General features: G+C 60.2%; 114 protein-coding genes and 1 tRNA gene (2 of these 115 cut by a window edge). 61 read left to right on the top strand and 54 right to left on the bottom strand.

All coding sequences use genetic code 11. The features are described from left to right. From recJ to TRL7639_RS13255, 4 genes are all read right to left on the bottom strand, one after another. Positions 1–56, bottom strand: the 5' end (the start) of a protein-coding gene (recJ, locus tag TRL7639_RS13270; RefSeq protein WP_085796110.1) for a single-stranded-DNA-specific exonuclease RecJ. The gene continues 1,684 nt to the left of window position 1, outside the view; the window shows 56 of its 1,740 coding nt (coding positions 1–56); the start codon lies at positions 54–56; the stop codon falls past the left edge of the window. 93 nt (positions 57–149) lie between these two features. Then, complete coding sequence (gene glpX / locus TRL7639_RS13265; protein WP_085796109.1) at positions 150–1,136, bottom strand: class II fructose-bisphosphatase; 987 nt, start codon at positions 1,134–1,136, stop codon at positions 150–152. Positions 1,137–1,211: 75 nt separating this feature from the next. Beyond that, positions 1,212–2,498: a homoserine dehydrogenase gene (locus tag TRL7639_RS13260; RefSeq protein WP_085796108.1), complete on the bottom strand. Its 1,287-nt coding sequence runs from the start codon at positions 2,496–2,498 to the stop codon at positions 1,212–1,214. Between the two features lie 87 nt (positions 2,499–2,585). Beyond that, a complete protein-coding gene (locus tag TRL7639_RS13255) occupies positions 2,586–2,885 on the bottom strand; it encodes a hypothetical protein (protein WP_207559665.1) in 300 nt (99 codons plus the stop codon). A gap of 99 nt (positions 2,886–2,984) precedes the next feature. Here TRL7639_RS13255 and TRL7639_RS13250 point away from each other — a divergent pair, with 99 nt between their 5' ends. Beyond that, positions 2,985–3,572 carry a TetR/AcrR family transcriptional regulator gene (locus tag TRL7639_RS13250; protein ID WP_085796107.1) on the top strand — a complete coding sequence of 196 codons (588 nt, stop codon included), beginning with the start codon at positions 2,985–2,987 and terminating at the stop codon, positions 3,570–3,572. Between the two features lie 27 nt (positions 3,573–3,599). On the opposite strand, the gene TRL7639_RS13245 is transcribed toward TRL7639_RS13250, so the two are convergent. After that, the gene (locus TRL7639_RS13245; protein ID WP_085796106.1) at positions 3,600–4,511 is read right to left on the bottom strand and encodes a pirin family protein; all 912 of its coding nucleotides are present in this window, start codon (positions 4,509–4,511) and stop codon (positions 3,600–3,602) included. Between the two features lie 144 nt (positions 4,512–4,655). Here TRL7639_RS13245 and TRL7639_RS13240 point away from each other — a divergent pair, with 144 nt between their 5' ends. Beyond that, the gene (locus TRL7639_RS13240) at positions 4,656–5,840 is read left to right on the top strand and encodes an adenylate/guanylate cyclase domain-containing protein (RefSeq protein WP_085796426.1); all 1,185 of its coding nucleotides are present in this window, start codon (positions 4,656–4,658) and stop codon (positions 5,838–5,840) included. Positions 5,841–5,984: 144 nt separating this feature from the next. Here TRL7639_RS13240 and TRL7639_RS13235 read toward each other — a convergent pair whose 3' ends face one another. Further along, the gene (locus TRL7639_RS13235) at positions 5,985–7,166 is read right to left on the bottom strand and encodes a 4Fe-4S double cluster binding domain-containing protein (protein WP_085796105.1); all 1,182 of its coding nucleotides are present in this window, start codon (positions 7,164–7,166) and stop codon (positions 5,985–5,987) included. 98 nt (positions 7,167–7,264) lie between these two features. Between TRL7639_RS13235 and TRL7639_RS13230 the strand changes: the two genes are divergently transcribed. Then, positions 7,265–7,735: a hypothetical protein gene (locus tag TRL7639_RS13230; protein WP_085796425.1), complete on the top strand. Its 471-nt coding sequence runs from the start codon at positions 7,265–7,267 to the stop codon at positions 7,733–7,735. A 179-nt stretch (positions 7,736–7,914) separates the two neighbouring features. Here TRL7639_RS13230 and TRL7639_RS13225 read toward each other — a convergent pair whose 3' ends face one another. From TRL7639_RS13225 to TRL7639_RS13215, 3 genes are read right to left on the bottom strand one after another with little or no spacing between them, the layout of a single operon-like run. Next, a complete protein-coding gene (locus TRL7639_RS13225) occupies positions 7,915–8,454 on the bottom strand; it encodes a TadE/TadG family type IV pilus assembly protein (protein WP_085796104.1) in 540 nt (179 codons plus the stop codon). Between the two features lie 15 nt (positions 8,455–8,469). Next, on the bottom strand, positions 8,470–8,994 hold the full coding sequence (locus TRL7639_RS13220; RefSeq protein WP_235820320.1) for a TadE/TadG family type IV pilus assembly protein: 525 nt from the start codon (positions 8,992–8,994) through the stop codon (positions 8,470–8,472). 8 nt (positions 8,995–9,002) lie between these two features. Then, positions 9,003–10,700, bottom strand: a complete 1,698-nt coding sequence (locus tag TRL7639_RS13215; RefSeq protein WP_085796102.1) for a TadE/TadG family type IV pilus assembly protein — start codon at positions 10,698–10,700, stop codon at positions 9,003–9,005. Between the two features lie 339 nt (positions 10,701–11,039). On the opposite strand from TRL7639_RS13215, the gene TRL7639_RS13210 reads away from it, so the two are divergent. From TRL7639_RS13210 to ribD, 14 genes are all read left to right on the top strand, one after another. Next, positions 11,040–12,470: a Glu/Leu/Phe/Val family dehydrogenase gene (locus TRL7639_RS13210; protein ID WP_085796101.1), complete on the top strand. Its 1,431-nt coding sequence runs from the start codon at positions 11,040–11,042 to the stop codon at positions 12,468–12,470. Between the two features lie 162 nt (positions 12,471–12,632). Beyond that, positions 12,633–13,532, top strand: coding sequence for a hypothetical protein (locus TRL7639_RS13205; protein ID WP_235820319.1), 900 nt, complete (start codon positions 12,633–12,635; stop codon positions 13,530–13,532). 142 nt (positions 13,533–13,674) lie between these two features. After that, positions 13,675–14,928, top strand: coding sequence for a sarcosine oxidase subunit beta family protein (locus TRL7639_RS13200; RefSeq protein WP_085796423.1), 1,254 nt, complete (start codon positions 13,675–13,677; stop codon positions 14,926–14,928). A gap of 59 nt (positions 14,929–14,987) precedes the next feature. After that, complete coding sequence (locus tag TRL7639_RS13195) at positions 14,988–15,251, top strand: sarcosine oxidase subunit delta (RefSeq protein ID WP_085796100.1); 264 nt, start codon at positions 14,988–14,990, stop codon at positions 15,249–15,251. Then, positions 15,248–18,181, top strand: a complete 2,934-nt coding sequence (locus tag TRL7639_RS13190; protein WP_085796099.1) for a sarcosine oxidase subunit alpha family protein — start codon at positions 15,248–15,250, stop codon at positions 18,179–18,181. The genes TRL7639_RS13195 and TRL7639_RS13190 overlap by 4 nt, the downstream gene beginning before the upstream one ends. Next, a complete protein-coding gene (locus TRL7639_RS13185) occupies positions 18,174–18,719 on the top strand; it encodes a sarcosine oxidase subunit gamma (RefSeq protein WP_085796098.1) in 546 nt (181 codons plus the stop codon). The genes TRL7639_RS13190 and TRL7639_RS13185 overlap by 8 nt, the downstream gene beginning before the upstream one ends. Before the next feature lie 39 nt (positions 18,720–18,758). Further along, complete coding sequence (locus tag TRL7639_RS13180; RefSeq protein ID WP_085796097.1) at positions 18,759–19,067, top strand: hypothetical protein; 309 nt, start codon at positions 18,759–18,761, stop codon at positions 19,065–19,067. A 61-nt stretch (positions 19,068–19,128) separates the two neighbouring features. Continuing rightward, a complete protein-coding gene (gene dnaG / locus TRL7639_RS13175) occupies positions 19,129–21,084 on the top strand; it encodes a DNA primase (protein ID WP_085796096.1) in 1,956 nt (651 codons plus the stop codon). Positions 21,085–21,195: 111 nt separating this feature from the next. Further along, positions 21,196–23,178: an RNA polymerase sigma factor RpoD gene (gene rpoD / locus TRL7639_RS13170; RefSeq protein WP_085796095.1), complete on the top strand. Its 1,983-nt coding sequence runs from the start codon at positions 21,196–21,198 to the stop codon at positions 23,176–23,178. 60 nt (positions 23,179–23,238) lie between these two features. After that, positions 23,239–23,577, top strand: a complete 339-nt coding sequence (locus TRL7639_RS13165) for a hypothetical protein (protein ID WP_085796094.1) — start codon at positions 23,239–23,241, stop codon at positions 23,575–23,577. Between the two features lie 114 nt (positions 23,578–23,691). Next, positions 23,692–24,105 carry a hypothetical protein gene (locus tag TRL7639_RS13160; protein ID WP_085796093.1) on the top strand — a complete coding sequence of 138 codons (414 nt, stop codon included), beginning with the start codon at positions 23,692–23,694 and terminating at the stop codon, positions 24,103–24,105. A 51-nt stretch (positions 24,106–24,156) separates the two neighbouring features. Beyond that, on the top strand, positions 24,157–24,570 hold the full coding sequence (locus tag TRL7639_RS13155) for a secondary thiamine-phosphate synthase enzyme YjbQ (protein ID WP_085796092.1): 414 nt from the start codon (positions 24,157–24,159) through the stop codon (positions 24,568–24,570). Positions 24,571–24,694: 124 nt separating this feature from the next. Then, positions 24,695–25,165 carry a transcriptional regulator NrdR gene (nrdR, locus tag TRL7639_RS13150; protein WP_085796091.1) on the top strand — a complete coding sequence of 157 codons (471 nt, stop codon included), beginning with the start codon at positions 24,695–24,697 and terminating at the stop codon, positions 25,163–25,165. 20 nt (positions 25,166–25,185) lie between these two features. Beyond that, entirely contained in the window at positions 25,186–26,262 is a 1,077-nt protein-coding gene (ribD, locus tag TRL7639_RS13145) for a bifunctional diaminohydroxyphosphoribosylaminopyrimidine deaminase/5-amino-6-(5-phosphoribosylamino)uracil reductase RibD (RefSeq protein ID WP_085796090.1), read from the top strand. Between the two features lie 80 nt (positions 26,263–26,342). On the opposite strand, the gene TRL7639_RS13140 is transcribed toward ribD, so the two are convergent. The 3 genes from TRL7639_RS13140 to TRL7639_RS13130 form a co-directional block, all read right to left on the bottom strand. Next, positions 26,343–28,343, bottom strand: coding sequence for a capsule polysaccharide biogenesis protein (locus TRL7639_RS13140; protein ID WP_085796089.1), 2,001 nt, complete (start codon positions 28,341–28,343; stop codon positions 26,343–26,345). 4 nt (positions 28,344–28,347) lie between these two features. Further along, entirely contained in the window at positions 28,348–29,472 is a 1,125-nt protein-coding gene (locus tag TRL7639_RS13135) for a polysaccharide biosynthesis/export family protein (RefSeq protein ID WP_085796088.1), read from the bottom strand. 105 nt (positions 29,473–29,577) lie between these two features. Next, on the bottom strand, positions 29,578–30,870 hold the full coding sequence (locus TRL7639_RS13130) for a capsule polysaccharide biogenesis protein (RefSeq protein ID WP_085796087.1): 1,293 nt from the start codon (positions 30,868–30,870) through the stop codon (positions 29,578–29,580). 161 nt (positions 30,871–31,031) lie between these two features. Between TRL7639_RS13130 and TRL7639_RS13125 the strand changes: the two genes are divergently transcribed. Next, on the top strand, positions 31,032–31,619 hold the full coding sequence (locus tag TRL7639_RS13125; RefSeq protein ID WP_085796086.1) for a riboflavin synthase: 588 nt from the start codon (positions 31,032–31,034) through the stop codon (positions 31,617–31,619). Between the two features lie 275 nt (positions 31,620–31,894). On the opposite strand, the gene TRL7639_RS13120 is transcribed toward TRL7639_RS13125, so the two are convergent. Beyond that, positions 31,895–32,950: a proline racemase family protein gene (locus TRL7639_RS13120; protein ID WP_085796085.1), complete on the bottom strand. Its 1,056-nt coding sequence runs from the start codon at positions 32,948–32,950 to the stop codon at positions 31,895–31,897. Positions 32,951–33,093: 143 nt separating this feature from the next. Here TRL7639_RS13120 and ribB point away from each other — a divergent pair, with 143 nt between their 5' ends. Genes ribB through nusB form a run of 3 tightly spaced genes read left to right on the top strand, consistent with a single transcriptional unit; the run spans position 33,094 to position 35,264 of the window. Beyond that, complete coding sequence (ribB, locus tag TRL7639_RS13115) at positions 33,094–34,227, top strand: 3,4-dihydroxy-2-butanone-4-phosphate synthase (protein ID WP_085796084.1); 1,134 nt, start codon at positions 33,094–33,096, stop codon at positions 34,225–34,227. A 6-nt stretch (positions 34,228–34,233) separates the two neighbouring features. Beyond that, positions 34,234–34,785, top strand: coding sequence for a 6,7-dimethyl-8-ribityllumazine synthase (locus tag TRL7639_RS13110; RefSeq protein WP_085796083.1), 552 nt, complete (start codon positions 34,234–34,236; stop codon positions 34,783–34,785). Continuing rightward, complete coding sequence (gene nusB, locus TRL7639_RS13105) at positions 34,782–35,264, top strand: transcription antitermination factor NusB (RefSeq protein ID WP_085796082.1); 483 nt, start codon at positions 34,782–34,784, stop codon at positions 35,262–35,264. The genes TRL7639_RS13110 and nusB overlap by 4 nt, the downstream gene beginning before the upstream one ends. Positions 35,265–35,441: 177 nt before the next feature. Here the strand turns inward: nusB and TRL7639_RS13100 are convergent, their stop codons facing one another. After that, complete coding sequence (locus TRL7639_RS13100; protein WP_085796081.1) at positions 35,442–36,218, bottom strand: helix-turn-helix transcriptional regulator; 777 nt, start codon at positions 36,216–36,218, stop codon at positions 35,442–35,444. A 104-nt stretch (positions 36,219–36,322) separates the two neighbouring features. Here TRL7639_RS13100 and TRL7639_RS13095 point away from each other — a divergent pair, with 104 nt between their 5' ends. After that, positions 36,323–36,628, top strand: a complete 306-nt coding sequence (locus TRL7639_RS13095) for a hypothetical protein (RefSeq protein ID WP_085796080.1) — start codon at positions 36,323–36,325, stop codon at positions 36,626–36,628. A 221-nt stretch (positions 36,629–36,849) separates the two neighbouring features. Here TRL7639_RS13095 and TRL7639_RS13090 read toward each other — a convergent pair whose 3' ends face one another. Together TRL7639_RS13090 and TRL7639_RS13085 are read right to left on the bottom strand one after the other, a co-directional pair. Then, positions 36,850–37,275 (bottom strand): SRPBCC family protein, encoded by a 426-nt coding sequence (locus TRL7639_RS13090; RefSeq protein WP_085796422.1) that lies wholly within the window; start codon positions 37,273–37,275, stop codon positions 36,850–36,852. Further along, positions 37,268–37,591: an ArsR/SmtB family transcription factor gene (locus TRL7639_RS13085; RefSeq protein ID WP_085796079.1), complete on the bottom strand. Its 324-nt coding sequence runs from the start codon at positions 37,589–37,591 to the stop codon at positions 37,268–37,270. The genes TRL7639_RS13090 and TRL7639_RS13085 overlap by 8 nt, the downstream gene beginning before the upstream one ends. A 118-nt stretch (positions 37,592–37,709) precedes the next feature. Here TRL7639_RS13085 and TRL7639_RS13080 point away from each other — a divergent pair, with 118 nt between their 5' ends. After that, positions 37,710–38,159 carry an MmcB family DNA repair protein gene (locus tag TRL7639_RS13080; protein ID WP_085796421.1) on the top strand — a complete coding sequence of 150 codons (450 nt, stop codon included), beginning with the start codon at positions 37,710–37,712 and terminating at the stop codon, positions 38,157–38,159. 4 nt (positions 38,160–38,163) lie between these two features. Here TRL7639_RS13080 and TRL7639_RS13075 read toward each other — a convergent pair whose 3' ends face one another. Next, entirely contained in the window at positions 38,164–38,352 is a 189-nt protein-coding gene (locus TRL7639_RS13075; protein ID WP_085796078.1) for a DUF6324 family protein, read from the bottom strand. A gap of 81 nt (positions 38,353–38,433) precedes the next feature. Here TRL7639_RS13075 and TRL7639_RS13070 point away from each other — a divergent pair, with 81 nt between their 5' ends. Next, a complete protein-coding gene (locus TRL7639_RS13070; protein WP_085796077.1) occupies positions 38,434–38,916 on the top strand; it encodes a GNAT family N-acetyltransferase in 483 nt (160 codons plus the stop codon). Between the two features lie 42 nt (positions 38,917–38,958). Then, a tRNA-His gene (locus TRL7639_RS13065) sits at positions 38,959–39,035 on the top strand. A gap of 422 nt (positions 39,036–39,457) precedes the next feature. On the opposite strand, the gene TRL7639_RS13060 is transcribed toward TRL7639_RS13065, so the two are convergent. After that, positions 39,458–39,763 (bottom strand): DUF6476 family protein, encoded by a 306-nt coding sequence (locus TRL7639_RS13060; protein ID WP_085796076.1) that lies wholly within the window; start codon positions 39,761–39,763, stop codon positions 39,458–39,460. Here TRL7639_RS13060 and TRL7639_RS13055 point away from each other — a divergent pair. Together TRL7639_RS13055 and rpoH are read left to right on the top strand one after the other, a co-directional pair. After that, positions 39,762–40,796 carry an RluA family pseudouridine synthase gene (locus tag TRL7639_RS13055; RefSeq protein ID WP_085796075.1) on the top strand — a complete coding sequence of 345 codons (1,035 nt, stop codon included), beginning with the start codon at positions 39,762–39,764 and terminating at the stop codon, positions 40,794–40,796. The two genes, TRL7639_RS13060 and TRL7639_RS13055, sit on opposite strands and share 2 nt — an antisense overlap. 146 nt (positions 40,797–40,942) lie before the next feature. Then, a complete protein-coding gene (gene rpoH / locus TRL7639_RS13050) occupies positions 40,943–41,839 on the top strand; it encodes an RNA polymerase sigma factor RpoH (protein WP_085796074.1) in 897 nt (298 codons plus the stop codon). A gap of 169 nt (positions 41,840–42,008) precedes the next feature. Here the strand turns inward: rpoH and TRL7639_RS13045 are convergent, their stop codons facing one another. Further along, positions 42,009–43,124, bottom strand: coding sequence for a THUMP domain-containing class I SAM-dependent RNA methyltransferase (locus TRL7639_RS13045; protein WP_085796073.1), 1,116 nt, complete (start codon positions 43,122–43,124; stop codon positions 42,009–42,011). 39 nt (positions 43,125–43,163) lie between these two features. Further along, positions 43,164–44,342 carry a dipeptidase gene (locus TRL7639_RS13040; protein WP_085796072.1) on the bottom strand — a complete coding sequence of 393 codons (1,179 nt, stop codon included), beginning with the start codon at positions 44,340–44,342 and terminating at the stop codon, positions 43,164–43,166. A gap of 129 nt (positions 44,343–44,471) precedes the next feature. Here TRL7639_RS13040 and TRL7639_RS13035 point away from each other — a divergent pair, with 129 nt between their 5' ends. Continuing rightward, positions 44,472–44,741, top strand: coding sequence for a DksA/TraR family C4-type zinc finger protein (locus TRL7639_RS13035; RefSeq protein WP_085796071.1), 270 nt, complete (start codon positions 44,472–44,474; stop codon positions 44,739–44,741). Between the two features lie 17 nt (positions 44,742–44,758). Here the strand turns inward: TRL7639_RS13035 and TRL7639_RS13030 are convergent, their stop codons facing one another. The 6 genes from TRL7639_RS13030 to TRL7639_RS13005 form a co-directional block, all read right to left on the bottom strand. Further along, on the bottom strand, positions 44,759–45,379 hold the full coding sequence (locus TRL7639_RS13030) for a cation efflux transmembrane domain-containing protein (RefSeq protein WP_085796070.1): 621 nt from the start codon (positions 45,377–45,379) through the stop codon (positions 44,759–44,761). Between the two features lie 60 nt (positions 45,380–45,439). Further along, positions 45,440–45,937 carry a hypothetical protein gene (locus TRL7639_RS13025; RefSeq protein ID WP_085796069.1) on the bottom strand — a complete coding sequence of 166 codons (498 nt, stop codon included), beginning with the start codon at positions 45,935–45,937 and terminating at the stop codon, positions 45,440–45,442. 5 nt (positions 45,938–45,942) lie between these two features. Further along, positions 45,943–46,656 (bottom strand): GNAT family N-acetyltransferase, encoded by a 714-nt coding sequence (locus tag TRL7639_RS13020; RefSeq protein ID WP_085796068.1) that lies wholly within the window; start codon positions 46,654–46,656, stop codon positions 45,943–45,945. 237 nt (positions 46,657–46,893) lie between these two features. Beyond that, complete coding sequence (locus TRL7639_RS13015) at positions 46,894–48,714, bottom strand: M3 family oligoendopeptidase (RefSeq protein ID WP_085796067.1); 1,821 nt, start codon at positions 48,712–48,714, stop codon at positions 46,894–46,896. Between the two features lie 62 nt (positions 48,715–48,776). After that, a complete protein-coding gene (locus tag TRL7639_RS13010; protein ID WP_085796066.1) occupies positions 48,777–49,742 on the bottom strand; it encodes an alpha/beta hydrolase in 966 nt (321 codons plus the stop codon). Continuing rightward, positions 49,742–50,032 carry an SCP2 sterol-binding domain-containing protein gene (locus TRL7639_RS13005; protein WP_085796065.1) on the bottom strand — a complete coding sequence of 97 codons (291 nt, stop codon included), beginning with the start codon at positions 50,030–50,032 and terminating at the stop codon, positions 49,742–49,744. Before TRL7639_RS13005 ends, TRL7639_RS13010 begins: the two co-directional genes overlap by 1 nt. 81 nt (positions 50,033–50,113) lie before the next feature. On the opposite strand from TRL7639_RS13005, the gene TRL7639_RS13000 reads away from it, so the two are divergent. The 8 genes from TRL7639_RS13000 (at position 50,114) to TRL7639_RS12965 (ending at position 57,499) form a co-directional block, all read left to right on the top strand. Further along, on the top strand, positions 50,114–50,683 hold the full coding sequence (locus TRL7639_RS13000) for a tetratricopeptide repeat protein (protein ID WP_235820318.1): 570 nt from the start codon (positions 50,114–50,116) through the stop codon (positions 50,681–50,683). 43 nt (positions 50,684–50,726) lie between these two features. Then, the gene (locus tag TRL7639_RS12995; protein ID WP_207559664.1) at positions 50,727–53,579 is read left to right on the top strand and encodes a helicase-related protein; all 2,853 of its coding nucleotides are present in this window, start codon (positions 50,727–50,729) and stop codon (positions 53,577–53,579) included. Positions 53,580–53,582: 3 nt separating this feature from the next. Continuing rightward, positions 53,583–53,960, top strand: a complete 378-nt coding sequence (locus TRL7639_RS12990) for an RNA-binding S4 domain-containing protein (RefSeq protein WP_085796062.1) — start codon at positions 53,583–53,585, stop codon at positions 53,958–53,960. A gap of 65 nt (positions 53,961–54,025) precedes the next feature. After that, positions 54,026–54,364 (top strand): ferredoxin FdxA, encoded by a 339-nt coding sequence (gene fdxA / locus TRL7639_RS12985; RefSeq protein WP_085796061.1) that lies wholly within the window; start codon positions 54,026–54,028, stop codon positions 54,362–54,364. A 280-nt stretch (positions 54,365–54,644) separates the two neighbouring features. Then, positions 54,645–55,160: a CarD family transcriptional regulator gene (locus tag TRL7639_RS12980; RefSeq protein ID WP_085796060.1), complete on the top strand. Its 516-nt coding sequence runs from the start codon at positions 54,645–54,647 to the stop codon at positions 55,158–55,160. Positions 55,161–55,330: 170 nt separating this feature from the next. Then, positions 55,331–55,879: an RNA polymerase sigma factor SigZ gene (sigZ, locus tag TRL7639_RS12975; RefSeq protein ID WP_085796059.1), complete on the top strand. Its 549-nt coding sequence runs from the start codon at positions 55,331–55,333 to the stop codon at positions 55,877–55,879. Between the two features lie 74 nt (positions 55,880–55,953). Beyond that, positions 55,954–56,655 (top strand): glutathione S-transferase family protein, encoded by a 702-nt coding sequence (locus TRL7639_RS12970; protein ID WP_085796058.1) that lies wholly within the window; start codon positions 55,954–55,956, stop codon positions 56,653–56,655. A gap of 70 nt (positions 56,656–56,725) precedes the next feature. Next, entirely contained in the window at positions 56,726–57,499 is a 774-nt protein-coding gene (locus tag TRL7639_RS12965) for a potassium channel family protein (protein WP_085796057.1), read from the top strand. Positions 57,500–57,759: 260 nt separating this feature from the next. On the opposite strand, the gene cobS is transcribed toward TRL7639_RS12965, so the two are convergent. Next, complete coding sequence (cobS, locus tag TRL7639_RS12960) at positions 57,760–58,524, bottom strand: adenosylcobinamide-GDP ribazoletransferase (RefSeq protein ID WP_085796056.1); 765 nt, start codon at positions 58,522–58,524, stop codon at positions 57,760–57,762. 79 nt (positions 58,525–58,603) lie between these two features. Here cobS and cobT point away from each other — a divergent pair, with 79 nt between their 5' ends. Further along, entirely contained in the window at positions 58,604–59,614 is a 1,011-nt protein-coding gene (cobT, locus tag TRL7639_RS12955) for a nicotinate-nucleotide--dimethylbenzimidazole phosphoribosyltransferase (RefSeq protein WP_085796055.1), read from the top strand. Positions 59,615–59,619: 5 nt separating this feature from the next. Here cobT and TRL7639_RS12950 read toward each other — a convergent pair whose 3' ends face one another. Together TRL7639_RS12950 and TRL7639_RS12945 are read right to left on the bottom strand one after the other, a co-directional pair. After that, positions 59,620–61,500: a monovalent cation:proton antiporter-2 (CPA2) family protein gene (locus TRL7639_RS12950; RefSeq protein WP_085796054.1), complete on the bottom strand. Its 1,881-nt coding sequence runs from the start codon at positions 61,498–61,500 to the stop codon at positions 59,620–59,622. A 47-nt stretch (positions 61,501–61,547) separates the two neighbouring features. Beyond that, positions 61,548–62,003, bottom strand: a complete 456-nt coding sequence (locus TRL7639_RS12945) for an Lrp/AsnC family transcriptional regulator (protein ID WP_085796420.1) — start codon at positions 62,001–62,003, stop codon at positions 61,548–61,550. A gap of 141 nt (positions 62,004–62,144) precedes the next feature. On the opposite strand from TRL7639_RS12945, the gene hppD reads away from it, so the two are divergent. After that, positions 62,145–63,242, top strand: a complete 1,098-nt coding sequence (hppD, locus tag TRL7639_RS12940; RefSeq protein WP_085796053.1) for a 4-hydroxyphenylpyruvate dioxygenase — start codon at positions 62,145–62,147, stop codon at positions 63,240–63,242. Between the two features lie 383 nt (positions 63,243–63,625). Here hppD and TRL7639_RS12935 read toward each other — a convergent pair whose 3' ends face one another. Then, entirely contained in the window at positions 63,626–66,052 is a 2,427-nt protein-coding gene (locus TRL7639_RS12935; protein WP_085796052.1) for a hypothetical protein, read from the bottom strand. A gap of 208 nt (positions 66,053–66,260) precedes the next feature. Here TRL7639_RS12935 and TRL7639_RS12930 point away from each other — a divergent pair, with 208 nt between their 5' ends. After that, the gene (locus TRL7639_RS12930; RefSeq protein WP_235820317.1) at positions 66,261–66,968 is read left to right on the top strand and encodes an SIMPL domain-containing protein; all 708 of its coding nucleotides are present in this window, start codon (positions 66,261–66,263) and stop codon (positions 66,966–66,968) included. Positions 66,969–67,135: 167 nt separating this feature from the next. Here the strand turns inward: TRL7639_RS12930 and TRL7639_RS12925 are convergent, their stop codons facing one another. From TRL7639_RS12925 to TRL7639_RS12915, 3 genes are all read right to left on the bottom strand, one after another. Beyond that, on the bottom strand, positions 67,136–68,428 hold the full coding sequence (locus TRL7639_RS12925) for an O-acetylhomoserine aminocarboxypropyltransferase/cysteine synthase family protein (RefSeq protein ID WP_085796051.1): 1,293 nt from the start codon (positions 68,426–68,428) through the stop codon (positions 67,136–67,138). 68 nt (positions 68,429–68,496) lie between these two features. Further along, on the bottom strand, positions 68,497–69,348 hold the full coding sequence (locus TRL7639_RS12920) for an ABC transporter six-transmembrane domain-containing protein (protein ID WP_085796050.1): 852 nt from the start codon (positions 69,346–69,348) through the stop codon (positions 68,497–68,499). Between the two features lie 57 nt (positions 69,349–69,405). Continuing rightward, a complete protein-coding gene (locus TRL7639_RS12915; RefSeq protein WP_085796049.1) occupies positions 69,406–70,410 on the bottom strand; it encodes a GT-B fold glycosyltransferase domain-containing protein in 1,005 nt (334 codons plus the stop codon). Positions 70,411–70,547: 137 nt separating this feature from the next. On the opposite strand from TRL7639_RS12915, the gene TRL7639_RS12910 reads away from it, so the two are divergent. Together TRL7639_RS12910 and TRL7639_RS12905 are read left to right on the top strand one after the other, a co-directional pair. Beyond that, the gene (locus TRL7639_RS12910; RefSeq protein ID WP_085796048.1) at positions 70,548–71,045 is read left to right on the top strand and encodes a hypothetical protein; all 498 of its coding nucleotides are present in this window, start codon (positions 70,548–70,550) and stop codon (positions 71,043–71,045) included. Between the two features lie 87 nt (positions 71,046–71,132). Continuing rightward, positions 71,133–71,915, top strand: a complete 783-nt coding sequence (locus tag TRL7639_RS12905) for a porin family protein (protein WP_085796047.1) — start codon at positions 71,133–71,135, stop codon at positions 71,913–71,915. A gap of 13 nt (positions 71,916–71,928) precedes the next feature. Here the strand turns inward: TRL7639_RS12905 and TRL7639_RS12900 are convergent, their stop codons facing one another. The 4 genes from TRL7639_RS12900 to TRL7639_RS12885 all read right to left on the bottom strand — a co-directional run bounded on the left by TRL7639_RS12900 (position 71,929) and on the right by TRL7639_RS12885 (position 75,373). Continuing rightward, positions 71,929–73,188 carry a TRAP transporter large permease gene (locus TRL7639_RS12900; protein ID WP_085796046.1) on the bottom strand — a complete coding sequence of 420 codons (1,260 nt, stop codon included), beginning with the start codon at positions 73,186–73,188 and terminating at the stop codon, positions 71,929–71,931. Next, a complete protein-coding gene (locus TRL7639_RS12895) occupies positions 73,189–73,728 on the bottom strand; it encodes a TRAP transporter small permease (RefSeq protein WP_085796045.1) in 540 nt (179 codons plus the stop codon). Between the two features lie 67 nt (positions 73,729–73,795). Continuing rightward, entirely contained in the window at positions 73,796–74,779 is a 984-nt protein-coding gene (locus tag TRL7639_RS12890) for a TRAP transporter substrate-binding protein (protein ID WP_085796044.1), read from the bottom strand. A gap of 51 nt (positions 74,780–74,830) precedes the next feature. Next, a complete protein-coding gene (locus tag TRL7639_RS12885) occupies positions 74,831–75,373 on the bottom strand; it encodes a 3-hydroxyanthranilate 3,4-dioxygenase (protein ID WP_085796043.1) in 543 nt (180 codons plus the stop codon). Positions 75,374–75,812: 439 nt separating this feature from the next. On the opposite strand from TRL7639_RS12885, the gene TRL7639_RS12880 reads away from it, so the two are divergent. From TRL7639_RS12880 to preA, 4 genes are all read left to right on the top strand, one after another. Then, a complete protein-coding gene (locus TRL7639_RS12880; protein ID WP_085796042.1) occupies positions 75,813–76,445 on the top strand; it encodes a cupin domain-containing protein in 633 nt (210 codons plus the stop codon). A 157-nt stretch (positions 76,446–76,602) separates the two neighbouring features. Further along, on the top strand, positions 76,603–77,937 hold the full coding sequence (locus tag TRL7639_RS12875) for an NAD(P)-dependent oxidoreductase (RefSeq protein ID WP_085796041.1): 1,335 nt from the start codon (positions 76,603–76,605) through the stop codon (positions 77,935–77,937). Between the two features lie 33 nt (positions 77,938–77,970). Next, complete coding sequence (locus TRL7639_RS12870) at positions 77,971–78,807, top strand: class I SAM-dependent methyltransferase (RefSeq protein WP_085796040.1); 837 nt, start codon at positions 77,971–77,973, stop codon at positions 78,805–78,807. 17 nt (positions 78,808–78,824) lie between these two features. After that, positions 78,825–80,129 (top strand): NAD-dependent dihydropyrimidine dehydrogenase subunit PreA, encoded by a 1,305-nt coding sequence (gene preA, locus TRL7639_RS12865; protein WP_085796039.1) that lies wholly within the window; start codon positions 78,825–78,827, stop codon positions 80,127–80,129. A 144-nt stretch (positions 80,130–80,273) separates the two neighbouring features. Here preA and TRL7639_RS12860 read toward each other — a convergent pair whose 3' ends face one another. Continuing rightward, the gene (locus TRL7639_RS12860) at positions 80,274–81,467 is read right to left on the bottom strand and encodes an NADH:flavin oxidoreductase/NADH oxidase family protein (RefSeq protein ID WP_085796038.1); all 1,194 of its coding nucleotides are present in this window, start codon (positions 81,465–81,467) and stop codon (positions 80,274–80,276) included. A 114-nt stretch (positions 81,468–81,581) separates the two neighbouring features. Then, the gene (locus tag TRL7639_RS12855) at positions 81,582–82,190 is read right to left on the bottom strand and encodes a TetR family transcriptional regulator C-terminal domain-containing protein (protein WP_085796418.1); all 609 of its coding nucleotides are present in this window, start codon (positions 82,188–82,190) and stop codon (positions 81,582–81,584) included. Positions 82,191–82,373: 183 nt separating this feature from the next. Between TRL7639_RS12855 and TRL7639_RS12850 the strand changes: the two genes are divergently transcribed. The 11 genes from TRL7639_RS12850 (at position 82,374) to TRL7639_RS12795 (ending at position 92,385) form a co-directional block, all read left to right on the top strand. Then, positions 82,374–83,624 carry a Zn-dependent hydrolase gene (locus TRL7639_RS12850; protein WP_085796037.1) on the top strand — a complete coding sequence of 417 codons (1,251 nt, stop codon included), beginning with the start codon at positions 82,374–82,376 and terminating at the stop codon, positions 83,622–83,624. Then, complete coding sequence (locus tag TRL7639_RS12845) at positions 83,621–83,953, top strand: hypothetical protein (RefSeq protein ID WP_085796036.1); 333 nt, start codon at positions 83,621–83,623, stop codon at positions 83,951–83,953. Before TRL7639_RS12850 ends, TRL7639_RS12845 begins: the two co-directional genes overlap by 4 nt. 24 nt (positions 83,954–83,977) lie before the next feature. Then, entirely contained in the window at positions 83,978–85,432 is a 1,455-nt protein-coding gene (gene hydA, locus TRL7639_RS12840) for a dihydropyrimidinase (RefSeq protein ID WP_085796035.1), read from the top strand. A 1-nt stretch (position 85,433) separates the two neighbouring features. Beyond that, positions 85,434–85,799: a hypothetical protein gene (locus TRL7639_RS12835; protein ID WP_085796034.1), complete on the top strand. Its 366-nt coding sequence runs from the start codon at positions 85,434–85,436 to the stop codon at positions 85,797–85,799. Positions 85,800–85,809: 10 nt separating this feature from the next. Beyond that, entirely contained in the window at positions 85,810–86,598 is a 789-nt protein-coding gene (locus TRL7639_RS12830; RefSeq protein WP_085796033.1) for an ABC transporter ATP-binding protein, read from the top strand. 111 nt (positions 86,599–86,709) lie between these two features. Continuing rightward, positions 86,710–87,627 carry an ABC transporter permease gene (locus tag TRL7639_RS12825; RefSeq protein ID WP_085796032.1) on the top strand — a complete coding sequence of 306 codons (918 nt, stop codon included), beginning with the start codon at positions 86,710–86,712 and terminating at the stop codon, positions 87,625–87,627. Positions 87,628–87,709: 82 nt separating this feature from the next. Beyond that, on the top strand, positions 87,710–88,555 hold the full coding sequence (locus TRL7639_RS12820; RefSeq protein WP_085796031.1) for an ABC transporter permease: 846 nt from the start codon (positions 87,710–87,712) through the stop codon (positions 88,553–88,555). 77 nt (positions 88,556–88,632) lie between these two features. Then, positions 88,633–89,619 (top strand): ABC transporter substrate-binding protein, encoded by a 987-nt coding sequence (locus tag TRL7639_RS12815; protein ID WP_085796030.1) that lies wholly within the window; start codon positions 88,633–88,635, stop codon positions 89,617–89,619. A gap of 475 nt (positions 89,620–90,094) precedes the next feature. Continuing rightward, complete coding sequence (locus TRL7639_RS12805) at positions 90,095–90,808, top strand: ABC transporter permease (protein ID WP_085796028.1); 714 nt, start codon at positions 90,095–90,097, stop codon at positions 90,806–90,808. Continuing rightward, positions 90,801–91,538: an ATP-binding cassette domain-containing protein gene (locus TRL7639_RS12800; RefSeq protein WP_085796027.1), complete on the top strand. Its 738-nt coding sequence runs from the start codon at positions 90,801–90,803 to the stop codon at positions 91,536–91,538. Before TRL7639_RS12805 ends, TRL7639_RS12800 begins: the two co-directional genes overlap by 8 nt. 31 nt (positions 91,539–91,569) lie before the next feature. After that, positions 91,570–92,385 carry an ABC transporter substrate-binding protein gene (locus tag TRL7639_RS12795; RefSeq protein ID WP_085796026.1) on the top strand — a complete coding sequence of 272 codons (816 nt, stop codon included), beginning with the start codon at positions 91,570–91,572 and terminating at the stop codon, positions 92,383–92,385. Between the two features lie 206 nt (positions 92,386–92,591). On the opposite strand, the gene TRL7639_RS12790 is transcribed toward TRL7639_RS12795, so the two are convergent. From TRL7639_RS12790 to TRL7639_RS12750, 10 genes are all read right to left on the bottom strand, one after another. Continuing rightward, positions 92,592–93,464 carry a substrate-binding domain-containing protein gene (locus tag TRL7639_RS12790; protein WP_085796025.1) on the bottom strand — a complete coding sequence of 291 codons (873 nt, stop codon included), beginning with the start codon at positions 93,462–93,464 and terminating at the stop codon, positions 92,592–92,594. Positions 93,465–93,567: 103 nt separating this feature from the next. Then, positions 93,568–93,693 (bottom strand): hypothetical protein, encoded by a 126-nt coding sequence (locus TRL7639_RS23465; RefSeq protein ID WP_268875837.1) that lies wholly within the window; start codon positions 93,691–93,693, stop codon positions 93,568–93,570. Then, positions 93,690–94,964, bottom strand: a complete 1,275-nt coding sequence (locus tag TRL7639_RS12785; RefSeq protein WP_085796024.1) for a c-type cytochrome — start codon at positions 94,962–94,964, stop codon at positions 93,690–93,692. The genes TRL7639_RS23465 and TRL7639_RS12785 overlap by 4 nt, the downstream gene beginning before the upstream one ends. Beyond that, on the bottom strand, positions 94,965–96,161 hold the full coding sequence (locus TRL7639_RS12780) for a formate dehydrogenase subunit gamma (RefSeq protein WP_085796023.1): 1,197 nt from the start codon (positions 96,159–96,161) through the stop codon (positions 94,965–94,967). Between the two features lie 97 nt (positions 96,162–96,258). Beyond that, positions 96,259–96,852 carry a formate dehydrogenase FDH3 subunit beta gene (fdh3B, locus tag TRL7639_RS12775; protein ID WP_085796022.1) on the bottom strand — a complete coding sequence of 198 codons (594 nt, stop codon included), beginning with the start codon at positions 96,850–96,852 and terminating at the stop codon, positions 96,259–96,261. Between the two features lie 12 nt (positions 96,853–96,864). Beyond that, positions 96,865–99,759, bottom strand: a complete 2,895-nt coding sequence (locus tag TRL7639_RS12770; protein ID WP_085796021.1) for a formate dehydrogenase subunit alpha — start codon at positions 99,757–99,759, stop codon at positions 96,865–96,867. Between the two features lie 155 nt (positions 99,760–99,914). Beyond that, positions 99,915–100,103 (bottom strand): ubiquinol-cytochrome c reductase iron-sulfur subunit N-terminal domain-containing protein, encoded by a 189-nt coding sequence (locus tag TRL7639_RS12765; RefSeq protein ID WP_085796020.1) that lies wholly within the window; start codon positions 100,101–100,103, stop codon positions 99,915–99,917. A 58-nt stretch (positions 100,104–100,161) separates the two neighbouring features. Next, complete coding sequence (locus tag TRL7639_RS12760; RefSeq protein ID WP_085796019.1) at positions 100,162–100,773, bottom strand: TorD/DmsD family molecular chaperone; 612 nt, start codon at positions 100,771–100,773, stop codon at positions 100,162–100,164. Positions 100,774–100,776: 3 nt separating this feature from the next. Next, positions 100,777–101,400 (bottom strand): DUF3306 domain-containing protein, encoded by a 624-nt coding sequence (locus TRL7639_RS12755; RefSeq protein WP_085796018.1) that lies wholly within the window; start codon positions 101,398–101,400, stop codon positions 100,777–100,779. Next, the gene (locus TRL7639_RS12750; RefSeq protein WP_085796017.1) at positions 101,397–101,951 is read right to left on the bottom strand and encodes a DUF3305 domain-containing protein; all 555 of its coding nucleotides are present in this window, start codon (positions 101,949–101,951) and stop codon (positions 101,397–101,399) included. Before TRL7639_RS12750 ends, TRL7639_RS12755 begins: the two co-directional genes overlap by 4 nt. A gap of 293 nt (positions 101,952–102,244) precedes the next feature. On the opposite strand from TRL7639_RS12750, the gene TRL7639_RS12745 reads away from it, so the two are divergent. Further along, the gene (locus TRL7639_RS12745) at positions 102,245–104,191 is read left to right on the top strand and encodes a 4Fe-4S binding protein (RefSeq protein ID WP_085796016.1); all 1,947 of its coding nucleotides are present in this window, start codon (positions 102,245–102,247) and stop codon (positions 104,189–104,191) included. Here TRL7639_RS12745 and TRL7639_RS12740 read toward each other — a convergent pair. Next, a complete protein-coding gene (locus TRL7639_RS12740; protein WP_085796015.1) occupies positions 104,185–104,916 on the bottom strand; it encodes a cytochrome c family protein in 732 nt (243 codons plus the stop codon). The genes TRL7639_RS12745 and TRL7639_RS12740 overlap by 7 nt on opposite strands. A 68-nt stretch (positions 104,917–104,984) precedes the next feature. Here TRL7639_RS12740 and TRL7639_RS12735 point away from each other — a divergent pair, with 68 nt between their 5' ends. The 4 genes from TRL7639_RS12735 to TRL7639_RS12720 are packed head-to-tail and all read left to right on the top strand — an operon-like array spanning position 104,985 to position 107,417. Then, positions 104,985–105,182, top strand: coding sequence for a DUF6494 family protein (locus tag TRL7639_RS12735; protein ID WP_085796014.1), 198 nt, complete (start codon positions 104,985–104,987; stop codon positions 105,180–105,182). Beyond that, on the top strand, positions 105,179–106,240 hold the full coding sequence (locus TRL7639_RS12730) for an Mrp/NBP35 family ATP-binding protein (protein WP_085796013.1): 1,062 nt from the start codon (positions 105,179–105,181) through the stop codon (positions 106,238–106,240). Before TRL7639_RS12735 ends, TRL7639_RS12730 begins: the two co-directional genes overlap by 4 nt. Then, positions 106,240–106,944: a biotin/lipoate--protein ligase family protein gene (locus tag TRL7639_RS12725; protein WP_085796012.1), complete on the top strand. Its 705-nt coding sequence runs from the start codon at positions 106,240–106,242 to the stop codon at positions 106,942–106,944. Before TRL7639_RS12730 ends, TRL7639_RS12725 begins: the two co-directional genes overlap by 1 nt. Further along, a complete protein-coding gene (locus TRL7639_RS12720; RefSeq protein WP_085796011.1) occupies positions 106,941–107,417 on the top strand; it encodes a DUF6505 family protein in 477 nt (158 codons plus the stop codon). Before TRL7639_RS12725 ends, TRL7639_RS12720 begins: the two co-directional genes overlap by 4 nt. Here the strand turns inward: TRL7639_RS12720 and TRL7639_RS12715 are convergent, their stop codons facing one another. The 4 genes from TRL7639_RS12715 to TRL7639_RS12690 form a co-directional block, all read right to left on the bottom strand. After that, entirely contained in the window at positions 107,418–107,918 is a 501-nt protein-coding gene (locus tag TRL7639_RS12715; RefSeq protein ID WP_085796417.1) for a flavin reductase family protein, read from the bottom strand. A gap of 1,069 nt (positions 107,919–108,987) precedes the next feature. Then, positions 108,988–110,400: a 3'-5' exonuclease gene (locus tag TRL7639_RS12700; RefSeq protein ID WP_085796008.1), complete on the bottom strand. Its 1,413-nt coding sequence runs from the start codon at positions 110,398–110,400 to the stop codon at positions 108,988–108,990. Next, positions 110,400–110,918, bottom strand: coding sequence for a hypothetical protein (locus TRL7639_RS12695; protein ID WP_085796007.1), 519 nt, complete (start codon positions 110,916–110,918; stop codon positions 110,400–110,402). The genes TRL7639_RS12700 and TRL7639_RS12695 overlap by 1 nt, the downstream gene beginning before the upstream one ends. A gap of 66 nt (positions 110,919–110,984) precedes the next feature. Next, positions 110,985–112,273, bottom strand: partial view of a DUF294 nucleotidyltransferase-like domain-containing protein gene (locus tag TRL7639_RS12690; protein WP_085796006.1) — the 3' portion only. 535 nt of this gene lie beyond the right edge of the window; 1,289 of the gene's 1,824 nt are visible here — the last part of the coding sequence; its start codon lies beyond the right edge, outside the window — the gene reads right to left on this strand; it ends in the stop codon at positions 110,985–110,987.

Raw genomic sequence — 112,273 nt, 5'->3', positions numbered from 1 at the left:
GAGGGGCCGACCCATTGCCGACCCGTCAGTGACGTGGATACACCCAGATAGCTCATCCGACCCCCTCAAGTGACAAGGCCGGACCCAATACGGACCCGGCCCTTCATCTTTTTATAAATACTCGTGCCGCAGGCAGCGGCGCAAGCCGCTTATGCCTCGTGCGAGGACAGCGGCGTGCGATAGCTCATGCGACGCACGGAACCGGTTTTCGAGCGCATCAGCAACGTGGTGGTCTCAACCCAGCCCGGCTGGCGCTTGATCGCGGGCAGGAGCGAGCCGCCGGTCACGCCGGTTGCGGCAAAGATCACGTCGGCTGTCACCATCTCGTCGCGCGAATAGACGCGGTCGAAATCGGTGATACCGGCCTTTGCCGCACGGCCGCGTTCGTCATCGTTGCGGAACAGCAGGCGGCCAAAGATCTGACCGCCCATGCATTTCAGCGCAGCTGCCGCCAGCACACCCTCGGGCGCGCCGCCCGAACCCATGTACATGTCGATGCCAGTGATTTCGCTTTCGGCGCAGTGCATGACGCCTGCGACGTCCCCATCGGTGATCAGGCGGATGGCGGCACCGGTTTCGCGGACTTCGGCAATCATCGCCTCGTGACGGGGACGCTCCAGAATGCAGACGGTGATGTCGGAGGGCGCGCAGCCCTTGGCCTTGGCCAGTGCCTCAACGCGCTCACGTGGGCTCATATCCAGCGAGACTACGCCGGGTTCAAAACCCGGACCGATGGCCAGCTTGTCCATATACGTATCAGGCGCGTGCAGCATCGAGCCGCGCGGGCCCATGGCGATCACGGTCAGGGCGTTTGGCATGTCCTTGGCGGTCAGCGTGGTGCCCTCGAGCGGGTCCAGCGCAATGTCGACGCCGGGGCCATTGCCGGTGCCCACTTCTTCGCCGATGTAGAGCATGGGCGCCTCATCCCGCTCGCCTTCGCCGATCACGACGACGCCCGCGATATCCAGCTTGTTGAGCTGCTCGCGCATGGCGTTGACGGCGGCTTGGTCGGCGGCCTTTTCGTCACCGCGACCCACCAGCGAGGCCGAAGCCAGCGCGGCCTGTTCCGCGACGCGGGCCAGACCCAGCGACAGCATACGGTCGTCAAAATCGATTTGGGATGCCGAAGCGCTCATGTTCACTATCCTTTGGTCACTACAGACTGTTTTTTACCGGAATACCCCGGTGATGTTCATTTCCGCAAGGGGGCCTCAAAGCGCCTCGATCCGCAAGGCAACGGGCTCCATGGCCACCACGTCGGTCGCGTTGAGCGCGGAAAGTGCCTCGTCCAATGCGGCGCGGGTGGTTTTATGGGTCACGATCAGGATCGGAGCGGTGGTGTCGGTGTGCCCGTACTGGCGCATCCGGTCGATGGACACACCAGCGTCGCCCAGGATCGCCGCCACCTTGGCCAAAGCGCCCGGTTTGTCGAGCAGCGCCGTGCGCAGGTAATAGGGGGCGGGCAGTCCGGTTTGTGCGGGCTTTGCCTCTTCCAGCATCGCTGCCGGCTGACCAAAGGTCGGAATGCGAAGCCCGCGTGCCAGATCACAGATATCGCCAAGCACTGCGCTTGCGGTGGGGCCTTCACCCGCGCCAGGGCCGCGCAGAACGATCTGGTCCACCGCGTCGCCTTCGATCACCACCATGTTGGTGCCGCCTTCCAGCTGGCCGAGCGGAGAAGTCGCGGGCACCAAACAAGGCTGCATCCGCTGTTCCAGCCCGCGCGCAGTACGCTGTGCCACGCCAAGCAGCTTGATGCGATAGCCCATGTCGGCGGCCTGATGGATGTCTTCCAGGGTGATGCGCTGGATGCCTTCGATTTCGATCCCGTCAAAGTTCGGCTTGGTGCCAAAGGCAATCGAGCTGAGGATCGCCAGCTTGTGTGCCGCGTCGATGCCGCCCACGTCCAGGTTCGGGTCAGCCTCAAGATAGCCAAGCTCGGCGCATTCATCGAACAGCGCATTATAGCCCAGGCCCTTGGCCTCCATGTTGGTCAGGATGTAGTTGCAGGTGCCGTTCATCACGCCCATGACGCGGGTGATCTCGTTGCCAGCCAGCCCCTCGGTCAGGGATTTGATCACCGGGATACCGCCTGCGACGGCGGCCTCGTACCGGATCACGCGGTCTGCTGCTTCTGCTTGATCGGCGAGCGCCTGACCGTGGATCGCCAGCAGCGCCTTGTTTGCGGTGACCACATCCTTGCCTGCGGCCAGTGCCGCCTCGGTCGCGTCCTTGGCCGCGCCTTCGGAACCGCCCATCAGCTCAACAAAGACGTCCACATCGTCACGCGTGGCTAGTGCCACCGGGTCGGTCTCCCAGGCATAGCCCGACAGGTTCACGCCGCGATCCTTGTTGGCGTCGCGCGCAGAGACGGCTGAGATTTCGATCCGTGCGCCGGTGCGCGCTTCAAGCAATGCGGCCTGACGGCGGATGATCTTGACGACCCCCACGCCCACGGTTCCCAAACCTGCAATTCCAAGCCGCAGCGTTCGTGTCATCGTGAGGGTCCTTCCATGCTATGAAACCCGCCGCAAATTCGGCCCAAGGTCGGATCGTGCCTTAGCGGGTTCAGCGCATGGGTGCAATCAGTCAGATGCGGGGCGGGGAACAGTTTCGTCCAATCGGTCGCGGTCGGCGGCATCCACAACCGGTTTTTGTAGCGCTGCAGCCCTCTGTTTCAGGCTGTCGCGGCGCGCTTCAAGTTGTTGGGTAACCTTCTGAGCCTGTTCCTCTGGCGCAATTGACGGGCCCAGGGCTTGATCCAACGGGACCAATTGTGGGTAATTGGCGTTTTTCAACTGCGACGAAACCTTGTCGTTCAACTCGGGCACTTGCGTGCACGCAGCAAAGGCAGGCAAAAGGCAGATGACAAGGCGCAGTTTCATGAGTGAAGTTTCCCCAGAGCGTGCCCCTTTGATGCCCGTTTGGTGGAAAAGGCGCAAGCAGGGGTTTTTTCTGAACGTTTGTTCAGATAGCGTAATCCCATGGCACGCACCCAAGGTTCTCATTCCGACATCACCGGCCCGCGCATTCTGGACGCGGCGCAGCGGCTTTTTGCGCAGCACGGCTATGCGGCGGTGTCGATGCGCCAGATCGCGGGCGCCGTCGGCGTACAGGCCGGGGCGCTTTATAACTACACGCCGGACAAGCAGACGCTGCTTCTGGGACTGATGCGCACCCATCTGGAGGAGTTGCTGGAGGCTGTAGCGGCGGAACCCGCACCAGATGGGGTTATGGACCGGCTTGAGGCGTTCACCCGCTTCCACATCCGGTTCCATTCGGAACGCCCTGACGCGGTTTTCATCGCCTATATGGAGCTGCGCAACCTGAGCCCCGAGAATTTTGCCACCATCGAAGGGTTGCGGGGGCAATACGAAAACATGCTCGAAGAAATCCTGCGACAAGGGGTCGAAGAAGGCGTGTTCGACGTGCCCGACCCCAAAATTGCCACGCTGGCCGTGATCGCCATGCTGACCGGAGTCAACACCTGGTATCGCTCGGGCGGACGCCTGTCGCTGCCGCAAGTCGAAGAGATCTACTGGGACATGGTCCGCAAGTCCGTTGCCGCGTGAGCTTTGGCCCCGCAGCAACGATAAGTGTCAGTGAGCTGCCTTGATGAACGTGCCATTGCTTAGATCACGCATGGCCTGCTGCAACTCGGCCTGAGTGTTCATCACGATGGGGCCGTGCCACGCGACGGGCTCCTCAATGGGTGCGCCTGAGATCAGCAGAAAGCGCACGCCCTCGGGCCCGGCCTGGACGGTCACCTCGTCGCCTGTTCCGAACCGGATCAAGGTGCGGTCACCCGACATGTCGCGGATGTTAAGCTCTTGGCCCGCCACCTCTTTTTCAAGCAGCACGCCAGTGGGTTGCGAGGCATCGGCAAAGGCGGCGGCCCCTTCGAATACATAGGCAAAGGCCCGGCGATAGGTGTCGATCTTGAAGGTTTTCTTGACCCCGGCAGGGACAGAGATGTCCAGGTATTGCGGATCAGCGGCAATGCCATCCACCGGGCCGGTCTTGCCCCAGAATTCCCCCACGATCACCCGCACGCGGGTGCCGTCATCGTCGATGACCTCTGGGATCTCACGGCTCTCGACATCCTGATAGCGCGGCGCGGTCATCTTCTGGCTTGCGGGCAGGTTGCCCCACAGCTGGAACCCATGCATCTGGCCGGTCGTGTTCCCCTCGGGCATCTCTTGATGCAGGATGCCCGATCCGGCGGTCATCCATTGCACGTCACCGGCCCCAAGTGTGCCGGTGTTGCCAAGCGAATCCGCATGCTCGACCGTGCCCGACAGCACATAGGTGATGGTCTCGATCCCGCGATGGGGATGCCAGGGAAAACCGCGCATGTAGTCCTGCGGGTGCTCGTTGCGGAAATCGTCAAACAGCAGAAACGGATCCAGCTCGGACGGGTCCTGAAACCCGAAAGCCCTATGCAATTTGACGCCTGCACCCTCCATCGTGGGGGTGGCAGCGCGGGTTTCAAGGATCGGTCTGATAGACATCTGTGGCCCTCCGAAAGCAGTGTTTCCCAAGATGTAGGGCGGTGTGACCGCGCACTCAATCCGGGCACTGGGCACGGGAGCTGTGCATTTGTGAACGAAAGCGCAACCCTTGCCGCATATCAGGCCGAGCGCGTAGGATCGGGTATGACCCGCTCTTCAGACGAACTGGCGACTCTGCCCCAGGGGATGATGATCGCCGCGCTTGACCTTATGAGCTACATGCTGGGCGATGCGTTGAAAGCAACCGATGCTGATGACGTACTGACCAAGATGTGCGACCGCATCCGGCGCGCTGGCGTGCCGCTGGATCGCGCCAGCTCTATCGTGCCGCTGTTGCATGCCGAGGCCGTGGCCAGCGCGCGCTTCTGGGAACGCGGCGTGGGTGCGCGCAGCTATCTGTTTCCCTATTCGGCGGAAAGCGGCGAGGGGTATTCGAACTCTCCCGCAGCAGACGCGCACAACAGCGGCGAATGGGTGGTGATGTGGCTTCCGGACACGCCGGATGACCGGTACGACATTGTGCCGGAACTGAAAGAGGCCGGGCACACCCATTACATCATGGCGCCGGTGTTCATGCGCAGTGGCATGTCCAGCACCTTCAGCTTTGCGACATGTGATCCGGCCGGGTTCTCGGCACGGGATTTTGCCTTTCTGCGCGCTGTCTTCCCGGCGCTGGCGGCCTGCCAAGAGATCCTGACCACCAACCGCGCCATGCACGAGGTGATGCGGATGTACGTCGGCGACGAGCCGCACCGCCGCATTTTGTCGGGTGACGTGCACCGGGGAGAGGTCATGCACATCCGTTCGGCCATTTTGTTTGCGGACATGCGCCGGTTCACAGAACTGACTGCTGACATGTCTGCAGAGGCGGCGACAGGGCTCTTGAACACCTACTACGATTGCCTGGTGCCCCCAGTGGAAGACGCTGGTGGGGAGGTGCTCAAGTTCATGGGCGATGGTATCTTGGCGATTTTCCGCGCCCAAGAGGATGGATCGGCGGCCTGTGCTGCGGCGCTAATGGCGGCACGAGAAGGGTTGGCGCGGGTTGGACAGGCCGAAACGGTGCCCGCCTTCGAGGTGGGCATCGCACTGCATTTCGGAGAGGTCGCATACGGCAACGTCGGTTCGGGCATGCGGTTGGATTACACGGTGATCGGGCGCGACGTGAATGTTGCGGCCCGCGTGGCGGGGCTCTGTGGGTCGCTGGGCGAACCACTTCTGGTGTCCGAGGCTTTTGTCGAGCTCTCGGGGGCCAAGGGGCGTTCCTTGGGGCGACAGACGTTGAAAGGACTGGCAACAGCGCAGGACGTGCATGCGGTCAGCGCTTAGAGCCACTGGGGCTGGTTTCACCACGCCGCGTCTGCGGTTTGCGGAGCCGCGCCGAGCCAAAGGCGAGGCGCCCGGCCCAACTGAGCAAGGGCCCGTAAGGGCATGCAGCGAGGGCGGGAGCGCTCCCGGTCCCTGTCCGAATGTTCAACTCTCGGGCTTGCCCCACCAATCCGCCGGTTTCGACCGCTGACCATGGTCCTTGGCCAGGCGCAGTGCCAGCTTGCGCAGGGGCGACAGCGCCAGTTTCAACCACAGGCGATGCCGACGTTTGGAATAGTCGCGATTGAACGGGCAGACGCGCATGCAGATCGCGCAGTCAGAGGCGAGTTTGGCCCAGAACGAGAAACACTTCTCTGCATCCGATGTCCATTTGCGCACGCCCTTGATGGCCGACACATTGGCCGTGTCAGTCGATGGCGGGCCATAGGGCAAGGCCTTAACCGGGCAGGCGTCGGCGCATTTGGTGCAGATGTCACAGAACGCTTTCACGCCTTTGGGTTCAGGTGTGTCATGGCTCAGCGGCAGGTTGGTGAAAATCTTGGAAAACCGCAGGCGTGGCCCGAACTCGGGCGTAATGACCATCTGGTTGCGAGCGTATTCGCCAAGCCCAGCCTTGACCGCATAGGGGATGACCAATCCGGTGTCGTTCATCGACGGCACGGCCTCATAGCCCAGGTTACGGATGTAAGCTGCCAGCTGCATCACAACGGATGCCTCGTGGCTGTATTCCCGGCCCGTGGCGGCCCCCGCCAGCGCCGAAGGGTAGGTGGCCACCAACTCCTTGTCCATCTCATGGCCCAGCACGATGACCGAGTTCAGCCCCTCGGGCAGGTCGAGCGGGGCCTCGGTCAGATCGCGGGTGTCCACACGTGATGTGTAAAGCCAGCGCTCATCCAGATCGGTTACCCCGCACAGATCCGCACCAAAGAAGGTGGCGATGCGTTTGATCTCGGCGCTCATCTTGGCGGGGTCGTCAACCTCGACTTGCATCGGAGCGACGGGTGTATCGTTGCTGATCGGGGCCTGGAACCCCTCGCGTCGACCCTGATCGGCATGGCGGTTGGTCATCACGTCCGAGATCAGCCAGGCGGCATTGCGCAGGGCAAAGTCCTTTTGCGTGAACCCGTCGCCGCGCCGGGGTGTGGCCTCCATTCGGTAGGAGGCAAAGAACTTGGCCGTGTGCTTGGATTTGACCCGATCATCCCACATGGCACGGGTGAAGACGTCGTTGCGCTGCGTGAACCGCTCAAAGTCGTCGGTCACGTCTATGCCTGCGGCGGCATCATTGGCTTTCTGCGGGGTGTCGCGGTTTGATGGATAGCTCATGTTCCGGACGCTATCTGCGGTTAGTGGGTAGGGCAATGGGCCTGTTGCCCGAACGCAGGATGCGCTATGCCGGGAGCCGCAAGTCAACGGAGGGGCAGATGAACGAAGACGTATTGGCCGTGGTCGAGGCCTCGGCCCCGCGCAGGTGGATGGGCGTGATCATGCTCGCCGTTGTTTCGCTGATGTCGTTCTATGTCGCTTTGCTGGGTGGTCCTGAACCGCTGTGGCAAGCCTTTCTGATCGTGGTGGGCGGCGCTGCGATGTGGTTGGCCATGAGAATGTGGCGGGCCACTGCGGGACGGGTTGAGTTGACCGAAACAGAACTCCGATCATCGGATGGTCAGGTGATCGCGCGGGTCGAGGATATCGAAAGCCTGGATCGGGGCGTATTTGCGTTCAAGCCCTCGAATGGATTCTTGCTGCGCACCAGCCAACCCGCATCCCGGGTCTGGCAACCGGGGCTGTGGTGGCGCATGGGGCGTCGTATCGGGATCGGCGGCGTGACACCAGGATCGCAAAGCAAGTTCATGGCCGAGATGATCTCGGCGATGATTGCGCAACGGGGCTAGGTGCTCAATTCGTCAGTGCGACTTGATTTGATCGGTGCGGCACCAAAAGCCGGGGGGCTCCCGCCCGTCGTCGATGCATCAAAGATGCAACTCCTCCCGTTGGGCCGGGCCTCGCCTTTGGCGAGGCGGTTGGCGCTGTGTCGAAGCGCAGCACCCCAGCAGGAGGGGAAAAACCGAAATCAGGAGGCCCAAGCCACCTGATTGGTAAAGCGGGGGCGGGTGAAGACAAAGTTGTCCATCTCCATCTCGTTGATCCCGACCTTGAACGGTGGCACGTACGTGTTGCTTGTCTCAACGAGGATCACACGCTCTTCGTCCGGCATCGTGGGCAGACGTTCGGCCATGTCTCCGATTGTTGCGTTGGTCAATTCGTCCTGAAAGCCGCGGACACGCGACCAATCGACGTAGTAGCGATCGTCTTCTTCATCCCAGCGAATGACTGAAATGCGTACCTTGGTGGCCGACTGGCTGCGGGTCATCAGGTTCAGCAAGCGTTGCATTGAATCGATGTAGGTTTCGTTGATGCCGGCCGTTTCGCGCGAAATCAGGTCACTGATGGTAAAGGCCGCCTTGAGGTTTGCGGCGCTCTGACGATAGCCGTCAAAGTAGGTGTAACATGCCATGATGACCCAAAAAAGCACCGGGAACATCAGGACAAATTCTACCGAAACCGATCCCTTTTCGTCGCGGGCGAACCGGCCCAAGAATTTTTTGAACATTGAAAGGGACATGGCTTACTGCGGCTCCTGCACGAATACGGTTGTTGCGACCAGCGCGTATTGACCTTCGGCGTTGTCCGCCAACTGCTTTCCCAAACCCGAGGTTGGGAACAGGGGGTCGATTTTGGCACAGGCACGCAAGATCATCAGTTCGTTGCTGGCGCCGTTAACAAAGCTACGGACGGGTTTGACTTCTTCGGTGCGGTCGGTGCAGTCCGGATCAGCATCGATATTCAAAGCGTTGCGTGGATCCACCTGGATCATTTCCAGTCGCATGTTTGCATCGCAGCTTTTGATGAAAGTGGCGCGTTCGCAGATTGTGGTTTTCAGATCGTCGTGCTGAAAATTGACCCCGGTGCCCAGGCGAATGTCACGCACTGTCATGTCCACTGCGCGCTCCAGCATGGCGTGCTTGAGCGTAACAAAGGCCAGTTCAACCCCCGACAACAAGGCCACCATCAGCAAGGGAAACAAAAGGGCGAATTCAACCGTGGCGTTGCCCTGCTCGTCATCCGAAAACCGGCGGAACCGTTTAAACATGCGCGTGATCATTGGGTTAGCCTCAGCTTGCGGATCGATGATGCGATCGAGGCGAATGCGTCCGAGATCTCTAGCCCGTCCACATCATAGAAGTGGCTGTCCGAACTGGCACAGTTCTTGAGAACCGAAAGGCCGCCACTGGGGGCTTCGAAACCGATGGTGTAAACGATCACATTCTGGGCTTTGGCCGCGTCACAGATAGCCTGTGTTCGGGTGTTTTTGGTGCTGGAGCCGACGTAACTGCGGACGCCATAATACCATTCGTCACGCGCCTGGCTGTCGTTCATCCAGGGATAGTAGTGCTTGCTGAGGTTATACTGTAGCGACGTCTGTTCCCAAAGCTGTGGGTATGTCAGACGCTCGGCGCTGCCGGGTTCTGTGATGGTTTCGGTTACCCAGCTGCCATAGTAGCAATTGCCATAGTAAAGCGTGCCTGTGCAGCGGGTTTCCGTGTATGTGCCGTTACCATAGGGGTGATCTTCCCATTCGCGGTTATGCGGCCAGTAATAGCGGTTGGTTGCCGGTCGATAGACTGAATACTTCTCTTCTTCGGCATTCCACCAGATGTTCGAATCCCCCTGCCGATACTGGTCACGCAGGTAATATTGGCTGGTGTTTTGACCGTCCGTCATCAGAACGATGACTTTTAGCGTTTCGCCGTCCGAATACTGATGGGGGCGGGCAGAAAAATCGTTCGGGATATCACCGTTCGCGATCAGGTTGGTCACGACGTCATTCATGCTGTGGTCCAGAAATGCGGTGCCCCACTTCATCCCGACGTCGATCGAGGTATTGCCACGCGCGGTCAGTGCCGTGATGAAGTTCTTTAGCGTGTCGCGGTCTTTCTGCAGCAACATGATCTCGCGACGGCTGTCTGCCTCGCACACGGGGAACTTGACCAAGTCACCGTAAGGACGGCCGTCGCTGCGGCTGGACCCCGAACTGGTAAACGTATCGAAATGCATGGTGCGTGGGTGGGCAGCGTTTTCGTTCAAAGTTGTTGTCGAAAAATCACTCGACCGGAAATTGAGGCAGTTCGAATGGGCATTCTCACCTGTCGCATTAAACTCGGCCATCAGATTGTCAGGGATGGAAACCTGGGTCGCATAGGGAATGATCGAAATCGACAGTTTCCCGTCTTCGGTATTGTCGACCATCTGGTCGACGAAATCGCGCGCTGCCACTTTCAGATTCGGCAGTCGATTGTTCGAGTTCATCGATCCCGAGACGTCAAGCACCATTGAAATCTCGACGCCGCCGATGCTTTCTTCGGCGGTGCTGGCTGCCGGTGCGCTCAGCGTGTCGACACCTGTCATATGCATGAACTGTGTCGGGAATTCGGATTCCGCCGTCGCCTTCACGTTCCGGAAACCCAGACCTTCGGACACGGTCACACTGGTCAGAAATTGCAGAAGATCGGCTTTCTCCAGGTACTCGCGGACCACCGCTTCGGGTTCGAGAGATTGGTCAAGGTCAGCTGCGGCCAGAACGGCGCGATCCATCGTGTATTGCAGTTTTGCCCGGTCACGCTCGTAGCGCATGACATCGATCCCGATGCCACCCACGGCCAACATGATTACGAATAAAAACAGCACAAAGATCGCGATGACACCGCTTTCGTCGGCAGCAAAACGCTGTGCGCGATGCGACAAAGTGCGACTTGCGACACTCAGCGGCCCCGCCTTTTTTCCAGCGTCAGTAAACATGACTCACCTCTCTCTTCAGCACCTGACAAGCAGCCTGAAGACAAACTTCCACTGAACGTTTTTGCTTTGAGATGATGGCTAAATTGGGGCGCAATATGTTCCAAACAAAGGATATTAACACTTTGTTTGACACATTTTTCCCAAGTTTCGAGGTGTTGTTTCCTTGGTCGAAACAATCATCAGGCGAGGGGGTTAAATGAGTGATTCGGCCTTTATCGAACTACGATCGATTTGCAAGTGATTAAAAATGTCGCACTTGTTAATCGAACGGTCATACTGTCGCTGCGACAACTCATTCTTGAGCGAGTCGCGTAAGGTCATGGAGGAAGTATTGTGAGTATGACCCGTACAAATGAGCCCAGTTTTCGTGAAAGCGTTGATCTGATGTTCAACAGGGCGGTGGCCCTGATGGATCTGCCGCCAGGATTGGAAGAGAAAATCCGGGTCTGTAATGCGACCTATACGGTTCGGTTCGGTGTACGATTGCGCGGACAGATTCAGACCTTTGTAGGCTATCGTTCGGTGCACTCAGAGCACATGGAGCCGGTCAAGGGCGGTATTCGCTTTGCCCCGTCGGTGAACCAGGACGAGGTTGAAGCGCTCGCAGCTCTGATGACCTATAAGTGCGCGCTGGTCGAGGCGCCGTTTGGTGGTTCCAAGGGCGGTCTGTGTATTGATCCGCGTCAATACGACGAACATGAGCTGGAGCAGATCACCCGCCGCTTTGCCTATGAACTGGCCAAGCGCGACCTGATCCACCCGTCTCAGAACGTTCCCGCCCCTGACATGGGCACCGGCGAGCGCGAGATGGCCTGGATTGCGGACCAATATGCCCGCATGAACACCACGGACATCAACGCACGTGCTTGTGTCACGGGTAAACCGCTGAATGCGGGCGGCATTTCAGGTCGGGTTGAGGCGACGGGACGCGGGGTGCAATATGCGCTGCGCGAGTTCTTCCGTGATCCACGCGACGTGGCCAAGGCAGGTCTCAGCGGCTCGCTCGATGGCAAACGTGTGATCGTGCAGGGCCTGGGCAACGTGGGTTATCACGCGGCCAAGTTCCTGCAGGAAGAGGACGGCTCGAAAATCGTTGGCATCATCGAACGTGACGGGGCGCTGTACAATCCTGACGGCTTGGACGTCGAAGGCGTGCGCAACTGGATCGTCAAGCATGGCGGCGTGACCGGATATCCGGATGCGACCCACACCGCCGAGGGCGGTGCCGTGCTGGAAGAGGACTGCGATATCCTGATCCCGGCGGCGCTTGAGGGTGTGATCAACCTTGGCAACGCGGCCAACATCAAAGCGCCTCTGATCATCGAGGCTGCGAACGGCCCCGTGACGGCCGGCGCGGATGAGATCCTGCGCAAGAAAGGCACGGTAATCATCCCCGACATGTACGCAAACGCAGGCGGTGTGACCGTGTCCTATTTCGAATGGGTCAAGAACCTCAGCCACATCAGGTTCGGCCGGATGCAGCGCCGCCAGGAAGAGGCGCGCCACCAACTGGTCATCGACGAGCTGGAACGCTTGGATCGCTATCTCGGTGATGCCTGGTCAATGACGCCCGAATTCAAGCAAAAGTACCTGCGCGGCGCCGATGAGTTGGAGCTGGTGCGCTCGGGGTTGGATGACACGATGAGGATTGCGTATCAGTCGATGCGTGAGATCTGGCATGACCGCGTCGATGTCGAAGATCTGCGCACAGCGGCCTATCTGGTGTCGATCAACAAGGTTGCAGCCAGCTATCGCGCCAAGGGTCTGTAATCGCCAAATCAGAATGACCAAGGCGGCGCGCAGAAATGCGCGCCGCTTTTTTGTGCGCTTTGGCTTGGAATACATCATTTTTCAGAGAATTGGACGTCTCGAGGTGGGAGGCAGATCGCAACGCTCTATTGTTTCCAAGCGAGACATCCCAAGGAGCAGCCGATGACTTCAGTGACGCGTTTTCTTGCCGTTTATGGCGGCGCATTTTTCCTAAGTGCGACCGGGGCTGACGCTCAGCAACAATTTGGATGGGCGACGCAGTTTGATGGACTGGCGGTCTACCAAGGCAACGCAGGGCTCAGTGGTGGCGGCCAGTTCAGTGCGGAACGGGCGTTCGTGCGCGGCGGCGCGTTTTACCGTTTTGACAGCGGCGCTTCGGCTGGCCTGTTTCTGAGCTATGGCCAGTTTTCCTATGACTTCAGCTTTGCGGGCAACCAGCCTTGGGATCGCATCCGCGATGTACGCATTTCTGCGCCGGTGCGGTTTTCGGTTGGAAACAGCGCAACGGTTTTTGTCTCGCCCCAAATTCGGTGGGACTATGAAGATGGGGCGTCCTCATCGGATGGCTACACGTATGGTGTCTTTGCGGGCATTACCTGGCAGGTGAACCCGAAGCTGCGGATCGGGCCCGCTTTTGGCGCGTTCTCGGAGTTGGGGGCGGATGGCACGGAAGTCTTTCCAGCGCTTTTGGTGGACTGGGATATTGCGCCGCGTTGGAACTTGAGCACCGGAACGGGGTTGGGGGCCACTCAGGGACCGGGCGTGATCCTAAGTTATCAGCACACTGACGCCCTGAGTTTCTCTCTCGGTGCGCGGTCGGAACGGGTGCGCTTTCGGTTGGACAACACAGGGCTTGCACCAGGCGGTGTGGGCGAAGACCGCAGTGTCCCTGTAGTCTTGTCGGTGGATTACCAGCCCAACCCGGCAGTGCAGGTCAGTGCTTTCGTCGGGGCCGAGCTTGATGGGCGTTTGACGCTGGACGCGGCCAATGGTGCGCAGATCAGCCGTCAAGACTACGATACAGCTCCGATCGTGGGGTTTGCTGCCCGTATCCGGTTCTGAAGGCTGAAACGCCAAGACGTCTTTGCGACAGATCTGGTCGCAGTCTGACATGTTTTTGTCGAAAAGCGATATGGTGATCCGGGGGCGGATTGATACATCTGTTCCGACGGGCACATTCCAGCCCGACAGGAGGAAGCAGATCATGCGTTTTTCAGGCCTTCGCGTTCTCAAGGAAGGGTTGACCGGCAACAAGGGCTGGAAACCCCATTGGCGCGATCCCGAACCCAAGGCGGAATACGATATTCTGGTCATCGGTGGCGGTGGTCACGGTTTGGCGACGGCCTATTACCTGGCCAAGGAGCACGGGCTGACCAATGTCGCGGTGCTGGAAAAGGGCTATATCGGTGGCGGCAACGTGGGCCGGAACACCACCATCGTGCGGGCCAACTACTTTTTGCAAGGCAATTCCGAGTTCTACTCGCACTCTCTGAAGCTGTGGGAAGGGTTGGAAGAGGACCTGAACTACAACGTCATGCATTCGCAGCGGGGCATCATCAACCTGTTCCATTCCGACGGCCAGCGGGACGCGCGGGCGCGGCAGGGCAACATGATGCTCAGCCAGGGGGATGACGCGATCCTGCTGGGGCGGGACGAGCTGCGCGGCATGCTGCCTTATCTGGATTTCGACAACGCGCGCTTCCCGATCTACGGCGGGCTGTATCACCCGCGCGGCGGCACGGCGCGCCATGACGCCGTGGCCTGGGGCTTTGCCCGTGGGGCCGACCAGCGCGGCGTGGACCTGCTGCAGAACTGCGAAGTGACTGGCATCGATATCGAGAATGGCAAGGTCAAGGGCGTGCAGACCTCGCGCGGACCGATCCGGGCCAAGAAGGTGGCGATGGTGGTTGCGGGCCGCTCCAGCCAGGTGGCGGCGATGGCGGGCATGACGCTCCCAATCGAAAGCCACATCCTGCAGGCTTTTGTCACCGAGGGTCTCAAGCCAGTGATCGACAATGTCGTCACCTTTGGCATGGGCCATTTCTATATCAGCCAGTCGGACAAGGGCGGCTTGGTCTTTGGCGGCGATCTGGATTTCTATGCCTCTTACGCGGCGCGTGGCAACCTGCCGACAGCCGAACATGTGATGGAGGCTGGGATGGCGCTGATGCCGATGATCGGCAAGGCCAAGATGCTGCGCAGCTGGGGTGGGATCATGGACATGTCGCCTGACGGATCGCCCATCATCGACCGGACCCATATCGACGGGCTCTATCTGAACTGCGGCTGGAACTACGGCGGGTTCAAGGCGGTGCCGGGGTCAGGCAACGTCTTTGCCCATCTGATCGCGACGGATCGTTACCATGAGAACGCCACGCGCTATCAGCTGGACCGCTTCCGCACCGGGCGGGGCATCATCGACGAAGAGAGCAAGGGCTCTCAACACAACCTGCATTGAGGGATGAGGCAGATGTCGGATTTCCGTATTTGTAACGAGAAGAAGCAGGGGGTTGGGGTATGAGGATCACCTGTCCGATCTGCGGCGAACGGGATCGTCGCGAGTTCTACTACAAGGGCCACGCCGTGTCGCTGGACCGGCCTGCGCCGGACGCGGGCGAAGAGGCTTGGGACAACTATGTCTATCTGCGCGAAAACCCGGCCGGGGTGACGCGCGACCTTTGGTACCACGAGGGCGGCTGCGGCGCCTGGATCGAAGTGACGCGTAATACGGTGACGCACGAGGTCGTCTCGACGCGGCTGGTGTCGGAGGAAACGGCATGAGGATCGCAAGCAAGGGCCTGCTGGATCAGAGCAAACCGGTCACCTTCTCGTTTGACGGGGTGAACTACACAGGGTTGGAAGGCGACACGCTGGCGTCCGCCCTGCTGGCCAACGAAGTGCGCCTGGTGGGCCGCTCGTTCAAATATCACCGCCCGCGCGGCATTCTGACCGCAGGGAGCGAAGAGCCCAACGCGCTGGTGACCATTGGTGAGGGCGCGCGGCAGGACCCCAACGTGCGCGCCACGATGCAAGAATTGTACGAGGGGTTGTCGGCGCGCAGTCAGAACCGTGGGTTGTCGCTGCAGTTCGATCCGATGGCGATCACCGATCTGGCGGCGCCATTTCTGGGGGCGGGGTTCTATTACAAGACCTTCATGTGGCCGCGGGCGTTCTGGGAAAAGCTGTACGAGCCCATCATCCGTCGTGCCGCCGGCCTGGGCGCGCTGTCGGGCGAAAACAACGCCGATGTCTATGACAAGGCCTATGCCTTTTGCGACCTGCTGGTGATTGGGTCCGGTCCTGCGGGGTTGATGGCCGCGCTGGTTGCTGGTCGGGCAGGCGCGGATGTGATCCTGGCAGAAGAAGACAGCCGCATGGGCGGTCGCTTGTTGGCCGAGACGCATGAAATCGACGGCAAACCCGGCCATGTCTGGGCCGATGAGGTTCTGGCCGAGTTGCGGTTGATGGACAATGTGCGTCTGATGACGCGCACCACAATAACCGGTGCGTATGATGGTGGCACATTTGGCGCGCTTGAACGTGTGCGTCATCACTTGGGCAGCCGTCCTGCGGGTGCGCCGATCGAGACGTTCTGGCGGATCGCGTCGAAACGTGCGGTGCTGGCGGCGGGCGCTCTGGAGCGTCCCGTGGCTTTCCGCAACAACGACCGTCCGGGCATCATGACGGCGGGTGCGGTGCGGGCCTATCTGAACCGTTGGGGCGTGGCGCCGGGGCAGCGCGTGGCGGTCTTTGGCAACACAAACGACATCCACCGCACAGCCCGCGATCTGCTGGACGCAGGCGTGCATGTGGCCGGTGTCATCGACAGCCGTCATGATGGGCCGACGTCCGATGACTACCCCGTTTATCGCGGTGCGCAGGTTTCAAACAGCGCTGGGCGAAAGGCGCTGGAATCGATCACCATCCGCAGTGCCAGCGGCGAGCAGAACCTGCAGGCCGATTGTCTGGCGATGAGCGGCGGGTGGAACCCGACTGTGCATCTGACCTGTCACATGAACGGGCGCCCGACCTGGAAGCGCGAGATCGAGAGCTTTGTGCCGACGCCAGGCGCGATCCCGGGGCTGGAAGCGGCGGGCGCTTGTAACGGGGTCTTTTCCACCGCGGCGTGTTTGCGCGAAGGGGCCGAGGTTGCCACCCGTGCGTTGGCTGATCTGGGACACAAAGCGCCGGAGGTGGCACAGCCGCAGGCCGAGGATGACGCTTACGAAATTGCGCCCTTGTGGGCGGTTCCGGGCAAGGGCCGTGCTTGGCTCGACTTCCAGAACGACGTCACGGTCAAGGATGTGAAACAGGCGGCGGTCGAAAACTTCCGCTCGGTCGAGCATATGAAGCGCTACACCACGCAAGGCATGGCGACGGATCAGGGCAAGAACTCGAACGTGGCGGCGCTGGCCATTTTGGCCGATGCCACCGGGCGCGGGATCCCTGAAACCGGAACGACCACGTTCCGCCCGCCATATTCGCCGGTGGCCATTGCGGCCTTTGGGGCAGGGGGCACGGGCAAGAGCTTTGCCGCCGAACGCTTCACCACCTCGCACAAGGCGACTGTCGAACGGGGCGCACCGCTGATCGAGGCGGGGCTGTGGTATCGCCCGAGCTATTTCCCCAAGGCGGGCGAACCCACGTGGCTTGAAAGCTGTAACCGAGAGGTCGGCTATGTCCGCAACGCGGTTGGCGTGGCGGATGTCTCGACCCTGGGCAAGATCGACATTCAGGGCAAAGATGCCGGGCAATTCCTGGACCTTGTCTATACCAACATGTTCTCCACGCTGAAGGTGGGGCGCACGCGCTATGGTCTGATGCTGCGTGAGGATGGGTTCGTAATGGATGACGGCACCACCGCGCGATTGGGTGAAAACCACTATGTGATGACCACCACGACCGCCGGTGCGGGCGACGTGATGAAACATCTGGAATTCGTCAATCAGGCGCTGTGCCGTGATCTGGATGTGCAGTTCACCTCTGTCACCGAACAATGGGCGCAGTTTGCGGTCGCGGGACCAAAGTCGCGCGCGGTGCTGGATACGCTGCTCGACAAACCGCTGACCGATGAAGACTGGCCGTTCATGGCCTGTGGTCCGGTCAAGGTTCTGGGCATCGACGCGCGCCTCTTTCGCATCTCTTTCTCGGGCGAGCATGCTTATGAGGTTGCCGTGCCCGCGCGCTATGGCGACAGCCTGTTCCGTCTGCTGGCCAAAAAGGCCGAGGAAATGGGCGGCGGCGTCTATGGGATGGAGGCGCTGAATGTGCTCAGGATCGAGAAAGGGTTCATCACCCACTCGGAAATCCACGGGCGGACAACGGCGTATGACATCGGCATGGGGCGGATGGTGTCGGCCAAGAAGGACTGCATCGGCAAGACGATGACTCAACGACCGGGGCTCGAAGAGCCGGGGCGCGAGGTTCTGGTTGGTCTGAAACCGGTCGAGAAAGACGGCCAGGTCTTGGCGGGCGCGCATCTCTACAAGAAGGGAGATGAGCCCATCAGGACCAATGATCAAGGTTATCTGACGTCCGTGTGTCATTCGCCCACTCTGGGCTGCATGCTGGCGCTTGGGTTCATGGCCGATGGGCGCGAGCGTCATGGCGAAATCGTGAAAATGGTCGACGGGCTGCGCGGGGTGGAAACCCTGTGCGAAGTGGTCGATCCGGTGTTTTTTGACCAACAGGGGGAACGGGTCCGTGGATAAACTTACAGCTCTTTCACCCTGTGCGGGTCTGCTGCCGCTGACCATTGGCGCCACAAAGGTGGTCGAGGTTGAGCCGGGGCAGATGACCTCTGTTGCGCCCTACAATGGACAACAGGATAAGCTGTCCAAGGCGATGAAGGCCGCGCATGGGGTGGCGTATCCTCAGGCCAATGGGCTGACACAGGGCAGCGATACGCAGGCCATCTGGTTCGGACATGCGCAGGCGATGTTGGTGGGGCCTGTGACAGATGCGGGTTTGGCCAAACACGCGGCCTTGACCGATCAATCCGACGCCTGGGCGGTTGTCACCCTGTCCGGCGAGACGGCCGAGGATGTTCTGGCGCGTCTGGTGCCGGTGGATGTGCGGCTGGCGCATTTCCCGGTTGGCATGGCCGTGCGCACCCAATTGCAGCATCTGTCGGTCTCGCTGGCGCGTGTGGACGAGGGCACGTTCCAGATCATGGGGTTCCGCTCGATGGCGCACACTCTGGTTCACGATCTTAAAACGGCCATGGAAGCTGTGGCCGCGCGGGGGTAACCTGCGCGGAACCTGAACTGATTCCGGGAGAGACCGTTGATGATCCGCCTTGCAACTGCAGCTTCTTTGGCCGCTGCCCTGTTGGCGACCCCCGTTGCCGCCGCTGACACCAAACAACAGAGCTGTACCTATCAGGCGCAAGTGGTCGCGGCGGTTCAAAACGCCCGGTTGGATCGGGTCAAGGAACGCGACGTGGCCGAGGCCGTTGCCGCAACCAACCCGACCTGGCCTGACAATTACAACAACGCGATTCCGATTATTGCGCCGTGGGTCTACCAGCAAAAAATGTCGACCGTGCGCAAGGAAAACCTGGGCGAGGCGTGGCTGGAACTCTGTCTGAAGCAGTAACCCGATAAACGATGGTTGAGCCGCACTTGGCGGCGACGGCTATCTCTGACACAGTACGCACATGTCACTGACTCCCGGATTCATGGATGAGCTGCGCAGCCGCGTCAGCCTGACCCAAGTGGTTGGGCGCAAAGTGACGTGGGACATGCGCAAGTCCAACCAGGGCAAGGGTGATATGTGGTCCCCGTGCCCCTTCCATCACGAAAAAACCGCTTCTTTTCATGTGGATGACCGCAAGGGGTTCTATTACTGCTTTGGTTGCCACGCCAAAGGCGATGCGATCAAGTTCGTACAGGAAACCGAAAATGTCGCCTTTATGGAGGCGGTTGAAATCCTGGCGCGCGAGGTCGGCATGACGATGCCCGCGCGTGATCCCAAGGCGCAGGAAAAGCAGGATCGTCGAACCCAGTTGGCGGACGTGATGGAACAGGCGGTGCAGTTCTTTCGCCTGCAACTCAACACCGGCGGCGGCGCAGCGGCGCGCGACTATGTCACCCGGCGCGGGCTGAATGGCCAAGCGCTGGAGCGGTGGGAGATCGGCTTTGCTCCTGATGGCTGGCAAGGTCTATGGGATCACCTGCGCGGCAAGAACGTGCCCGAGGATCTGATTTTGGGTGCCGGGCTGGCCAAAGCCTCGACCAAGGGCAAGAAACCCTATGACACTTTCCGCAATCGGATCATGTTCCCGATCCGGGACGCGCGCGGGCGTTGCGTGGCCTTTGGTGGCCGCGCGATGGACCCAAATGACAACGCCAAATATCTGAATTCGCCCGAGACCGAGCTGTTTGACAAGGGCCGCAACCTGTACAACCACGGACCTGCGCGGCAGGCGGCAGGGCAGGGGCAGCCGCTGATCGTCGCCGAAGGGTATATGGATGTGATCGCCCTGGCCGAGGGCGGTTTTGGCGCCTCGGTCGCGCCTTTGGGTACGGCGATCACGGAAAACCAGCTACAACTGTTGTGGCGTATCTCGGACGAGCCGATCATCGCCCTGGACGGCGACAAGGCGGGTATCCGCGCTGCGATGCGGGTGATCGACCTGGCCTTGCCGCTGCTGGAGGCCGGGAAATCGGTGCGCTTTGCGCTGATGCCCGAGGGCAAAGACCCCGATGACCTGATCAAGGCCGAAGGCCCTGCCGCCGTGCAGAGCGTGCTGGATGCAGCGATCCCCATGGTGCGGCTGCTGTGGCAACGCGAGACCGAGGGCAAAGTCTTTGACAGCCCCGAGCGCAAGGCGGCGCTGGACAAGACCCTGCGCGAAAAGATCAAGCAGATCCGCGACCCCTCGATCCGCTCGCATTATGGCCAAGAGATCAAGGACCTGCGGTGGGAGCTGTTCCGCCCCAACCGCAAATCGGGCGGCAAAAGCAGCTGGCAACCACGTGGCAAATGGAAAGCAGAGCGTCTGTCGGCGCTGCCAGGCACGCGCCAATCGCTGTTGGCTTCGGGCGGGGACAATGCGCAGGTACAGATGCGCGAGGCGGTCATTCTGGCCACGGCCATCGCAACGCCCGAGGTGGTCGTGCAATTCGAGGTCCAGATCGAGGATATGGAATGCCGCGATCCCGACTATGCGATCCTGCGTGACGTGATCTTGCGCTATGCCATCGACGCGCCCGATCAACTGACGGACCGGATTTACGATGCTTTGGGGCCGGATGCCCTTGAAAACCTGCGGTCGCTTCGCCATGTGGCTATCAGCCCCTGTATCCGCAATCCCGGCGATGTCGAACTGGCTGAGCTTACGCTCAATGAAGAACTCGCAAAACTGACCGCGCACAGGGGGCTGAGCGCCGAGATTGCCGAGGCCGAGGAAGAGATGGCCGGGCAAACGGACGAGGCGATCACCTGGCGTTTGGGTCAGGCCGCCGAAGCCCGCAACAAGGCAACCCGAAGTGAAAATGAGGACAAGGCGATCTATGACGTTGGGGACAACGGAGCGCGAATCAATCGGGAAGAGCGTGACGCCTTTGCCGCAATCACGGCGGGAATCAACTTCGAGAAGAAGCGCAGGTAGTGCGTTTTGGTAAAGAATAGGTAGAAAAAACCGGGTAAACGGGTGGCCGAATCATTTCATCGCGCTAATGATTCGGGCTAACCGAATCACCCAGCCCTGCAGGAGCACTGAATGGCCGCCAAAGATACCAACGACGACCGCAAGCCCGAGGACCAGGAACAGGAAATCTCGCTCGACATGAGTCAGGCCGCGGTCAAGAAGATGATCGCCGAAGCCCGCGAGAAAGGCTACATCACCTACGATCAGCTCAATCAGGTTCTGCCGCCCGACCAGGTGAGCTCGGAGCAGATCGAGGACGTGATGTCGATGCTCTCGGAAATGGGCATCAACATCATCGAGGATGAAGAGGCCGAGGAAGAAGAGCAAAAGGGCGCGACCGAGCTGGTGACAACGGACAACAACCGCGAGGTTGCCCTGTCCAGCGGCACGACCGAAAAGTTGGATCGTACCGACGACCCGGTCCGCATGTACCTGCGCGAGATGGGCAGTGTCGAGCTGCTGAGCCGTGAGGGCGAGATCGCCATCGCCAAGCGAATCGAGGCGGGTCGCAACACGATGATCGCAGGGCTGTGCGAAAGCCCTCTGACCTTCCAGGCGATCACGATCTGGCACGACGAACTTCTGTCCGAAGACATTCTTCTGCGCGACGTCATTGACCTGGAAACCACATTCTCGGGTCAGATGGACGACGAGGAAGAAGAGCCCGTTGTTGACACCTCGGCCGTGCAGGCGGCGAAACCGGCCAAGGACGAAGGGCCTGAGTTGGACGCTGATGGCAACCCGATTGCCAAGGACGACGACGACGACGAGGACGAGCAGGCCAACATGTCGCTTGCCGCGATGGAGGCGGCGCTCAAGGATCAGGTGCTGACCACGCTCGAGCGCATTTCGTCGGATTACGCACAACTGTCTGAAATGCAAGACAGCCGGATTTCGGCAACGTTGAACGAGGATGGTTCGTTCAGCTCCAAGGACGAAGACGTCTATCAGGCGCTGCGATCCGAGATCGTGGAGCTGGTGAATGGTCTGCACCTGCACAACAACCGTATCGAAGCATTGATCGACCAGTTGTATGGCATCAACCGCCGGATCATGTCGCTGGACAGCTCGATGGTAAAGCTGGCCGACCAGGCCCGCATCAACCGCCGCGAGTTCATCGAGGCCTATCGCGGCCGCGAACTGGACCCGAACTGGTTGTCGGATATGGGCGAAAAGCCGGGCCGGGGCTGGCAGATGTTCATCGAACGCTCGACCGACAAGGTCGAAGAGCTGCGCAGCGACATGGCGCAGGTCGGTCAGTATGTCGGTCTGGACATCAGCGAATTCCGCCGCATCGTGCAGCAGGTTCAAAAGGGCGAGAAAGAAGCCCGTCAGGCCAAGAAGGAAATGGTCGAGGCCAACCTGCGTCTCGTGATCTCGATCGCCAAGAAATACACCAACCGTGGCCTGCAATTCCTGGATCTCATTCAGGAGGGCAACATCGGCCTGATGAAGGCGGTGGACAAGTTCGAATATCGCCGCGGGTATAAGTTCTCGACCTATGCGACCTGGTGGATCCGTCAGGCGATCACCCGCTCGATTGCGGATCAGGCCCGCACGATCCGTATCCCTGTCCACATGATCGAGACGATCAACAAACTGGTCCGGACAGGTCGCCAGATGCTGCACGAAATCGGACGCGAGCCGACGCCGGAAGAGCTGGCCGAGAAGCTGCAGATGCCGCTTGAGAAGGTTCGCAAGGTGATGAAGATCGCCAAGGAGCCGATCTCGCTTGAGACACCTATCGGGGACGAAGAAGACAGCCAACTGGGCGATTTCATCGAGGACAAGAATGCCGTGCTGCCTTTGGACAGCGCCATTCAGGAAAACCTCAAGGAAACCACGACCCGCGTTCTGGCCTCGCTCACCCCGCGCGAGGAACGTGTTCTGCGGATGCGGTTCGGCATCGGCATGAACACCGACCACACGCTGGAAGAGGTCGGCCAGCAGTTCAGCGTGACCCGTGAGCGTATTCGCCAGATCGAGGCGAAAGCGCTGCGTAAGCTGAAACACCCCAGCCGCTCGCGCAAGCTGCGGTCGTTCCTGGATCAGTAAAAACCAAGGCGCTCCCGAGTTGGGAGCGCCTTTTTCTTTTGAGTTATTTGAGAGTTGATTATGGCCGGAAATGAATTCTGGGCGAGGAAAATTATCGCAGCCTATGTTGAGCTACGTCGCACCACTGAACAAATCTTCATAACCTATGGCGAATTGGCCGATCTCATCGGCCGAAAGGGCGAGCATCGCCTGCTGGGAGGGGCTTTGGATTTGGTCCGCGATCGCTGCTGTGAAATGGGTGTACCTGACATCGCAACTGTTGTGATCGACAAGGAGAGCTTGAAGCGTGGCGAAATGAGGCCCTCTCCAAAAGCTATTGATAAATATGAGGGTTGGCAGAACCTGAGGGCCGAGCAGGCACGGGTGATAACCTTTGATTGGAGTGCCGTAAATCTCTAGGCGCAATGCCGCCAACGTATGCACATCCACTGACATCAACGTGAAACGCTCTGTCCGGTCTTGGGTGGACGTTCTACACTGTGCTCAAGATAGTAATCATTTGGGTATCGATTCATGAAACACATCGTCACTGCCTGCACCGTTGCTGCGGCGCTTGCCACGGCACTTCCCAATCCGGCGGATGCGTTTTCGGCGCGCAATGGCGCGCGGGTTAATCCGGTAAACGCGGCCATCTTCGAAGTGGTTCCGCGCGGCTCAGGTCGCACCAGCGACATCTGGTGCGCAGCCTCGGAGTACGCCCGACGCCAGCTGGGGGCAGGGTGGAAGACCCGCGTTTATGTGGCTCGGGGGCGTGATGTGAGCGTTACGACCGGGCGCCGTTCATCTGTGCAGTTCACCATTGATCCGCAAGCCGCAGGGATTTCGCCCATCGAAGGGGGCCTCTTCAAAACGGGCTTCACCGTGGGGGACAGCATGTCTGTTTCACAGGCCGATGGGCTGTGTGAGCCGGTGCCGATCCGGTTCTGATCCTGCACGTGACCTCTTGTAGGGGCGGATGGCCTTCGGCACTCTCGCCCCATGCAGACCCAATTTGAAATCCCGACGCGCGGCCAAGGCCTTTATGAATTCACCTCACAAGTCACGGCTTGGGTTCGCAACGGTCAGCGCGACGGGTTGTTGACGCTTTTTGTCCGCCACACCTCGTGCTCTCTCCTGATCCAGGAAAATGCAGATCCCGAGGTACAGACCGATCTAGCGGCTTTCTTTCACCGCCTTGTGCCGCCGACAACCGACCCCTCGATGTCCTATCTGACGCACACCTACGAAGGCCCCGACGACATGCCCGCCCATATCAAGGCGGCGATGATGCCGGTGTCTGTGTCAATCCCAGTATCGAAAGGGGTGCCGGTTTTGGGCACCTGGCAGGGGATCTACCTGTTCGAGCACCGCAACGCGTCGCACATCCGCAAGGTTGCCGCCCATCTGAACTGAATTCGCCCCATGATGTAGCGGTGAAATTTCCCCTCTACCCAAACTGTAGAGGCTGCCCTATAGTTGTGGATAAGTGGGCCGAAGTGTCCACATAAGAGGCGGAATTTTATGAGGGGGAAGGCGGATGCGCTGCCCGTTTTGCGGAAATATAGACACTCAGGTTAAAGATTCACGACCCGCAGAGGATCACGTTTCGATCCGCAGGCGCCGGTTTTGCCCGGCCTGTGGGGGACGGTTCACAACCTACGAGCGGGTACAATTGCGCGATCTGGTGGTGATCAAGACCAACGGCAAGCGCGAAGACTTTGACCGGGACAAGCTGGAGCGGTCCATCCGCATTTCGATGCAGAAACGGCCGATCGAGCCTGAACGCATCGACCAGATGATTTCCGGTATCGTGAGGCGGCTCGAGAGCATGGGGGAAACTGACATCCCATCGAAACAGATCGGTGAGATTGTCATGGAAGCTCTGGCCCGCATCGACACGGTCGCGTATGTGCGATTTGCAAGTGTATACAAAAACTTCCAGGCGGCGGATGATTTTGAGGAGTTTGTTCATGAACTGCGTCCTCCGGTTCCCCCTAGCGAAGAGTAACGACATTGGACAATAGGTACATGGCGCTCGCCCTTTCGTTGGGGCGGCGCGGTCAGGGTTCGTGCTGGCCAAATCCGGCTGTCGGTTGCGTCATCGTTCAAAACGGGCGCATCGTTGGTCGGGGCTGGACACAGCCCGGCGGACGGCCACATGCCGAACCCGTCGCTTTGGCGCAGGCGGGTGAGGCGGCGCGCGGTGCTACGGCCTATGTCACGCTTGAACCCTGTTCGCATCACGGCAAGACGCCGCCCTGTTCCCAAGCGTTGATTGACGCCGGCGTGGCCCGCGTGGTTTGCGCCTTGCAGGACAGCGATCCGCGTGTGTCGGGACAGGGGTTTGACATGCTGCGCGCGGCGGGGATCGAGGTGACAGTCGGTGTCATGGCTGACGAGGCCGCGCAGGATCTGGCGGGCTTTTTCCTGAAAGTCGAACAGGGGCGTCCGCTGGTGACGTTGAAACTTGCCAGCAGCTTTGATGGTCGCATCGCCACGGCAACTGGCGAGAGCAAATGGATCACTGGGCCGCATGCCCGGCGCGCAGTGCACGCCATGCGTGCCTGCCACGACGCGGTTCTGGTGGGGGCTGGCACGGCACGGGCCGATGATCCCTCGTTGACCGTGCGGGACATGGGCGTCGAGCGCCAGCCGGTGCGCGTCGTGGTTTCGCGCCATCTGGATCTGCCCCTGATGAGCCAGCTGGCCCGCACCGCCAAGGATGTACCTGTCTGGCTGTGTCACGGACCCGGAGCTGACATCGAACGCATCAAGGCGTGGGAGGGGTTGGGCGCCAAGCTGATCCCCTGCGCCCTCCACGGGGTGCAAATTGATGCCAACGATCTGCTACAGCAACTGGGGGCGTCGGGCCTGACGCGGGTGTTCTGCGAAGGTGGCTCAGCGCTCGCCGCGTCCCTTTTGGCGGATGATCTGGTGGACGATCTGATCGGCTTCACCGCTGGCCTTGCCATCGGAGCCGAGGGGCTGCCATCCTTGGGGGCCATGGGATTGGATCGCCTGGCGCAAGCGCCGCGGTTCCAATTGGCCGAGGCGCGTCCGGTAGGGCCCGACATCCTGCACCGCTGGACTCGTGCCTTGCGCTAAGGGGCAACAGCCGTCGGGCAACACGTTTGTAACGCTGTCACCTTATACAGAAATTTGTGCGAGTGATTTGAGCGGATAGCTCAGCGCCACAGATGGGCGTAGGTGGCAAAGGCCCCTTGCAGTTTCGACAACAGCCGGTTGGCCAGCCCAGGGTGCGGAACTGTACCCGTTGCCAGCCGATCCACCACCACCTCAACCGGGCAGGGCTGACCGGTGATGGGATCAAAGTAGCGCGGATAGTCGATCAGAGCGGCGTGAACCAAACCGTATAGGGTGGGCTCTGCCGCGCGTCGGGCCGGGACCGAGCCCAAATCGCGCGTCAAACCCCAGCCTGCATAAAACGGTGCGCCGAGCGTTGTTACCGGAACCTCACGCAACAGCGCCTCGAACCCCAGAAGCGAGGTCATGGTCCAGACCTCGTTCACCTGATCCAGCAGGGCGGTCGGATCGGCATCCGTCGCAACGACATCGGCCAGATCGCGGGCGTCAACGTCGCCTGTGCGCAAACCGGCTTCGACGTCCGGGTGCGGCTTGTAGATGATCACGGCGTCTGGGTTTTCGGCCCGCGCCTCTTGCAACAGGGCAAGGTTGGTGTTGATCTGTCCCGCACCTTTTCGGATCGAGGCGTCGTCTTCGACCTGACCGGGCACCAGAATGCGATGTCCGTCGGGCAAGATGGGTACGGCACCTCCCAGATTGTACTTGCTCAGCCGTTTTTGCGTAAGACTGGCGATCAGGCGTTCGGCGCGCAGATTCTGGTCGGGACGCAGGGTGGCGCGGTTGGTGATTAACGTCTCAAGTCGACTGGGCCGGGTCGGGTCATAATAGATCCCCAGATCGTCGGTCACCAGCGACAGGGGAGGCACCAGTTCGGCGCCCAACCCACGAGAGCGCAGGAACCCGTCTTCGACCCGCACGGCGTCGCTTTGATCGTCTGCACGCCCAGCCCAGACCATATGCGCGCGTCCCTGCAGATCGCTTGGTGCCTCATCAAATATCAGCTTTTTCTGCCGCCCAAAGAAAGCTTGTAGGGGCTTGCGTTTCCACAGGCGCATGCCGCTGGCGACCCATCCCTGATGATCCTGCCGCCAGGCGCGGGCCTGCGCCTCGAGCGTGGTTATCACGTCCTCAAGCGCGCACAGGCTGTCCCGATAAGGGTCGTACCAGGTGGGGGCCAGGATCATGGTGGCAGCAAACAGTTGGGCCTTGGTCAACTTGCGCTGACGGCGTGGCACCGGGAACTCGTCCTTTGTCAGCCCCCATCCCGCGTAGAACGGCTGACCAAAAACGCGGGGCTTGTGTCCAGCAAGGATCGCCTCGAATCCCAGTTGTGAGGACACCGTATAGACGCCGACGGCGCCTTCGAGCAGCGCCCAGGGGCTGACCGGATCGCTCAGCAGGTGAACGCGGTCGGACGTGTCCTGATCCGAGTAGTACCCGCCGCGATACCCAGCCGCCGTCTCGGGGTGGGTTTTGATCACCACCGGCGCGCCCGGGTGTTCTTCCTGCGCAAAAACCAACATCTCGCGGAAAAGCGCGTCATTGCCGTTGCTGGCGCGGACCGAGGCATCATCGCGGGTTTGGTCCACAACCAGAACATAGCCGGGATCGGGCACCGGCGCGGCAGGATCAAAGCCGGAATATTTGCTCAGATGGCTTTCCTTCATTCGCGCCATCGCATTGCGGGCACGGTTCAGCAGGGCGGTGTCATCCAGCGGGTGCGTGGTAAGGAGCTGTTCCAGATCAGATGGCACAGTCGGGTCGAAATGCACTCCGGATCGGTCCAGCATCAGCCCAAGTGGTGGCTCTCCGCCTCTGCCGGGGTGAAGCGAGCGCAGGAAGGCATCCTCGACCCGCAAAAGGGGCGCGTCGTGCTTTGCCGCCATGGCGCGGCCCCGGTGCGCCGTCGGGCTGTCGCCCCAAATGCCAACCAGATCATCATCGCCGGGAATGCCGAGCCGCAGGTCATAGCCAGCCAGCGACAGAATGCGCCGCAACCGCTTTTGCCACAGAAAGCCCCCGTTATACACAAACAGCCGAGAGCGGGGGCTCTCGGCTGTGTCTGTGTGATCTGGGATCATCCCGTTAGCCGCCGGCGATGGTCTGCAGGTTGGCCAGCGGTGTCAGGCCGCCAGAGATGAGCGAGATTGTCTTGGTCCACTGCGCATAAGGCGCCTCGGTGACATAGAGTGTATCTTCGTCGCGAATGACGAAATCACGCGCAATGAACAAGCCGTTGGGTTGGGTCAGGTTCAGCACGTAAACCATACGCTGTGCCCCTTGCAGGTCGTCACGGCCCAGGACCTGTCCTGCGACCTCGGCGGGTTCATTGCGGAAGACAAAAACACCAGTTGGATCAGATGCGATAGAGATCAGGCCGCCAACCTGGGCAATCGCCTCAAGTGCGGACAGATCCTGTGTTTCAAACGGAACACGTGCCTGCGCGTTGGTGGCACCAAGAGCCGTGAAAGACCTCGTGTCTTCCTCGACCAAGATACGGTCGCCGCCACGCAATGCGATGTCGAGTTGAGGGTTGTCGAACAGATCCTGGAACCAGATCTTGCCCTGCTGGTTGCCACGGATCACTGTGACCTGTGCAATGTCAGGCTGGATCGTGACGCCACCGGCTTGCGCCAGCATTGTGCCCAATGTGCGGGTCGGACGTTCGATCGGGTAGATGCCCTGAGCACCAACGGCACCCACGAGAGAAACGGTCGAGCCATCGCCGGCGAGGCGCCGCACCTGGACTTGCGGATCGGGGGTCTGATCTTCGAGTTTTGCGGTGATCATCTCGCGCAGTTGATCGGGTGTGTTGCCCGACGCACGAATTCGCCCGGCATAGGGCACGAAGATGAAACCGGCGCTGTCAACCTGAACCTCTTCCAGCACCGTCGAGTTTGCGGCCTCGCCGGCCAACAAACCATCATCTACGTTTTCCCAGACCGTCAGACCCAGCACATCGCCGGGGCGGATGGTGTCAGATGTCAGCTGTGACGCGTTTTGAAACCCGCTGGTGAAACCAAGCGCAGGGACAACAGCTGTGGCACGCGTAACCCGGTCATTGACTGAGACGATGAACGCGTCGCCTTCTTTCTGCACGGACCCGGCAAAGATTTCACGTTTGTTCGGGCCCACTTTGGGCAACGAACACGAGGCCACGATTCCAATCGCAGCCAGCACGGCAACGGGCTTCGCCCAACGGACGGACATGGATTTCACTGCTCGGTCTCCTCGACCTATTGTTATTCTGCCTGAATTTTTTTTAACAACCTATCGGAATCCGGACCAAAAATCCAGTCCCAGGTCTTGTGTCTTTCAGTTCACCAAACGCAACTGTTGCCTTGGTGCCGCTGTTCCGGATTTGAGCGCATCGTAAGGGTCATCCCCTGACAGCATCATGTCGACGACCTGGCGAAGCAGCTGTCGGCGCCCTTTTAGTGAATAGAACCCCCCCGGCACCTGGCTGGTTTCCAGCAGATAGCGGCGATAATCCTTGTAGGCGCGGCTGTCCGGTCGGCTGGCGCCGGCAAAGAAATCACGCAGGGGCTGGTCCGAGACAAACTCGGGCTTGGCATAAACCGCGCGGCCAAACACCTTGAGTGGAATACCGCGCCAGAGCACCTGCTGACCGGCGGTTGAATTCACCGTGACCGCAGTGCGCGCGTCGTTGAGCAGGCGGGCAAGTTTGCCCCCCCGCACATAGTGGACACGGCCGACCAGCCCGTGCTGTTTCGCCAAGCGTTTGACCTCACGCTTGATCGGAACACGGCCGTCCTCAAGCGGGTGTGCCTTGACGACCAGATGATGATGCTGCGGTGCACCCGCAGCAAAGCCTTCGAACATCTCGGCCAGAAACTCGGTCATGGTGGTGAACGGCGAATGCATCTGGAACGAGCTGTCGTGTTCCAGTTGCAAAAGAGCAAGGTGAAAGGGAAAGCCACCATTGCGCACGCGCCAAGTTGCCAGCCCTCGCTCCAGCCAATGGGCGGGCATCAAGAGCAGGCGTTTGAGATAGAGCCGAAACTCTTTCGTTACGGTCAGATCACGGTGCGGCTTGAAATTGCGATAGTCGCCGTTTCGAAACATCACGAACCAATGATAGAGCGCGCCGTAGAATACGTGGTGCCGGGTGTCACCCCAATGCGACGGGGGCAAGGGGGCCTCCATATCTGACAGCTCCAGCGCGGTCTGCATCTCGGTCAGGGACATGTCCATCAGGCGAGAGTTGCCGTTTGATCCGCCGCGCTCGTAAGTCACCCAATAGGGGCGCATGTAACCTTCTTCGAAAACGTGCACCGTCAACCCGCGTGCTTTGGCGATCTCGATCGCTTTGGCGTGGATGGGGCGTGTGTCACCATAAAGAACGATGTCGGTCACGCCGCGTGTGTCCAAAAGCCCGGCGAAGGTTTCAGGCCAGGCGTCGGGTGTGCCGCGAAAGGGGATATAGCTGGCGGGATGAAACCAGAAAGCGCGATCGCCCGCGTTGAAGCCCACTCGCCAGACTTCGGCCCCGGCGGCGCGCAGCATCCGGCCAAGCGCGTTGAAAAACGGCCCATGGGGACCCTGTAGAAACAGGAACACGCGCTGAGATTTTGCCGCTTCTGGCATCCTTGATCCTTTGGGCCGGGATGGCCACTGTTAACCTTCTACCCGACATTTCAGGCAAAACTATGGCTCTGGCGTTGCGTCAGGGCAAGCGGCGGGGGCTTGCCGGGGGCGAAACAGACCGTTACGTCAGGTGCTGATTTAGGCATGCAGAGGCAAATGAAATGTTTACCGGGATCATCACCGACGTCGGAACCGTGGCTGAACTGGAACAGCAGGGCGATCTGCGGGCGCGTATTCGCACGGGATACAACACTTCGGGCATCGACATTGGCGCTTCGATCGCAAGCGACGGCGTGTGTCTGACCGTGATCGCCCTAGGTGATGATTGGTACGATGTGCAGGTCAGTGCCGAAACGGTGGGTAAGACCAACCTGGATGCTTGGGCTGTCGGGCGCCGAGTGAACCTGGAACGCGCGCTGAAGGTCGGCGACGAGTTGGGCGGCCATATCGTGTCAGGCCACGTGGATGGTGTGGCCGAGGTGGTGGCGATGGTGGACGAGGGCGACAGCACCCGTGTGACGCTCCGAGCCCCCGAAGAGTTGGCACGGTTCATTGCGCCCAAGGGGTCGGTGGCTTTGAACGGAACGTCCCTTACTGTGAACGAGGTTGAAGGCTGCGATTTCGGTATTAACTTCATCCCGCACACCAAAGAGGTGACGACTTGGGGCGACGTTGCTGTGGGAGACCGCATCAACCTAGAGATTGACACTCTGGCGCGCTATGTGGCGCGGTTGAAGGACATGTCGTAATCGAGCGTTCGAGGGGCGAGAGGCTCCCGCCCGTCGGCCAAGCCCCTTGCGGGGCCTAGCCTCCCGTTGGGCCGGGCCGCCGCGCTGCGCGCGGCGGCGGGCGCCAGATCGATACCCATTGTGTTCAAAGCAACCTAACGTGGGCGTTTGAAGCGTGACGCCGGCCACAGGTGTAACCGCGCCGAGCCGATAGGCGAGGCGCCCGGCCCAAGGCCGTTCGCAGAGCTGACGCAGTCAGGTTTGCGCGGGCGCGGGAGCCCCCTGTCCATTGATCCTCAGCCCCAGATATCCCCGATGGTGTAGCCGTTGGGAAAGGGATCCGATGGATCGCGGGTCCAGTTGGCGGTGCCATAGATCCACCCCTGTCCCGAGAGGGTCGGAACGATTGCCGGGTATGGGCCAACTTGCGCGGTCTCGACAATCCGGCCTGTGAATGTCGTGCCCATCGGGCCGGCATTCACGTAATCCTGCCCCAACTCCAGCAGGCCCTTCGCGTGCAGCAACGCCATTTTTGCGCAAGTGCCAGTGCCACAGGGAGAGCGATCAAGAATGCCGGTCAAAGCCTCGGGCCGTTCGGGATCGTAATCTCCGGTCGAAACGGTGATGGCACCCAGTCCATCCGTACCCGGCGCAATTGGGTCGGCGTAGAGGTTGGTGATCGTGGGGCCGGTGATCGCAGGGTTCTCGGGATGCACCACGGGCAATTGTTCGGCGCAGGCGGCGCGCAAGGCCTCGGACAATTGCACGATGCGGGCGCCATTTTCGGGTGCCACTTCCAGTCCGAACTGGTCCGCCTGAGCTAGAACAAAGAACATCCCACCCCAGGCGACATCAACCACGGCCCGACCCAGACCCGGCACTTCGATCACGGCATCCAGGTGGACGGCAAATGCTGGGACATTGCGGAACTCGACCCGTGTGACCTTGCCGTCCTGACATGTGGCCGTGACTTGCAGCAGGCCCGCAGGCGATTCCAACGTCAGCTTGGTCACAGGCTCGACCATCGGCAGGATGCCGGTCTCAAGCAGTACGGTGACCACACAGATTGTATTCGAGCCGGACATGGGCGGGTATTCTGTCTGCTCCATGATGATGAACCCGGCGTCCGCACGCGGGTCACACGGTGGCACCAGCACGTTGCAGCAGAGCGCCGGATGCCCGCGCGGCTCGCGCAGCATCATCAGGCGGATGTCATCCGCATGGTCCTGCATCCACTGCATTTTCTCAAACACGGTGTTGCCCGGCATATGTGGCATACCACCGGTTATGACGCGGCCCGGTTCGCCCTCGGCGTGCGCCTCAACGGCCGTGATCATGCGAGTGACCTGCATTCCGCACCTCTTTGCTGTTTTGTTGGTACGCTAACACACCGACGGTGCGTTACGTTCACTCTAGAAGGGCGGCTAATGACTCGCAATTGCCGTGTGAGTGGGGTATTTCGCCAGTCAAACTCTTCTCCTCGAAAGGCCGTGCAATGAGCTTTGAAACACCCGGACCCGTCGAAACCACCTGGAGCGATGCGATCTCGCCAATCGACGAGATCATCAACGAAGCCCGCAACGGCCGGATGTTCATCCTGATCGACCACGAAGACCGCGAAAACGAAGGCGATCTGGTTATTCCCGCACAGATGGCAACGCCCGAGGCGATCAACTTCATGGCCAAACACGGGCGCGGACTGATTTGTTTGACCCTGACCGAAGAGCGCGTAGACGCGCTTGGACTGGAACTGATGTCGACCAACAACTCGTCGCGTCACGAAACCGCCTTTACCATCTCGATTGAGGCGCGCGAGGGTGTGAGCACCGGCATTTCGGCCCATGACCGGGCGCGCACAGTGGCTGTGGCCATCGACGCGGGTAAGACCGGTTCGGATATTGCCACGCCGGGCCACGTCTTTCCGCTGCGTGCGCGCGACGGTGGCGTATTGGTGCGCGCCGGGCATACCGAGGCGGCCGTGGATGTAAGCCGCCTGGCTGGTCTGAACCCGTCGGGGGTGATCTGCGAGATCATGAACGAAGACGGCACCATGTCGCGTTTGCCCGAGCTGGTTGCCTTTGCTCAAAAACACGGGCTCAAGATCGGCACCATCAGCGACCTGATCGCTTATCGCCGCCGCAACGACAACCTGGTTCGCATCATGGACGAAGAGGTCGTGAACAGCGAATTTGGCGGCGACTGGACCATGCGCATTTACCGGGACGAAACCCATGGCGACGAACATATTGCCATGATCAAGGGTGATATCTCTGGTGACAAACCGGTGTTGGTTCGGATGCATGTGCTCAACGCGATGCGCGATGTTCTGGCCATTGGTGGCGCCAAACGTGCTGGCAAGTTGGGCACTGCGATGAACCGTATCGCCGAAGAGGGGCGCGGCGTCGTGGTTTTGCTGCGAGATGTGGATCACGCTGTGAAAACCGAAGGCGGCGTCGGGCAAGAGGTGTCAACCAAAGTGCTGCGCCAGTATGGCTTGGGGGCACAAATCCTGTCTTCGCTGGGCCTGAGCAAGCTGGAGTTGATGACCAATTCACCCGCGCCGAACGTTGTGGGGCTGGATGCTTATGGTTTGGAAATCACCGGCACCAGCCGGTTGGACAAGGAGTAACCGCCAATGGCTGGTCACGAGCAGCACTATGTCATGCCCCGCGCCGAATTCGACAAACCGGTCAAGATCCTGATCGTCGTCTCGCCCTATTACAAGGACATCGCCGACAACATGGTTGCCGGTGCCGTGGCCGAGATCGAGGCCGCTGGCGGCACCCATGAGGTCGTTCAGGTGCCCGGGGCGCTGGAGATCCCCACTGCTATCGGGATTGCGGACCGTCAGACCAATTTTGATGGCTACGTCGCGCTTGGATGTGTCATCCGGGGAGAGACCACGCATTATGACACCGTCTGCAACGACTCGAGCCGGGCGATTCAGCTCTTGGGCTTGCAGGGGCTGTGCATCGGCAACGGCATCCTGACGGTTGAGAACCGCCCGCAGGCCGAGGTGCGAGCCGATCCGGCAGATCAGAACAAAGGCGGTGGAGCGGCCGCTGCGGCCTTGCATCTTATCGCGCTGCGCCGTAAGTGGGGCGCCTCAAAGGAGGGTGTCGGATTCAAGCCGCCCTCTGAGTCCATCCTTTTGGCTGGCGATAGCAACGGATCCACGACCGCATGACAAACGCAGGCGCGCCCCTTTCGGGCAACCAGAAACGCAAGATGAAGTCCGCCGCCCGGCTCTATGCCGTGCAGGCGCTCTATCAGATGGAGCAATCCGGCCAGACGACCGAGCAGATCGTGGTCGAGTTTCTGGATCACCGTTTCGGGGCCGTCTACGAAGACATCGAGATGCAAGAGGGCGACAGCACACTCTTTCGCAAGCTGGTGCATGATGCGGTGAACAACCAGGCATTGATTGACCAGATGACTGATCGGGCACTGGTGGCGAAATGGCCGATTGCGCGCATCGATCCAACGTTGCGGGGGCTGTTTCGGGCCGCCGGGGCCGAGCTGACACAAGGTGACACGCCGCCCAAAGTGGTGATTGTCGAGTTCGTCGACATTGCGCGCGCATTCTTCCCCGAGGGGCGAGAAGCGAACTTCGTCAATGCTGTGTTGGATCACATGGCGCGTGAAGCCAAGCCGGAATCATTTTGAGCCGCTATCACGTTGATCTGAGGCCAAAAAAATTGATGCAGGCGCTTGGGAAATAAAACGCCTGCATCAGAAAAAATAAAAAATAGTCCACTCAATACAGCTCCTAAGCTTCCACCACTCACTCATAGGATTCTCAGGTGCATACCAACAGTATCCTTATGAGACTGTGGGAAAAACCTATCGTTTCCGATAGTACTCGGGCGCGATGAGCCCCATTTGCACCGCGCGGACCAATGCGGCTTCGCGCGTTGCGGCCCCCAGCTTGTCGCGCGCGGATTTGATATGGGTGCGGACTGTGATTTCCTTGATCCCCAAAAGGTCGCTGATCTGATCGTTTCGCAAGCCTTCGCTGAGCAAGGCCAGCACCTGTTGCTCGCGTTTGCTAAGCGGTCGCGAGCTTGCCAGAATCGGCCCCAGATCCACAACGCTGCTTTCGTCTTCGCTTGTTTCAGGGCCCAGGTTGGTGGCGATGACGGTGGCCAGTATCCGCATCTCGCGCGCATGATCTGTCATGGTCTGCTCGGCATCCGGTCGATCCGAGCTGAGCACGACGATCTTTGCCTCATCGCCGGGGCAGGGAACCACCAGACTGAACAGGTGCATGTAACCAGACGCCTTCAGGCCGTTGTAAAGGCCCGAAGATTTCGGACTGTTGGCGGTGAGTGCTCGCTCTTCGCTTTTGACGTAGAGCGATTCTATTCCATTGGTTACCTGAGCAAAAAGGGGGTCTTCGTCGGAGTAGTTTCCAGAAGAATATTCCTCGAGCCATTCGGCCGACATTGAACTGCGCGACCATTTCAAAACGCCTGTCGTCGGCGAAAAACACCCCATGTTCAACGCATTGAAGCCCATATTTTTCAGACTTGAGACAACAAAATCCCATCGATCCTGATCAGAAAACAGCTGTGAAAGCTGATCCAACAACTCAAGAGCAAATTCGCTGATGGGCTTCATTCGGTCTCCGGTCAATTGGGCTGCGGTAGTGAGTGCACAACTGGCCGCAGTGTGTTTCGATCAAATCTGCGCTAAATTTAGGTCAGAGAAAAGGAAAATGCCTCATGCCCAAGCTGATCCGCCTCTATATCACGAATGTGTGTACTGGTTTTGGCCTGTCTGCCATCTTTGTTGGCGCTTTGTTGTGGTTCAACATTGCCAACCTTTGGGGGTTGATCAGCGGATCGGATGTCGCAGTGCTGGCGGTCTTCATGCTGTGGTTCATGAACGGGATCGTTTTTGCCGGGGTGCAATTCGCCCTTGCCGTCATGAACCTGGCCGAAAAGGACGACAATCACCGTGGAGGTACCCCGATCGCGGCTGAATTCACGCCTGCAAGGGTTGTCGCAAAGGCCAAATCGCGTCGCTAAATCATTGAGATTTTGGGGAATGTGGCGGGACCACCAGTCAACCGTGGTGCTTTGATTCCCGAGGACCTGTATATACAGGTGGGCGCCAGGTAACCGGACCACGGTCCGGACAGAGCCAGCTCCCTCGGAATTGCTTAAGGCCACCGGAATGCTGCATATCACGAGAAGGGCAGAACCCGCCACGCTCCTAACTAGGCTGCATGGCGGGCCGTTACAAGGGCTCAGGCAACAACAAGTTCGTGGATCGCGTCGCGCATCCGGGCAATGTGATCGTCCCAACCTTTGTCGAGCGCCAGAATAAGCCCGAACGCCTCGGCGCCCTGAGGCAACCCTTCATGCTCCAACGACAGTTGAGTGCCGCCCGCGACCTGTGTGAGCGTCCATTTGACCGTGCTCACTGCGTCGCCCATAGGTTTGACGGTAAAGGAATATTCCAGATATTCGGGCGCGCGCGCCACCGTGACTTCTCCCCAGATCAAGAGGTCGCCGCTTTCTGTCCCAAACATCTCAAGCTTTGATCCCTGTTCCAGCGGACGCTCGGGGCGATGAAACCATTCGGCCAGGCGATCGGGCTGTGTCAGGTATTCCCAGACAGTTTCTCGCTTTGCGTTCAGATAGATGGATTTTCTCAGATCGGCATCAGTCATCATTTCCTCCTTCAATGGCAGTTTTCAAATCGTTCAGTCGGGCATCCCAGAACCGGTCAAAAAAGCTGAGCCAGTCGAACACGGGCGCCAGCCCCGCAAGGTTCAGACGGTTGAGGCGCTCGCGTCCCCGCACTTCGGTGGTGATCAGGCCGCCGTCCGACAGCATGGTCAGGTGCTTTTTGACGGCCGCACGGGTCATGTCGAACTGGTCTGAAACCTGGGCAATCGTCATGTCCTGCTCGGTCAGCAGGCGCATGATTTCTCGGCGGGTCGGGTCGGCCAGGGCGCGAAAGGCGAGGTGTGGGTTTTGGGTCATGTCGTGTCACCGAGAAAGGGATACCAATTGGTTCTATTTATGAGATACCTTTTGGTGTCATGTCAAGCTTGGTAAATCGGCCTTGAAATTTGTTCACGAATTGTTCACCATTGCGATCATGAATTTGGACCTGCAACCCGGACAGAAACTTGCACGCGGTGTCGCCCGGCACCTGCGCAGTCATAACTTTGTTTCTGTTGAAGAATTTGTGCCAACCCGCGGCCTGCGGGTCGATGTTCTGGGCCTGGGTCCCAAGGGTGAACTTTGGGTGATCGAGTGCAAATCCAGTCGCGCGGATTTTCAGTCCGACAACAAGTGGCAAGGTTATCTGGAATGGTGTGATCGCTACTTTTGGGCGGTCGATATCGATTTCCCGACAGAGCTTTTGCCCGCAGAATCGGGTTTGATCATTGCTGATTCCTACGGGGCCGAAATTATCCGCATGCCCGACGAACAGAAACTTGCGCCCGCGCGGCGCAAGGTGATGGTGCAAAAGTTCGCGACTCACGCGGCCCGCAGATTGCAGGCGCTGCGTGATCCCGGCATTCCGCCCGAGATGTTACCCTGAGACGTTACTCAGAAACGGCGCGCGCGGCCTGTGCGGCGGCGCGGATCTCTTCTGCGATCTCTTCGGCCTCTTCCGGATCGAAATCCATTGGCACTTCGATACCCTGCGATTCGATGAAAATGCGCACCATCCCCGCGTCGGTGGGGCCGATTTGCATGTTGGCTTCGATGTCGCGTTCGGTGTTGATACCCATGGGTGCCTCTTTTTCCGGTAAGGCCTTGTGCTATCGCGCAGGGGCTTGAAAATCAAGCCGGGTCCGGGGTCTGTTGGGGGTATGTCTCAGGTGATTTTACGTAGATTCGAAGCGGACGATGTCGATTGGCTGGTTGAACAGCACGGCACGCTTTATGCCCAGGCCGAAGGGTTCGACGACAGCTTTGGTGAACTGGTTGCCCAAATCCTTGCGGATTTTGTCAACGAGCATGATCCAGACCGCGAACGGGGCTGGATCGCCGAAGAGGGGGCCCAAAGGCTTGGCAGCATCTTTTGTGTTTCTGTTGGGCCCAAGACGGCAAAACTGCGGCTGTTTCTGCTGACGCCGCAGGCGCGCGGCAAGGGGCTGGGCAAACGACTGCTGCAAACCTGCATGGATTTTGCGCGCGATTCCGGCTATACTGAAATGGTGCTGTGGACCCATGAAAGTCACCGCGCAGCTTGTGCTTTGTACGCCAAGTTCGGGTGGCAATTGGTGGACAGCAAACCGGTTCGATCTTTTGGGGTAGATTTGGTCGAACAAAGCTGGCGGATTGATCTTTAACCTCTTGCAATCTCCGGACGGGTTATATAAATCGCCCCCAGTGCCGCCTTAGCTCAGTAGGTTAGAGCGCCTGATTGTGGATCAGGAGGTCCCCCGTTCGAGCCGGGGAGGTGGTACCATCCCACACATCCCTGAATAATTGGCCGTTTAGCTCGATATTCATTTGTAATCCTGCTTCGATTACAAAGGCATGGCGCATGAACTTCGCGTAGGGTCATGCGGCGGCGTTACCATTGTCATCCCCGCAAAAGTCACCGTTCCGGAAATCAACATGGCACCCAGAACCCAAACCCAAACTGGGCGGCTGTTCATCCCGATCAGTGGCAGATCCAGGCGGCGATCCATGACTATTTTCCACACGGCAAGAGAGCGAAGGGACCGTGGGCCGTCAGAACAGGGGGGTGTACTGACGAACCCACGAGAGGCTTGTGAGTGATGACTGATGCCTCTTGCCCACACTCTAGCCGACGGGTCCGTGGTCGCAGCGCGTCCAGAGGTGTATTGGATCTATACCAAAGGATAGTCGGCTAACCGGCCGACTTCAGTCGACGGCCACGGTCTGCTTCAGTGCGCCGGTGGTTTTGTCGAAGATCAGGATGCGGTTGTCGTCGGTCACAACGGCATACCAGTTGGGCCCGATTGTCACGGCCTGGGCGGATGCCCCGTCAGGCAATTCCACGTCTTGAGGCAAAGTGGGGGTGCGGTCAGACAAGCGGATGACAATCAGGGCAAATGTCAATACAACGCCGCCAATCATCACCGCGGTCAGCGCCATGACCATCCGTCGCAACCATTTCAGTTGCGGGGTTTCCTGCGGTTCCACAGGCTCATCAGAAGGGATTGTCATGGGCACCCGCCAGATTGAATTCGTCATCGCGGACGCACCGCCGCCCCGCCTTGATAAGGCGCTTTCGCGGGATGTGCCAGCCGAAGCCACCCTGTCCCGCACCCGCCTGGCACGGCTGATCGAGGCCGGGCAGGTCACGGTCGATGGCGTGGTGGTCAAGGATGCCAAGGCCAAGGTGGGGGCTGAGGCAGTTGTTGTCATCACTGTGGAAGAGGCCGAAGACAGTCATATCGGCCCCGAAGATATCCCGTTGGACGTGGTGTTCGAAGATGACGATCTGATCGTGATCAACAAGCCAGCGGGTATGGTGGTGCATCCGGCACCGGGGTCTCCGTCCGGCACGCTGGTCAACGCACTGCTGCATCATTGCGGAGATAACCTGTCTGGTGTGGGGGGCGTGAAACGTCCCGGTATTGTGCATCGAATTGACAAAGAAACCAGTGGTTTGCTGGTCGTTGCTAAATCGGATGCTGCGCATCAGGGGCTTGCCGCGCAGTTCGAAAAGCACACGGTTGAACGCTACTATCGCGCGCTGTGTTATGGCGTGCCCGACGCCAATGATCCGCGGCTGCGCGGGGTCAAGGGCGTGAGCTTTGAGCCGGGCAACATCATGAAGCTCAGCACCAACCTGGCGCGTCACAAGACCGATCGTCAGCGTCAGGCCGTGCTGTTTCAGGGCGGGCGCCACGCGGTGACGCGGGTCCGCATTGTCGAACCATTTGGCAGGCCGCATGTGGCGGCCTTGGTGGAATGTTGGTTGGAAACCGGGCGGACACATCAGATCCGCGTTCATATGGCCCACGCGGGGCACGGGCTGATTGGGGATCCCACCTATGGTGGCAAGCGCAAACTGTCCGCCAAAGCTTTGAACCCGAATGCACAAGACGCAGTTCGCGCCTTTCCACGGCAAGCGCTGCACGCGGCCGTCTTGGGGTTCGTCCACCCCGTCACCGGCGAAGATTTGCGGTTCGAGGCGCCTTTGCCACAAGATATGGAAAGTTTGATCACGGCGCTCAGGTTGCCCCTGACATGAACAGCACAAAGGCGTGAGGCGTATACTCTCACCTTTTCTTAATCAAAGCTTAATCAGAATATTGTAGCCCCAGCACTTGTAAGGGCAACATAGGTGACCCATATCCTATGTTAAGTCCTTAAACATTTAAGGGAGGGACATAAAAGATGGCAAATTACGCAAATCTCCCCGCACCGACGCCTGAGGGCGGTCTGAACCGCTATATGCAGGAAATCCGCAAGTTTCCGCTGCTGGAACCGGAAGAAGAATACATGCTCGCCAAACGGTGGGTTGAGAAGCAGGACACGGATGCAGCCCACAAAATGGTCACGTCGCACCTGCGATTGGCGGCCAAGATCGCCATGGGCTATCGTGGCTACGGTCTGCCGCAGGCCGAGGTGATTTCCGAGGCCAACGTGGGTCTGATGCAGGCGGTCAAGAAGTTCGATCCCGAAAAGGGTTTTCGTCTTGCGACCTATGCGATGTGGTGGATTCGCGCCTCGATCCAGGAATATGTCCTGCGCTCGTGGTCGATGGTCAAGCTGGGCACGACCTCGGCGCAGAAGAAGCTGTTTTTCAACCTGCGCAAGGCCAAGGCCCGCATCGGCGCGTTGGAAGAGGGCGATCTGCGCCCCGAAAACGTCAAGCGGATTGCGACCGATCTGGGTGTGACCGAGGAAGAGGTCATCAGCATGAACCGCCGCATGTCGGGCGGGGACGCGTCGTTGAACGCGACCGTCGGCTCCGAGGGCGAGGGGACCATGCAATGGCAGGACTGGCTTGAGGATGAAGACGCCGATCAGGCTGGCGATTATGAAGCGCGCGACGAGATGGAAGCACGCCGCGAGCTGCTGGCGCAGGCCTTGGACGTGCTGAATGATCGCGAAAAGGACATTCTGACCCAACGCCGTCTGGCGGAGCAGACCGTGACGCTTGAGGATTTGAGCACGCAGTACAATGTCAGCCGTGAACGCATTCGTCAGATTGAGGTGCGTGCGTTCGAAAAGCTGCAAAAGAAGATGCGCGAACTGGCGCGTGAAAAGGGGATGCTGGGCTCCAGCTGACCTTTCTAGACGCCCCTCGTGCGCAAGCCCCGATCGAAAGATTGGGGCTTGTTGCATTTTGCAAGGGGAAACACTCCCGCCCGTCGTTGATTTTTCTGACGAAAAACCGCCTCTGGTTGGGCCGGGCCGCCGCGCTGCGCGCGGCGGCGGGCGCCCAGTTGCGGACCGACTATGTAATTGCGTCCGTTTGGTAAAGCGTGACCTTTATGCCGCCATGCGCCACCGGTGCCGACGTCGGTTTGAAGCGCAGCCCGGTTGCCTTGGCCAAGCTCGCCTCGTTGGTGATGATGCCAACGCGCCAGCCCTTGAATCGTTGTTTCAAAGTTCTTCCAAGCGCGTCATAGAGCGCGTAGAGGGCTTTCTTGTCCCCAATGCGCCCACCATAGGGCGGGTTCACGATCACCAATCCGGAAGGGCCTTGGGGGCGCTCGGCCTCGCTTGTGCCGCAGTGGCGGAAATGGGTCACTGCGCCGACGCTTGCCCGGTCTGCGTTGGCTGCGCTCATCTCAATCGCTCCGGCGTTCCTGTCCGAGCCATAGAAATTCCATGCCAGGTCAGCGGGTTCTGCGGGGGACTTCAACGCGTCAAACGCATTTGAATCAAATGTCGCCAGTTGCTCAAAAGCAAAGCCGCGCGACCGGCCAGCCTGCAGACCCATGGCCATCTCGGCGGCCTCGATCACAAATGTGCCGGAACCACACATCGGGTCCAACACCGGTTCTTGCCCGTCAAAGCCGCACTGGCGCAGAAACAGCGCGGCCATGTTCTCGCGCATGGGGGCTTTGCCGACCGCCACTTTGTGGCCGCGTTTATGCAGCAGCTCGCCTGAGGTATCCACGCTGAGTGTGCAGGTGTCATCCTCTATCCGGGCTTTCACAACGACCTGCGCGTCTGGATCAATCGGTGCGCCCAATTCCTCGGCGAGTGCTCGTTCAATGCGTTCGGCTGCTGCGCCTTCGTGGTAGATCTTTGAGCGTTTACACGTCACCTCGACCCGTACGGGCACATCGGGGCGCATGACGCGGGTCCAATCGAAATCGCGCGCCAGTTTGTCCAGCTGCGCCAGATGGGTCACCCGAAACTGACCGATGCGGGCCAGCACCTTAGAGGCTCCGCGAAGCTCCAGATTGGCCCGCCAGACATCCGCCCAAGTGCCGCGAAACCGTACCCCGCCGGGCGCGGCCTTTGCTTTGCGAAACCCCCGCTCCAGGGCCTCATCGCGCAGGGCAAGCTCCAGTCCCGGGGCCACAGCTGCAAAGATTTCGAATTTGGCGTGCATGTTCATGGCGCCTCTCTACCCGCAAGGCCCCATGAGTTCGACCCTTTATTGCAGCCGTTGCCGGAACACGCGAACCATGTTTTCGCCCATGACCTTGCGGATCTGTGCCCTGGTCAGCCCTTCGGCCATCAGACCAGAGGTGAGAGCAGCCAATTCGGACGTGTCAAATGCCGTCTCGACTGACCCGTCATAGTCCGAGCCGAGCGACACGTGATCTTCGCCCACGGCATCGACTGCGGCCTTGATCATCTTGGCGATGCCGCGCGGAGTGATATCTCCGCAGGTCACATCGGCCCAATAGCCCATGCCGATCACACCGCCAGTTTCGGCAATCGCCTTCATCAGATCGTCGGGATAGTTGCGCTTGACCGGGCAAAAGCCATGCAGCCCCGTGTGGCTCACGATCAGCGGCATATCGGTCATCTCGATCACCTCGCGCGCGACCTGCGGGCTGGAATGGGCGAGGTCGACAACCACCGGGCGGGTTTCCAGTTCCTTGACCACAGCGCGGCCAAAGTCGCTGAGACCCTGGTTGCCTTGCCCATGCAGCGAGCCGCCCAATTCGTTGTCAAAGAAATGGTGAAGGCCAAATACCCGATGACCTGCGTCAAAGATCGGGCCGATCTTTGATAAGTCCCCTTCGAGCGGGTGTGCGCCCTCGATGCCCAAGATACCGCCAACAATGTCCTGACCGTCTGCCTTGGCGGCCAGCACTGCCTCAAGATCGGCTTGGGTCTTGATGATCTTCAGGCGGCCATCGGATTTGGCCTCGAACTCGTGCAGTTTCTCGGCTTGATAGATTGCACGCTCAAACAAGCTCCCCCAGGTGCGCAGAGGCCAGAGTTGGCCGATGGCCAAAAGGGTAATGTTGTCAAAGGCCTCGGACGAGTTGTTGTCATAGTTTTGACCAGCAGGGGATTTGGTGACAGCTGTGAAAACCTGCAAGGCGACGTTGCCGTCGATCAGCCGGGGCACGTCCACCTGGCCGCGTGTACCGCGTTCGGTCAGGTCGCGGCTCCACAGCAGCGGGTCGGCATGCAGATCGCCGACGATCAGCGTCTTGTGTAGCGCAGCGGCCGCCTCGGTGATGGGATAGCCGTCGTGGTCGATCACGTTGTTGCTGGTGTCTTCGACATAGGCGGGCAGGACGCCAAAAAAGATGATGGCCCCGATGACAACAGCCAGGGCCACAAGTCCACCCAGCCATTTCAACACTCTGCGCATGTGCTTTCTCCCGGTGCGATGCGATCTGGCGTCAGGTTAGGGTGGGTTTGTAACGGCGCAAAGGCTGACTTTACGTCTCTTGCGTTCGTGTGGAATACTCAACCCCCGAACCGAGAAGGAGGGCGTCACATGGCCGGAGGATGGGCCCGAGACGGGGCCGTGAGCGAACAGATCGAGGCGTCGATCTCGGATGAGCTGGCGCGGATGAAGCAGCGCCGGGAACCTCAGGGCGAGAGCCTGACCCATTGTGCCGAGTGCGAAGAGCCTATCCCGGAGAAGCGCCGCCTGGCTTTGCCTGGGGTCAAGCTTTGCATCGACTGCCAGCAGGAGCGCGACGGTTCGTTTCAGGCGCGTGGTGGGATCAACCGGCGCGGGTCAAAGGACAGTCAGCTCAAATAGACCGCGCCGGTTCTGCATCAAGCAGGGGCCAGTGCGCGGCGTTCATCGACCGCCTGGCGAACGATCTGGGTGGCCGAGGTCAGGAACAACCCGCCCATGATGCCCGCGACGATCAGATCAGGCCAGCCTGATGTGGTGCCCCAGACACCCGCTGCGGCCAGCATGACGGCGACATTGCCGATGGCGTCGTTGCGCGAGCACAGCCAGACCGACCGCACGTTTGCGTCCCCGTCCTTGTAGCGCACCAAGAGTGCCACGCTGGCAAGGTTTGCAACCAGAGCCATGAAGCCGATCACCCCCATGATTTGCGCCTCGGGCACGCCAACGTAGAAGACGCGATAGACGGTCGAACCCATCACCCAAAGACCCATCACGAGCAAGCTAACCGCCTTGAACAGGGCAGCGTTGGTCCGCACACGGACCGATGCGCCGATAACCGCCAGCGAGATGCCATAAGTCAGCGCATCGCCCAGAAAATCCAGCGCATCCGCCTGCAGGGCCTGCGACCGCGCCATTTGGCCCGCGCCCATTTCCACGATGAACATGGTGGCATTGATGGCGATCACCAGCCAAAGCCTGCGTTTGTAATCTGACGACAGCCCGTCGAATTTGGTGTCGTGGTTGCAGCATCCGGCCATATGCCGACTCCTTTGCTTCTTGGGTCGACAGGCAAGGTAATTGCTCTAGCGGCTGTAGGTTCAAGAGGCGGATTTAGGTTTCATAAGAAAAATCCCATCGCGCCGTTGCAGGGCTTTGTTATAGGCTGTCTGATGGTCGATCTGCTGTAAGTATCGCCGCGCCCGTTTGATCGGGTCGTGCAGATATTGGTCCGGGCCCAGCATCTTGCGAGCGTTGAGGGCTATTGTGCTCAACAGGTCAAAATCGACCCGCTCCAGCCTGCAATGCCAGCCCTGTGCATACTCACCGGCCCAGTTGTTGGTGTAATAGCGCAGCAGATGGGCGCGGATGGTATAGCCGTGATAATCGAAAGCCACGGTGCCGTCTGTGACATAGATGTGGTTTCCGGCAAAACCGTCTCCGGGAATAATGCGCTCGGCATAAAAACCGGGCAGGGGCGGGTCTTGCAGATAGACACCGGCCAGAATGTGACAAGCCCCGTTGCCAAAGAACACCCGATCCGGCAGTGCCCACCGGCGTTCGGGATCCTTTTTGACGCCGGGTTTCATGCGATGCATTGGCGCTATTTCCGGCTGTTGCGACGACTGCGCCAGCGGCGGTACAGGCGAACGTCCATGGCGGCCACCATCACACCCAGCGGGATCATCCAGAACCCCAATATGGGCAGAAACCCAAAGATGCCGCCGATGATCAACAGTATGCCCAAAAACAGGCGCATGCCCCTTGGGACGTTGCGACGAACCCAGGCAAAGAAGGGTTTGAACCTCTCCCGCAATGTGGGTTTGGCAGGCTCGGTGGCCAGCTCCATTCGCATGATGTGCTGTGGACCAGCCTCTCCATGTGGCCAGGTCTCGCCGGTATCCTCGAACCCGCCTTTCAGGTAGCAGCGGATGGCGGCCGGGTTTGACATGTTAACGGTCAGAACCACGACCAGTGCGTCCGAGTAATGCTGCGGGATGTAGGTCTTGAGCGCCTCGACCGCCTGTGTGGCCAGCCCCTGACCCTGTTGGCCTGCATCGATCATGAAAGCGCGCAGACCCAGGCCATGTTCGCCCGCAAAGGGATAGCGAGTGTGGTAAAGTCGGTCGATCTTGAAGAAGCCAACAGGCTGATCGCCCAGCCAGATACCGTGAAAATCGATGCCCTCTTCGGCCGATCCATAGGCTTCGGCCACCGTGCCCGAAAATTTGATCTGATCCGGCGTGACCGAGACGGACAGGAATTGCCCGCGGTTTGTTTCGGTGATCGGACTGAGCGTGAGGGCAGAGTTGGGCATGGTAAAATGGACGGTTAAAGATATTTGTACACTCTCAGACAGAAACCTAAGAAACGCCAGTCAATTTGGCCCCGGATCGCCTGCGATCCGGTTCGCGCCCGACCTCGCCCTCAGGGCGGGCGCGAATTGTTCTTACGCCTCAGATTGGTACTGAAAACCTGTGACTTACAGCAACGGTGTATCAAGACTTGCCGCGCCCATCCTAGGGGGCGGGCGCGAACCTAGCGGCGTAGGAGGTTAGTCCTCCATCGCCTCCAACTCGTCAATGAAGCCCGAGATCATCGACAGGCCCTTGTCCCAGAAGGTGGGATCGCTGGCATCGAGGCCAAAGGGCGCGAGCAGCTCTTTGTGGTGTTTGGATCCACCGGCGCGAAGCATGTCGAAATAGAGGTCTTCGAACCCTTCTTTGCCGTCGGCGTAAACCGAATAGAGCGCGTTCACGAGGCCGTCGCCAAAGGCATAGGCGTAGACATAAAACGGCGAGTGGACGAAGTGCGGGATGTAGGCCCAGAAGGTTTCATACCCTTCCATGAACTCAAATGCCGGGCCAAGGCTCTCGGCTTGCACGCTCATCCACAGGGCGTTGATGTCGTCGGGGGTCAGCTCACCCTCGGCGCGTGCCGCATGCAGTTTGCATTCGAAATCGTAAAACGCGATCTGGCGGACGACCGTGTTGATCATGTCCTCGACCTTGCCGGCCAGCAGCACCTTGCGCTGTTCCTTGGTCTCGGCCTTGTCCAGCATCTTGCGGAACGTCAGCATTTCGCCAAAGACGGATGCAGTTTCGGCCAGCGTCAGCGGGGTCGATGACAGCATCTCGCCCTGTTCGGCGGCCAGCACTTGGTGCACGCCGTGGCCCAGTTCGTGCGCCAGGGTCATCACATCGCGCGGTTTGCCCAGATAGTTGAGCATCACATAGGGGTGCACGTCTGTGACGGTGGGGTGGGCAAAGGCGCCCGGCGCTTTGCCCGGTTTTACTTCGGCGTCGATCCAGCCCTTTGAGAAAAACGGCGCGGCCAGATCGCCCATGCGGGGATCAAAGGCGCTGTATGCGTCCATCACCATCTTCTCGGCCTCGGGCCAGGCGACGGTGCGCGTGTCTTCCATCGGCAAAGGCGCGTTGCGGTCCCAGACTTGCATCACGTCCAGCCCCAGCCACTTGCGCTTCAGCTCATAATAGCGGTGCGACAGCTTGGGGTAGGCGGCGACTACAGCTTCGCGCAGCGCCTCGACCACCTCGGGTTCCACGTCATTGGACAGGTGGCGGCCGGTCTGCGGGCTGGGCATGCCGCGCCAGCGGTCGATGATTTCCTTTTCCTTGGCTTGCGTGTTGTGGACACGGGCAAAGGTCTTGATGTTGTCGGCAAAGACGCGGGCCAACTCGCGGGAAGCAGCCTCGCGTTTCGAACGGTCCTGCTCGGTCAACAGGTTCAGCGTGCCTTCGATGTTCAGCTCTTGGCCGTCGACGTCAAAGGTGAGGCCCGCGATTGTCTCGTCAAACAGCCGCTCCCAGGCGTCGCCGACCATCCCCAGATCATGCATGAACCGTTCCAGTTCATCGCTCAGTTGATAGGGTTTCATTGCGCGAATGCGGCGGAATACCGGCTCATACCGCGCCAAGTCGGGGTTTGACGCAAAGTGCGCCGCCAGAACATCATCGTCGATGCGGTTCAGCTCCAGCGTGAAAAAGACCAGCGGTGTGGTGTAATTGGTGATCGCTTCCTGTGCGTCCGACATGAACTTGGCGCGCTCAGAATCGGTGGTCAGCTGATAATAGCGCAGGCCCGCATAGGACATGATGCGCCCGGCGATGGCGTTGATCTTTTCGTTGCGCAGCACACAGTCCAAAAGACCGGCGGCGTCCAGATCGGCCAGCTTGCCGTCATAATCGGCCGCAAATTCTGCGCAGGCCTTTTCAAGCCACTCCAGATCCCGCTTCAGCTCGGGCGCGTCATCACCGGTGTAAAGATCGCTCAGGTCCCATTCGGGCAAGTTGCCCAGGGGATCGGATCCGCCGCCAGCATTGGCATCGCGCACGGGAAAGGGAAGGTGGAGCATATGGGACCTCATGAAAATCTATCTTACCCCCGTATCTAAGGCGGGGGTGGGGCGACCACAAGTTACGCTTTGGCCGCCGCGTGGGCATCGCCCGTGGTAAAGAGGTGATCGAGCTGGTCAAACACCGGGCCACGCACGTCGGGCGCTTCCATCAGCACCTCATGCTCGCCGCCCGGCACCTCGACCAGATGGCCGCGCGGCCAGTTCGGCATGCGGGCGCGGATGGCGTCGCGGTCAACTATCTGCTCGTGCGTGCCCAAATAGGTCAGGCAGGGCAAATCGGGCGATGCGCGCTCGGCCAGATGGGTGCATTCGGTGACCGATTCCTTGAGCCAATGGATCGAGGGTGCGCCCAATGACAGCTCGGGGTGGGCGTTCAACTGATCGCGCATCATCTGATACATGGCCGGGTCGCGGGTCAGGGTGTTGCCGTCAAATTCCTGTTCCAGGACATAGCTGTCCAGCGATGTGCTCGGTGGGTTTTTATGCGCCGCCCCAAACAAGGGTGCCAGCGCCATGGTCATCCGGCTGAGTGGTTTCATCAGCGGTGAGAAATAGATCCCCCACATCGGCCCGGTAAAGGCGCAGGTCTGAACCGGCATCCCCTCCATCACCGCGCGCAACGTGATGGCGCCGCCCATGGAGTGGCCGATGACGTGCCAAGGCTTGGGCAGCTCTTGCTCGCGCGCCACCCGCAAAACAGCGGCGATGTCTTTCTGGTAGTCGGTGAAATGGCCCACGTGACCCACGCGCGGGTCATCCAGCAGGCGGTCGGCCAGACCCTGCCCACGCCAGTCCACCGACAGAACGGTGTACCCGCGCGAGACCAGCTGCATCGCTGTTTCACCGTATTTTTCGATGTATTCAGTGCGACCGGGGAACATCAGGACGGTGCCCTTGACCGCCCCCTCGGCCCGCCACGCCCCGACACGAATGCGCACGTCATCCGAGGTCTGCACCCACCAGGCTGCTCCCCCGGCGGGACCGCCGGCCACATCATCAAAGAACGGGGCCGGCGAAATGCTCATCAGGCCAGCACCGAGGCCAGTTTCATCGCGATGCCCATGTCACCGTCGATGGTCAGCTTGCCCGACATGAACGCGCCCGTGGGGTTCAACTCGCCGGTAAAGATCTGGGTGAATGTGTCGGCATCGGCGGTCATGGTCACGTCCGCCTCATCATCGCTGATGCGCGCGCCGTCGCTGTCCAGGACAATTGCGCCCACGTCTGCGATGGCAAATTTGGCCGAGCCGTCAAAGCCAGCACCGCCCAGTTTTTCGTTCAATCCAGCCAGAGCCTGGTCAAGAAGTTCGCTCATGGTTTTCCTCCATCTAACATCGTTGTGACAACGGCGCTGTGAATGGACATCCACGCACGCCACGCTACACTGAGGATTGTTATGGGCATTGCAAGCATCAATCTCAAAGCTATCGTTGCGGCAAGCATCGCATTCGTGATGATTTCCGTGGCGGCACAGGCGCAAGAGGCGGATTTGAACGACGAATCCGAACTGCTCGAGGCATTGGTGATGGCGGATCCCGCTGAGGCCAAGCGCCTTGAACGGCAGTTGCAGGCGTTGTGGTCGAAATCCGGTTCAGCGTCGGCCGACTTGCTTTTGAAGCGCGGGCGCGACGCGATGGAGGCCGAGGATTATGGCGTCGCAATCGAACATTTCACCGCGCTTACCGATCACGCGCCCGAGTTTGCCGAAGGTTGGCACATGCGCGCCTCGGCGTTTTACAATGCCCAGCTCTTTGGCCCCGCAATAGCTGATCTGGAACGCGCTCTGACGCTGAACCCCAACAACTACACCGCGATGCTTGGGCTGGGGCATATTCTGGAGCATATCAATCAGCCGGAACTGGCCTATGACGCCTATGTTCGGGCGCAGTCTATACATCCGCATCACGAAGACGTATCCAAAGCCGTCTCACGGCTGGCGCCCCAAGTTCAGGGCAAGTCCATCTGAGACGACGAATTAAAGCCCGGATCAATCGGGCAGGGGGCAAATGGTGAGCGGGTCATCCCGGATCGTGGCTGTCTTGGGCCCGACCAACACTGGCAAAACACACTATGCGATCGAACGCATGCTGGGTTATCGCACCGGCATCATCGGTCTGCCGCTGCGCCTGCTGGCGCGCGAGGTCTATGACAAGATCGTCGCTATTCGCGGACCGTCCGTTGTGGCCCTTGTCACCGGCGAAGAGCGAATCGTTCCGCCCCGGACCCAGTATTGGGTCTGCACGGTCGAGGCGATGCCCGAGGGGATGGGAACCGATTTTCTGGCCGTCGACGAAATCCAGCTCTGCGCAGATCCCGAGCGGGGGCACGTGTTCACCGACCGCCTGCTGCGTTCACGCGGTACAAACGAGACGCTGTTCATGGGCTCGGACACCATGCGCGGGCCGATCCGCGAGTTGGTGCCCGAGGCGCAGTTCGTTCAACGTGAGCGGATGTCACAGCTGGTTTACAGTGGGTCAAAAAAGATCAGCCGCATGCCCCCGCGCAGCGCCATTGTCGGTTTTTCGGTCGACAGTGTTTACGCCATCGCCGAACTGCTGCGGCGGCAAAAGGGCGGGGCGGCCGTGGTCATGGGCGCGCTCAGCCCGCGCACGCGGAATGCGCAGGTCGACCTCTATCAGAATGGCGAGGTCGACTATCTGGTTGCGACTGATGCGATCGGCATGGGGCTCAATCTGGACGTCGATCACGTGGCCTTTTCGGCCCTGTCCAAGTTTGACGGCCGCCGCATGCGCCCCTTGGCCCCAAACGAGCTGGCCCAGATCGCAGGCCGGGCGGGGCGGGGCATGTCCGATGGCACCTTTGGCGTCACCGGCGAGGCGCGTCCCTTGGACGATGGCATGGCGCAGGCGATCATGGATCATCGTTTTACGCCGCTCAAGAAACTCAACTGGCGCAACGCCGCGCTGCGCTTTGGCTCGATCGAGGCGCTTATCGCTTCGCTTGAGGAAAGCCCCAAGGGCGAACATCTGCTCAAGGCGCGCGAGGCGGATGACCTGCAGGCGCTCAAATCGCTGAGCCAGGTGGCCGAGGTGACAGCGCGTGCCAGCAATGGTGACAGCGTGCGGCTCTTGTGGGACGTATGTCGAATCCCCGACTTCCGCGGCATCAGCCACGCGGAACACGCCAGCCTTTTGGAGGTGATTTTCGGCCATTTGCACGAGCGCGGGCACATTCCGGACGACTTCATGGCGCGGCAAATCCGCCGAATCGACAAGACACATGGCGATATTGATACGCTCTCGAAACGACTGGCGTATATTCGCACGTGGACATATGTCGCGCAACGGAACGGCTGGGTTCGTGACGAAAGCCATTGGCGAGACGAAACGCGCGCTGTAGAAGACCGTGTATCTGACGCTCTGCACGAGCGTCTGACCCAGAGATTTGTGGACCGGCGCACGTCCGTGTTGCTGCGCCGGCTCAAACAGAAGGAGGCCCTTTTGGCCGAAGTGAATGACAAGGGTGAAGTGACCGTCGAAGGCGAATTCGTCGGACGGTTGGAAGGGTTCCGGTTTTCCCCGGACAAAAGCGCGCAAGGGGCTGAGGCGAAGGCGTTGAAATCGGCCTCGCTGCAGGCGCTTGCCCCGCAATTCCATCTGCGGGCGGATCGCTTTTACAATGCGCCCGATACCGAGATTGATTTTACCGAGCAGGGTGGCCTCATGTGGGGCGAGCACGCTGTCGGCAAACTGGTTGCTGGCGCAGAGCCGCTGAAACCGATGGTCGAGGTTTTCGTGGACGAGGCTGCTGGCCCGGACGTCGAACAAAAGGTGCAGCGCCGTCTGCAGCATTTCATCGACCGCAAGGTGGCCGCTCTGTTCGAGCCGCTGTTGAACCTGTCGCGCGACGAAGAGCTGTCGGGTCTGGCGCGTGGCTTTGCCTTCCGCATGGTCGAGGCACTTGGCGTTCTGCCGCGTGCCGAAGTGGCCCAGGATGTCAAAGATCTGGATCAGGACGCCCGTGGCGCATTGCGCAAGCACGGCATTCGCTTTGGCCAGTTCACCATCTTCATGCCGTTGCTACTCAAGCCGGCACCGACGCGCCTGCGTCTGGTGCTCTGGTCGCTGACCCAAGGGCTGCAGGAATTCCCTGAGTCGCCCCCGCCGGGTCTGGTCACTGTGCCCACGGTCGCGGATGCGCCGCAGGGCTATGACACCATGTGTGGCTACCGCAACGCAGGCGAACGCGCGATCCGCATCGACATGCTGGAGCGACTGGCAGACATGCTGCGCTCCGAGGATAGCCGGGGCGGGTTCGAGGCCAAGGCCGACATGCTCTCGATCACCGGCATGACGCTGGATCAGTTCGCCGACCTGATGGGTGGTCTGGGCTACAAGGCCGAAAAAGGCGAACGGCCCAAGGTCAAAGCCCCTGCGGAGCCTGCTCCGGCTGCGGATCAGGGCGGTGAAGCACCGACAGAGGCGGAGACGCCCACGGAAGCTGCCCCCGAGGCCGCAGAAGAAGTTGCAACCGCCGAGGCGCCAGCCGAGGCCACCGACAGCGCCGAGGCGGCAGCCGAGGCCCCCGCCGCTGAAGCACCTGCGGAGCCTGAAGTCGAAGTGTTCTACACCTTCACTTGGGGTGGTCGTGCAACCCGTCAGGGCGGGCGTGGTCCGCGTCGCGATGGTCAGAACGCCCAAGGGCGCGGCGACGGTCGCGGTCAGGGTAAAGGTAAGCCGCGCGGCGGCAAACCGCAGGGCGACCGTGGCAAACCGGGCAAGAAGGGCGGCAAACCGCAAGGCGCCAAAACCTTCTCGTCGCGTCCCCCGCGCCCAGAAAAGAAGATCGACCCCGACAACCCCTTCGCCGCTGCGCTGATGGGGCTGAAAGAAGGCAAGTAAGCCTTGAACGACACGCCCGCCGCAAAACTGCGGATCGACAAATGGCTGTGGCAGGCGCGGTTCTTCAAGACCCGCTCGCTATCGGCCAAACAGGTCAGCGGTGGGCATGTGCGTGTGAACGGAAACCGGGTGCTCAAACCCTCTTACGGTGTGAGCCCCGGCGACGTTCTGACCTTTCCCCAAGCCAAAGTCGTGCGAGTCGTGCGCATCGAGGCGCTTGGCGAACGCCGTGGTCCGGCACCCGAGGCGCAGACGTTGTATGCGGATTTGACCCCGAAACAGGAAAAACCTCCTGCCAATCCCAAATACGAGGGAAAAGGTCGCCCATCCAAGCGGGATCGCAGGGCGCTTGATCTTTCCAACCCGTTCGACCCCGAATGATCCCTTGAAGATGGCCGCACTCTGATTTAGCTAGTCCGGCAACAGACGAAACCGGAAAGCTGCACATGACCTACATCGTCACCGACAATTGCATCGCCTGCAAATACACCGACTGCGTCGAGGTCTGCCCCGTGGATTGTTTCTACGAGGGTGAGAACATGCTGGTCATCCACCCCGATGAATGCATCGACTGTGGTGTGTGTGAACCCGAATGCCCCGCCGACGCCATTCGCCCGGACACCGAGCCGGACATGGACAAATGGGTCGAGATGAACCGCAAATACGCGGAACTGTGGCCCGTCATCGTCACCAAGAAAGACCAACTGCCCGAAGCCGAAGAGCGCGACGGCGAAACCGGCAAGATGGAGAAGTACTTCTCTGAAGCACCCGGTGAAGGTGGGTAAGCGATTCGCACCTTTTTGACATTCTGTATGTCGAATGAATGCCGGTAAGGCGCTGAAAACAAGAAATAAAGCGGAAGTTGACCCTGCGTCGGCTTCCAGTTTCCTGTTTTTTGTGTTACGTTCTCTGTTCAAATGATGTCAACGACCGGGATGTGCTCCACTCAGATGCTCGTGTTGGAGCTTTAAGGATTACACACATTGAACCGCCTGTCGGGGAAACGCATTCCCCGCTCGTGGTTTTTTGTCGCCCAGAACCCGGTCGCAGCAAGGAAAGACCTGTATGACCAAGTCGAAAAAGCTCGATTTCCGCCCCAACGACTATGTGGTCTATCCGGCGCATGGTGTCGGCCAGATCATCTCAATCGAAGAGCAGGAAGTTGCAGGCTACGCGCTTGAGCTGTTTGTAGTCTCCTTTGAAAAGGACAAGATGACCCTGCGGGTTCCCACCAACAAAGCCACCGAGATCGGCATGCGGGGGCTCAGCTCGCCGGATGTGATCAATCAGGCGATGAAAACGCTCAAAGGCAAGGCCAAGGTCAAACGCGCAATGTGGTCGCGCCGCGCGCAGGAATACGAACAGAAAATCAACTCGGGCGATCTGATCGCGATCGCCGAGGTGGTGCGCGATCTGCACCGCACGGATGATCAACGCGAGCAAAGCTATTCCGAACGTCAGCTCTATGAAGCCGCGCTCGAGCGTCTGACGCGCGAAGTGGCCGCCGTGGCCGGTGGTGACGAAATTCAGGCCGCCAAGCAGGTCGACGATGTTCTGATGTCGCGCGCCGCTGCCGCGTGAACCGGAATTGACAAGTGGTTCGGGCCGTCCCATCTCATGGGGCGGCTCTTTTCATTTACAGAACTTCCAGTTTTCGTTGAAATATCTCTGATCGTTTTTCGCGTTCGAGCGTAGCGAGAGGCAGCGAACAAAGGATGCAATGTTTACTGGAAGTGCTTTGGGGGTAGGGGATGGCTGACCTGGATCAGATCTGGTCCGACTACGGACAAGCGCTGCGCGGCTTTCTGCGGGCCCGCGTCAGCAACCCAGATGATGTCGAGGATCTGCTGCAAGAGATCATGATCCGCACCCATCGCAACCTGCCGGAATTGCGCCAGGATATAAAACTGCGCGCCTGGATTTATCAGATCGCCCGCAACGTGGTCATCGATCACTACCGCGCGTCAGGTCGTGGCAGGGACCTGCAAGCGGATGACTTGTGGTATCAAGAGCCTGACCCAGCCACTGCGCGGGATGAGTTGGCCGATTGCATAGCCCCGATGGTGCGCGCGCTGCCGCCAGAATATGCCGAGGTTCTGACCGCCGTGGATCTGGAGGGGCAGGCGCAAAAGGAGTATGCCGCCGCCCGTGGGGTGCCCTATTCGACGCTCAAGTCGCAGGTGCAATCGGGGCGCAAGCAGCTGCGGTCGCTGTTCGAGAACTGCTGCAGGTTCAGTTTTGACACCCGTGGCGGTGTATCTGATTACGAAAGAAAATCAGACGGTTGTAAGAAATGTTGATCTAGGCCTCGTCTTTTTTCGATCTGCTTCGTCTTCAGAGATGAAAGCAGTTGGAAAGAAAAAGGACACCTCCAATGATCAAGCCCCTAATCAAGATCGTCAGCTTCAAGATCTGCCCCTTTGTGCAACGCGTGACCGCCATGCTTGAGGCGCGCAACATCCCCTATCAGGTCGACTACATCTCGCTCAGCGACAAGCCGCAGTGGTTTCTGGACATATCGCCCACAGGTCAGGTGCCGGTCCTGATCACCGAAGCGGGCGAGCCGATTTTTGAATCCGACGCCATCTCGGAATACATCGACGAGATTGCGCCACCGCTGGAGGCCGACCTGACCCCGGTGACACGTGCCAGAAACCGGGCGTGGAGCTATCAGGCGTCGAAACACTACCTGGTGCAATGTTCCACCATGCGCAGTGCGGACAAGGACACGCTGGCTGAGCGCAGCGCCAACCTGTCCAAAGCCTTTGCCCGCGTCGAAGGGGAACTGGGAGAGGGCCCGTTCTTCAACGGTGAGACCCTTGGGAACGTGGATCTGGCCTGGCTGCCGCTTCTGGATCGGGCGCGGATCATCACCAAACATACGGGACATGATTTCCTGGGCGGCTTTCCCAAGGTCAAAGCCTGGCAGCAAACGCTGGATCAGACAGGCTTGCCTGCGAAATCCGTGGCCGAGGATTTCGAGCAGGCCTTCACCGATTTCTACTTGTCGGACCAGACATATTTGGGCACAGGCAAGTGTCAGGCGCCTCAGGGTGGATGCGACACCTGCTGCTAACAAAATCTGGGGCGCATCTTGCGCCCCAAGCCCCCTTTGCGCTTAGATAATTCCCAGGGGAGAGGGACGCATGAGGGCATTGAAAAAGCAGGTTCGCGGGTTGTACCTGGGCTCTGGCACGGTGCCGCGCTGGTTTCGGTACTTCCTCATCGTGTTCGACCTGTTCACGATCATCTTTTTTGTCGGAACGGCCCATAAGACCCATGGACCGATGCTGACGACGATCAGCCAGGTCGTGGGTTTGATCATCTTGTTGGATTTCAGCGCACGGCTGTGGATTTCGAGAGATCGGAAGAAATTCCTGCGGCAGATCTATACGCTGGCAGATATTGTGGTGATCCTGTCACTCATCTTGGACCCGATCTTGACCGAGAGCTTGGCATTCCTGCGTATTCTGCGGGGGCTGCGTCTGATCCACTCGTATCACCTGCTGCGGGATCTGCGCCGCGACAGTCAATTTTTCCGCACGCATGAGGACGCGGTGATCGCGGCGATCAATCTGCTGGTGTTTGTCTTTGCGACATCGACGGCCGTGTTCGTGTTCTACATTGACCACGACACGAGCCAGACGCCGTATATCGACGCGCTCTATTTCACCATGGCGACACTGACGACGACCGGTTTTGGCGACATCACCTTTCAGACGCCGGGGGGCAAGCTCTTTTCGGTGTTCATCATGGTGGTTGGCGTGGCGCTGTTTGTCCGGCTGGCACAGGCGATTTTCATGCCCCAGAAGGTGCGCCACAAATGCGGAGAATGCGGGTTGTATCGTCATGATCCGGATGCCGTGCATTGTAAGCATTGCGGTGGGTTGCTGAACATCGAAACAGGCGGTGTGAGCTAGAATTCGGGGGGGCTCCCGTCCGTCGTTCGTGCATCAAAGATGCCCTCCTCCCGTTGGGCCGGGCGCCTCGCTTCGCTCGGCGGTTGGCCTTTGTGGCCACGGGGTGCAATCAAACCGAGGGTCTGGGCCGCGATTAGAGCGGAACTGTGATCCTGGATGCACCCGCGCCGTGCGTCAGCGCGGCGCCCGGCCCAACGGGAGGCGGTTTTCGTCAGAAAATCAACGACGGGCGGGAGTGCTTCGAGGGTGGAAAAACCCGGTCAGATCAGCGCAAGCAGGGTTAAAAGCAGCGAGACCTCGGCCAATTGCTGACTGGCCCCAAGAATGTCGCCGGTCTGCCCACCAATTTTTGCCCGTGCCGTCAGTGCCAGCCCCACAACCACCAAAGACGAGATCAGCAAGGGCCAGAGCGCTAGCGTCCCAAGCCAAACCACCGCAAATCCGATGCTCAGAGCCAGCCCAATGCCGCAGGTCAAAACCCTTGGGGCGCCGACACTCTGGCTCAGGCCAGAACCCCGCGCGTTGGGCATCGCGCACATCAGTACCGGCATCAGCGCGCGCGAATACACTGGGGCCAGCAGCACGGACCAGAGCCCGCCGGTGGCGATCAACCCGGCTATCCCAGTGAACCGCAGCAGCTGTACAACGAACAGTGTCAGCACGCCGTAGGTGCCGATATGGCTGTCCTTCATGATCTCCAGCCGCCGCTCGCGCGTGAACCCGCCCCAAAGCCCGTCCGCAGTGTCGGCCAGACCGTCTTCATGCATTGCGCCTGTGGTCATGATCAGAACCGCCAGCATGACACCAGCCACGGCGGCAGGTGGCAGGCCAAGGGACAACAAAACCGCACCAATGCCGCAGGCCAGCCCGCCAACAACAAGACCAACCACCGGAAAGGCCCAGACACCTGCGGCCTGACGGGCAAAGACGTGGTCGGGCAGGCGCGGCAGTGGAAGGCGCGTCAGCAGCACCAGAGCCAGTGGAATATCCCAGACCCAAGAGGCAGAAGTGTCGTTTTTGTGCACGTCCTGTCCTTTCGGGGTCTTGTGACATGGGGTGCATTGGTTAAACACATGTGACCACTCAGATGCAACGAGGCTTTACATGCTGCCCGAACTTACCGATCTCTCGACCTTTCGCGCGCAATTGGCGGCGGCTCCTGGCCCGGATACGGCTGCGACCCAAGGCGCTGAGGAGCGCAATGGCCAATTGACCAAACCGCCGGGCGCTTTGGGGCGGCTTGAGGATCTGGCGATCTGGTATGCCGGCTGGCGCGGGGATGCGCGACCCAGCATCGAGGCGCCCCAGGTCATCGTGTTTGCCGGTAACCACGGGGTGACAGCACAGGGCGTTTCGGCCTTTCCCCCCGAGGTGACCGTGCAGATGGTTGCGAACTTTCAACACGGTGGGGCGGCGATCAATCAGCTGGCCAAGGCCGCAGGCGCCAAGATGGACGTGCATGCGCTCGACCTGGAAAATCCAACGGCGGACTTTACCCAAGCGCCTGCGATGACCGAGGACGAGCTGCTGGCCGCCCTGCAAACAGGTTGGAACGCGGTTGACCCATCTTCGGACCTGCTGGTGGTGGGTGAGATGGGGATCGGCAACACCACCCCGGCTGCGGCCATCGGTTGCGCGCTTTTTGGCGGCGAGGCAGGTGAGTGGACCGGGCGCGGCACAGGCGTCGACGATGCAGGTCTTGCCAACAAGACCCGCGTGGTTGCCGAAGGTGTGGCCAAACATGGCTCGGATGACGGGCTGGAGGTCTTGCAACGTTTGGGCGGGCGCGAGATTGCCGCCATGGCCGGCGCGATTGCCGCGGCACGCGTATTGCGCATTCCGGTGGTTCTGGACGGGTTCATCTGCTGCGCAGCAGCGGCCTGTCTGGCCAAGATCGCAGGTGGCACGCTGGATCACACCGTCGCAGGCCACCAAAGCGCCGAAGGCGCGCATGGGGCGCTGCTGGGGCATCTGGGCAAAGAACCGCTCTTGTCACTGGGCCTTCGCCTGGGCGAGGGCTCGGGTGGCGCGCTGGCGATCAACATCGTCAAAAGCGCCGTGGCCTGCCATTCCGGCATGGCGACATTTGCCGAAGCGGGCGTGTCCGACGGTTAAGCCACCTAAGCCGACTTCTTGGCGTGCTCCTCTGCCAGTTGGAGGAGCGCGGTTTCCAGATCTTTCTCCAACTCCTTGCCGCGCTCGATATAGGCCTTGTTCTCGGACGTGGGCACGCCGGGAATCCAGAGCTCTGCCAATTCCCGAACTGTGTCGCGGTCGTGATGGTAGAACGTCTTTTCCGCTGCTGCGGCCTCGTATTCGCTAAGCCCAATGTTTTCGAGCACATAGCGTCCGGCCCGAAGCGAGCTGTCGAACGTCTCGCGCACGATGTCGCTGGCGCCCGCCTGATACAGTTCATAGACATGGTTTCGGTCGGCGGCACGCGCGATGATGTGCAGGTCAGGCCGGATCCGGCGCGCATAGGCCACCAGTTTCGTCACCTCGTCCCGTTGATCCATGGCGGCCACCAGCACCTGCGCCTTGTCCACTCCTGCGGCCTTGAGCAGCTCGGGGCGGGTCGGATCGCCCAGGAAACCCTTGACCCCGAACCGGCGCATCAGCTGGATCGTGTCGATGTCATGATCCAGAACGATGGTCTTGAACCCGGTGGCGCGCACCAGTCGGTTGACGATTTGGCCAAAGCGGCCAATGCCCGCAATGATCACCGGCCCCTTTTCGTCGATCTCATCCGCGACCTGTTCTGGCGCGCTGTCCTTCATGTTGCGGCTCAGGATGTCGTAGAGAATGAAGAGCAGCGGTGTGATCAGCATGGTCAGAGCAATGATCAGCAACAGCTTCTGCGACAGATCCGTCGGGATCACGTTCTGCTGGACCGAAAAGGCCAGCAGCACAAAACCGAACTCACCAGCCTGCGCCAGCCCAAGCGTGAACAGCCAATGATCGCGTCGGCTGAGCTTGAAGGCGCGCCCGATCACATAAAGGATCGCCCCCTTGGCCACGATCACCAAAAGCGCCAGCCCGATCAGGTCCAGCGGCTCCTGAAAGAAAAAGCCAAAGTTGATGCCCGCACCAACGGTGATGAAGAACAGCCCCAAAAGCAGCCCCTTGAAGGGTTCAAGGTCGCTTTCCAGCTCGTGCCGGAATTCCGAGCTGGCCAGAACCACGCCGGCCAGAAAGGCACCCAGAGCGGGTGACAGACCCACCAGGGTCATCAGGAATGAAATGCCCACAACGATCATCAAGGCAAGCGCGGTGTACATCTCGCGCAGGCGGGTGGCGTGGATAAAGCGGAACAAGGGGCGGGTCAGATAGACACCCGCCAGGATCACAAAGGCAACGGCGCCAATGGTGACAAGCGTCACCGCCCACCCCGGCAGCCCTTCGACCAGCGATAGCGAATGATGCGCAGCCTCTGCCCCGTGCCCGCTGCCTCGATCGATCGAGCCATCGGATTCGATGTGCGCCCCGGTCTGCATCGCCAGCAGCGGCAGGAAGGCCAGTATCGGGATCACGGCGATGTCCTGCGTCAGCAGGACCGAGAATGTGGCCCTGCCTCCGTTGGTCTGTATCAGCCCCTTTTCGGACAATGTCTGCAGCACGATGGCGGTCGAGGACAGCGAGAGCGTCAACCCAACGGCCAGCGACACCGACCAGGGATGGCCCGCCAGCATGGCCGCCACCATCAGCGCCAGTGTCGACACGCCCACCTGCAACCCACCCAAGCCAAGCAGCTTGTCGCGCATATCCCACAACGCACGGGGCTCCAGCTCCAGACCGATCAGGAACAGCATCATGACAACGCCGAACTCAGCCACATGCTGCAGGTCCTCGGTTTCAGCACCCACCAGACCCAGCACCGGACCAATGATGATCCCGGCCGCCAGATACCCCAACACCGACCCCAACCCGAGCCGGGCCGATAAGGGCACCGCAATCACCGCCGCAGCGAGGTAGATCGAGGCTTGGTAGAGGAAATTTTCCATATCTGGGACAATCCTGAATTAGGCTGGCGTCGGACAAAGGGTCCGTTTCACGTGGGCAGCGGTGCGTCGCGTTTCAATTGGTCCATGACAATCTGGCTTTGAACCCGTGCCACTGCAGGATGCGGCAAGATCACCTGATGAATCAAGCTGTTGAGCGCAGGCAAATCCGCACAATAGACGTGCAGCAGGTAATCGGCGTCTCCGGTCATGGTCCAGGCACTCGTGATCTCGGGGCGGGTGTTGACCATGCGCGCAAAGGCCTGGGATTGATCCGGGCCATGTGTGCCAAGGTGGACCTGAACAAACCCCTGGACGTGCAGGCCCAGACGGGCGGGGTCCAGCTTGGCGGCGTAGTTGGTGATGAACCCCTCGGCCTCGAGCCGTTGTCGGCGGCGCCCCGCCTGACTGGGGGAGAGGTTCAACATCTCGCCCAACTGTTGCGCCGTCAGATGTGCGTCCTTTTGCAGGGCGGCCAGCAATCGATTGTCTGTGTCGTCCAGCACGTGCGGGATTTCCTTGTGTTTTCTGTTCCTCATGCGAAAAGAGCGCATGAATCTGATCCATAAGGGTAGAATACGCGCAAACGCCGTATCGTGCATGGGTTATTTTTGCATCCAAACCTCATATTTGTCAGGAGATGCGCCATGGGTCCCTTCCCGCACAATGCCCCAAAATCTGTCATCAGCGAAGAGAACCCCGCTGGCACCGACGGTTTCGAGTTCGTCGAGTTCGCGCACCCCGAACCCCAAGAGCTGCGCGATCTCTTTGCACGGATGGGCTATGCCCTGACCGGCCGCCACAAGACCAAGAATGTCGAGCTGTGGCAGCAGGGCGATGTCACGTACATCCTGAATGCCGAACCAAATAGCTTTGCCGCGCGTTTTGTCGAAGAGCACGGCCCCTGCGCCCCAGCTATGGGCTGGCGCGTTGTGGATGCCCAGAAAGCATATGAGCATGCGGTGGCGAAGGGTGCCGAACCCTATGACGCAGATGACAAGACCATGGACGTGCCCGCGATCAAAGGCATCGGCGGCTCGCTGATCTATTTCATCGACCAGTACTATGACACATCGCCGTACAACGAGGAATTCGACTGGCTGACCCAATCCAAACCGCGCGGTGACGGGTTCTATTACCTCGACCACCTGACCCACAACGTGTTCAAGGGGAACATGGACAAGTGGTTCCGGTTCTATGGCGAACTGTTCAATTTCAAGGAAATCCGCTTTTTTGACATCCAGGGCAAGTTCACCGGTCTCTTCAGCCGCGCGCTGACCTCGCCCTGTGGCCGCATTCGCATCCCGATCAATGAGGACCGCGGCGAGACGGGGCAAATCGTGGCCTATCTGAAGAAATACAAGGGCGAGGGCATTCAGCACATCGCTGTTGGCTCGGACGACATCTATGCCAGCACCGACGCGATTTCCGACAAGGGGCTCAAGTTCATGCCTGGCCCGAACGCGTCTTATTATGACATGTCCTATGATCGTGTTGTGGGCCATAACGAGCCCAAGGACAGGATGATGAAACACGGCATCCTGATCGACGGCGAAGGTGTCGTGGACGGGGGCGAGACCAAGATCCTGTTGCAGATCTTTTCGAAAACCGTGATTGGCCCGATCTTTTTCGAGTTTATCCAACGCAAAGGGGATGACGGGTTCGGCGAGGGCAACTTCAAGGCCCTGTTTGAATCGATCGAGCGCGAGCAGATCGAAAACGGCGAAATTGCCGCCGCAGAATAACTAGATCGGATGTGGCTGGGGCGATCCGGCCGTTTCAAACTGGCCGCCATCTGTCTCGCAGCAGGTGGCGGTATTTTTTTGCGCACGGGCAGAGGCACATAGCTGGGGGAGCTCCCGCCCGTCGTCGACGCCCCTTGCGGGACGCCTCCTTCCGTTGGGCCTGGCCTCGCTACGCTCGGCAGTTGGCGCGGGGTCGAGGCTGATGCCTGCAAAGCGAACCGGCTGCGCGAATTTGCCACGACGGTGGCCACAGACAGAACCGCGCCGAGCCAAAGGCGAGGCGCCCGGCCCAAGGCCGTTAGCGGTGCTGACGAAGTCAGGACCGTTCGGGCGCGGGAGCGCACCCGGTGCGCAAGGTGTGAACGGTTGCCAAAGGTGCGAGATCAGCCGCTGGGGATCTTGAGCGTCATGTTGCGGCCGCCTTTTTGGTACCGCAGCTCGCTGTCGCCGATGGCAACGACACGGCCACCGTCGACCCGATCACCCACTTTGACCTTCTTGTACCGTCCGCTTGGCAAACGCACCAGGGCGCGACGGTTGGCCGGGGTTCCATAGACCCCGATCAGGTTCACCCGCCGGAGGTTGATTGCGTTGTCCAGCGTGGCTTGACGCGCCACAGAAGCAGGTGAGGGGGCTTTGGGCTTTACAGTGCGGGGGGCAACCGTCCCCACATCCCCGGAATCCCGGCCCAAACCGGCGGTTGAGCCAAGGCTCGCGGTGCGACGGGTTGCCTTTGCCGCCAGATCCTGAGGCCGCAACTTGGGACGAGGTCCACGAACAATTGCCAGCGCTGTAGGTGTTTGATCTTCTTCGGCTTCCTGTTTTTCAGTGAACGGGCGCAGCTTGGGACGTATGCCTGCCAGCTCCTCCAGGCTGCGACCGCCGAGTTGTCCACGCTCGGCCTGTTCTATCAGGTTTCCGGGACGAAGACGCGGACGCAAACCTGCCAATCTCTCTTGTGCCTCATCCGTTTCGGGGGCGGTTTCGAACCGAACAGGTACGGCGGGTGGCACTCTGGACGGGCGGCCCTGGAACACCATGATGCCATCGGGATTAAGGGTGCCTTCGGGCGTGGGGGTCACAAGCCCCTGGTCGTTCAGAGCAAACGCGGTTCCTGCCGCAGCGGGCGAGGCCGGCAGATCAACCCCCAGATCGGTCTGATATGAGATCGGAGTGGGCAACGCCACAGCGTCTTGAGAAAGGTCCGTTCGGTCGATCGACGCAACATAGAGGTCGTCGAGATCAATGATCGACGGGGTAAAGGGTTCTTCGGGTGCGAGATCCCAGATGCCGGTCGCTGCATAACGGGTTTCCGGGTTGGTCCCCTCGATAGGGTCAATGTCGGCTATGCTGTCTTCTGGTGCAACGTCTGCTTCGTCTTCTGGCGTGACGGTTTCCACTGTTTCCGGTTCAACCCGCAAGGCGTCCAGGACGGCGCTGTCCGTTTCGGTCAGGTCCTGATCTGAAGGCAGCGAAGCAAGCTCTTCCTCTTGCTGGGTATCGTTGGTCAGATTTGCCGTCGGCGGCGGTGTTGCAATTGTCGGGTCGGGTTGTGCAGGCGCGGTGCCTGGTGATTGAGGCTGAACCGGGTCGAGCGGCGCAGGAACTGGTGCCGGCGTCAATTCTCGTGGCGTGTCGCGGTCGTCAAACAGGCCAATGCCCGAGAACAGACCAGCCCAGGTCGCGACGGCGGCCAGCATAAGAACCAGCGCGACCGTCAACATCAGGCCCAGATACTTGGGCTTGCCGCCAACGCCCCCATCGCGGGCGCCAAAGATGGTCATGCGGTCTTTTTCGGTTTCTGCCTGTTGCCCGGGCAGGCGTGGTGCCGCAAAGCCCGCCACAGGTTCAACTTCGGCCACGGCGATGGCTGTGGGCTCATGCACGATTGGCTCGGGCGCAATTGGCTCGGGCGCGGCGGGGGGCGGTGGGGACACCGCAGGGGCCGGTGCGGTTGCGGGGGCCGGAGCCGAGCGTTTGCTGGCAAAGGCCACCACTTCGGGTTCGGGGGCCGGTTTAGGTTCGGGTGTTGAGACCGGTTTGGGCGCAGCAGGGGCGGGGGCTTTGCCACGTCTGCTCGCAAAACCGATAGAGGGCGGTTGCGGGGCAGGTTCCGGCGGAACCTCTGCTGCCTCCTCGGGCTTGGGTTTCGGCGTTTCGGTCTTTGGTTCTGGTGCCTCGATCTGCGACGTCTCTGAAACAGGGGGCGCGGCCGATTCTTGGGCTGGCGTGGGCTCCGGGGCTGGTTCCACCGGTGGCAATTCGGCGGGGCCAATGACCACAACGGCGATCCCATCGGGTTCAACTGCATCAGCCCCGGTCAGGTCGTGCGCCGCCTTTGTGGGACCAAAGTAAGGCTCGCCCAGGAAATCGTTTTCGCCAGGCACAGCGACAAAGCTGACGGGGCCAAAGCCATTGCCTGCGGCAAAATCCTCAGCCTCTTGCAGGGTTTCGCGGGCAACTATGGCAATATGGGTCAGATGCCCGTCAGGTGATGTGTCATAGACCAGTTCACCCAGCCCGTAGGGCGTCGCCTCGGCCACGGCGCTTTCGATAATCGAGGTGCGCGTTTCACCTTCGAATGAGCCAGTGTTGACGGTCAGGTAACGGATTTGGTCGTTAGGCAGGATAAGCTTTGTATCGACACCTTCGGGGGACAACAACAAGGCCTTGTCGCGCAGAGCGGCCAGGTCCTTCAGGAAGGTTTCATCATTGATGTCGACATCCCCAACCAGACGCCAACCTCCGGCTGCGCGATGCAGCAGAGAAATCCCCTCAAACGACAAAGAAAGCGCAAATGTGGGTTTCATATTGCGGCCGTACCATCCCAGTTAACGTTCGGGCGTCGCGCCACCCGGTCTTCGCCGGTGACAGGATGCGATGAAATATCCGCACATGAACACCCGCGCGACGACCTTAAAGCAGACATCCGCCGAGGGAAAGAAAAACACAAATCTTCCCCCTTGTTGGGCAGAGTGCCGCACCCGATCTAGAACCTAAACCAACAGGAGAAGTTCATTGAAGACACTTGTTTTTCTCGTGACCGCCCTCATGCTAACTGCCGCAACGCTGGTGCGAGCCGAAGAGCAGCCCCGCACGATCCAGGTTTCTGGACAAGCGCAGGTGCAAGCCGTGCCGGATCAAGCACTGATCAATCTTGGGGTTACAAATGAGGCCACCACTGCGGCTGAGGCGATGGACGCGACCTCGCAAGCGCTGGCGGCGGTGATCGAACGGCTCAAGGCGCAGGGCATCGAGGCGCGGGATATCCAGACCCAGCAGCTCTCGTTGCACCCGATCTGGTCGCAAAAGATCGACAAGGCAACTGGTCAGAACCGCAATCATGTCACGGGGTATTCTGCCTCGAACATCCTGGCTGTTCGGGTTGTGGATCTGGATAAGCTCGGTGTGATCCTTGGCGAAGTTGTGGGCAATGGGGCGAATGAGTTCCAGGGGCTGAGCTTTTCCGTGCAGGACCCCAAACCGTTGATTGATCAGGCGCGAACGGCCGCGGTCAAGGATGCCATGGATCGCGCAGCGCAGCTGGCGGACTCGGCGGGGATCAAGCTGGGCAATGTCATGACTATTTCTGAAAACAGCGTACAGCCCTATGCACGCGGGGCCAACGCTCGCTTTGCAGCTATGGAATCCGCTCCGGTGCCAATTGAGGCCGGTGAAATCAGCTATCAATCCAGTGTGTCGATGGTCTTTGCTATCGGCGAATGATCACGGTGATCGTGAGCCAGGAGTTCAAAGCTTGGCGGTGTCGATTTTTTTGAAAGAAATCGGTTCGGAAACTTTCAAAGTTTCCGGGCGAGGCGGAGAGGGCCGGGCCAAAAGATAAGCGCCCCAACAGGTGATCTGTTGAGGCGCTTGATACTTCCTAGGTTGGCTCAGCCGCAGGCCGCTGCGAGCGCCTTGTCCAGATCCGCGATCAGGTCATCGGCGTCTTCGATGCCGATGGAGACACGCACTACTCCGGGACCAGCACCAGCGGCCTCTTGCTGCTCGGGCGTCAGCTGACGGTGCGTGGTCGAGGCCGAGTGGATGATCAGCGAGCGCGCATCGCCCAGGTTGGCCACATGGCTAAAGATCTCAAGCGAGTTCACCAGCTTGACACAGGCGTCATAGCCGCCTTTGACCGCAAAGGTGAACAGACCACCTGCGCCGTGCGGGTAATGCTTCTTGGCGCGATCGTGGTAGGGCGATGAGGGCAGACCCGCGTAGGTGACATAGTCGACGCGGTCGTCCTTCTCGAGCCAGGCCGCAACCTTTTCGGCGTTCTCGACGTGGCGCTGCATGCGCAGCGAGAGGGTCTCGATCCCCATCAGCGTGTAATGTGCGGCTTGCGGGTTCATGGTCATGCCCAGGTCGCGCAGGCCGATGGCAATGCCGTGGAAGGTATAGGCCAGACCGCCGAATGTCTCATGGAACCGCAGCCCGTGATAGGCAGGCTCGGGCGCGCTGAGCGAGGGGAACTTGTCGCTGGCGGACCAGTCGAATGTGCCGCTGTCCACAACGCAACCGCCGGTGACGGTGCCATTGCCGGTCAGGTATTTGGTGGTCGAATGCACCACCAGAGTGGCACCCTGTTCGATCGGGCGGCACAGGTAGGGCGTGGCCGAGGTGTTGTCGATGATCAGCGGAACGCCTGCAGCGTCGGCCACATCGGCAATTGATCGGATGTCGGTCACATAGCCGCCCGGGTTGGCGATGGATTCACCAAAGACCGCCCGCGTGTCCTCGTCGATGGCATCGGCCACGGCCTTGGGATCGTCGAAGTCCACAAATTTGGCCGACCAGCCGAAACGTTTGATGGTCTGGCTGAACTGGGTGACAGTGCCGCCATACAGACGGGTCGAGGCGACGACATTGCGGCCCGGCTCCATCAGTGGGAACAACGCCATGATCTGGGCCGCGTGACCGGACGAGCAGCAGACCGCGCCGACACCGCCCTCGAGCGTGGCAACGCGTTCTTGCAGAACAGCCACGGTCGGGTTGGTCAGACGCGAGTAGATATAGCCCACCTCTTGCAAGTTAAACAGCGCGGCGGCGTGGTCGGCATCGCGGAACACATAGGCGGTGGTCTGATAGATCGGTGTCTGGCGGGCACCAGTTGCCGGATCGGGACGTGCACCTGCGTGAATCTGCAGCGTGTCAAAGCCGTAGGTCGGGCCGTCGGTCATGGTCAAAGTCTCCCTGGTTCAAATTCTTGGCACCAGAGTTAGAGGACAGATGCCCAATGCACAACCGTTCACGCGGCGCGGTTGATCCGGGCGATGATCTCGCTCAGCCGCGACCAGCTTTGCAGCGCCATGGGCACGCTGACCGCGCCGTTGACGAAGTCCCAACTGTAGGTGACGATCGAGAACATTGTTCCGGCAGAGGCCGCCATGACCAACGCCGCGTACCCTAGGTTAAAGATGATCACGGCCAACAGGACAAAGAAGATCACGCCGTAAACCAGCGCCTCGGTGTCCGACAGGTTCACGGTGAATTTTCGCAGCGCCATCAGATGGGCGCGAAACGCCCCCCGGTCGCGGCGTTCCAGCAGTTTGACCTCTTTCTCGGACTGTGTGTTCAGCGCCCGATTCAAGCGATAAAACCGTTTGTGAAACAGGCCATAGATCAACAGCATCAACGCCCCAGCCCCAAGGGCGGTGGCGGCCAGAACCCAGTCGAACACCCACAGGACAATCACAGCAATCACCAGTTGCAGCACCGCCATCATGATGTCGGGCAACTCCTGTTCCAGGAAATCCACCAGCTCGCGCGCCATATGTACGCGGGCGCTCAGCGAGGAAATTGGCAGCGCGGCATTGCGATCGGCCAGCTCGGCCCCAAGCGCCACGCGGATCGTGCCGTAGGCGCGTGTGTCATAGACCCGGCGCCCTGTGGCGGCCAATAGCAGTGCCATCAGGATCCCACACAGCAGGTAGAGAGAGGAAAAGTCGCGCTGCATCAACCCGTCGATGGCAAACCCGATGAACAACGGGATCAGCGTCATCAGCCCCGCTTCCAGCACCACCAAGGCCCAGGTCAGGCCGATCTTCCATCGAAAGACACGCAGAAGGGTGGCGAGCGAAAGCTCTTGGCTACCAATCATGACAGTTTACCTCCGGGTTCGGTGCGACATAAGGGCCGCCGCCTCCGGGTGCAAGCTTTAGCGCATCCACCAGCCGTTTGATTTGATCCGGTTGCGGATCGCCTGTTCCTTGCGGGGCAGGTTGTTCTGATCAAAGAGCGCGCGCACCTTTTGGCCCTTGCTCTGGTAGATCATCTTTTTCATCGGCTCGTAATTCTTGAGCACTTTCTTGAGTTTGTTTGGCGCCGCGACGTTTTCCAACACGTCGATCACATAGTCGCTTTCGCGCGCGTAGAGCAGCGGGAAATTTCGGTAGTGACAGCTGACCGTGCCATCCAGCATACCGGGCGGCAGCGTCCGGCGCCCGCCCCGGAACGAATGAATCACCAAGGGTAGAGCCACCTGATCCAACCAGGGATCAAGGCTCTGACAGATCAGCTCGGCCGGGGGATCGCGGTCGATGCTTGTCGCGTACTCCAGGAACCGCTGGCCGAATTTGTGGGGGCAGGAGTAATAAAAATAGCCTGCGTTGAAGTAGAGGTAACGTTCCCAGTATTCATCCGGCTGGCTCTTGTCCAATGAGCTTTCGAAATTCAGTCCGAACCGATCATAAAGTGATTTCCAGATATCGGTGTATCCCGGACCATAAAGCGTGGGTTCGGGCCATGTCCCCTCGCGCCGCATCGAGGCCGATGGACGGTCAAAGTTGAATGGCACGGTGCTGATGTCGCCAGTGATCAGCGTGTCGGTGTCGAAAAACACAAACGGCTCACCTTTGGGGAGGGCGCTCAGGGCCTCGATCTTGTTGCCGTGGGGGTAGGATTCGCCAAAGACCCTGTTCGAAAACGGCACCACCTCGGCATCCAGATCGTGCAGGGCCCGCAGCACGTCGTGGTTGCGAATGCTGGGATCGCCTGACCAGCGCTTGCCCGGCTGCGGGGTCGCCACAAACAATCGCCCCTGAAAACCGGGTGAAGAATACCTGAGCGAGGCCGCAAACAGCACGGCCTCATATTGAAGCCTGTTGTTCTGCCCAACGATCACGATGTTAAACAATTGGCGCGACGCCTGTTTTTTTGCCATACTACCTGAAAGCCGCGATTGAATTTTGAAAGTGGCACCTGCTTTTGCAGGCACTATAGAGCGCGTTGGCCAATCACAAAAGGCCGGAATTTCGCTTATTGATTTCTACGAAGTTGGTTCAACACCAGGTGGTCGAAATGATAGAAATCTTGTTGTTCCTGGCTGCGGCCGCTGCCCAGTCTAGCACCGGCCAGGGGGTGGCCGATAGCCAATCCGCCGAAGCCCCGCCCGCCTTTCTTGCACCTGAAAACAAGCACGAAGCGGAACCTCAGGTGCCAACGGGCAAGTTCACCACAGCAGTCGAAATCAAACCGATCCTTGGCGCCACGCGCGGCAACTGGATCGGGGTGCGCGAATACGACGGGCAGGATCTGCTTTATGTCACACATCTGTGGTCGTGGCGCTGCGGCTTGGTCGAGCTCCGGATCGGGATCAACGGCGCCACGCCCGACGTCTGGCCGTTGCCCACCTGCCACGAGGATCAGCCTGCGCCGAATGCGATCCTGGAACAGGACGGATTGCCTTATGGGGTTTTTGCCCTTGGTTCGGTCCAGACAATTGATGTTGAACTGACCTATGATGACCTGACCACGGAAAGCGCTAGCTTTGAAAGGCAGGCCGTTAAGATTCCGTGAACACTCTCGCGGGACAATTGAATCAAGACCAAAGGAAGACCGACAGACCAAGACCCCAATCCACGCTGCCAATCGAAAGGATTGCCGATGTCAAAACCTCAAGAGACCGCCTTCAACCCCCTGGGGAAAAGGCATATTCGAAGCCTGGCGGTCGGTTTGTTATGCGGGTTGCCGGTGCTCGCGCAGGCGCAGGACAGCTGGGAATGGCGAATCGCGCCCTATTTGTGGGGCACGTCCCTGTCCGGGCCGGTGGCGACGGTTCCCGGGGTGCCTCCGGTAGATGTGGACGCAAGTTTCAGCGACATTTTGGACAATCTCGACTTTGCCGGGATGGTGGTCTTGCAGGCCCGCAATGGGCGGTGGGGGTTTTCCGGCGACGTCCAATACGTGAAATTGAGTGCCGGGAGTGGATCTCTGGCGCCGACATTTGGGCAAGCCAACGCGAAAATCCGAAACACAATTGTGTCGCTCTATGCAGATTACCAGCTGGGGCAAGGCCTGGAGCATGAGTTGTGGGTTTCGGGCGGATTTCGGCATTGGTCGGTTTCAACCGATCTGTCGTTGACGGCAGGTACGTCCCCGGCGCGCACGGCCAATGGGTCTGACAGTTGGATAGACCCTGTGATTGGCATTTACGGGCGCCGTGACATAGGAGAGCGAACCTACGTGTCCGGTTGGGCCTATGTTGGTGGATTTGGGGCCGGGTCGGACCATATGGTCGATCTGTTTGGTGGGCTTGGGTATCAGTTTACTCCGACCACGTCAGGCGTTTTGGGCTATCGCTATATGTCAGTTGACCGTACCAACGGCAGTTTCCTGTATGACGTCGAACAGCAAGGGCCGTTGATGGGGGTCGTCTTCAACTTCTGACCCCCACCCATGCTTAGATCAACGCGGTGCTAAGGATTGGGAAATAGCTCAGCAAGACCAGAACCACAGTAACCGCCAGCAGGAATGGCCAGAGCGCTGAAAAGATGGTGAACGGGCGTACACCGGACATGGCCGATGCGATGTAAAGGCCTACGCCAACCGGTGGGGTCAGCAGGCCAAGCACCAGGTTCAGGCTGATCACGACCCCGAACTGAAACGGGTCGATGTTGTAAGTGTTCATCGCAATCGGCAGCAGGATCGGCGTGATCAGGATCAGCGCCGCGATGCCATCGATCAGCATGCCCACAAACAGCAGGCACAGGTTCACGATCAGCAGAAAAGTGAACGGGTCCGACGTCACCGTCGAGATGAAGGCCGCGAGTTTCTGCGGCAGTTCCTCATAGACCACGACCCAGCCAAACACGTTTGCAGCGGCGATCATGAAGATCACCAGCGACGAGTTGGTGGCGGTGCGCACAAACAGCTGACCCAGATCCCGCGGCGTGATCTCTCGGTAGAACAACCAGCCCACAGCAAAAGCGATGAGCGAGGCGACAGCGGCAGATTCCGTAGGCGTGGCGATGCCAAACAGGATGCCGCCCACGATGGCGATCGGGATCAGAAAGGCGGGCAGGGCATTGCGCAGCGCAACTGTGGCTTCGCGCAGGGTCATCCATTCACCTTTCGGGAAATCCTTGGCCAGGCCAATCAGGGCCACCACGACAAAGAATGTGCCCGCCAGGATCAGCCCCGGAATGATGCCCGCGATGAACAGATCGCCAATCGGCAATTGCGCCAGCACACCATAGATCACAAACAGCATCGACGGGGGGATCACGGGCGCCAGCAGGCCCCCGGCGGCCGTGGTCGCAGCCGAAAAGCCGGGGTCATAACCCTCTTTCGTCATGGCAGGCACCATGGCGCGGCTCATCACCGCGATCTGGCTGGCGGCTGAGCCGATGATGGCAGCCATGAACATATTGGCGAGCAGGTTGATATAGGCCAACCCGCCCCGGAACCCGCCCACAAAGACACGCGCGGCGTGGACCAGGCGTTGGGTCATGCCGCCTTCGTTCATCAACTCGCCGGTCAGTATGAACAGCGGGATCGCCAGCAGGCCATAGTTTTCAACACCGGAAAAGATCTGCTGTGCATAGCTGTCATAAAGCACCAGATTGCCGCTGTCGTAGATGTACCAAAGCGCGGTCAGCGCCAGCACCAGCGCGATGGGAACCGAGCCAAAGAGCAGAACAAGGAAGAGAAGAGGGGTCATCTACACGGCCTCCACTTGTGATGTTTTGCCGGGGTGAGCCAAGTTGGCGCCCGAATGCAGCAGCGCGCCAAGCGTAAAGAGCGGCATCACCAGCCAGATCCAGACCTTTTTTAGCCCGATGGTGTTGGTGGGTTCGGCATAGATGAAATTGAACGTCTGGCCCTGAAACGCTTTGACGTCCCAGCCGGCCTCCATCAGTTGCAGGGGCATGAACCAGCGCAGGCAGATCCAGACCATCAGGCAGGCAAAGACAAATATGGTCAGATCGACAAAGCGGTTGATCCAATGACGGCCCGAGGCAGGCAGCATTTCGTTCAGGATCGTGACCGAGATGGCCGAGCGGAAATGGATCGCAGCAGAGGCCGCCAAGAAGGTCATCCAGACCATGGCGTAAATCGCCGCCTCATCGACCCAATAGATCGCGTTGCCGGATGCGCGGGTGATGACGTTGAGAAGGATGAGCCCGGTGACCGATGCGGCCAAAGCTGCCGCAAAGAAAATCTCGACCCGTGCCCAGAAGTGGGAAGCCCGATAGAGCATGTGCCTGCCTTTGGTATTGAGTGCAAACGGGCCGGTGCATGACCGGCCCGCGCGTGTTTGTCAGAGCTTACTTGGTCGCGTCTGCGGTCTTGCGCAGATCGGGCAGGGACGGTGCCTTGGCGGCCCAGATCTCTTCCCATTTGCCCATGACGTCGCCAAAGTATTCCGCGTCAACGGTGTGCACGGTGATGCCCACGGTGTTCAGCTTTTCGGTCCAGGCGGGCGACTTTTCGATGTAAGCGTCCAGAGTGGTGTCCACGTGCTTGGCCATGAGCTCGGACACCATCGCCTTGTCTTCGTCGCTCATGCCAGCATAGACGCGCGCCGAGATCAGGCCGACCATCGGGAACATCATGTGGTTCGAGATCAGCAGCGTATCGGCGTGCTCATAGTACTTCAGCACGTTGATCAGCTCGACGTCCATGTCGATGGCGTCCACCTGACCGTTGGCCAACGCGTCATAAACCGCAGGCAGCGGCATCGGCGTGGGGGCCGAGCCCAGCAGGTTGTAGAAATCCAGGATCGGGTCGAACGGCGTGATCCGCAGTTTGACACCGGACAGATCAGCGGCCGAGTTCACTTCGCCCCGGCTGAGGATCTGGCGCATGCCCGCGCTGCCATAGCCCACGCCCACGACGCCTGCCTCTTGCGGCAGCACCTCGAGCATGCCCTTGGCCGTGTCCGAGCGCAGGATGGCGGCGGCGTGGGTCATGTCGTTGGCCAGGTAAGGGGCATAGAACGCACCCATGTTCGGCACCCGGTTTGACACTTCGGCCACGGTCATGAACGCCATGTCCAGCGCGCCGGTTTGCAGCTGCTGCAGCATCTGCGCTTCGTTGCCCAGCTGACGGGCGGGGAAGACGGTGACGCTGTGTTCGCCGCCTGACTTTTCGGCCAGTTCGGCGCCAAAGGCTTCGGCGGCTTTGGTCCAGACATGCGGCGGGGGCGTGATCAGGCCCAGCTTGAATTCCTTGGCAGTGGCGGGCAGCGCGGCCAGCACAAGGGCCGCTGCGGCGGCGCCTTTGGTCAGGCCCTTTAGGCTGATGGTCATGTTCTCTCTCTCCCTGATAGAATCATTGTTTTTTGCGAGTTTAAGCGCGGATCACAGTGTGACCCAACCCTCTGGGGGTTCCTTCCCTGGATGAACCTCTCCGCAGCTTTTGCAGGTGCGCGCTTTTTCATCGGCATAGAACGCCTGATAGACGGGGGGCAGATCTCGGACGATGCTTTCCAGGATCAGCTCGGACCGATGCACCAGATCACCACAGTTGAAACAGTACCATTCGATGGCGTCATGCTCGCCCTCGGGGCGTTTGGGCTCGATCACCAAACCGATCGAGCCCTCTTGCGGCCGCTGAGGGGAATGGCGGACATGGGCGGGCAATAGGAAAATCTCGCCTTCGCGGATCGGGACATCATAGAATTCGCCCCCCTCATAGAGCTTGAGCACCATGTCGCCCTTGAGTTGATAGAAAAACTCTTCGACCGGATCGTCGTGATAATCGGTGCGCTTGTTTGGCCCGCCCACAACGGTCACCATCAGGTCCGCGTCCTCCCAGACCTGTTGATTGCCCACGGGCGGTTTCAGCAGATGTTTATGCTCGTCGATCCATTTCTGGAAATTAAAGGCGCTCAGGCGTGCCATGGTTCATTATCCTCCCAATTTTGCCGGGCTGGCCATGTCAGCAGGGTCGGGCAACCGGGGGCGTTGCGACAAGGGAATTGTCCGAATGTTGATATCAAAAACATGGATACCTGTTTCCCCTGGCATAACTCAGCCCGATAATTGGGCGGTGTGAGTGAGTGGTGGACTTAAGTGCTTCATGCTTGAAAGTTTAGGTTTAAAGTATATGGCTGAGTCAAGAAAATTTCTGAGATTTCGTCTGTCGGTGCTTGTTCAGTACTTTCGTTCCGACGGGTAGTGGTCTGAAATTTCTGGTCTTTCACCTGTGGAAGCCGGTCGCGAATAGAGGCCTGTTGCCTTGCTGTTCTAAAGACTGCACCTTCACGACATGGTGATATAGGTTTGTCAGGGCTGCTCAAAGGCCCACATCCCTCACCGGATATCGCCTAAGGAGAGCCCCATGCGGATCAATGCCGACTTCACCAAGCGCGTCGCCGTTCACTTTGATGAAACCGAGTGGGTGCAATCCCCCGCCGCTGGGGTCGAGCGCAAAATGCTGGACCGGATCGGCGAAGAGGTGGCGCGCGCCACAACCATCGTGCGCTTTGCACCGGGCAGCGCCTTTGCCGCGCACACCCATGACGGGGGCGAGGAATATTTGGTGCTGGATGGTGTGTTTCAGGACGAGCTGGGTGATTTTCCAACCGGCATGTATGTCCGCAATCCGCCGACGTCCTCGCACACACCGGCGACCGAACCAGGGGCGACGATCCTGGTCAAGCTGCACCAGTTCGATCCCGACGATCGGACCGAAGTGCGCCAGCCCATTGCCGGAGAGGGGCGGGTCGATCTGCACCGAGACGCGGTGGAGGAAGTGCGCGTGGAACGGTGGGCGGCCGGTGAGGCGGTTCAGGTGGATGCCGATGGTGGGTTGGAGGTTTTTGTACTGTCCGGCAGCTACGCTGAAGGCGGTGAGACCTTTGGCAAATGGGATTGGCTGCGCGTGCCGCCCAAAGGGGCGTTTCAGGCGGCCGCGGGCCCGGATGGCGCCGAGGTTTGGGTGAAATCCGGCCACCTGAGCCAGATGATCTGACCTCTCACGTTTCTCAAATCTGATGAAATTTTCAGCAAAACCGGGCCTTTGGTCCGGTTTTTTCAATTTTTTGACCCTTTGATAAATTTTACCAATTGATAAAAAATTCAGATGTGGCAGTCTGGAGGCAAGAACAACATATCTCAGGGAGAGAGTGATGGCACAGGGCCAGACAGCACCCGGTATCGTTTCCGGGCGGCTATCCAGCGAAGACATTGCCGCCAACTTTGACGACCTCCACCCGGCCTATGCGCCGCACGAGGCCGCGGTTGCCGCAGATCGTTGCTATTTCTGTTATGACGCGCCGTGCGTGACGGCCTGTCCCACGGACATCGACATTCCGCTGTTCATCCGCCAGATCCAGACCGGACACGCGCAGGCGGCGGCAAAGACCATTCTGGACCAGAACATTCTGGGCGGCATGTGTGCACGGGTTTGTCCGACCGAGACACTGTGTGAAGAAGCCTGCGTGCGTGAAACTGCCGAGGGCAAGCCGGTCGAAATTGGCCGACTGCAGCGTTACGCCACCGACACCGTGATGGCGGCGGGCGTGCATCCGTTCGAACGCGCGGCATCCACTGGCAAGACCGTGGCGGTTGTGGGGGCAGGGCCTGCGGGCCTGGCCTGCGCGCACCGTCTGGCCATGCTGGGCCATGACGTGGTGATCCACGAGGCACGCGAGAAGGCCGGCGGCCTGAACGAATTCGGCATCGCCGCCTACAAGAGCACCGAAAACTACGCCGAGGCCGAGGTCGACTGGCTGCTGAAAATCGGCGGCATTACCATCGAGAACGGCTCGGCCCTGGGCCAAGGCGTGACGCTGGGTGGTCTGCAAGAGGCATATGACGCCGTGTTCCTGTCCATCGGTCTGGGTGGGGTGAACGCCCTGCGAGCCGAGGGCGAAGACAAGGACGGCGTGCGCGACGCCGTGGATTTCATTGCCGATCTGCGTCAAGCCGACGCCCTGTCCGCGCTGCCAGTGGGCCGCAATGTGGTCGTTATCGGTGGCGGTATGACGGCCGTTGACGCCGCCGTGCAATCCAAACTGCTCGGCGCTGAAAATGTCACCATTGCCTACCGCCGGGGCCGCGAGGCCATGGGCGCCAGCCGGTTCGAGCAGGATCTGGCGGCATCCAAGGGCGTGAAGCTGATGTTCAACGTCCAGCCGGTCGCCGTGCATGGCAACGGGGCTGCGACAGAGATCGAGTTGGAGTATACTTCGTCCGCAGGCGGTGAGTTGACCGGAACGGGTGAAACTACGCGACTGGCTGCGGATCAGGTGTTCAAGGCCATTGGTCAGACGCTTGAGGGCGCACCGAGTGTGCTGGCGCTGGACGGTCGCAAGATCGCCGTGACCGACGCAGGCCGAACTTCGGTCGACGGTGTCTGGGCCGGGGGCGACTGTGCCGCTGGTGGCGACGACCTGACCGTGACAGCCGTGGCCGAGGGTCGCGACGCCGCGATGGACATCCACAAGGCAATGATGGGGTAAGATACGCGGGCAGCCACCAAAAGGAGACACCCGATGACGGATCGAACCAATAAGCCGGACGAGAAAATCGTTTCGCACTATGGCGGTGCGGAGCTGTTTCGCAAGATTGTCGACACACTTGAGGCCAGTGGCGTCAAGCTCGGCGAGATTTCGGAACAGCACCTCAAGTCGATTGACGAGTTTCACATCGGCGGCGAAGAGGCGACGATTTCCTTGCTCGATCAACTTGGGTTGAAAGACGGGGTCAAAGTTCTGGATGTTGGCGCGGGTATCGGCGGGCCTGCCCGTCTTATGACGGCGCGGTATGGTGCGGATGTCACGGGGTTGGACCTGACCCCCGATTTCATCGAAACGGCAAAGCAACTGACCGGGCTTCTGAGCCTGCCGACGCAGTTCAAGGTCGGAAGCGCCCTGGACCTCCCCTTTGATGACAACAGTTTCGACGTCGCCACCTTGTTGCACGTCGGGATGAATCTGCCGGACAAGGACCGCCTTTTTGACGAGGTTTGGCGGGTCCTGAAACCACAGGGGCGCTTTGCCGTCTATGACGTGATGCGTTTTGGGGCGGCTCCGGCTTTTCCTTTGCCCTGGGCCAGTGATCCGGCGGCGTCGTTCCTGGCCTCGCCTGACGTCTATCTCGACGCGGCTGACAAGGCTGGTTTCGAGTTGGAGGCGCGCCGGGATCGGGGGGAGGTCGCCAAAGAGTTCTTTGCCGCCTTGCGAGAAAAGATCAAGGCGTCTGGCCCCCCGGTTTTGGGGTTGCCCATGTTGATGGGGATGGATGCTGCGGACAAGGTGGCGAACATGACAAATGCAGTCGGCGCGGGCGATATCGCCCCGGTCGAGATGATATTCAAAAAGCGCGACTAGCGCGCAGGGAGACGCAAATGGCTGATCTGAAAACAAACTTCCTAGGCATCGAAAGCCCCAACCCCTTCTGGCTGGCCTCAGCGCCGCCCACCGACAAGGAATACAACGTCCGCCGCGCGTTCGAGGCCGGATGGGGCGGTGTGGTCTGGAAAACGCTGGGGGCAGAAGGGCCGCCGGTGGTGAACGTGAACGGCCCGCGCTACGGCGCGATCTGGGGCGCGGACCGTCGGCTGCTGGGGCTCAACAACATCGAGTTGATCACCGACCGACCGTTGGAGGTCAACCTGGAAGAGATCACGCGGGTCAAGAAGGACTACCCCGACCGCGCCATCATCGTCTCGCTGATGGTGCCGTGCGAAGAAGCGGCGTGGAAAGCGATCCTCCCGCGGGTGGCCGAAACCGGAGCCGATGGCATCGAGCTCAACTTCGGCTGCCCGCACGGGATGGCCGAACGGGGTATGGGCTCGGCCGTGGGCCAGGTGCCGGAATACATCGAAATGGTCACCCGCTGGTGCAAGGAGAACTATGACAAGCCGGTGATCGTCAAGCTGACGCCCAACATCACCGACGTACGTTTCCCGGCGCGCGCAGCCAAGGCGGGCGGCGCGGACGCGGTGAGCCTGATCAACACCATCAATTCGATTGTTTCGGTGGATCTGGACCAGATGGCACCTGAGCCGATTATCGGCGACAAGGGCACCCACGGCGGATACTGCGGCCCGGCGGTCAAGCCGATTGCCATGAACATGGTGGCCGAGATTGCCCGCTGTCCGCAGACCCATGGCCTGCCGATCTCGGCCATTGGTGGCATCACCACCTGGCGCGACGCGGCTGAGTTCATGGCGCTCGGTGCCGGCAACGTGCAGGTCTGCACCGCGGCGATGACCTATGGCTTCAAGATCGTCGAAGAAATGATCTCGGGCCTGTCGCAGTGGATGGATGAAAAGGGGTACACTTCGACCGAGGATTTCATTGGCATGGCCGTGCCCAATGTCACCGACTGGCAGTATCTGAACCTGAACTCGATCTCGAAGGCCAAGATCGACCAGGACGCCTGCATCAAATGCGGTCGCTGCTATGCGGCTTGCGAAGACACCTCGCACCAGGCCATCGCCATGAGCGAAGATCGCACATTCACCGTCAAGGACGACGAATGCGTGGCCTGCAACCTGTGCGTCAACGTCTGCCCGGTTGAAAACTGTATCTCGATGGTCGAACTGCAGCCCGGCGAGTTGGACGAGCGTACCGGCGAAACCGTGAGCGCGGAATACGCCAACTGGACCACGCATCCCAATAACCCGTCGGCGCAAGCAGCCGAGTGAGGGACGCCTTCGGCGACCGTATTTGGAACGAGAAGAAACAGGGGCAGTGCGATGAAGCGCTGCCCTTTGTTTTGGGGTGTACCTTCTAAGTGTATTGGTCTGCTAAGTGGGACAAAGCCCCATTTCGCTGCGGATGCGCGAAGGTCAGCTAAGCCTTGATTTCCAAATTTGCCGCCTCGCTTCGTCTCGACTTTCGTATTCTGCAACCGCTGCATCCAATTCATCAGGCGCAAGAGCGGTCTCACCTTTTGCATTCCGTGTGATCTGCATCGTGTACCATGCGGTCACACCGCCTTCAGGCGGGTTCTTGAAGCGTGGAAATTGCGGTTCGGTCCTCTGTCCGGCTAACCAAAAGGACGGCAGTTCTGGATCAACCACGAGCGCGCGAGCTAACCCAATAAGATCGGCCTTGCCATCGAGAATGGCGCTTTCGGCTTGAGCGCGTGTTTTGAATCCGCCAGTGACCATCAAAGGTATGTCGGTCTTTTTGCGAGCGCTACCTGCGAATTCTAAAAAATAGGGGCCGGAGCCTGCCCGATCAGACGAGGATGCTGCACCGGGGAAGTATGTACCACCGCTGATGTCGATAAGGTCTATTGCTGTCTTGTCGACTGCTGAAATCACCTCAAGTGCCTCGTCTTCGGCAAAACCGCCTTCAAGCTGATCGGTGGCATTCAATTTGATACCCACCGGATATTTGGGGCCTACAGCTTCTCGAACAGCTTCGATCACTTCGAGAAGCAGCCGCATCCGGTTTTGCAGAGAACTACCATAGGCGTCCTCTCGTTTGTTGAACAAAGGCGATAAAAACTGACTAAGCAGAAATCCATGCGCCGCGTGTAACTCCACGCCACCAAATCCAAGTTCCTTTGCAAGGCTGGCGGAGCGGGCAAATTCGGCTGGCAGCGCATGTATCTCGTCCAATGACAACGCGCCGCAAGTCAGGCCGGGCAAGTCCAGCGCGCTCGGTCCTTTTGGCGTGCTGATCGGGGCATCCGCCATCGCACCCGCGTGTCCAAGTTGGAGCCATAGCTGCGCGTTGTCGGTTGCACCTGCTTTTGCGAGGCGCTCAAGCAAGCCGCTGTCGGATTGGTCATTCAAAATGAGGTTGCCGGGCTTCTCTGCAAAGTTGGGTGTACCTTGAACCTCGCCGATTATGGACAACGCCAGACCGCCCTCAGCCCACCGTTCGTAAAGATTGACTTGATCGTTCGTTGGGTTGCCAGCGCCGTCGCCAAGAGAGTCCGACATCGCTGACTTCGCGATCCGGTTCTTTAACGTAGCGCCGCATGGCAGTGTCAGCGTTTGGGCAAGTGGTGAAGTTTGCATTTTGGACATTAAGCCTCGTTATTCCTTTGTCGTATTACGTCAAAGCGGCCGTTGGTGCAAAGCGCAGCATGAAGTAATTTGGGCTCAGAGTTGACCAACACGACAATCAGGCACAACCTTGTTTTATGGGGTAAGCAGGCGCAGGTAGAGCGTTTCGAGGAACGGATCGGCGCCGTCGAAGGGGTCTTCATCGCCCAGGATCGCGCGAACCTGCACGTCGAAATCGGCATAGTGTTGTGTCAGCGACCAGACCGAAAACAGCAGGTGGTACGGGTGGACGCGGGCGATTTTCCCGTCTGCCATCCAGCGTTCCAGCAGCTTGGTTTTCTCGTCCACCAGCGTTTTCAGATCGTGGTTCAGCGCGTCGTGAATGCGGGGCGCGCCTTGCACGATTTCGTTGGCAAACAGGCGGCTTTCGCGCGGGAAATCCCGGCTCATCTGCAGTTTGCGGCGGACATAGGCCATGATCTCGGTCAGCGGCTCGCCGTCTTCGTCCATTTCGCGCAACGGATCCAGCCAGGTGTCCATCAGCTGCGCCAAAAGCGCGTTGTGCATGTCCACCTTGGAGGGGAAATAATAGAGCAGATTTGGCTTGGACAGCCCGGCCTCGCTTGCGATCTGATCGACCGTTGCACCCCGGAATCCATTGGCCGAAAACACGTTCAACGCCGCTTCAAGGATCGCGGCACGGTTCTTTTTCTGGATCCGTGTCGGGGTGCGGTCCTTTGGCATGGGGCGATTGTCCTTTGTTGGCTGCGCGATTGCCGAGCAGAGTGCATTTTTTGCCAGCATTTTTGCGGGCATGTGCCGCAATTTCTTGACTGGTGTCAAACCCGTGATAGCGTGAGTTTGACCGTTTGGTCAAATCACATACCAAGAGCGAGCCAATCGCAAGCAAGCAACAGGGGATGAGACATGGCAGCGCCTGCCGCGAATATGAAGATCAACGGCGAACGCCTGTGGGACAGTCTGATGGAGATGTCCAAGATCGGCCCGGGCGTCGCAGGTGGCAACAATCGTCAGACCCTGACCGATGAAGACGGCGAAGGCCGCGCCCTGTTCCAAAGCTGGTGCGAGGCGGCGGGCTGTTCGATGGGCCTGGATCAGATGGGCAACATGTTTGCCCGGCGCGAAGGGACGGACCCGGATGCGCTGCCGGTCTACGTGGGCTCTCACCTGGATACGCAGCCGACGGGCGGCAAGTATGATGGCGTTTTGGGGGTGCTTGGTGGTTTGGAAATTCTGCGCACGCTTAATGACTTGGGCATCAAGACCAAACATCCCATCGTGGTGACGAACTTCACCAATGAAGAGGGGACGCGCTATGCCCCGGCGATGCTGTCGTCCGGCGTCTTTGCGGGAATTCACACGCAGGATTGGGCGTACGACCGCGAGGATGCCGAGGGCAAGAAGTTTGGCGATGAGCTCAAGCGTATTGGCTGGCGCGGTGACGAAGAGGTCGGCGCGCGCAAGATGCATGCCTTCTTTGAACTGCATATCGAACAGGGCCCGATCCTGGAGGCTGAGGGCAAGGACATTGGTGTTGTCACTCACGGTCAGGGCCTGAGTTGGACGCAAGTCACGATCGAGGGCAAGGATTCGCACACCGGATCAACGCCGATGCCGATGCGCAAGAACGCCGGGCTTGGGATGGCGCGGGTGCTGGAAAAGGTGGATGAAATCGCCTGGTCCCATGCACCGCATGCGGTTGGGGCGGCGGGCCATATCGATGTCTACCCGAACTCGCGCAACGTGATTCCGGGCAAGGTGGTGTTCACCGTCGATTTCCGCTCGCCCGAGTTGAGCGTGATCGAGGACATGGAGGCGCGCCTGAGGGTCGAGGGTCAGACGATCGCCGACGATATGGGCCTGAGCATCGCATTCGAAAAGGTGGGCGGGTTCGATCCGGTGACCTTTGACGAGGGCTGTGTCACGGCTGTGCGGAACGCGGCCGAGCGGCTGGGACATACGCATCTGGATATCATCTCGGGCGCGGGCCACGACGCCTGCTGGATCAACCGGGTCGCGCCAACCGCGATGGTCATGTGCCCCTGCGTCGATGGGCTGAGCCACAACGAGGCCGAAGAGATCAGCCCCCAATGGGCGGCTGCGGGCGCGGATGTGCTGTTCCACGCGGTGGTGGAAACCGCTGAAATCGTGAAGTGATTCAACACGACCTCTCCATCCCCGATCGGATAAGCGATCTGATTGCGATGGAAATGGCCGAGTTCGATGTGAGCTCGGCCAGTAAGACGGGCGTGGGGGCGGCAACGCTGGCTGCGTTTGAACGCGCCACTTGTCCGCCAACCCGGGTCGAGGTGCAATTCAGCGGCGGCGTCATGCAGACGTGTTGGGCGGTGACGCGGTCCAATGGGGATTACCGGGTCATCTACCTGCCGCTGGCGGGATATTTTTCGCTTTGTGTCGAGAGCTGCTTCGGCCCGCTCGACATCGGCGTACATGGAAGTGCGATCGGCTGCTTCAGCTCGGTCTGACAAGAAAAACAGGGAGTTATCGCTATGAGTACAGTCATCAAGAACGGCACGGTCGTCACGGCTGACCTGTCTTACAAGGCGGATGTGTTGGTTGAGGGCGGCCAAATCATCGAGATCGGCATGGGGCTGAGCGGTGACGAGGAGCTGGACGCCACCGGATGTTACGTGATGCCGGGCGGAATTGATCCGCATGTGCATCTGGAGATGCCGTTTATGGGCACATACTCCAGCGATGATTTCGAAAGCGGTACGCGGGCTGGGCTTGCCGGTGGCACCACGATGGTGGTGGACTTCTGCCTGCCCAACCAGGGCGAAAGCCTGCTGGATGCGATCAAACGCTGGGACAACAAATCGACCCGCGCGAACTGCGACTACTCTTTCCACATGGCGGTGACCTGGTGGGGCGAGCAGGTGTTCAACGACATGAAAACCGTGATCGAACAGCGCGGCATCAACACGTTCAAGCACTTCCTGGCTTACAAGGGCGCGCTGATGGTGAACGATGACGAGCTGTTCTCGTCCTTCAACCGTCTGGCCGAACTGGGCGGCATCGCCATGGTCCACGCCGAAAACGGCGATGTGGTGGCCGAGATGACCGCCAAGCTGCTGGCCGAGGGCAACACCGGTCCCGAGGGGCACGCCTATTCCCGGCCCAGCCAGGTTGAGGGCGAGGCCACCAACCGCGCCATCATGATTGCCGATATGGCAGGCGTGCCGCTTTATGTGGTGCACACCTCGTGCGAAGAGGCGCATGAGGCGATCCGCCGGGCACGGATGCAAGGCAAGCGCGTCTGGGGTGAGCCGCTGATTCAGCACCTGACCTTGGATGAGCGCGAGTATTTCCATGAGGATTGGGACCATGCGGCCCGCCGAGTGATGAGCCCGCCGTTCCGCGATGCGCGCCACCAAGAAAGCCTGTGGGCCGGTCTGCAGGGCGGGTCGCTGTCGGTTGTAGCAACCGATCACTGCGCCTTTACCACCGAACAAAAACGCTATGGCGTGGGTGACTTTTCAAAGATCCCCAACGGCACCGGGGGCCTTGAGGACCGGATGCCGATGCTGTGGACCCATGGGGTCGAGACCGGTCGTCTGACGCCGAACGAGTTTGTCGCCGTCACCTCGACCAACATTGCCAAGATCCTGAACTGCTATCCCAAGAAGGGCGCGGTTCTGGTTGGGGCGGATGCAGATCTGGTTGTCTGGGATCCGAACAAAACAAAGACAATTCAGGCATCTACACAGCAAAGCTCAATCGACTACAACGTGTTCGAAGGCAAAGAGGTCAAGGGCTTGCCGCGCTTTACTCTGACCCGTGGACAGGTTGCCGTGTACGATGGAGAAATCCGCACCCAAGAGGGCCATGGCAAGTTTGTCGAGCGTGAGGCCAATACGCCCGTGAACCGCGCGCTCAGCAGCTGGAAAGAATTGACGTCGCCGCGTCCGGTCGAACGTACGGGCATTCCGGCGACCGGGGTGTAAGGTGCGGCTGCTTCGATGCACGGCAATTCTGCTTGCGTGGTTGCCCGTGTGGGCGGCAGCCGCGCAAGACGGGCTGGTCACCTTTGGCAACGTTCAGGGGTGTGACGTGCATATGAAGCGCAACACGACGGATGAGGGAACACAAATGGCCTTGCTCGATGCGGGCAAGTTGATGTTTTACGAAGTGGCCTGTGACGTTGTTTCTGTTGGCAAGCAAAATGGCCGTGTCGCCAGCCTGACAGGACGATGTGTTGGCTATGAAGAAGTGTATGAATTCACATGGAACTTCCGGTCGAACGGGCAGGGTGGATTTGTGCTTGCGACTCCGGACGGGAGTTATTCGACAGTGCTCAAGGCCTGTCGGTGAAAGGAAAGATATGACGACCAACGGCCAGACCGTTATCGAGGCAAACAACCTGGATCTGACGTTTCAAACCAACGACGGCCCGGTGCATGCGCTCAAGGATGTGAACCTGCAGATCGACAAGGGCGATTTCGTCAGTTTCATCGGTCCCTCGGGCTGCGGCAAGACCACGTTCCTGCGGTGCATCGCTGCTCTGGAAACCCCCACGGGCGGCAGCCTGAGCGTCAACGGCATGACCCCGGACGAAGCGCGGCGCAATCGGGCCTATGGCTATGTGTTCCAGGCGGCGGGTCTGTACCCGTGGCGCACGATTGCCAAGAACATCAAACTGCCGCTTGAGATCATGGGATATTCCAAGTCCGATCAGGATAAGCGCGTGAACGAAGTGCTGGAACTTGTTGATTTAGCTGGGTTTGGTGGCAAGTACCCCTGGCAGTTGTCAGGGGGTATGCAGCAGCGTGCCTCTATCGCGCGGGCGCTGGCCTTTGACGCCGATATCCTGCTGATGGACGAGCCGTTCGGGGCGCTGGATGAGATCGTGCGCGATCACCTCAACGAGCAATTGCTGCAGCTGTGGGCGCGCACCGACAAGACCATCGGTTTTGTCACACACTCGATCCCCGAGGCGGTTTATCTGTCGACCAAGATCGTGGTGATGAGCCCGCGTCCGGGTCGGATCACGGATGTGATAGAGAGCCCACTGCCCAAGGAACGCCCCCTGGACATTCGTGACACGCCCGAGTTCATCGAGGTGGCGCATCGGGTGCGCGAGGGCCTGCGGGCGGGGCATGCCGATGACTGATCAGGCGAGAGTTTGCGCTGTGCTTGGCCACAGGCGGTGGCAGAATTTTTCAAAAATTCTGGTTCAAATTCTGGATCAGAATTTGGCGCCTGACGCGACGGAGGGGACAAGATGAAATCTATCTTTGCTGTTCTCACCGTTGTCGCTGCTATTATTGTACTGTGGTACGCTGCTTGTGTACCGATGAACATCAAGGGCGTTCTGGTTGAGGTCGAGCGCGCAGGCGCCGAGGTGCAGCCGCCCTCCGCCAAGGATCGCCGGGACATGGGCGAGTTGGGTCTGGTGATCGACAACGGCTTTGCCATCCCCGCAACCTGGGAGCAGGACCGTCCCCGACTACCCGCGCCGCATCAGGTGGCGACCGAGTTGTGGAACACCACGGTGGGCAAAAAGATCACCTCGAAACGGTCGCTGATTTATCACGGCTGGGTGACTTTGAGCGCCACGCTTTTGGGTTTTGCCATCGGTACGGGGCTGGGCATTCTGCTGGCCGTGGGGATCGTGCATTCCAAGGTGATGGACATGTCGGTGATGCCGTGGGCCATTGTCAGCCAGACCATTCCGATCATCGCTTTGGCGCCGATGATCATCGTGGTGCTGTATTCCGTGGGGGTACAAGGGATCATCCCCAAGGCGGTGATCTCGGCCTATCTGAGTTTCTTCCCGGTCGTGGTCGGCATGGTGAAGGGGCTACGCAGCCCGGATCACATGCAGCTGGATCTGTTGCGAACCTATAATGCTTCGCAATCCCAAGGCTTCTGGAAGCTGCGTCTGCCGGCCTCGATGCCTTATCTCTTTGCCTCGCTCAAGATCGGTATCGCCGCCTCGCTGGTGGGGGCCATCGTGGGTGAACTGCCGACAGGGGCCGTGGCCGGTTTGGGCGCGCGTCTGCTGGCGGGGAGCTACTATGGTCAGACAGTGCAGATCTGGTCGGCGCTCTTTGCTGCTGCCATTCTTGCCGCTTGTCTGGTGGCCTTGTTGGGGTTGATCGAACGGATGGTACTGAAACGGATGGGGATCGCGTCATGATGGATCATCGGAAAGGGGACTCTGCCCCCGTCGCTTTGCGACTCCCCCGGGATATTTCCAGCAAGAAGAAGGGGGCAGTCACATGATGTTGTTGGGGCTGGCTCTTTTGGTCTGGGTTGGAGGTTGGTGGTTAAATGCGCGACTGGCGGAGGGGCCATATGCGGGGATGCGTGTCGTGCAACTGGCAGTGCCAGTGATTTTTGGCGTGACCATTCTGTTCGTTTGGGAACTGGTTGTACGCGGGCTGGAGGTGCCTTTGGTCATCCTGCCGCCGCCCTCGATGATTGCCGAGCGGTTCGGGGCGTCTATCCCGATCCTGTGGGCCGATTTCTCGCAGACCTTCCTGAAAGGCGCGCTTAGTGGCTATGTCATCGGCTGTGGCGCGGCGTTCCTGATGGCGATTGCCGTGGATCGGTACGAGTTCCTGCGTCTGGGGCTGCTGCCGGTGGGGAACTTTGTTGCCGCACTTCCCATCGTTGGCACCGCGCCCATTCTGGTGATGTGGTTCGGTTTTGACTGGCAGTCGAAGGCGGCCGTTGTGGTGGTCATGGTGTTCTTCCCGGTGCTGGTGAACACGGTGGCCGGTCTGCGTGAAACAACAGCGATGCAGCGCGACCTGATGGAGACCTATGCCGCGAGCTATTGGCAGAGCTTTTTCAAGCTGCGCCTGCCCGCGGCGATGCCGTTTATCTTCAATGGGCTCAAGATCTCGACAACGCTGGCGCTGATCGGGGCGATTGTTGCCGAATTTTTCGGCTCGCCCACCGTGGGCATGGGGTTCCGTATCTCGACCAGCGTGGGACAACTTGCGCTGGACATGGTCTGGGCCGAGATTGTGGTGGCCGCATTGGCCGGTTCACTGTTTTATGGCTGTGTCGCGATGATCGAAAAAACGGTGACCTTCTGGCACCCGTCGCAGAGAGGGTAAATGGGGATCAAGGAGCATTTCAATTTCAAGACCCTGACAAACGGGGCGGAAAAACAAACCAACAAGGAGAGAAGACAATGAAAAAGCTACTGAGTGGTGCCGCACTGGCTGCCGGGTTTGCGGCGACATCGGCGCTGGCAGCTGATGAGGTCAAATTGCAGCTGCAGTGGGTGACCCAAGCCCAGTTTGCCGGGTATTATGTGGCGCTCGACAAGGGGTATTATGAAGAAGAAGACCTGGATGTGACCATCCTGCCGGGCGGTCCGGATATCGCTCCCCCGCAGGTTCTGGCCGGTGGTGGCGCCGATGCGATGCTGAACTGGATGCCCTCGGCGCTGGCGGCACGGGAAAAAGGCCTGCCGGTGGTGAACATCGCACAGCCGTTCAAGTCTTCGGGTCTGATGCTGACCTGCTGGAAGGACACCGGGATCACAGGCCCGCAGGACTTCAAGGGCAAGACCATCGGCGTTTGGTTCTTTGGCAATGAATATCCGTTCCTCAGCTGGATGAGCCAGGAAGGCATCTCCACCGATGGCGGTGATGATGGCGTGACGGTTCTGAAACAGGGCTTTAACGTCGATCCGCTGCTGCAGCGCCAGGCGGACTGTATTTCGACCATGACCTACAACGAATACGGTCAGGTGCTGGATGCAGGCGTGTCCGAGGACGAACTGGTGACCTTCAAGTATGAAGACATGGGGGTGGCGACGCTAGAGGACGGCATTTACGTGCTCGAAGACAAGCTGAGCGATCCGGCGTTCAAGGACAAGATGACCCGCTTTGTGCGCGCGTCCATGAAAGGTTGGAAATATGCCGAAGAGAACCCTGGTGAGGCGGCGGGCATCGTGCTCGACAATGACGCCAGCGGCGCTCAGACCGAGGCGCATCAGGTTCGTATGATGGGTGAGATTGCCAAGCTGACTGCAGGCAGCAACGGCGCGCTGGATCCGGCGGATTTTGACCGGACGGTGAATACCCTGTTGGCCGGCGGTTCGGATCCGGTGATCACCAAGGCGCCCGAAGGTGCCTGGACCCACGATATCACCGACGCTGCGCTGAACTAAAGCGTTGATGTCTAGCTCCAGAAGCGCCCCAATTGGGGGCGCTTCTTTTGTTTCGATGTCAATTCACAGTTGGCATTGGGGTTGAACTTTTTGCGGCTGTCTTTTTGAGGCTCGGAGCGCTCCCGCCCGTCGTCAATTTTTCTGGCGAAAAACCTCCTTCCGTTGGGCCGGGCCGCCGCGCTGGCGCGCGGCGGCGGGCGCTCAGACGTTACTGACAGTGATGGAAAGGACGCCCGGCCCAAGGCCGTTGGCAGGGCTGACGCAGTCAGGTCTGCTCGGGCGCGGGCGCATCCCGTCCCTTGTGCGCTTCAAGGTGGGGGCGGCAGGTGCTTTCGTCGCAAACATGGAGTTTGGCTGTAGCAACGTTTTTTGCGGGAAGTTGGTCGGTTCTGATGTGGAAATGAGCCCGCGATATGTTAGGTTGTATGTGCAGATAATTGCAAAACATCCCAAATGTATCAAATGACTGAAGATAATGCAGGATTTTGCGCAAGAATTCATGGTTGCTCTCGAATTGATCGTCACAGGTGATCCCGATCTGTGGGCGATCGTGTTTCTGTCGCTCAGGGTGTCAGTGCTGGCGGTGGTCATTTCCGCCTTGATCGGGATGCCATTGGGGGCTTTTCTGGCGGTTGGCCGTTTCGCCGGACGCAGGGTTCTGATCGTTCTGATCAATGCTCTGATGGGCCTTCCGCCTGTTGTTGTGGGTTTGTTGGTCTATCTCATGCTGTCGCGTTCTGGTCCCTTGGGTGTGTTGCAACTGCTTTACACGCCGACGGCCATGATTATCGCGCAGGTGGTTCTGGTGACGCCGATCATTGCCGCGTTGACGCGGCAAGTGGTCGAGGCGTTGGCCGCGGAATATGACGAACAGCTGAGGTCGCTGGGGGTGTCGCGTCTGGCGTCCGTGCCGGTTCTGCTCTGGGATGGTCGCTTGTCCCTGATGACCGCGCTGCTGGCTGGATTTGGTCGCGCTATTGCCGAGGTGGGCGCGGTGATCATTGTGGGCGGCAACATCAACCATGTGACCCGCGTGATGACCACGACGATCGCGCTTGAGACCTCTAAGGGTAACCTGGCCCTGGCGCTTGCACTTGGCGCGATCCTGATTGCCCTGGCGATCAGTGTTACGGGCGCGGTGAGTGTGCTGAGCCTGCGTGGTGAACGTCAGGGGGTGGGGCATGCGTGACTATGCGCCCCTAGCGGAACATCCAACCCTGAGCGTCCAGGACCTGCGCATCGCGCGAGAGGGCAAGATGCTGCTGGATGTGGGCCAACTGACGCTGGATGGTCCGGGGCCGACGATCATTCTGGGTCCCAACGGGGCAGGCAAGAGCTTGCTTCTGCGGTGTCTGCATGGGCTGATTGCCCCGGACCGGGGCACTGTGTGTCAAGGCGGCGAGTTCATGTCCGAACAGCTCCGCTCAAGTCAGGCCATGGTGTTTCAACGGCCCGTTCTCTTGCGTCGCTCGGTGGCAGGAAATCTGGATTTTGTGCTGCGGCGGCGGGGGCTGGCCTGGGGTGTACGCAAAGCAGCGTGTCAGGCATTGCTCGTGCAGGGCGGGTTGGCAGACAAGGCGCGGCAATCGGCCCGGTCGTTGTCCGGGGGCGAGGCGCAGCGGCTTGCGATCCTGCGGGCGCTGGCTTGTGAGCCGACTGTTCTGTTCCTGGACGAACCTACCAGCGCGTTGGACCCTGAGGCCACTCAAGAGATCGAGCAAATGGTATTGCGCGCCTCCCGTCAGGGTGTGCGGGTTGTCATGGTAACCCACGATATCGGCCAGGCACGGCGTCTGGCGCGGGATGTTGTGGTGATGCATGGCGGCCGTGTGGTGGAGCAGGGGCCGGCAGCGCAGGTTTTTGCCGAACCGCAGAGCATGATGACCCGGCGGTTCCTGTCGGGCGGGCTGATGGTGTGACCTCGGACAACAAATCAGAGAGATATGAGGCATGATAAAACATTGGGTGCGCGCAGGCATCGCAGCGCTTGTTGTGGTGACGGGGCCTGTGCAGGCGGCAGACCCCTTTATCGTGGTGCAATCGACCACTTCAACGCAGAATTCGGGTCTTTTTGACGCGATCCTGCCGTGGTTTGAGGCCGAAACGGGGATTGATGTGCGGGTTGTGGCCGTGGGCACAGGGCAAGCGATCCGCAATGCACGCAACGGCGACGGGGATGTGCTGCTGGTGCATGCGAAACCCGCCGAAGAGGCCTTTGTCACACAGGGGTGGGGCGTGTCGCGCCAGGACGTGATGTATAATGACTTTGTCATCGTTGGCCCCAAGGATGACCCGGCGGGCATTCGCGGCGGTTCTAGCGCAACTGCCGCGTTGAAGGCGATTGCCGAGGCCAAAGCCATCTTCGCATCGCGTGGGGATGACAGCGGCACGCATAAAGCCGAATTACGCCAGTGGGCGGCGACCGGAGTGGATGTCGCACAAGCGTCGGGCAGCTGGTATCGCGAGACGGGGTCTGGCATGGGGGCGACGCTGAATGTTGCCGCGGGTATGGCGGCGTATACGTTGACCGACCGGGCGACATGGTTGGCGTTTGGAAATGCTCATGGGTTAGAGATTTTGGTTGAGGGCGATCCGAGGCTTTTCAACCAATATGGCGTAATCCTCGTAAATCCTGATAAGCATCCCAATGTTCGTGCCGAGACTGGGCAACGGTTTATTGATTGGTTGGTTGGGCCGGATGGGCAGGCGGCGATTGCCAACTACAAGCTTGACGGTGAGCAGCTGTTTTTTCCAAACGCACGGTAGCTTCTGCGCGACCTTTCGGTCTTGCGTCCTGCGGACGGCAGGGGGCCAGGCTCATGCGGGCAGAGCCCGCATGAGCCTGGCCCAACGGGAGGAGGTGTCCCGCCAGGGGCATCGACGACGGGCGGGAGTGCTTCCGGTCCTGTCGATTTGGCCTGCGGCCAAAGCCTTCGGTGACCGTATTTTGGAACAAGAAGAAAAGGGACAGGTTAGCCGCTGGCACCGTTGTGACGGACCTGGCCCGCGTGGGTCAGGTCGTATCCGCCCATCTCACCTGCGCGGGCGGAGAAACGGTCCGAGCGCAGGAACGACAAGAGCGCCTGCATCGGCGCATCAAAGGCGGCCCGGCGCCAAATGGCCAGATCGACGCGCTCGCTGTGGGTGGGGATGAAACCCAGCCGGTAGAGCCGCGCCATTGCGCCCAGTCCGAACCCGACCTCTCCCTTACCGCTCTGCAGAGCAATGGCCATGTCCTCTTCGGTGCGGGCGCAGGGGGCAGGAGTTTGCAGATCTTCCGGGGACAGATCATGTGCAGCCAGCTCGGACAGGAACAGATGTTGGCTCGCCGCCGTGGATTGGCGCAGGACAACGCGGCGTCCTGCCAAATCGCCAAAACCGTCGATATCCGCGACGCCTGGGGCCAATAGTAACCCGCGTTGGCGGCGGGCCACTTCGATCAAAACCACTGGCGCTTCGCCCAGGCGGTCACGCAGGGAACCAGTGTTGAACCCCTCTTCTTCGTGGATATGCAGTGCTGCGGCCTGGGCAGATCGTTCCGCCAGCCGCTCTAACCCGTCAAACGAACCGTCATAAAAGGTCGCGAGCCCCGAGCCACTTTCGCGGATTGCCCAGTCCAGCAACGGGTCGTGACTGCCAGCAACGATCGCGGGCAGAGGCGGTTCGGCCACCTGTGGCCCTGTGCGCGAGGCGGCCAGCCAGGCGGCGATCTCGGCGCGGGGAAACAGCAGCTTACCGGTGGCGCGCACGCAAGGGATCTCGCCCGAGGACGCCAGGTCATAGACCTTGCGTTCGCCCAGGCGCAACAGTTCGGCCAATTCGCGGGTGGTCAGGTAATCGGACATCTAAGTTTGGTTATGTTTGATAACAGGCTGAGTTTACACCAGATACCACCAGCGCCAGAATGTCGAGGCACGCTGTGCGAGGCCCGAAGCCGCAGGAGTGGGGCTAGTCGAGGCGCACCGAGGAACTGGTGGTGCTGTCGGCAGCGGTGAACCCCACGGCATCAAGCGCAACGGGGGCGGCAACGGTGATCACGGCCATCGCGGCAAGAGCGGAAAGAAAGGCTTTCATTTCGTGTCCTCCGGTGCTGTGGCCCGACGCAAATAGGCGATCAGATCCGCACGATCCTGCGCCCCGGTGATCCGTTGCATCGGCATCTTTGATCCGGGAATGTAATGGTCCGGGCCCAGATCGAAAAGCTGATTTATCGTGTCATCTGACCAGATTATGTCCGATCCCGTCAATGTCTGGGAATAAAGATATCCCGGTACGGTGCCCGCTGGCCTGCCAAAAACTCCGTGGAGCGTGGGGCCGGCGCGCCGCTTACCATCTGGCGTCAACGCGTGGCAGATCGAACATTTGCGGGCAAACTGCCGCTCGCCATTGTCCATCTCATCAGGGTCTTTCAGAAAGCTGCGCGCGTCTTGGGCCATCTGTTCATGTTCGCTGAGCGAGGCCAGCGGCCAGCTGTACATGGCATCATCAATGCCGCCTGCATGAATGTTTTGACCGTCCGCCGAAAACGCCAGCGCCCAGATGGGACCGCGCAGGGTGGCGCGAAAATCGCGCGTGATGCGCCAGCTTTGTGTGTCGATCACCATGATGTAGCCCTCTCCATCCCCGACTGCGAGGTGATGTCGATCTGGGCTGAGTGCGAGCGCCAGAATAGGCCGACGGTCCAGGGTGAAATCGTGCAGCGCCTCACCACTTTGCAAGTCCAGAATACGAGTGCCGCCATCGACAGCACCATAGGCCAGCCAGCCGTCATCCGCGTTGATCAGCAGCTCGTTCAGGCCAAAACCATGACGCAACAGTTGTTGGCGTTCTTCGCCCGTTGCCACATCCCACAGGCGCAGGGTGCCGTCGGTTCCAGCGGAATAGAGCTGCGTTCCATCCGGGGAAAAGGTGACGGCATTGATGCCACCACTGCCTAGGGGCAACATCTGCGGCGGGCTGCCATCCAGCGGCCAGATCCCAATGGTGCCGTCCCAGCTGGCGCTTGCGACATGGGTTTTGCTGGCGGCCAGATCAACGATCTTGCCTTTGTGGCGGCCCAGGATTTCTCCACCGGGCCAGTGCCGCAGGGTGAAGTCATCACCCGCGGAATAGACCCCGGTGCCGTTGAACAACACGACGTTTACGGCCGCCTCGTGGCCTTCAAGCCATTGGGGGGCGCCATCGGTCCAAAGCCCCACGGTGTTGTCGAAACTGGCCGTGGCGATGCGTCCGTCAGGGGCGCTGGCGATGCCCATGATCGGGCCGCCGTGACCCTTGAGGGTAAAGAAATCCGCCGCCGCCATGGCAGGCGGCAGCAACAAAAGCGCGGCCAGCAGCGCGCGCATTTATTCGGCGGGGGAGGCCGCGCCGCCTTTGGGTTCGGCGTCTTTGACCTCTTCCAGCCAATTGGGGTGATGCTCGCGCGCCCATTGTTCTTCGACTTCGCCGGTGCTCATGGCGTCGAATGCGCCTTCCATGCCGACCGAGCCCAAATAGATGTGGGCAAAGATGATCGCGAGGAAGCCATAGGCGACCATGACGTGCCAAACTTGAGCATATTGCATCTCTTCGTGGGGTGACATCTGCTCTGGCAGGTTCAGGCCCATGAGCTCAGGGAGGCCGGTGGCATTCGCAAGCACAAAGGTCTTGGCAAACATCGGCATCTCAAAGGGAAAGAGCAGCGACAGGCCCGACAGGCTGATCGAGATCCCCAGAACCACGCAGGCCCAGAAGATGATCTTTTGCCCGGCGTTGAATTTGCGGGCAGGAGGGTGTGAGCCTTTGGTAAACAGGCCACCGCCAGCGGCCAGCCATTTCAGATCGTGTCGGTTGGGGATGTTGTGGGCGACCCAGTTCACGGTGATGATCACCAGCCCCAGCATAAAGGCCCAGGCGATGTTGTTGTGCAGCCATTTGCACCCCTGCGCGATCATGGCAAAGCCGTCGCGGCCAATGAGCGGGATCAGGAAGTCGCGGCCATAGAGCGTGATCAGCCCGGTGGCGCCAAGGATCAGGAAGGAGCCGCCAAACAGCCAATGGCCAAAACGCTCGAAGCCGTTGAAGCGCAGGATGCGGCGGCCGGTGCGTTCGCCCTCGATACGGATCTTGCCGCGCAGGATGAAGAACAGGACCAGCACACCCAGCATGCCACCCAGAATGTAGGTGCCATAGGTGCGCAGGGGGCCGGTACGGAAGGTCAGCCACCACATGCCGCCGTCCTGGATGATCACATCCGAGGCCGGGCCACGAGAGGACACGGTGATATCGGCCGAGCCATAGCGCAGCGCGCGATACAGGTCGCTGTCCGAGGCCACGCCGCGCGTGCCAAGCTGCCCGATCAACGCCTCGGTGTTGCCCGCGCCGGTGTTAGAGGATCGATACTCGTCATCGACCTTTTCGCCGCGCTGTCGCGCCATGATGTCTTCGAGCGTTGTGGCGCCGCCAGTCTCCGCGCGAGGCGCCTCTGGGGCGGCCTCTTGCGCAGCAACGGGCAGGGCCGTCACGAAACAGGCAAGGATAAGGGCGGCAATGAAACGGAACATGTCGGCAGTCCTGTTGTCTATGCGTCAGGGAACGGCCCGCCAAGGCGGGCCATCCCAAGGATCAGAGCAGGGCCGCGTCAGGGCGGCCCCAGCGGCATCAGCCGCCTTTCTGTTCATAGGCGGTTCCCCAGCCCCAGGCGCCGGTGCCAAAGCCGCGCGCCACAACGCGTTCGCGGTAGATGGCCGACACCACGTCGCCGTCGCCAGCGAGCAGGGCCTTGGTGGCACACATCTCGGCGCAAAGGGGCAGTTTGCCCTCGGCGATCCGGTTGCGGCCATATTTGGCGAACTCGGCGGTGGAGTGGTTTTCTTCAGGGCCACCGGCGCAGAAGGTACATTTGTCCATCTTGCCGCGTGAGCCGAAGTTGCCCGCTTGCGGGTATTGCGGCGCGCCAAAGGGGCACGCGTAGAAGCAATAGCCACAGCCGATGCACAGGTCCTTGGAGTGCAGAACCACGCCTTCCTCGTTCTGGTAGAAACAATCCACCGGACACACCGCCATGCAGGGCGCGTCAGAACAATGCATGCAGGCCACGGAAATCGACCGTTCACCAGGTTTGCCATCATTGATGGTCACCACTCGGCGGCGGTTGATGCCCCAGGGCACTTCATGTTCGTTCTTACAGGCCGTTACACAGGCATTGCATTCGATGCAGCGTTCAGAGTCACAAAGAAACTTTGCTCTTGCCATGTTGGGTCCTCCTTACGCTGTCCAGATTTTGCAGAGAGTGGTCTTGGTCTCTTGCATCTGGGTCACTGAATCATAGCCATAGGTCTGTGCCGTGTTCGAGCTTTCGCCCAGCACATAAGGATCCGCGCCTGAGGGGTATTTGTGCCTCAGGTCGTCCCCTTGGAAATGGCCACCGAAATGGAATGGCATAAAGGCCACTCCGGCTCCGACCCTTTCGGTCAGCATCGCCATGACTTTGACTTTGCCGCCCTCGGGGCCTTCGACCCAGACCTGAGAACCATCGCGAATGCCAAGGTTGTTGGCATCGCGCGGATTGATCTCGACGAACATGTCCTGCTGAAGCTCAGCAAGCCAGGGGTTCGACCGGGTCTCGTCACCGCCACCTTCGTATTCCACCAGACGACCTGACGTGAGGATTATCGGGTAATCCTTTGAAAAGTCGTTCTTTTGGATCGACGCATAGAGGGTCGGCAGGCGATAGCTCTGACGGTCCTCGTAGGTGGGATAGTCGGCCACCAGATCGCGCCGCGGCGTATAGAGCGGCTCGCGGTGCAGTGGGATCGGATCCGGGAAGGTCCAGACCACGGCACGGGCCTTGGCGTTGCCAAAGGGGGCACAGCCATGCGCGATCGCAACCCGCTGGATGCCGCCCGACAGGTCGGTCTTCCAGTTGGTCTTGGGACCGGCAACCGCGTCGATTGCGGCGCGTTCGTCGTCGGTCAGATCACCATCCCAGCCAAGATCCATCAGCATCTGCATCGTGAACTCAGGATAGCCATCCTGAATTTCCGAGCCCGCAGAATAGACCCCTTCGGCCAGCAGGTTGTCGCCATCACGTTCCACGCCAAAGCGGGCGCGGAATGTCAGGCCACCTTCGGCCACCGGTTTGGACATGTCATACAGGTTCGGCGTACCGGGATGACCCATCTCGGCGGTGCCCCAGCATGGCCATGGCAGGCCATAGTAGTCGCCATCTGCCGGTCCACCGTTTGCGCGCAGCGTGGTGCGGTCAAAGGTGTGCTGGTTCGCCATATGCAGCTTGAGCCGGTCCGGGTCCTGCCCGGTATACCCGATGGTCCAGAGACCTCGGTTGAACTCTCGCGTGATGCTTTCGACGTTTGGCGTTTCCGGATCGTCCATCTCGATGTTGCGGAACAGGCGATCTGCCCAGCCGAACTTGTTGGCGAACTTGGCCATGATGACCTCATCCGGCAAGCTCTCGAACAGGGGATCGACAACCTTGTCGCGCCACTGGAACGAGCGGTTCGACGCAGTGACCGAGCCTCGGGTTTCGAACTGCGTGCACGCTGGCAGCAGGTAGACCCCGTCGGTACGATCATGCAGAACGGCCGAGACAGTCGGGTAGGGGTCAACCACCACCAGCATGTCCAGCTGTTCCATCGCCGTCTTCATCTCAGGACCGCGCGTTTGCGAGTTCGGCGCGTGACCCCAAAGCACCATGGCGCGAACCTTGTTGGGTTGGTCCATGTTGTCGGCGTCCTCAAGAACCCCGTCGATCCAGCGGCTGACCGGGATACCCCGCTCATTCTGGAGCGACTTGTCCTTGCCGTCCTTGTCCTTGATGGAATCGAATTGGCTGGCAAGCCATTCGGGCTCTTCTTCCCAAACGCGAGCCCAGTGACCCCACGCACCCTTGGACAGGCCATAATAGCCAGGCAGGGTGTGGGACAGCACGCCCAGATCGGTTGCGCCTTGCACGTTGTCGTGGCCGCGGAAGATGTTGGTACCGCCTCCGCTCGTGCCCATGTTGCCAAGGGCCAGTTGCAGGATGCAGTAGGCACGCGTGTTGTTGTTGCCGTTGGTGTGCTGCGTGCCACCCATGCACCAGATCACCGTACCGGGACGGTTGTTGGCCATGGTACGCGCAACACGGCGCAGCTGTTCACCGGGGGTGCCGGTGACGCGTTCGACTTCATCAGGGTTCCACTTGCGAACTTCTTCGCGGATCTGATCCATGCCCCAGACACGGGTGCGGATGAACTCTTTGTCCTCCCAGCCGTTGTCGAAGATGTGCCACAGGATGCCCCAGATCAGGGCAACGTCCGTACCCGGACGGAAGCGGACATATTCATCAGCGTGGGCTGCAGTGCGCGTAAACCGCGGGTCGCAGACGATAAGCGGTGCGTTGTTCTGCTCTTTTGCGCGCAGAACATGCAACAACGAGACGGGGTGCGCCTCGGCCGGGTTGCCGCCGATGATGAAGATGGCTTTGGAGTTGTGGATGTCGTTGTAGCTGTTGGTCATGGCGCCGTAGCCCCATGTATTCGCCACACCCGCAACAGTGGTCGAGTGACAGATCCGGGCCTGGTGATCCACGTTGTTCGTGCCCCAATAGGCGGCGAACTTGCGGAACAGATAGGCCTGTTCGTTGTTGTGTTTGGCCGATCCCAGCCAATAAACGCTGTCAGGTCCGCTCTCGTCGCGGATCTTCATCATGCCGTCGCCGATCTCGTTGATCGCCTCATCCCAGCTGATGCGCTTCCACTCACCACCCTCTTTTTTCATCGGGTACTTGAGACGGCGTTCGCCATGCGCGTGCTCGCGCACTGACGCGCCCTTGGCGCAGTGGGCGCCCAGGTTGAAGGGGCTGTCCCAACCGGGCTCTTGCCCGATCCAGACGCCGCTGGAGACCTCGGCCACCACGGTGCAGCCGACGGAACAATGGGTGCAAACGGATTTCACTGTATCAACGGCGGTGCCCGCCGCTGTCTGGGCGTTGGCCTGTGTCACGGTTCCACCCGTGGCACTGATCGCGGCCAAACCGCCGATCGCCAGGCCCGAACCACGCAGGAATGCGCGGCGGTCGACGGTTTTTTCGCCAACCTGGGACAGGATACTTGTCCGCTGGGGGCGTCTCGCAACCCCGTTGGTCTTTTTCCTTAGCATTTCTTTCCTCCCTTGCTGGCCACGAGTTGTGGCTGGCTTGGTACTCTCTCCCTAGAACCGGGGATCAAGGGCCTCTCGCTACCTCTCTCTCCGGGGTGACAGGCGTCCGGTGGTTCCCGGACGGCGTCATTTTATGGCCCGCTGTGCGGGGGCGTTCAGAAACGGGCGCTGTCCAGATAGGCGCGGGTGTGCGCTGTATCCTGGATGCGTGTTTCGTTCACCGGCGGCTCGGCTGCTTCGGCCTTGCCGCTTACTGTGGCTGCGGCAACAGCAGCAGGGGCTGCGGTACCGGCCAGTTTCAGGAAGTCGCGGCGGGTTGCGCCTTCTTCCTTGGGGTTGCTCATGGGATCCTCCTTCCCATTGGCGGTTAAGGTGCCTTATTTGGCACCCTTGGGTGGCGGATCAATCCGCCGTCATCCGAAAGCCGTCGCGCTCGATCTCCATGAACACCCGGCCGGCAGCGCCGACCGAAGCATAGAGCACCGAGTGTTCGGCGGCTTCGAGATCTGAATAGAAATGTCCGGCCCAGGGGCCGATGTGTGTGTTGTAAAACGCTTTTTGATCCTCAAGCGAGGCTGGTGTGCCAAAGCGACCGACGATGAGCCCGGCCATCATCTCCATCAGCGAGGCGATGTTGTCTTCGGGCTCATAGACGTTGGGCGCGCGGGTGATCGCGCGAACGGCCATGTCGTTGCGGAGCTGCGCCAGAGGCTTCTCATTGAGAAATCCGGTGAGATAATAGCTGGCATAAGGCAGCAGCTCACCGCGCCCCAGACCAATGAAAAGCGCATTGAACTCGCGTTCCGCGGCGGCGGGTTTGGTGACGCGGGCCACACGGGAGAGCGCAGTGATCGCCTGGCCCAGGTCGGTGTCGTCACCGGTCAGCCCTGCGATCTGGTCCAGCAGCATCTGGTCCGGTGGGCCGGCCAGGATCAGCCCGAGGAAGTTGTAGAAATCGGCGCGCAGCCGGTCTTCCTCGGTGACTGTGATATCTGGCTGCTGGGCTGTGACCATGGGTTATCCTTCGAATTCGAACCGCATGCGGCGCGGTGTTGGGGAGGGCAGAGGGAGGGCGGGCTCTTCGCCGACCCCTGTCGGGGTCACCTCATCGCCCGCGTCGGATGCTGGCGCATCCTCCTCCAGCGCAGCCAGGGGGGTGGGCTCGTCTGTGTCGGGGAGGCTGGGGGCGGTGTCGTTGTCGAGGTCTTCGGCGGTGTGGTCTTGGTCTTCGGGGTCTTCGTCTGCTTTGGCCAGTGCCTCGACATGGGCCAGCATGCCCTTGCCAACCTGATAGGCGGTCTGCAGATTTTCGACCACGCAGGCCGCGTCGGTGTAATCCTCGCCATAGTCCACCAGCCCGTCGACATTGGCCAGCACCGGGTTGAGCCGCCACAGCCTGCGCAACGCGCGGCGGCGAAGGCGGTCGGGCACGGCCTTTGCCATGAAGCCCGAGACATCGTCGCCCATTTTCAGGGTGTCCGGGTCGGGTAGGTTCAATTCGGTCAGGATCTCGGCGTCGCTGCGCTCGTCCGTATCCAGTTCCGCGTCTTCCTGTTGCAGGGCCAGGGCGGCCTCTTCCGCCTCTGCTTCGGCCTGAACGGCCGCTTTGCGCTTGCTCCAGAAATCGCGGGCTTGGGTCATTGCAAGACCCTCCTGGGTGCCCTGTAGACATCTGATGTCTGCCGGATCCTTGGGTCGCCCTTGCCATCTTCGGTCAAGTCAACGCGGGACTTGTCGCGGCGGCGTTTGACGAAGTGTTCAGGTTGGAAATGCTCTTGTGTGAAATCCCGGACCCAGGCGATCAGCCCCGGTGTCATGGGGATCTTCTCGACGATGTCCTCGCCGGTGTCGGCGTAATCCTGACCCTCGAACGGCGAGGCGGTCACCAGGACAGCCTCGAGCGGCGGGTCACCATCGCGTTCCTCGCGCAGCACCAAATAGATTGATGGCAGACTGTCAGCCAGATTGGCAACATAGGCCTCGGCCTCGGCCGCCCAGAGAACAAGAGGAAGGGTGGCGGCGTGATAGTCCACGACCGCCCCCTCGCGGCGCACCTCGGCCCAATCCGCAGGGCCTGCACCTGGAAGTACCGCAACAGCCTTCCACGTCCATTTGGCCCAGCGAGTCACGCCGGGTGATTTCCGGACGACCACGCCCAGAGGCATTTCTATGTGAATAGCGGCCTGCGCCACGATCTCCTCCCCGAAAGGCTCTCCCCTTCCTTCCGTATGGGGAACTATAAACGGAACAGGCGGTCTGCCAAGCCCTGCGGCAGGCAAACTGTTCATTTAGTTGTTACATTTTTTGGAGCAATGGCGGATTGCTGTATCGCCTAACGCCACGATCTAGGGCGTGTTGCGTGCAGGGAAAGGCGAAGCGCAAAAACGTGATACAGATTTGCCACGGGGTTTACCCAGCGACCGTCCTGCGCCTAGGTTGTCGTCAGGAGAGAAGCGGGCCGCCCAGGGCAGCCCGAAGGGAGAATATGGTCAAGTCATTGATTTTATGCGACTGTGCCGGATCGCAACATCTGGATGTGTCGGCGATCGAGGCAGGGTGCGGGCTGAGTTGCAGCAAGGTTCACACTGCTCTGTGCACCACTGAACTGTCGGCCGCCGAGGCAGCGTTGCGCGAGGGAGACGTGCTGATCGCCTGCCAGCAAGAGCGTGCAACGTTTGAAGCCTTGGCCGAGGACATGGAGGTCGACCTGCCCGGGTTTGTCGATCTGCGGGACCGGGCTGGATGGGGCGAGGGGGACGCTGGACCCAAGATGGCGGCGCTGGCCGCCGAAGCGTTGTTGCCGACCCCGGAAACACCGGCCGTGGATGTGATCAGCGAAGGTGTGTGTTTCGTTGTTGGACCAGGTGAGGTTGTTGAACCGTTGGCTTCAAAGCTGGGGTCTGTCCTTGCTGTAACCGCTTTGATAACGGATGAGGCCGAAGTGATGCCATCCCACGGGTTTGATGTGATCCGAGGGCAGGTTCGTCAGGTGCGCGGGGCGTTGGGCGGCTTCGAGGTTCGGATAGACCGCTTTCGGGTGCTGGAACCTATGGGGCGTGGGGCGCAGCTTTGGTCCGACTCAAGGGATGGCGCGCGCTCGGCCTGTGACATTGTGATCGACTTGACCGGTGGGGTGCCCTTTGTACCCGCGCCAGAGAAGCGCGAGGGGTATTTGCGTGCCGATCCGCGTGATCCGGTGGCGGTGGCCGATCTGGCGTTTGAGGCGGTGCAGATGACTGGCACCTTTGAAAAGCCGCTCTATGTGCAGGTTGAGGAAACGCTTTGCGCCCATTCCCGTGCCGAGCAGGTGGGATGTTCGAACTGTCTGGACATATGCCCGACCGGGGCGATCACGCCTGCTGGGGATCATGTGGCAATTGACCCGATGGTTTGCGCTGGATGTGGGGCATGCGCAGCGCTGTGTCCGTCGACCGCGATCACCTATCAGGATCCGGCCGTCAGTTTTGTTCTGGCACGAATGCAGATGTTGGCGCGGAGCTATCGCAAGGCCGGAGGTTTCGCGCCACGCCTTTTGGTGCACGACGCGCATGGGGCCGAAATGATCCGGATGGCTGCGCGCTTTGGACGTGGATTGCCTGCGGATGTTATCCCAATGGAATTGCAGGTGATTTCCGGGTTCGGCCATGCCGAGATGCTGGCCGGTCTGGCCCATGGGTTTGCGCAGGTTCAAGTGTTGCTGGCCCCAACCACCGAACGCGATGCTCTGGATCGCGAATTGGGTCTGGCCGAGGCGATCGGGGGTACGGGCAAGCTGGGTCTGATCGATGTGACCGACCCTGATGCATTGTCCGATATGCTCTATGGGGCCGACGTGCCGGATCCGCTGGCTGATCCGGTGTTGCCCATGGGCAACCGGCGTCAGATTGCGCGGCTCGCGGCGCAGGCGCTGAACCCGGGCGGGTCGACGCTGCCGTTGCCTGAAGGTGCGCCTTATGGGGCGATTGAGGTGAACACCGACAGTTGTACGCTGTGCCTGAGCTGTGTGTCGCTGTGCCCGTCTGGTGCTCTGATAGATAACCCGGATATGCCGCAGCTGAACTTCCAAGAGGACGCCTGTCTGCAATGCGGCATGTGTCAGACGATCTGTCCCGAGCAGGCGATCACATTGGTGCCGCAGCTTGACCTGAGCGACGGTGCCCTCGGCCAGCGGGTGCTGAATGAGGAAGAGCCATTTGCTTGCGTCGAATGCGGTGCGCTCTTTGGGGTGAAATCCACCATCGAGCGGGTGATGGACAAGCTGGTGGGCGTCAATCCGATGTTTGCCACATCAGATCAGGCGCGGGTGATGCAGATGTGTGACGACTGCCGGGTCGAGGCGCAGTTTCATAGCAAAGACAATCCGTTCCAGGCTGCTCCTAAACCGCGTGTCGTGCGGACCGAGGACTACTTCAGCAAGCGCAAGGATCACTGAAATTGCAGCGGTGCCCCCAGATCGGCCGCAGGCACAGCGGCCACAAACGCCAGGATTGCGTCCAGATCATCAAGCGTGATCTCCACCGGCACGATGGGCGGCGGGCGCTCGGGGCTGAAGGGTTCGGTGACATCCGCCACTTGGGTGAACGCGCCGTGGGGTTTGAGGACATAGAACTGCTGAAACCGGTCCGACCAGTCCGGGAAGGCGCGCAACACTGCAAAGGATGGCGTCGAGCCAAGCCCGCTCATCCGGTTGCGCGGACCCACCACATGGCAGCGCCCGCAATGGGTTAGCGCCAGATCGGCGCCAAGGGCCGCGTCGCCATCAAAATCGTGGGCCTCTTCAACCTCGACAACTTCGAAATTGGCGGTAAAGGGATTGGCCCCGTCGATCTGAAAGCTTTCGATGGTCCGCTTGCCGATGTCCGACAGCATCCAGTCGCGGAACCGCTGCGGTTTGGGGTCGTCCGTCGCACGCAGGTAATAAGTGACCTCTTCGAATTGAAACACCGGATCCCCGGGTGCGCTGTCCGTGATTTCCAGCACTACGTCCGTTTCTGCCACCTGAACGCGCACTCCGGTCTTGAGAGAGAAGCGCGGAAGGATATGTTTCAGCAAACCAGATCGTGCCACTTTGTCCGGCGCAGTCAGTCCAAGCGCCTCTTGGCTCCAAGAGGGGCTGGCGGTCAGGACAATGCTCAGGCACAAAAGGGCAAAGCGCATGGTGCAAGCCTAAGTCGGGCGGGTATGATGCGTCAAATACAGGAAATGAATGAACGGAGACCCATGCGATGAGCGGCGATTACAACATGTCCATGCGCAAGTTCCTGAAACAGGTTGGCGTGACCAGCCAGCAGGCCATCGAAGAGGGGCTGCGCAAGGCGGGCGCGCCGGATGGTGGCAGCTTTGAGGCCAAGGTGGTGCTGACCATCGACGGGCTTGAGGTCGAGCATGTGGTGACCGGCCAGATCAAGGATGGCGACGCATGAGCCTGCGCGATGCGGTTCTGGCGAACCTGAAGAAGATCACTGATCCGGTTAGTGGGCAGGACATCGTGAGCGCGGGCGTCATGCGCGCGCTGAACGTCGAGGGCGACACCGTGCGTTTTGTCATCGAGGTGGACCCAAAGCTGGCAGAGCGGATGGAGCCGGTGCGCGCTGCCGCCGAGCAGGCGGCGCAGATGGTGGATGGCGTCAACAAGGTCACGGCGATGCTGACCGCGCATTCGGAAAAGGCACCGCCGGATCTGAAACCCAAACCCAAACCTTCGGAAACCGGCCCGGCGCCGGTTGCGGGTGTTGATCGCATCGTGGCCATTGCCAGCGGCAAGGGCGGCGTGGGCAAATCCACCGTCTCGGCCAACCTGGCCTGCGCTTTGGCTGCCGAAGGCCGCCGGGTGGGGTTGCTCGACGCTGACGTCTATGGACCATCGCAACCGCGCATGCTGGGCGTCTCGGGTCGTCCCGCCAGCCCCGATGGCAAGACCATCCTTCCACTGCGCAACCATGGCGTCACTATGATGTCCATGGGGTTGATGACCAACGAAGGGCAGGCGGTTGTCTGGCGCGGCCCGATGCTGATGGGCGCGTTGCAGCAGATGATGAACCAGGTGCAGTGGGGCGCTTTGGATGTGCTGATCGTTGACCTGCCGCCCGGCACCGGTGACGTGCAGCTGACGCTGACACAAAAGTTCGCTTTGGACGGGGCCATTGTAGTCTCGACCCCGCAAGACGTTGCCCTGATCGATGCGCGCAAGGGCATCGACATGTTCCGCCAGACCCAGACGCCGATATTGGGCATGATCGAAAACATGTCTACGCACATCTGTTCGAACTGCGGGCACGAGGAACACATCTTTGGTCATGGCGGCGTCGCGGCCGAGGCTGAAAAGCTGGGTGTGCCACTGATTGGGGAAATCCCGTTGCATTTGGATGTCCGTATGGCGGCTGACAGCGGCGCGCCCATCGTGGTCGCCAAACCCGACAGCCCACAGGCCGAGGCGTTCCGCGCCATTGCCCGTGACATGATCGCCAAGGGGCAGGCCTGATGACCCCTTCCTTTCCGCCACTGATACAGGGACACCCCGCAAGTGGCGGAGAGGACCCTTTTGACAAGGCCCAAGCGCTTGCGGCGCTGGGCTGTGATGGCGGTACCGTCGTGCATTCGGTGCAGGCCGACCGGCTGCGCGCGGCACTGGTCTTTGCGCCTGAAGTGGCATTGGAGCAGGCGATGGTGATGCTGCCGCTTTGCGCTGTGGGGTTCCAGAACGCCCTTGGCGCGCTTGCCCCGCCCGAGGTTGCGGTGCATCTGGGCTGGGATGGCGTGATCCGTGTCAACGGTGCGCGCTGTGGGCGGTTGCGAGTTGCGGTCTCGACCCAAGCGCCAGATCAGGTGCCGGATTGGCTGGTCGTCGGGATCGACATCACCATTTTGCAAACCGGGGAGGATCCCGGCGCAAATCCTGATATCACCGCGCTCTATGATGAGGGCTGCGCCGAGGTGGAACCGCTGGCCTTGCTGGAAAGCTGGGCGCGGCACACGTTGGTCTGGATCAACCGCTGGGACGCCGAGGGCAATGCGCCGCTCCATGGCGAATGGATGGGGCTGGTGCAGGGTGTGGGCGAGCCTGTTTCGCGCGCCGGGCATGATGGCACGTTCCTGGGTGTGGACGAAGATTTCGGAATGCTGGTGCGAGAAGGTGATGCAACCACGCTGATCCCACTGAGCACGCTGTTGGAGGATGAGACATGAAACTGGCCCGCGCCATCCATTTCGACGACAGCGACAGGAACGTGTTTCACTCGCCAGCCCGCACCGGCGAGCTGTGCATCTCCGGGGGCTTTGAATTTTCAAACTGGTCCGAGAACGATCTGGAAGGAAAATCAAGACAGGCGTTTTCGAACGGCTGGCTGGGCCTGGAAACCTTTGGCCGGGTGACATTTGTGGCCGTGACCCAGATCGAACCGGGGGAACGCGAGGCCGCAGAGCAGGCGCTGGCACAGCATTTCGTGGATCTTTACGGCGCGCCGTCGGTTGAGGCGGCCCTGTCAGTGGCGCAAGAAGAGATCGATCAGATGGTGGATCTGTGCGACGAACATGACGCCAACACATTGCTGACTGTGGCGCGAGAGTTGGCTGAGGGTGGCGTGCGTGAGGCCTATCGCGTGATCGAACCGCAAGAGGCCGAACTGGACCTGTTGGCAGTGCATGTCACCGACAACTAGTTAGCCACGCGGCGCGAAGTCCCCGTATTGCCCGCGTTTGAAGATCAATCCGCGACCGGGACGATGCATCGCTGCATGCACCTGACCCACGATGATCGAATGATCGCCCGCATCATGCACGGCCGATTGGGCGCATTCGAACCGTGCCAGGCAGCCGCTCAGCAGCGGTGTGCCTGTCCCGCTGGGGGTCCAATCAGCGACCGAGAAATCGGTGCCGTCCATGGCAAAACCCTTGGCAACGCTATGCTGATCCTCGGCCATGACATGGATGACGTAATGCTCGGCGGCCATGAACTCGGTATAGCGGGTCGAGGTTTTGGCCGGGCACCACAGCACCAAGGCCGGATCCAGCGAAACTGAGGCAAACGAGTTGACCGTGATCGCCATCGGCCCTTGCGGCGTCATGGTGGTCACAACGGTCACGCCGGTGCCGAAACAGCCAAGCGCCTCGCGAAAGGCAAGGGTGGTGTCGGGGCCGGGGGTGAAATGGGTTTCGGTCATCGCGCGCCTGTCCTGATGGTCTTGGCCCACGTGCCATGGGGCGGGCGTCTTGTCCACGTTTTTCCGCGTGTTGCTGTTCCAGGCGCGGAATTACAACGTCTTTGCCTTGGTGAAACCCGCAATGTGGTGCTGTCTGTGCAGGTTCACGCGACTGCTCCAGATGGTGCGTCGCAAACAGACCGCAATCACCCATGAGCTTACCCCAGAGGGGTGCCAAAAGACAGAAAGGGTCATTCTGATGGTTCTTTGCAAGACATCTGTCGCACGGATCATCGAAATGGCGCCAATTCGCGACATTCGGCTTCTTGCCTTCCTTAAATGGCGGTCTTTAGGGTGTCGTGTACGGATCTGTTTTGTCTTCTGGGGGCGTGAGGCGCATGGTCATAAGAAGAAACCCGGCTTTTCGGAGCGCCAGAGTGAAAGCGAGCAAACCCCTGATTGTGGTTGTCGCTGCCTCGGTCTTGGCGGCGCAAATGGCACATTCCGAGAGCGAGGCATCTCTTTTCGGTGATGTCGAAGCAGGGCCGCCAGTGGCTGCGAAAGCTCCAGTGGTGTCAGTGATGCTCACATTGGAAGCCGACAGCAACAGGCTTCGCGTTGTGAAGATGTCCAAGGATCAGTCCGAGGGAGTGTCCGCCAAGGATTTGGAGGTGATCGGGTTCTGGGGACTTGATATCACTGATCCCAGGCGACTTAAGGGGTTTCTTGCCAATCGAGCGCACCGATGCGCAATGATCCAAAGGCTTGAAGGCGTGGAGCAATTGGATTGTTACGCCGCGCCGCGTTCGAACCCTGCCTTGATGGAATACGCAATGACAGAGAGCTGGATTTCACTATTTCATTGGCTTCCCGAATTTGGTTTGGCGCGACGCGCTTGCACTGAGGGACAGGAAACAAGGGTCGTTGATTGGGAAACGGCTGGACGAATACACTACCTTTGCATTGAGGACAGGTATCCAGCGCGTGGCGAAATCCTGCGCGGGTTCACGCCGTTGCATTAAGTGGCGGCTGGCAGGAATGATCGTGCTAAGGTTGACCGATCCAGGCTACTCAGATTCTCCAACACGCTTTAGTTCAAGTCCTGCAGCAGGCGACCATGTTTTTTGGTCTCAGTCACAACTTCACCAAAGGTGCGGACCCCGCGCGCCTCGAGCATGGGGATCATGCAGGCCAGCACCTGTGCCGTGGCGCGGGCGTCCCCTAGGGCCGTGTGCCGGTCGCGATCTTCGATCACGATGCCCAGCCGATCACAGATCGCGTCCAGCGTGTGGGTCTCGCTGGCGCCAAAGAGCACGGCTGACAAGAGCACCGTATCCAGTACCGGGTGATCCCATGCCACCTCACATGCCTCGGCCTGCCTGCGGAGAAAGGCAAGGTCAAAGGGCGCATTGTGGGCGACCAGAACCGCCCCGCTGGCAAAGCCGTGGAACCCGCGCGCCGCTTTAATCACATCCGGCGCACCGGCAACCATCGCATCCGTGATGCCATGCACCTCGCTCGAGGTGGCCGGGATCGGGCGTTTGGGGTCCACTAGTGTGTCAAAGGTCTCGCCCTCGACAATCTTGCCGCGCACCATCCGCAAGGCCCCGATTTGCACGATGTCATCCTTGTGCGGCAACAGCCCGGTTGTTTCGGTGTCAAACACAGCAAAGGTCAGTTCCGACAGGGGCGTGTCCTCGGTCCGGGCCTGGCCTGCGGTTTCCAAAAGGTTGAAGTCATAGACCAGCGGGCGGGGCTGCTCGGTAGAGAGTTGGGGTTCGGATGCTTCAAAGGACAGCAGGTACCCCGGCGCACCGTCCAAGGGACGCATCAGGGCCGGGCAGCTCAACCCGCCATGGCGGCTGGTCAGGACACACCCAACCGGCAATCCGGTACGGTTTACCTGCGCGCGCGCCTGGTCCAGGGCCTCTGGTTCAAAATAGTCGGTCAGGGGCGCATTCAGTCGCGGCGGTGCGATCCGTGCCAACAGGTCCGCCGATTGCCCGTCATAAAGCACGATGTTCAGGTCGGCGCTCAGCACGGTCATTGCCACGGGGATGTCCGTCAGCAGCGCGGTCAGCTGATCCCGTTCCGCCGCCAGTTGCGCCGTATGATCAGCAAGGTTTGCGGCCAGATCCTGCGCCGCGTTGCCAGCACGATCCGCAAGACCGGCAGCAGCCGGTGCCAGATCGCCAAGATAGCGGGCCAACTCGGGATCGATGTCCGTCTCGGCATCCGAATGGGCGCGCACCCGCATGAGCGCGGCCACTTTTTCAATGGGCTTGGCGACGTTTTCGTCAAATAGCAGCCAGATGCCCGCGCTCAAGGCCAACAGGCCAAAGCTCGCCAGGATTGCGGCAAAGGTGAACCCGCCAGCCGCTCCGGCGTCGACGCTGCGTTGCAGGCCCAGATAGAGCGAGACAAGCACAACCGTCACGCCGCCAACGGCAATCAGGCAGAAAAAGAGAAAGATCCGCAGGCGCAGGCTCAGATTGGCAAGCATCACGACACCCCGCAGACCGCCGCAACAACACTGTCGTCCGGGGACACCGAAATCCAGGACGCGCCGTTGACGTTTCCATCGGCGTCAAATTCCACCCCATCGGCCAGATTGGCGCGACGTGATCCGGAGCAATCGACGGCCACCGGCAGTTTCGACACAGGTGCCCACCGGCCCATGAAATACAGCTCGGCCAAGCGCTGGTCGGGCCGCGTGCTGTGCGTCTGGATCGAGGCCGTGTCGACAGCGGCAAAGCGGTCGACGAACGGCACGACATAGGTCCAGGGGCGATACATGGCCCGGTTTTCAACCGTCTCAATGACCATGAATTCGGCAGGCAGAGAGGCCCGCGTGCGCTCATACCAGCCATATTCGCTGGCGATCGTGACGGCTATCATTGCGGCCCCTGCAACCACCGGCGTCAGCCATCGGGGCAGGCCAGGCACCCAACGTGCGACCAACATCATGACACCCGCAGCAGCGAGCCCGGCAAACACGGTTGCGATCAACTCCAGAAACATGCCTCTATCTCCAACCCTTGGTCTTCTTCTCGTTCAAAACACGGTCGCCGAAGGCGTCCCGCACTCTCAGCCCAGCATGCCCTTGCCATGCCCCACCGCCGATTGCATCGTCTTTACCACGACAAAGGCGTCGCGCAGATGACTTCGCTCAAAGTCCGACAAATCGGTGGGGGCAAGATAGTTGTCGGGGGCCAGCCCCGCTTTGATCCGCGCCACCTGATGCTCCAGCCGTGTCTCGGCGATCAGGTCATAGGCGTCCAGCAAGTCACGCGCACCTGACGGGCTGAGCACGCCAGTTTCTTGCGCCGCGTGCAGCCGCGCGCGGGTGCCTGCCACCGTCAACTGTCCCTGCAACGCATAGATACGCCCCAGATCGACCACCGGCACCACGCCGTTGTGTTTCAGATCCAATGTGTTGCGATGCTCGCCCGAGCGGATGGTGGCAAACCCGCGCAGCAGGCCCAGGGGCGGAGTGTGCTTCAAAGAGTTCGAGATCATGTGAGCGACAAAAATCGAGTTTGAACTCGCCGCTTTCAGTGTCTCTTCCTGTAGATCGGCGAACAGATCAAAGCTGCCCCCGATTGGCCGCAGGTCGAACATCACACTCGCCAGCATCTGCGCCTCGGGGTTGGGTTTGGCGATCCAGCCCTCGAAATACTCGCGCCACACCCGCACCGGCTGACACCAACGCGGGTTCGTGGCCATCATGTCGCCGGGGCAGTAGAAATAGCCGCAGGTATCAAGGCCATCGCTGACGAACTTCGCCAGCTCTGCGAAATAGGCCATGTCGGCGTCCGTCACCGCATCGTCCAGCATCAGGCAATTGTCCTGATCGCTCACGCCCGTCTGCTCCTGCCGCCCCTGCGATCCGCAGGCCAGCCACAGGTAGGGGACGGGGGCGGGGCCAAGCTTGGCCTCGGCCAAGGCCAGCAGGCGGCGGGTGGCGGTGTCGGCAATGTCGGTGATCAGCCGCGTCACCACCTCGTGCCGGTTGCCACCTGCCACCAGCTGCACCAGCAGTTGCGAGATCTCGGCGGTGACCTTGGCCATCTCTTCCGCCGTGGTTGCCTTGGCGATCTGGCTGACCAGCTCGGCAGAGCTCACCGCCTGATAGCGGGTCAGGTCGGTCTGGGTGACGATCCCCACAACGCGATCCCCTTGGGTGATCGGAATATGGCCGATGTGATGCTCCATCATCGCGTGCAGCACATCTGATCCGATGGCCGAGGGCGAGAGTGTCAGGGGATCAGCGGTCATGATCTGGGCCACCGGCGTCGTTGCGGGCAGGGCCTGTGCCACCACTTTGCCCGACAGATCGCGGGTGGTCAGGATACCGCGCAGCGCGCCATCTTGCG

It is taken from the genome of Falsiruegeria litorea R37, from assembly GCF_900172225.1.
Classification (GTDB): Bacteria; Pseudomonadota; Alphaproteobacteria; order Rhodobacterales; family Rhodobacteraceae; genus Falsiruegeria; species Falsiruegeria litorea.
Note: the sequence above shows the minus strand (reverse complement) of the source record. Positions and strands in the feature narration are given on the sequence as shown.

Coding starts and splice junctions, on each gene's coding strand:
- glpX (WP_085796109.1), bottom strand. CDS start 1,136: ATGAGCGCTTCGGCATCCCAAATCGATTTTGACGACCGTATGCTGTCG.
- TRL7639_RS13260 (WP_085796108.1), bottom strand. CDS start 2,498: ATGACACGAACGCTGCGGCTTGGAATTGCAGGTTTGGGAACCGTGGGC.
- TRL7639_RS13255 (WP_207559665.1), bottom strand. CDS start 2,885: ATGAAACTGCGCCTTGTCATCTGCCTTTTGCCTGCCTTTGCTGCGTGC.
- TRL7639_RS13250 (WP_085796107.1), top strand. CDS start 2,985: ATGGCACGCACCCAAGGTTCTCATTCCGACATCACCGGCCCGCGCATT.
- TRL7639_RS13245 (WP_085796106.1), bottom strand. CDS start 4,511: ATGTCTATCAGACCGATCCTTGAAACCCGCGCTGCCACCCCCACGATG.
- TRL7639_RS13240 (WP_085796426.1), top strand. CDS start 4,656: ATGACCCGCTCTTCAGACGAACTGGCGACTCTGCCCCAGGGGATGATG.
- TRL7639_RS13235 (WP_085796105.1), bottom strand. CDS start 7,166: ATGAGCTATCCATCAAACCGCGACACCCCGCAGAAAGCCAATGATGCC.
- TRL7639_RS13230 (WP_085796425.1), top strand. CDS start 7,265: ATGAACGAAGACGTATTGGCCGTGGTCGAGGCCTCGGCCCCGCGCAGG.
- TRL7639_RS13225 (WP_085796104.1), bottom strand. CDS start 8,454: ATGTTCAAAAAATTCTTGGGCCGGTTCGCCCGCGACGAAAAGGGATCG.
- TRL7639_RS13220 (WP_235820320.1), bottom strand. CDS start 8,994: ATGTTTAAACGGTTCCGCCGGTTTTCGGATGACGAGCAGGGCAACGCC.
- TRL7639_RS13215 (WP_085796102.1), bottom strand. CDS start 10,700: ATGTTTACTGACGCTGGAAAAAAGGCGGGGCCGCTGAGTGTCGCAAGT.
- TRL7639_RS13210 (WP_085796101.1), top strand. CDS start 11,040: ATGACCCGTACAAATGAGCCCAGTTTTCGTGAAAGCGTTGATCTGATG.
- TRL7639_RS13205 (WP_235820319.1), top strand. CDS start 12,633: ATGACTTCAGTGACGCGTTTTCTTGCCGTTTATGGCGGCGCATTTTTC.
- TRL7639_RS13200 (WP_085796423.1), top strand. CDS start 13,675: ATGCGTTTTTCAGGCCTTCGCGTTCTCAAGGAAGGGTTGACCGGCAAC.
- TRL7639_RS13195 (WP_085796100.1), top strand. CDS start 14,988: ATGAGGATCACCTGTCCGATCTGCGGCGAACGGGATCGTCGCGAGTTC.
- TRL7639_RS13190 (WP_085796099.1), top strand. CDS start 15,248: ATGAGGATCGCAAGCAAGGGCCTGCTGGATCAGAGCAAACCGGTCACC.
- TRL7639_RS13180 (WP_085796097.1), top strand. CDS start 18,759: ATGATCCGCCTTGCAACTGCAGCTTCTTTGGCCGCTGCCCTGTTGGCG.
- dnaG (WP_085796096.1), top strand. CDS start 19,129: ATGTCACTGACTCCCGGATTCATGGATGAGCTGCGCAGCCGCGTCAGC.
- rpoD (WP_085796095.1), top strand. CDS start 21,196: ATGGCCGCCAAAGATACCAACGACGACCGCAAGCCCGAGGACCAGGAA.
- TRL7639_RS13165 (WP_085796094.1), top strand. CDS start 23,239: ATGGCCGGAAATGAATTCTGGGCGAGGAAAATTATCGCAGCCTATGTT.
- TRL7639_RS13160 (WP_085796093.1), top strand. CDS start 23,692: ATGAAACACATCGTCACTGCCTGCACCGTTGCTGCGGCGCTTGCCACG.
- TRL7639_RS13155 (WP_085796092.1), top strand. CDS start 24,157: ATGCAGACCCAATTTGAAATCCCGACGCGCGGCCAAGGCCTTTATGAA.
- nrdR (WP_085796091.1), top strand. CDS start 24,695: ATGCGCTGCCCGTTTTGCGGAAATATAGACACTCAGGTTAAAGATTCA.
- ribD (WP_085796090.1), top strand. CDS start 25,186: ATGGCGCTCGCCCTTTCGTTGGGGCGGCGCGGTCAGGGTTCGTGCTGG.
- TRL7639_RS13140 (WP_085796089.1), bottom strand. CDS start 28,343: ATGATCCCAGATCACACAGACACAGCCGAGAGCCCCCGCTCTCGGCTG.
- TRL7639_RS13135 (WP_085796088.1), bottom strand. CDS start 29,472: ATGTCCGTCCGTTGGGCGAAGCCCGTTGCCGTGCTGGCTGCGATTGGA.
- TRL7639_RS13130 (WP_085796087.1), bottom strand. CDS start 30,870: ATGCCAGAAGCGGCAAAATCTCAGCGCGTGTTCCTGTTTCTACAGGGT.
- TRL7639_RS13125 (WP_085796086.1), top strand. CDS start 31,032: ATGTTTACCGGGATCATCACCGACGTCGGAACCGTGGCTGAACTGGAA.
- TRL7639_RS13120 (WP_085796085.1), bottom strand. CDS start 32,950: ATGCAGGTCACTCGCATGATCACGGCCGTTGAGGCGCACGCCGAGGGC.
- ribB (WP_085796084.1), top strand. CDS start 33,094: ATGAGCTTTGAAACACCCGGACCCGTCGAAACCACCTGGAGCGATGCG.
- TRL7639_RS13110 (WP_085796083.1), top strand. CDS start 34,234: ATGGCTGGTCACGAGCAGCACTATGTCATGCCCCGCGCCGAATTCGAC.
- nusB (WP_085796082.1), top strand. CDS start 34,782: ATGACAAACGCAGGCGCGCCCCTTTCGGGCAACCAGAAACGCAAGATG.
- TRL7639_RS13100 (WP_085796081.1), bottom strand. CDS start 36,218: ATGAAGCCCATCAGCGAATTTGCTCTTGAGTTGTTGGATCAGCTTTCA.
- TRL7639_RS13095 (WP_085796080.1), top strand. CDS start 36,323: ATGCCCAAGCTGATCCGCCTCTATATCACGAATGTGTGTACTGGTTTT.
- TRL7639_RS13090 (WP_085796422.1), bottom strand. CDS start 37,275: ATGACTGATGCCGATCTGAGAAAATCCATCTATCTGAACGCAAAGCGA.
- TRL7639_RS13085 (WP_085796079.1), bottom strand. CDS start 37,591: ATGACCCAAAACCCACACCTCGCCTTTCGCGCCCTGGCCGACCCGACC.
- TRL7639_RS13080 (WP_085796421.1), top strand. CDS start 37,710: ATGAATTTGGACCTGCAACCCGGACAGAAACTTGCACGCGGTGTCGCC.
- TRL7639_RS13075 (WP_085796078.1), bottom strand. CDS start 38,352: ATGGGTATCAACACCGAACGCGACATCGAAGCCAACATGCAAATCGGC.
- TRL7639_RS13070 (WP_085796077.1), top strand. CDS start 38,434: ATGTCTCAGGTGATTTTACGTAGATTCGAAGCGGACGATGTCGATTGG.
- TRL7639_RS13055 (WP_085796075.1), top strand. CDS start 39,762: ATGGGCACCCGCCAGATTGAATTCGTCATCGCGGACGCACCGCCGCCC.
- TRL7639_RS13060 (WP_085796076.1), bottom strand. CDS start 39,763: ATGACAATCCCTTCTGATGAGCCTGTGGAACCGCAGGAAACCCCGCAA.
- rpoH (WP_085796074.1), top strand. CDS start 40,943: ATGGCAAATTACGCAAATCTCCCCGCACCGACGCCTGAGGGCGGTCTG.
- TRL7639_RS13045 (WP_085796073.1), bottom strand. CDS start 43,124: ATGAACATGCACGCCAAATTCGAAATCTTTGCAGCTGTGGCCCCGGGA.
- TRL7639_RS13040 (WP_085796072.1), bottom strand. CDS start 44,342: ATGCGCAGAGTGTTGAAATGGCTGGGTGGACTTGTGGCCCTGGCTGTT.
- TRL7639_RS13035 (WP_085796071.1), top strand. CDS start 44,472: ATGGCCGGAGGATGGGCCCGAGACGGGGCCGTGAGCGAACAGATCGAG.
- TRL7639_RS13030 (WP_085796070.1), bottom strand. CDS start 45,379: ATGGCCGGATGCTGCAACCACGACACCAAATTCGACGGGCTGTCGTCA.
- TRL7639_RS13025 (WP_085796069.1), bottom strand. CDS start 45,937: ATGCATCGCATGAAACCCGGCGTCAAAAAGGATCCCGAACGCCGGTGG.
- TRL7639_RS13020 (WP_085796068.1), bottom strand. CDS start 46,656: ATGCCCAACTCTGCCCTCACGCTCAGTCCGATCACCGAAACAAACCGC.
- TRL7639_RS13015 (WP_085796067.1), bottom strand. CDS start 48,714: ATGCTCCACCTTCCCTTTCCCGTGCGCGATGCCAATGCTGGCGGCGGA.
- TRL7639_RS13010 (WP_085796066.1), bottom strand. CDS start 49,742: ATGAGCATTTCGCCGGCCCCGTTCTTTGATGATGTGGCCGGCGGTCCC.
- TRL7639_RS13005 (WP_085796065.1), bottom strand. CDS start 50,032: ATGAGCGAACTTCTTGACCAGGCTCTGGCTGGATTGAACGAAAAACTG.
- TRL7639_RS13000 (WP_235820318.1), top strand. CDS start 50,114: ATGGGCATTGCAAGCATCAATCTCAAAGCTATCGTTGCGGCAAGCATC.
- fdxA (WP_085796061.1), top strand. CDS start 54,026: ATGACCTACATCGTCACCGACAATTGCATCGCCTGCAAATACACCGAC.
- TRL7639_RS12980 (WP_085796060.1), top strand. CDS start 54,645: ATGACCAAGTCGAAAAAGCTCGATTTCCGCCCCAACGACTATGTGGTC.
- sigZ (WP_085796059.1), top strand. CDS start 55,331: ATGGCTGACCTGGATCAGATCTGGTCCGACTACGGACAAGCGCTGCGC.
- TRL7639_RS12970 (WP_085796058.1), top strand. CDS start 55,954: ATGATCAAGCCCCTAATCAAGATCGTCAGCTTCAAGATCTGCCCCTTT.
- TRL7639_RS12965 (WP_085796057.1), top strand. CDS start 56,726: ATGAGGGCATTGAAAAAGCAGGTTCGCGGGTTGTACCTGGGCTCTGGC.
- cobT (WP_085796055.1), top strand. CDS start 58,604: ATGCTGCCCGAACTTACCGATCTCTCGACCTTTCGCGCGCAATTGGCG.
- TRL7639_RS12950 (WP_085796054.1), bottom strand. CDS start 61,500: ATGGAAAATTTCCTCTACCAAGCCTCGATCTACCTCGCTGCGGCGGTG.
- hppD (WP_085796053.1), top strand. CDS start 62,145: ATGGGTCCCTTCCCGCACAATGCCCCAAAATCTGTCATCAGCGAAGAG.
- TRL7639_RS12935 (WP_085796052.1), bottom strand. CDS start 66,052: ATGAAACCCACATTTGCGCTTTCTTTGTCGTTTGAGGGGATTTCTCTG.
- TRL7639_RS12925 (WP_085796051.1), bottom strand. CDS start 68,428: ATGACCGACGGCCCGACCTACGGCTTTGACACGCTGCAGATTCACGCA.
- TRL7639_RS12920 (WP_085796050.1), bottom strand. CDS start 69,348: ATGATTGGTAGCCAAGAGCTTTCGCTCGCCACCCTTCTGCGTGTCTTT.
- TRL7639_RS12915 (WP_085796049.1), bottom strand. CDS start 70,410: ATGGCAAAAAAACAGGCGTCGCGCCAATTGTTTAACATCGTGATCGTT.
- TRL7639_RS12910 (WP_085796048.1), top strand. CDS start 70,548: ATGATAGAAATCTTGTTGTTCCTGGCTGCGGCCGCTGCCCAGTCTAGC.
- TRL7639_RS12905 (WP_085796047.1), top strand. CDS start 71,133: ATGTCAAAACCTCAAGAGACCGCCTTCAACCCCCTGGGGAAAAGGCAT.
- TRL7639_RS12900 (WP_085796046.1), bottom strand. CDS start 73,188: ATGACCCCTCTTCTCTTCCTTGTTCTGCTCTTTGGCTCGGTTCCCATC.
- TRL7639_RS12895 (WP_085796045.1), bottom strand. CDS start 73,728: ATGCTCTATCGGGCTTCCCACTTCTGGGCACGGGTCGAGATTTTCTTT.
- TRL7639_RS12890 (WP_085796044.1), bottom strand. CDS start 74,779: ATGACCATCAGCCTAAAGGGCCTGACCAAAGGCGCCGCCGCAGCGGCC.
- TRL7639_RS12885 (WP_085796043.1), bottom strand. CDS start 75,373: ATGGCACGCCTGAGCGCCTTTAATTTCCAGAAATGGATCGACGAGCAT.
- TRL7639_RS12880 (WP_085796042.1), top strand. CDS start 75,813: ATGCGGATCAATGCCGACTTCACCAAGCGCGTCGCCGTTCACTTTGAT.
- TRL7639_RS12875 (WP_085796041.1), top strand. CDS start 76,603: ATGGCACAGGGCCAGACAGCACCCGGTATCGTTTCCGGGCGGCTATCC.
- TRL7639_RS12870 (WP_085796040.1), top strand. CDS start 77,971: ATGACGGATCGAACCAATAAGCCGGACGAGAAAATCGTTTCGCACTAT.
- preA (WP_085796039.1), top strand. CDS start 78,825: ATGGCTGATCTGAAAACAAACTTCCTAGGCATCGAAAGCCCCAACCCC.
- TRL7639_RS12860 (WP_085796038.1), bottom strand. CDS start 81,467: ATGTCCAAAATGCAAACTTCACCACTTGCCCAAACGCTGACACTGCCA.
- TRL7639_RS12855 (WP_085796418.1), bottom strand. CDS start 82,190: ATGCCAAAGGACCGCACCCCGACACGGATCCAGAAAAAGAACCGTGCC.
- TRL7639_RS12850 (WP_085796037.1), top strand. CDS start 82,374: ATGGCAGCGCCTGCCGCGAATATGAAGATCAACGGCGAACGCCTGTGG.
- hydA (WP_085796035.1), top strand. CDS start 83,978: ATGAGTACAGTCATCAAGAACGGCACGGTCGTCACGGCTGACCTGTCT.
- TRL7639_RS12830 (WP_085796033.1), top strand. CDS start 85,810: ATGACGACCAACGGCCAGACCGTTATCGAGGCAAACAACCTGGATCTG.
- TRL7639_RS12825 (WP_085796032.1), top strand. CDS start 86,710: ATGAAATCTATCTTTGCTGTTCTCACCGTTGTCGCTGCTATTATTGTA.
- TRL7639_RS12820 (WP_085796031.1), top strand. CDS start 87,710: ATGATGTTGTTGGGGCTGGCTCTTTTGGTCTGGGTTGGAGGTTGGTGG.
- TRL7639_RS12815 (WP_085796030.1), top strand. CDS start 88,633: ATGAAAAAGCTACTGAGTGGTGCCGCACTGGCTGCCGGGTTTGCGGCG.
- TRL7639_RS12805 (WP_085796028.1), top strand. CDS start 90,095: ATGCAGGATTTTGCGCAAGAATTCATGGTTGCTCTCGAATTGATCGTC.
- TRL7639_RS12800 (WP_085796027.1), top strand. CDS start 90,801: ATGCGTGACTATGCGCCCCTAGCGGAACATCCAACCCTGAGCGTCCAG.
- TRL7639_RS12795 (WP_085796026.1), top strand. CDS start 91,570: ATGATAAAACATTGGGTGCGCGCAGGCATCGCAGCGCTTGTTGTGGTG.
- TRL7639_RS12790 (WP_085796025.1), bottom strand. CDS start 93,464: ATGTCCGATTACCTGACCACCCGCGAATTGGCCGAACTGTTGCGCCTG.
- TRL7639_RS23465 (WP_268875837.1), bottom strand. CDS start 93,693: ATGAAAGCCTTTCTTTCCGCTCTTGCCGCGATGGCCGTGATCACCGTT.
- TRL7639_RS12785 (WP_085796024.1), bottom strand. CDS start 94,964: ATGCGCGCGCTGCTGGCCGCGCTTTTGTTGCTGCCGCCTGCCATGGCG.
- TRL7639_RS12780 (WP_085796023.1), bottom strand. CDS start 96,161: ATGTTCCGTTTCATTGCCGCCCTTATCCTTGCCTGTTTCGTGACGGCC.
- fdh3B (WP_085796022.1), bottom strand. CDS start 96,852: ATGGCAAGAGCAAAGTTTCTTTGTGACTCTGAACGCTGCATCGAATGC.
- TRL7639_RS12770 (WP_085796021.1), bottom strand. CDS start 99,759: ATGCTAAGGAAAAAGACCAACGGGGTTGCGAGACGCCCCCAGCGGACA.
- TRL7639_RS12765 (WP_085796020.1), bottom strand. CDS start 100,103: ATGAGCAACCCCAAGGAAGAAGGCGCAACCCGCCGCGACTTCCTGAAA.
- TRL7639_RS12760 (WP_085796019.1), bottom strand. CDS start 100,773: ATGGTCACAGCCCAGCAGCCAGATATCACAGTCACCGAGGAAGACCGG.
- TRL7639_RS12755 (WP_085796018.1), bottom strand. CDS start 101,400: ATGACCCAAGCCCGCGATTTCTGGAGCAAGCGCAAAGCGGCCGTTCAG.
- TRL7639_RS12745 (WP_085796016.1), top strand. CDS start 102,245: ATGGTCAAGTCATTGATTTTATGCGACTGTGCCGGATCGCAACATCTG.
- TRL7639_RS12740 (WP_085796015.1), bottom strand. CDS start 104,916: ATGCGCTTTGCCCTTTTGTGCCTGAGCATTGTCCTGACCGCCAGCCCC.
- TRL7639_RS12735 (WP_085796014.1), top strand. CDS start 104,985: ATGAGCGGCGATTACAACATGTCCATGCGCAAGTTCCTGAAACAGGTT.
- TRL7639_RS12730 (WP_085796013.1), top strand. CDS start 105,179: ATGAGCCTGCGCGATGCGGTTCTGGCGAACCTGAAGAAGATCACTGAT.
- TRL7639_RS12725 (WP_085796012.1), top strand. CDS start 106,240: ATGACCCCTTCCTTTCCGCCACTGATACAGGGACACCCCGCAAGTGGC.
- TRL7639_RS12720 (WP_085796011.1), top strand. CDS start 106,941: ATGAAACTGGCCCGCGCCATCCATTTCGACGACAGCGACAGGAACGTG.
- TRL7639_RS12715 (WP_085796417.1), bottom strand. CDS start 107,918: ATGACCGAAACCCATTTCACCCCCGGCCCCGACACCACCCTTGCCTTT.
- TRL7639_RS12700 (WP_085796008.1), bottom strand. CDS start 110,400: ATGCTTGCCAATCTGAGCCTGCGCCTGCGGATCTTTCTCTTTTTCTGC.
- TRL7639_RS12695 (WP_085796007.1), bottom strand. CDS start 110,918: ATGTTTCTGGAGTTGATCGCAACCGTGTTTGCCGGGCTCGCTGCTGCG.